The sequence below is a fragment of the Colwellia sp. MB02u-10 genome, from assembly GCF_014077185.1.
Taxonomy (GTDB): domain Bacteria; phylum Pseudomonadota; class Gammaproteobacteria; order Enterobacterales; family Alteromonadaceae; genus Cognaticolwellia.
In genome coordinates this window covers 1-115,343 of record NZ_JACGVK010000120.1, presented here as the reverse complement: position 1 = coordinate 115,343, position 115,343 = coordinate 1, and the positions used below count along the sequence as shown (strand labels likewise).

85 protein-coding genes and 1 pseudogene (1 of these 86 running past the window's edge) are annotated in these 115,343 nt (G+C 38.4%); 18 read left to right on the top strand and 68 right to left on the bottom strand.

The features are described from left to right. The 31 genes from H4J59_RS11525 to yceD form a co-directional block, all read right to left on the bottom strand. A protein-coding gene (locus H4J59_RS11525) for an NAD-glutamate dehydrogenase (RefSeq protein WP_182239521.1) crosses the window boundary here: on the bottom strand, window positions 1-1,627 show its beginning. Its footprint begins 3,215 nt before the window's first position; 1,627 of the gene's 4,842 nt are visible here — the first part of the coding sequence; the start codon lies at window positions 1,625-1,627; its stop codon lies beyond the left edge, outside the window. Between the two features lie 258 nt (window positions 1,628-1,885). Then, complete coding sequence (locus tag H4J59_RS11520; RefSeq protein WP_182239519.1) at window positions 1,886-4,204, bottom strand: RND family transporter; 2,319 nt, start codon at window positions 4,202-4,204, stop codon at window positions 1,886-1,888. 5 nt (window positions 4,205-4,209) lie between these two features. After that, a complete protein-coding gene (locus tag H4J59_RS11515) occupies window positions 4,210-5,214 on the bottom strand; it encodes a YCF48-related protein (RefSeq protein ID WP_259369495.1) in 1,005 nt (334 codons plus the stop codon). Window positions 5,215-5,430: 216 nt separating this feature from the next. Then, a complete protein-coding gene (locus H4J59_RS11510; RefSeq protein WP_182239517.1) occupies window positions 5,431-6,819 on the bottom strand; it encodes a DUF1329 domain-containing protein in 1,389 nt (462 codons plus the stop codon). A gap of 21 nt (window positions 6,820-6,840) precedes the next feature. Next, window positions 6,841-8,886, bottom strand: coding sequence for a DUF1302 domain-containing protein (locus H4J59_RS11505; protein ID WP_182239515.1), 2,046 nt, complete (start codon window positions 8,884-8,886; stop codon window positions 6,841-6,843). Window positions 8,887-9,192: 306 nt separating this feature from the next. Further along, window positions 9,193-9,408 carry a DUF2835 domain-containing protein gene (locus H4J59_RS11500; protein ID WP_182239513.1) on the bottom strand — a complete coding sequence of 72 codons (216 nt, stop codon included), beginning with the start codon at window positions 9,406-9,408 and terminating at the stop codon, window positions 9,193-9,195. A gap of 9 nt (window positions 9,409-9,417) precedes the next feature. Next, window positions 9,418-11,979, bottom strand: a complete 2,562-nt coding sequence (pepN, locus tag H4J59_RS11495) for an aminopeptidase N (RefSeq protein ID WP_404852019.1) — start codon at window positions 11,977-11,979, stop codon at window positions 9,418-9,420. Between the two features lie 107 nt (window positions 11,980-12,086). Continuing rightward, a complete protein-coding gene (gene nhaC, locus H4J59_RS11490) occupies window positions 12,087-13,544 on the bottom strand; it encodes a Na+/H+ antiporter NhaC (protein WP_182185977.1) in 1,458 nt (485 codons plus the stop codon). A gap of 237 nt (window positions 13,545-13,781) precedes the next feature. After that, on the bottom strand, window positions 13,782-15,818 hold the full coding sequence (gene prc, locus H4J59_RS11485) for a carboxy terminal-processing peptidase (protein ID WP_182239509.1): 2,037 nt from the start codon (window positions 15,816-15,818) through the stop codon (window positions 13,782-13,784). Between the two features lie 16 nt (window positions 15,819-15,834). Further along, the gene (gene proQ / locus H4J59_RS11480) at window positions 15,835-16,593 is read right to left on the bottom strand and encodes an RNA chaperone ProQ (protein ID WP_182239507.1); all 759 of its coding nucleotides are present in this window, start codon (window positions 16,591-16,593) and stop codon (window positions 15,835-15,837) included. 20 nt (window positions 16,594-16,613) lie between these two features. Further along, a complete protein-coding gene (locus H4J59_RS11475) occupies window positions 16,614-16,901 on the bottom strand; it encodes a hypothetical protein (RefSeq protein WP_182239505.1) in 288 nt (95 codons plus the stop codon). Then, entirely contained in the window at window positions 16,901-17,377 is a 477-nt protein-coding gene (locus H4J59_RS11470) for a GAF domain-containing protein (RefSeq protein ID WP_182239504.1), read from the bottom strand. The genes H4J59_RS11475 and H4J59_RS11470 overlap by 1 nt, the downstream gene beginning before the upstream one ends. 588 nt (window positions 17,378-17,965) lie before the next feature. Next, the gene (gene prpF, locus H4J59_RS11465; RefSeq protein ID WP_182239502.1) at window positions 17,966-19,159 is read right to left on the bottom strand and encodes a 2-methylaconitate cis-trans isomerase PrpF; all 1,194 of its coding nucleotides are present in this window, start codon (window positions 19,157-19,159) and stop codon (window positions 17,966-17,968) included. Between the two features lie 428 nt (window positions 19,160-19,587). Continuing rightward, on the bottom strand, window positions 19,588-22,230 hold the full coding sequence (gene acnD, locus H4J59_RS11460) for a Fe/S-dependent 2-methylisocitrate dehydratase AcnD (RefSeq protein ID WP_182239499.1): 2,643 nt from the start codon (window positions 22,228-22,230) through the stop codon (window positions 19,588-19,590). Window positions 22,231-22,381: 151 nt separating this feature from the next. Next, entirely contained in the window at window positions 22,382-23,506 is a 1,125-nt protein-coding gene (gene prpC / locus H4J59_RS11455; protein WP_182239497.1) for a 2-methylcitrate synthase, read from the bottom strand. Between the two features lie 125 nt (window positions 23,507-23,631). Beyond that, complete coding sequence (prpB, locus tag H4J59_RS11450) at window positions 23,632-24,522, bottom strand: methylisocitrate lyase (RefSeq protein ID WP_182239495.1); 891 nt, start codon at window positions 24,520-24,522, stop codon at window positions 23,632-23,634. A 57-nt stretch (window positions 24,523-24,579) separates the two neighbouring features. Continuing rightward, entirely contained in the window at window positions 24,580-25,260 is a 681-nt protein-coding gene (locus H4J59_RS11445) for a GntR family transcriptional regulator (protein WP_182137787.1), read from the bottom strand. A 276-nt stretch (window positions 25,261-25,536) separates the two neighbouring features. Beyond that, on the bottom strand, window positions 25,537-26,766 hold the full coding sequence (locus tag H4J59_RS11440; protein ID WP_182239493.1) for a nucleoside recognition domain-containing protein: 1,230 nt from the start codon (window positions 26,764-26,766) through the stop codon (window positions 25,537-25,539). Between the two features lie 105 nt (window positions 26,767-26,871). Next, on the bottom strand, window positions 26,872-27,654 hold the full coding sequence (locus tag H4J59_RS11435; RefSeq protein ID WP_182239491.1) for a TatD family hydrolase: 783 nt from the start codon (window positions 27,652-27,654) through the stop codon (window positions 26,872-26,874). A gap of 143 nt (window positions 27,655-27,797) precedes the next feature. Then, a complete protein-coding gene (locus H4J59_RS11430; protein ID WP_259365560.1) occupies window positions 27,798-28,124 on the bottom strand; it encodes a PilZ domain-containing protein in 327 nt (108 codons plus the stop codon). Between the two features lie 40 nt (window positions 28,125-28,164). Beyond that, the gene (locus tag H4J59_RS11425; RefSeq protein ID WP_182239490.1) at window positions 28,165-29,187 is read right to left on the bottom strand and encodes a hypothetical protein; all 1,023 of its coding nucleotides are present in this window, start codon (window positions 29,185-29,187) and stop codon (window positions 28,165-28,167) included. A 3-nt stretch (window positions 29,188-29,190) separates the two neighbouring features. Further along, entirely contained in the window at window positions 29,191-29,826 is a 636-nt protein-coding gene (gene tmk, locus H4J59_RS11420) for a dTMP kinase (protein ID WP_182239488.1), read from the bottom strand. 38 nt (window positions 29,827-29,864) lie between these two features. Further along, complete coding sequence (gene mltG, locus H4J59_RS11415) at window positions 29,865-30,902, bottom strand: endolytic transglycosylase MltG (RefSeq protein WP_259369494.1); 1,038 nt, start codon at window positions 30,900-30,902, stop codon at window positions 29,865-29,867. Window positions 30,903-30,911: 9 nt separating this feature from the next. Then, the gene (gene pabC / locus H4J59_RS11410; RefSeq protein ID WP_182239486.1) at window positions 30,912-31,724 is read right to left on the bottom strand and encodes an aminodeoxychorismate lyase; all 813 of its coding nucleotides are present in this window, start codon (window positions 31,722-31,724) and stop codon (window positions 30,912-30,914) included. 110 nt (window positions 31,725-31,834) lie between these two features. Next, entirely contained in the window at window positions 31,835-33,067 is a 1,233-nt protein-coding gene (gene fabF, locus H4J59_RS11405; protein WP_182239484.1) for a beta-ketoacyl-ACP synthase II, read from the bottom strand. 165 nt (window positions 33,068-33,232) lie between these two features. Continuing rightward, on the bottom strand, window positions 33,233-33,466 hold the full coding sequence (acpP, locus tag H4J59_RS11400) for an acyl carrier protein (protein ID WP_077286054.1): 234 nt from the start codon (window positions 33,464-33,466) through the stop codon (window positions 33,233-33,235). A 164-nt stretch (window positions 33,467-33,630) separates the two neighbouring features. Beyond that, window positions 33,631-34,365: a 3-oxoacyl-ACP reductase FabG gene (gene fabG, locus H4J59_RS11395; protein WP_182232671.1), complete on the bottom strand. Its 735-nt coding sequence runs from the start codon at window positions 34,363-34,365 to the stop codon at window positions 33,631-33,633. A gap of 6 nt (window positions 34,366-34,371) precedes the next feature. Next, window positions 34,372-35,307, bottom strand: coding sequence for an ACP S-malonyltransferase (gene fabD, locus H4J59_RS11390; RefSeq protein ID WP_182239482.1), 936 nt, complete (start codon window positions 35,305-35,307; stop codon window positions 34,372-34,374). Between the two features lie 121 nt (window positions 35,308-35,428). Further along, window positions 35,429-36,454 (bottom strand): phosphate acyltransferase PlsX, encoded by a 1,026-nt coding sequence (plsX, locus tag H4J59_RS11385; RefSeq protein ID WP_220469799.1) that lies wholly within the window; start codon window positions 36,452-36,454, stop codon window positions 35,429-35,431. A 15-nt stretch (window positions 36,455-36,469) separates the two neighbouring features. Then, window positions 36,470-36,640 (bottom strand): 50S ribosomal protein L32, encoded by a 171-nt coding sequence (gene rpmF / locus H4J59_RS11380; protein WP_077286058.1) that lies wholly within the window; start codon window positions 36,638-36,640, stop codon window positions 36,470-36,472. A gap of 39 nt (window positions 36,641-36,679) precedes the next feature. Continuing rightward, the gene (gene yceD / locus H4J59_RS11375; RefSeq protein ID WP_182239480.1) at window positions 36,680-37,192 is read right to left on the bottom strand and encodes a 23S rRNA accumulation protein YceD; all 513 of its coding nucleotides are present in this window, start codon (window positions 37,190-37,192) and stop codon (window positions 36,680-36,682) included. A 119-nt stretch (window positions 37,193-37,311) separates the two neighbouring features. Here yceD and H4J59_RS11370 point away from each other — a divergent pair, with 119 nt between their 5' ends. The 3 genes from H4J59_RS11370 (at window position 37,312) to H4J59_RS11360 (ending at window position 39,723) form a co-directional block, all read left to right on the top strand. Next, window positions 37,312-37,908, top strand: coding sequence for a nucleoside triphosphate pyrophosphatase (locus H4J59_RS11370; protein ID WP_182239478.1), 597 nt, complete (start codon window positions 37,312-37,314; stop codon window positions 37,906-37,908). A gap of 484 nt (window positions 37,909-38,392) precedes the next feature. Further along, entirely contained in the window at window positions 38,393-38,713 is a 321-nt protein-coding gene (locus H4J59_RS11365; protein WP_182239477.1) for a hypothetical protein, read from the top strand. Window positions 38,714-39,147: 434 nt separating this feature from the next. Continuing rightward, window positions 39,148-39,723, top strand: coding sequence for a CBS domain-containing protein (locus H4J59_RS11360; RefSeq protein WP_182239475.1), 576 nt, complete (start codon window positions 39,148-39,150; stop codon window positions 39,721-39,723). 665 nt (window positions 39,724-40,388) lie between these two features. Here H4J59_RS11360 and rluC read toward each other — a convergent pair. Then, window positions 40,389-41,351, bottom strand: a complete 963-nt coding sequence (gene rluC, locus H4J59_RS11355; protein WP_404852020.1) for a 23S rRNA pseudouridine(955/2504/2580) synthase RluC — start codon at window positions 41,349-41,351, stop codon at window positions 40,389-40,391. 677 nt (window positions 41,352-42,028) lie between these two features. Between rluC and rne the strand changes: the two genes are divergently transcribed. Then, entirely contained in the window at window positions 42,029-45,232 is a 3,204-nt protein-coding gene (gene rne / locus H4J59_RS11350; RefSeq protein ID WP_182239471.1) for a ribonuclease E, read from the top strand. A gap of 355 nt (window positions 45,233-45,587) precedes the next feature. On the opposite strand, the gene H4J59_RS11345 is transcribed toward rne, so the two are convergent. Further along, window positions 45,588-46,073, bottom strand: coding sequence for a low molecular weight protein-tyrosine-phosphatase (locus tag H4J59_RS11345; protein ID WP_259369493.1), 486 nt, complete (start codon window positions 46,071-46,073; stop codon window positions 45,588-45,590). A 673-nt stretch (window positions 46,074-46,746) separates the two neighbouring features. Between H4J59_RS11345 and htpX the strand changes: the two genes are divergently transcribed. Beyond that, window positions 46,747-47,646 carry a protease HtpX gene (htpX, locus tag H4J59_RS11340; RefSeq protein WP_220469798.1) on the top strand — a complete coding sequence of 300 codons (900 nt, stop codon included), beginning with the start codon at window positions 46,747-46,749 and terminating at the stop codon, window positions 47,644-47,646. A gap of 280 nt (window positions 47,647-47,926) precedes the next feature. Here htpX and H4J59_RS19840 read toward each other — a convergent pair. The 10 genes and pseudogenes from H4J59_RS19840 to H4J59_RS11290 all read right to left on the bottom strand — a co-directional run. Further along, a pseudogene (locus H4J59_RS19840) lies at window positions 47,927-48,064 on the bottom strand (pyruvate kinase); the annotation flags it as partial. 305 nt (window positions 48,065-48,369) lie between these two features. Further along, the gene (gene glpD, locus H4J59_RS11330; protein WP_182239467.1) at window positions 48,370-49,905 is read right to left on the bottom strand and encodes a glycerol-3-phosphate dehydrogenase; all 1,536 of its coding nucleotides are present in this window, start codon (window positions 49,903-49,905) and stop codon (window positions 48,370-48,372) included. Between the two features lie 707 nt (window positions 49,906-50,612). Continuing rightward, window positions 50,613-51,371, bottom strand: coding sequence for a DeoR/GlpR family transcriptional regulator (locus H4J59_RS11325; RefSeq protein WP_182239465.1), 759 nt, complete (start codon window positions 51,369-51,371; stop codon window positions 50,613-50,615). Window positions 51,372-52,188: 817 nt separating this feature from the next. Continuing rightward, a complete protein-coding gene (gene ilvD, locus H4J59_RS11320) occupies window positions 52,189-53,868 on the bottom strand; it encodes a dihydroxy-acid dehydratase (protein ID WP_182239463.1) in 1,680 nt (559 codons plus the stop codon). A 764-nt stretch (window positions 53,869-54,632) separates the two neighbouring features. Then, entirely contained in the window at window positions 54,633-54,920 is a 288-nt protein-coding gene (locus H4J59_RS11315; protein ID WP_182239461.1) for an antibiotic biosynthesis monooxygenase, read from the bottom strand. A gap of 196 nt (window positions 54,921-55,116) precedes the next feature. After that, a complete protein-coding gene (locus tag H4J59_RS11310) occupies window positions 55,117-56,007 on the bottom strand; it encodes a dienelactone hydrolase family protein (RefSeq protein WP_182239459.1) in 891 nt (296 codons plus the stop codon). A gap of 366 nt (window positions 56,008-56,373) precedes the next feature. Further along, window positions 56,374-56,706, bottom strand: coding sequence for a YnfA family protein (locus H4J59_RS11305; protein WP_182239457.1), 333 nt, complete (start codon window positions 56,704-56,706; stop codon window positions 56,374-56,376). Window positions 56,707-56,814: 108 nt separating this feature from the next. Then, window positions 56,815-57,396 carry an antibiotic biosynthesis monooxygenase gene (locus H4J59_RS11300; protein ID WP_182239455.1) on the bottom strand — a complete coding sequence of 194 codons (582 nt, stop codon included), beginning with the start codon at window positions 57,394-57,396 and terminating at the stop codon, window positions 56,815-56,817. A gap of 414 nt (window positions 57,397-57,810) precedes the next feature. Continuing rightward, on the bottom strand, window positions 57,811-58,341 hold the full coding sequence (locus tag H4J59_RS11295) for a TetR/AcrR family transcriptional regulator (RefSeq protein WP_182239453.1): 531 nt from the start codon (window positions 58,339-58,341) through the stop codon (window positions 57,811-57,813). A gap of 198 nt (window positions 58,342-58,539) precedes the next feature. Further along, on the bottom strand, window positions 58,540-59,655 hold the full coding sequence (locus H4J59_RS11290) for an FAD-dependent oxidoreductase (protein WP_182239451.1): 1,116 nt from the start codon (window positions 59,653-59,655) through the stop codon (window positions 58,540-58,542). Between the two features lie 259 nt (window positions 59,656-59,914). Between H4J59_RS11290 and H4J59_RS11285 the strand changes: the two genes are divergently transcribed. From H4J59_RS11285 to H4J59_RS11275, 3 genes are all read left to right on the top strand, one after another. Further along, complete coding sequence (locus H4J59_RS11285; protein WP_182239450.1) at window positions 59,915-60,532, top strand: glutathione S-transferase; 618 nt, start codon at window positions 59,915-59,917, stop codon at window positions 60,530-60,532. Between the two features lie 81 nt (window positions 60,533-60,613). Next, window positions 60,614-61,306 carry a cupin domain-containing protein gene (locus H4J59_RS11280; RefSeq protein WP_182239448.1) on the top strand — a complete coding sequence of 231 codons (693 nt, stop codon included), beginning with the start codon at window positions 60,614-60,616 and terminating at the stop codon, window positions 61,304-61,306. Window positions 61,307-61,755: 449 nt separating this feature from the next. Continuing rightward, window positions 61,756-62,331 (top strand): DNA-J related domain-containing protein, encoded by a 576-nt coding sequence (locus H4J59_RS11275; protein WP_182239446.1) that lies wholly within the window; start codon window positions 61,756-61,758, stop codon window positions 62,329-62,331. Between the two features lie 238 nt (window positions 62,332-62,569). On the opposite strand, the gene H4J59_RS11270 is transcribed toward H4J59_RS11275, so the two are convergent. Beyond that, entirely contained in the window at window positions 62,570-63,262 is a 693-nt protein-coding gene (locus tag H4J59_RS11270) for an SOS response-associated peptidase family protein (RefSeq protein ID WP_182239444.1), read from the bottom strand. A 1,048-nt stretch (window positions 63,263-64,310) separates the two neighbouring features. On the opposite strand from H4J59_RS11270, the gene H4J59_RS11265 reads away from it, so the two are divergent. Continuing rightward, the gene (locus H4J59_RS11265) at window positions 64,311-66,932 is read left to right on the top strand and encodes an EAL domain-containing protein (protein WP_182239442.1); all 2,622 of its coding nucleotides are present in this window, start codon (window positions 64,311-64,313) and stop codon (window positions 66,930-66,932) included. Window positions 66,933-67,165: 233 nt separating this feature from the next. Here H4J59_RS11265 and H4J59_RS11260 read toward each other — a convergent pair whose 3' ends face one another. Next, complete coding sequence (locus tag H4J59_RS11260) at window positions 67,166-68,065, bottom strand: ABC transporter ATP-binding protein (RefSeq protein ID WP_182239440.1); 900 nt, start codon at window positions 68,063-68,065, stop codon at window positions 67,166-67,168. Next, window positions 68,062-68,877, bottom strand: coding sequence for a hypothetical protein (locus tag H4J59_RS11255; RefSeq protein ID WP_182239438.1), 816 nt, complete (start codon window positions 68,875-68,877; stop codon window positions 68,062-68,064). Before H4J59_RS11255 ends, H4J59_RS11260 begins: the two co-directional genes overlap by 4 nt. A 233-nt stretch (window positions 68,878-69,110) precedes the next feature. On the opposite strand from H4J59_RS11255, the gene xdp1 reads away from it, so the two are divergent. Further along, a complete protein-coding gene (gene xdp1 / locus H4J59_RS11250) occupies window positions 69,111-69,911 on the top strand; it encodes an exosortase-dependent surface protein XDP1 (protein WP_182239437.1) in 801 nt (266 codons plus the stop codon). A gap of 127 nt (window positions 69,912-70,038) precedes the next feature. After that, window positions 70,039-72,837 carry a tetratricopeptide repeat protein gene (locus H4J59_RS11245; protein ID WP_182239435.1) on the top strand — a complete coding sequence of 933 codons (2,799 nt, stop codon included), beginning with the start codon at window positions 70,039-70,041 and terminating at the stop codon, window positions 72,835-72,837. Between the two features lie 299 nt (window positions 72,838-73,136). On the opposite strand, the gene H4J59_RS11240 is transcribed toward H4J59_RS11245, so the two are convergent. The 6 genes from H4J59_RS11240 to H4J59_RS11215 all read right to left on the bottom strand — a co-directional run bounded on the left by H4J59_RS11240 (window position 73,137) and on the right by H4J59_RS11215 (window position 82,217). After that, window positions 73,137-75,545 (bottom strand): DUF748 domain-containing protein, encoded by a 2,409-nt coding sequence (locus H4J59_RS11240; protein WP_182239433.1) that lies wholly within the window; start codon window positions 75,543-75,545, stop codon window positions 73,137-73,139. A gap of 154 nt (window positions 75,546-75,699) precedes the next feature. Further along, window positions 75,700-76,356, bottom strand: a complete 657-nt coding sequence (locus tag H4J59_RS11235) for a DUF2959 domain-containing protein (RefSeq protein WP_182239621.1) — start codon at window positions 76,354-76,356, stop codon at window positions 75,700-75,702. 11 nt (window positions 76,357-76,367) lie between these two features. After that, entirely contained in the window at window positions 76,368-76,598 is a 231-nt protein-coding gene (locus H4J59_RS11230) for a hypothetical protein (RefSeq protein ID WP_182137753.1), read from the bottom strand. A gap of 411 nt (window positions 76,599-77,009) precedes the next feature. Beyond that, window positions 77,010-78,326 (bottom strand): outer membrane protein transport protein, encoded by a 1,317-nt coding sequence (locus H4J59_RS11225; RefSeq protein WP_182239431.1) that lies wholly within the window; start codon window positions 78,324-78,326, stop codon window positions 77,010-77,012. 410 nt (window positions 78,327-78,736) lie between these two features. Next, window positions 78,737-80,536, bottom strand: a complete 1,800-nt coding sequence (locus H4J59_RS11220) for an alpha-amylase family glycosyl hydrolase (RefSeq protein ID WP_182239429.1) — start codon at window positions 80,534-80,536, stop codon at window positions 78,737-78,739. Window positions 80,537-80,555: 19 nt separating this feature from the next. After that, on the bottom strand, window positions 80,556-82,217 hold the full coding sequence (locus tag H4J59_RS11215; protein WP_182239427.1) for an alpha-glucosidase: 1,662 nt from the start codon (window positions 82,215-82,217) through the stop codon (window positions 80,556-80,558). A 493-nt stretch (window positions 82,218-82,710) separates the two neighbouring features. On the opposite strand from H4J59_RS11215, the gene H4J59_RS11210 reads away from it, so the two are divergent. Together H4J59_RS11210 and H4J59_RS11205 are read left to right on the top strand one after the other, a co-directional pair. Continuing rightward, the gene (locus H4J59_RS11210) at window positions 82,711-85,224 is read left to right on the top strand and encodes a TIM-barrel domain-containing protein (RefSeq protein ID WP_182239425.1); all 2,514 of its coding nucleotides are present in this window, start codon (window positions 82,711-82,713) and stop codon (window positions 85,222-85,224) included. A gap of 150 nt (window positions 85,225-85,374) precedes the next feature. Further along, window positions 85,375-86,907 (top strand): MFS transporter, encoded by a 1,533-nt coding sequence (locus tag H4J59_RS11205; protein ID WP_182239423.1) that lies wholly within the window; start codon window positions 85,375-85,377, stop codon window positions 86,905-86,907. Window positions 86,908-86,972: 65 nt separating this feature from the next. Here H4J59_RS11205 and H4J59_RS11200 read toward each other — a convergent pair whose 3' ends face one another. The 10 genes from H4J59_RS11200 to H4J59_RS11155 all read right to left on the bottom strand — a co-directional run bounded on the left by H4J59_RS11200 (window position 86,973) and on the right by H4J59_RS11155 (window position 99,993). After that, on the bottom strand, window positions 86,973-87,995 hold the full coding sequence (locus tag H4J59_RS11200; protein WP_182137747.1) for a LacI family DNA-binding transcriptional regulator: 1,023 nt from the start codon (window positions 87,993-87,995) through the stop codon (window positions 86,973-86,975). 326 nt (window positions 87,996-88,321) lie between these two features. Further along, window positions 88,322-89,950 (bottom strand): glucose-6-phosphate isomerase, encoded by a 1,629-nt coding sequence (pgi, locus tag H4J59_RS11195; RefSeq protein WP_182239421.1) that lies wholly within the window; start codon window positions 89,948-89,950, stop codon window positions 88,322-88,324. Window positions 89,951-90,055: 105 nt separating this feature from the next. Next, a complete protein-coding gene (locus H4J59_RS11190) occupies window positions 90,056-91,033 on the bottom strand; it encodes a class 1 fructose-bisphosphatase (protein ID WP_182239419.1) in 978 nt (325 codons plus the stop codon). Beyond that, window positions 91,030-92,118: a class II fructose-bisphosphate aldolase gene (fbaA, locus tag H4J59_RS11185; protein WP_182239417.1), complete on the bottom strand. Its 1,089-nt coding sequence runs from the start codon at window positions 92,116-92,118 to the stop codon at window positions 91,030-91,032. Before fbaA ends, H4J59_RS11190 begins: the two co-directional genes overlap by 4 nt. A 1-nt stretch (window position 92,119) precedes the next feature. Then, window positions 92,120-92,743, bottom strand: a complete 624-nt coding sequence (eda, locus tag H4J59_RS11180) for a bifunctional 4-hydroxy-2-oxoglutarate aldolase/2-dehydro-3-deoxy-phosphogluconate aldolase (protein WP_182239415.1) — start codon at window positions 92,741-92,743, stop codon at window positions 92,120-92,122. A 20-nt stretch (window positions 92,744-92,763) separates the two neighbouring features. Next, window positions 92,764-93,714, bottom strand: a complete 951-nt coding sequence (locus H4J59_RS11175; protein ID WP_182239413.1) for a sugar kinase — start codon at window positions 93,712-93,714, stop codon at window positions 92,764-92,766. 64 nt (window positions 93,715-93,778) lie between these two features. Further along, a complete protein-coding gene (locus H4J59_RS11170; protein ID WP_182239412.1) occupies window positions 93,779-95,077 on the bottom strand; it encodes an MFS transporter in 1,299 nt (432 codons plus the stop codon). Beyond that, entirely contained in the window at window positions 95,077-95,454 is a 378-nt protein-coding gene (locus H4J59_RS11165) for a cupin domain-containing protein (RefSeq protein WP_182239410.1), read from the bottom strand. Before H4J59_RS11165 ends, H4J59_RS11170 begins: the two co-directional genes overlap by 1 nt. A 9-nt stretch (window positions 95,455-95,463) precedes the next feature. Then, window positions 95,464-97,641: a heparinase II/III family protein gene (locus H4J59_RS11160; RefSeq protein WP_182239619.1), complete on the bottom strand. Its 2,178-nt coding sequence runs from the start codon at window positions 97,639-97,641 to the stop codon at window positions 95,464-95,466. 87 nt (window positions 97,642-97,728) lie between these two features. Continuing rightward, complete coding sequence (locus H4J59_RS11155; RefSeq protein ID WP_182239408.1) at window positions 97,729-99,993, bottom strand: polysaccharide lyase 6 family protein; 2,265 nt, start codon at window positions 99,991-99,993, stop codon at window positions 97,729-97,731. A gap of 463 nt (window positions 99,994-100,456) precedes the next feature. On the opposite strand from H4J59_RS11155, the gene H4J59_RS11150 reads away from it, so the two are divergent. Then, window positions 100,457-101,197 carry a FadR/GntR family transcriptional regulator gene (locus H4J59_RS11150; RefSeq protein WP_182239406.1) on the top strand — a complete coding sequence of 247 codons (741 nt, stop codon included), beginning with the start codon at window positions 100,457-100,459 and terminating at the stop codon, window positions 101,195-101,197. A gap of 200 nt (window positions 101,198-101,397) precedes the next feature. Here the strand turns inward: H4J59_RS11150 and H4J59_RS11145 are convergent, their stop codons facing one another. From H4J59_RS11145 to H4J59_RS11125, 5 genes are all read right to left on the bottom strand, one after another. Further along, window positions 101,398-102,282, bottom strand: coding sequence for an NAD(P)-dependent oxidoreductase (locus H4J59_RS11145; RefSeq protein ID WP_182239404.1), 885 nt, complete (start codon window positions 102,280-102,282; stop codon window positions 101,398-101,400). Window positions 102,283-103,227: 945 nt separating this feature from the next. Then, complete coding sequence (uxuA, locus tag H4J59_RS11140) at window positions 103,228-104,424, bottom strand: mannonate dehydratase (RefSeq protein ID WP_182239402.1); 1,197 nt, start codon at window positions 104,422-104,424, stop codon at window positions 103,228-103,230. A gap of 141 nt (window positions 104,425-104,565) precedes the next feature. Further along, a complete protein-coding gene (locus H4J59_RS11135; protein WP_182239400.1) occupies window positions 104,566-105,642 on the bottom strand; it encodes a class I mannose-6-phosphate isomerase in 1,077 nt (358 codons plus the stop codon). A gap of 146 nt (window positions 105,643-105,788) precedes the next feature. Then, complete coding sequence (locus tag H4J59_RS11130) at window positions 105,789-107,030, bottom strand: Nramp family divalent metal transporter (RefSeq protein ID WP_182239398.1); 1,242 nt, start codon at window positions 107,028-107,030, stop codon at window positions 105,789-105,791. Continuing rightward, complete coding sequence (locus H4J59_RS11125; RefSeq protein WP_182239396.1) at window positions 107,023-107,475, bottom strand: hypothetical protein; 453 nt, start codon at window positions 107,473-107,475, stop codon at window positions 107,023-107,025. The genes H4J59_RS11130 and H4J59_RS11125 overlap by 8 nt, the downstream gene beginning before the upstream one ends. Window positions 107,476-107,907: 432 nt before the next feature. Between H4J59_RS11125 and H4J59_RS11120 the strand changes: the two genes are divergently transcribed. The 4 genes from H4J59_RS11120 to H4J59_RS11105 all read left to right on the top strand — a co-directional run bounded on the left by H4J59_RS11120 (window position 107,908) and on the right by H4J59_RS11105 (window position 113,746). Further along, the gene (locus tag H4J59_RS11120) at window positions 107,908-110,922 is read left to right on the top strand and encodes a TonB-dependent receptor (RefSeq protein ID WP_182239394.1); all 3,015 of its coding nucleotides are present in this window, start codon (window positions 107,908-107,910) and stop codon (window positions 110,920-110,922) included. 343 nt (window positions 110,923-111,265) lie between these two features. Beyond that, entirely contained in the window at window positions 111,266-112,744 is a 1,479-nt protein-coding gene (locus H4J59_RS11115; RefSeq protein WP_182239392.1) for a mannitol dehydrogenase family protein, read from the top strand. A 439-nt stretch (window positions 112,745-113,183) separates the two neighbouring features. Then, on the top strand, window positions 113,184-113,468 hold the full coding sequence (locus H4J59_RS11110) for a damage-inducible protein J (protein ID WP_182239390.1): 285 nt from the start codon (window positions 113,184-113,186) through the stop codon (window positions 113,466-113,468). Beyond that, the gene (locus tag H4J59_RS11105; protein WP_182239388.1) at window positions 113,465-113,746 is read left to right on the top strand and encodes a type II toxin-antitoxin system RelE/ParE family toxin; all 282 of its coding nucleotides are present in this window, start codon (window positions 113,465-113,467) and stop codon (window positions 113,744-113,746) included. The genes H4J59_RS11110 and H4J59_RS11105 overlap by 4 nt, the downstream gene beginning before the upstream one ends. Before the next feature lie 365 nt (window positions 113,747-114,111). On the opposite strand, the gene H4J59_RS11100 is transcribed toward H4J59_RS11105, so the two are convergent. Beyond that, window positions 114,112-115,092 carry a transposase gene (locus tag H4J59_RS11100; protein WP_182239386.1) on the bottom strand — a complete coding sequence of 327 codons (981 nt, stop codon included), beginning with the start codon at window positions 115,090-115,092 and terminating at the stop codon, window positions 114,112-114,114. Window positions 115,093-115,343 lie beyond the last annotated feature (251 nt).

Below are 115,343 nucleotides of genomic sequence, written 5' to 3'. Positions count from 1 at the left end.
CAAACTTTTCAATATCGACAATAGCTGTGCCTGGTAAAACTTCATCTTTATAGGCTTGTGGGAAGCTAATATATTTTCTACTTAAGGCTTTGCCTTTAGCTTCGCCTTTATGCGAGTTTAATGAATCAGCTAAGTTATCATCCCAACTGCGTGCAGCATGGTTTAAATTCTTTTCAATTTCTTTCACATTAATGTCTGCTTTTGTCGAGTTAACTCTAACGATATAGTGCGTACGAGCTTGTGCTGACTCTGAGAAGTAAGTGGTGAATTCTACTTCTTCATTACTACCTAATGCTTCTTGTAGCAATTTTTGAGTATTAACACGTAACGCCGTGTTGTAACGCTCACGTGGTACATAAACCATACAAGAGTAAAAGCGGTTGAAGGCATCACGGCGCATAAACAAGCCTGAATAATCACGCTCTTGCATTTGGAATATACCGATGACATTTTTCAATAATTCAGCGGGTGAACTTTGTAAAATTTCATCTCTTGGGTAAGTTTCAAGTATGTTGATTAATGCTTTATAAGCATGGGTGCCTTTAGCAAAACCGGAATCGTTACAAGTAGCCAAAACTTTAGATTTAATTAACGGTAAATCTAAAGCGCTATTGGTATAATAAGCCGAACCAAATAAACCAACAAAGCGCTCTTCACCAATAACATTGCCTTTATTGTCAAAACGTTTCACACCAATATAATCAAGATGAGCAGGACGATGTACGCGCGACTTAGCATTGGTTTTTGTTAAAACAAGTAAGTTATTGCCTAACGCTATTTCTCGGGCTGATTCGCTCAGGTCAGACATCAGGCGCTCTTTACTGCCGCCATACTGGTTCATTAAGCCTAAACTCGTATTAATATCAGCCGTTAGCGCTATGTCGCCTTCGAGTGTCTTCACTTGGTAAGCGCGATAGCCTAATAAGGTAAAGTTGTCCGCTAACATCCATTCTAAAAGGCTCACGCTATCGCTGTGCTCTTCTTTAGAACAAGGTAAAACAGCCTGTTTAACTTCGTCAATAACACTACGCAGACGTGCTTGCATAGGTTGCCAATCGTTCACTGTCACAGCAATATCACTGACCACTGAGTGTAATTCTTTGGCTATATTTTCTAATACTTTAGCGTCAATTTGACGATCAATTTCGATAAAAAATACTGTTTCAACTGACGTTGACTTAAATGATTGGTCGACAGAGGAAGAAAGTTTAGTGATATTTTTGCTTTTACCGCGAATAATTTTTATTGGCGAATTTAGCATTAAATGTGGTGTTAGGTTTAATCGACTTAAGGCAATACGCACAGAATCAACTAAGAATGGCATATCACGGACAATTATTTCGATAATGGTATGGCTAGATTTCCAACCGTTTTTTGACACCTGTGGATTAAAGACTTTAATCACTGGCTTATCATCTTGAGAATCGTTCAGTGTATTCCACAAACTTAGCGTGGCGCCGTACATGTCACTGTCATTTCTCTGATCTAAATCTAACATTGAAATGTTTTTATAAAGCAACTCAGAAAATTGATTTACAAGGGGAGCTGTTGCCGATGGAACTTTTTTTTGTATTAACTGTGCTACGTTCGAAAGTATCACTGAAGGTAAACCGTCTACTAACGTCATGCCTTTTCCCTTTTTGGATAAAACGCTTAAAATAATTATAATCTGTAATCTGTCTTAGGCTATAGATTGTAACAGCGATCTTATTAATAAATATAGGGAAATGCGAGGACTATTTTAGATGCATTACTTTAAAAACTGTACATTTACCTGCCGATGATACTGACATTTTCTATTTATTCATTAGTTATAAATAGAAAATGACCTTTCGGTCATTTTCTTGTTTATTTATGCATAATTATTTTTTCAATTAATTAGCATTTATTTTCGTTGTGGCCATAAAAATGCCGCTATAGCTGGTAATACCAGTACGGCAGCAATCATATTAACTAAAAACATAAAGGTTAATAGTATTCCCATATCAACTTGAAATTTTAAATCAGAGAAAAACCAAGTTGAAACACCTATGGCTAAAGTCACTCCAGTGATTAGTACCGCACTACCTCGCTCTTTAAGCGCATCAAAATAAGCACTTTGAACCGTAGCACCGCTGCGAAGCTTAGCACTCATTGTAGAGAGGATATAAATACCATAATCCACGCCGATACCTACGCCTAAAGCGATGACTGGTAACGTTGATACCGTTAAGCCAATATCAAGTGCCGTCATTAGCCATTGTGCAAGCGTTGACACCACGTAAAGTGGCACAACGACAGCGATTGTTGCTCTTAAACTTCTAAAGCTTAACAAACATAAAATAATCACCGCACCATAAACATAAAGCATCATAGGGATCTGGGCAGCTTCTACCGCTTCATTAGTCGCCGCCATGACTCCAACAGGACCGGAGGCAAGTTTAAACGATAAGTTATCATTACCTAGTTCGCTAGCAGCAAGTTTTGCCGCATCAACCACACGATTAATTGTTTCGGCTTTATGATCTATTAAAAACAAAATGACCGGCATGGCGCTACAATCGCTATTAAGTAAGCCACTAGAAGATGGCACTCGTGCAATTGATTGCACCAAGGTTTGTGTATTACGAGATAACACACGCCATTTCGGATTACCTTCGTTATAGCCTGCGTTCACAATTTTTGCGATGGACGCTAAACTTACCGCTGACTCTACACCTGGAATATTTTCCATGCGCCACTGAAATCTATCAATAGTGTTCATGTGATCATAGTAAGTACAAGCGTCTGCCGTCGTTTCAACAATCACTGACATATAATCGACACTAATGGCATATTTATCGGTAATTAAAAAAGTATCTTGGTTATAACGTGACTTTTCATGCAGTGAGGGTGCACCGGCATGTAACTCCCCTATCTTCATATCTTGGGCCTTTTGGTAACCCACAATGTAGAGCACAGCCGTACAAGCTAGTATAATCAACGCGACCTTACGTGTCGCAAATAACGACATAAAGTGCCATATACCATCAGTCGCAGAACCCTCTTTACCTTGATGATTTTCTTTGCTTTTTGGCACATGCATGTAAGAAACTAACAGCGGCAACAAGACCAAATTAGTTAAAATAATCATCGCGACACCCAGTGAGGCGGTAATGGCAAGCTCGCGAATAATGCCAATATCAATAGATAACAGTGTCATAAAGCCAACAGTATCTGACAACAGTGCGATACCACCTGGCACTAACAATATCCGGAAACTCAGTTGTGCCGCTTCTTTACTGGTTTTTCCACTGTTGACCATTTTGGAGACCGAGTTAATCATTTGCACGCCATGACTCACACCAATAGCAAAAACTAAAAAGGGTACCAATATCGACATAGGATCTAAACCAAAGCCAAGTGTTGATAACATACCTAGTTGCCATACAACAGCAATCAATGAACATGAAATAGGTAAAATAGTTAAAGCAATTGAGCGACAAAACCAAAATACCATTAAGGTTGTGATAGCGATGGCAATAGCAAAAAAGGTTACAACCCCTTTTGCTCCTTGTGCAACATCACCCACCATTTTGGTAAAGCCAATAATATGAATTGAGATATTGTCTTTTTCAAACTTACCCCGAATTTCATCTTCCAATTGTCCAGCAAGTACAATGCTATCTAACTTCTCACCGGTATTTGGATCAATTTCCATTAATGAGGCTTTCACCATAGAGCAACTGTAATCATCAGCAACAATACTACCAACAATACCGGCTTTTTCTATGTTACCTTTTACAATAGCTAAACCCGCGGCATCTGATTGAAAGCTGGCCGGTATTACTGGCCCACCGGCAAAACCATCTTCAACGATTTCAACAAATCGTGTACTAGGTGAAAATAAAGATTTCACCTGAATTCTGTCAACACCCGGTATAAAAAATAGCTGGTCATGTACGCCCTTTAAGGCGGTAAAAAACTCAGGATTAAAAATATCCCCACTGCTATCACACACTGAAATTAATACGTTATTTGCACCACCAAAATTCTCCCTATGCTCGAGATAGGTTTTCATATAAGTGTGGTTAAGGGGGATATGCTTGGTAAAGGCCGCATCAAGTTTAATTTGTGTTGCTTGAAACAACAAAAATATACTGGTCAGAGCAAAAAATACCAGTACGGCTAATCGACGACGAAAAAGTGTTGCTTCGACAACATTAATAATAGAGTTAAATTTCATGACAGTTACTTAGTTAGGTTAATGGTTTTGATGCCAACATCAGAGACGGCGATAATTTTATTTTCATACCAAACCCCCGCTATAAGTGCTTTACCATCTTTTTGAAGATGTTTGGTAAATGTAGCACCATCATCACGACTTTCTAATAATATGCCGTTATTACCCAAGATAAAAATCCGTTGATCGTCACTAAGCACAATAGCACTTAACAAGCCGGTAACATCGCTATCAATTGCCTGCCATGGCGTACCGTTACGTAAACTACGAAAGATATGACCTCGTAAACCCACAACCAGTAAGTTGCCTTCCTGTGTGCGGTTTATATCGTAAAATGAGCCTGGATATATCTCATCAAGTTTTTCCCAACTCACACCAAAATCATTACTTTTTGCAATTAGGCCCATTTCACCCGCTAAATATAACGTACGACCATCGGCAACAACGCGATTAAAATGCGGCAGTATACTGCTTTGCACATCTAAATACGCTTCTTCATCTTGCAGTTTTAATTCGGCTAAATACGTTTGGTCCTCTGGGTAAAGCAATTCATTATGATGCTCTATAGCCCAATGCTCGCCACCGTCATTTGTACGATAAAACAAACCATAGGAGCCAATAGCAATACCGTTATCTTTATCTAAAAACAACACATCCAACAAGGGTTTTTCTACTTGTGGTAGATGCTGTTGTACTTGCCAAGAAAGGCCTCCATCTTTTGACGATAATATAGTCGCGTCATGACCGACCGCCCAGCCATTGTCTTCATCGGTAAAATAAACCGCGGTTAATGTTACTTGTACAGGCACTTGTGCTTGCTGCCATTGCACACCATCTGTTGAAAGTAAAATGTGACCACGCTCACCAACAACAACTAAATTTGATTGATTAATTACCGTAATATCAAGCAAGAGTGATTTACTCGCCAGTGGAGCAATTACCGAGTCTAGTGTTTGCGCATGAATAATAGGGATAGTAAGAAAACTGAGTAAAATAACGAGAAGACGCATCATTAACTATATTAGCTCCATTCATTTGGACTGTAGAGGCCATAAGCCTCAAATTAGGTATATTAAGGAGAAAATGGGCTTTAACAATGCCCATCGATACCAAGATATCCACCGTCTTTAGCTTAGCTAATAAACGGTGGAATAAAAATTAAATAACTGTTTGCAAACTTTAAAACAAAAACGGCTAGCACTCGCCAGCCGTTTTATCAAGGTTGTTACTTATCTGCGACCTTCACGACGTAATGCTGAAGACGTGAAGTCTACATCATTTAAATCGGCTGAAAAGTCATACATACTGGCTTCGTTATCTAAACCCATCGCAATATAACGACGAGATTGTAGATCATGAAACACTTCTAAGGTTGACCATTGTGTTGGTACTTCATAGTAATTAATACCATGGGCAACACCTACTCGATATAATTCATCACGGTTATCATAAATATCAGTAACCGCTATTTGCCAGCTATCTTCGTCGATATAAAACACGCGTTTTTTATAAGTATGACGGGTATCTGATTTTAAGTTTGCCTCAACTACCCAAACGCGATGTTTTTCGTAGCGTACCAATTCAGGATTAATATGACCCGGTTGTAAAATTTGATCATATTTTAAATCATCACTGTGCAAACGATAATCATTATATGGAATTAACAACTCTTGCTTGCCTTTTAATGTCCAGTTATAACGATTCGGTGCGCCGTTAAACATATCAAAGTCATCGGTTGTTCTTAAACCATCTGACGCTGTACCTGGTGCGTCATAAGCAACATTAGGTGCACGACGAACACGACGCTGGCCGGTATTATAGGTCCAAGCTTGGCGAGGTGTTTTTATTTGATCCATGGTTTCATGAACCAATAAAGCAGTACCAGCTAAACGTGCTGGCTCAGTCACTTTTTGTTTAAACTTAAATAAAATATTGGTTTTTTGAAGCTCTTCAGCTTTAACACCCTTAACGCCATAGGGTATAAGTAACTGATCATCAAATCCCATGTAGGTATAATCGCCTGACGCCGTTGGCGCTGCTTGACCACCTTCACGAGTAAGATTTTCACCACGATAGCGTAAAATATGATTCCAAATGGCTTCTAAACCATCACTTGGTACTGGAAATGGGATACCAATTGCCGCTTGAATAATACCATTTCCCCCTTCAACTAATTCAGTTCTAGTGGCATTTTCCAAATTCGCCTGATAAACATGCTCAGGATACGATGCTGAACGACGAGATTGATAAACACTCATCTTGTAAGTATCAGGATAAGTTTCAAATAACTTAATTTGGCCTGGCGTTAATAAATTTTTATATTGCGCAAGGTTCTTAGCTGTAATGGTATACATTGCCTTGTCATCAGCAAATGGGTCTAGATGATGATCACCAACTTTATAACCCGCAGGTGCTGATTTAATACCACCTGTCCATGCTGGAATAGAACCATCTGCGTTAGCTGCACGAACAGCACCAAAAGGCGTTAATTCTTTTTGTAACTTAGCTGCCTCTTGCTCGCTAATTTTTGCAGCTGCGCTGGTTGATGTTAATGCTACGGTTACCGCTATTGATACTAGCGTTACCTTTTTAAAGGTATTTTTAAAAATATTTCTCATGAAAGTAATCCTCCTACAGCCTTAAATTGAATACTTGATGTTAAAAGATACGTAATCACGATCTTCCAATTGGTTCGTAGTGCCTACACCATCAAAAAAGCTGTTGTAACTAAAATCAGCAGACCAACGGCTTTGGTAATCGAAACCTAAACCTAATGAGACTGACTTTCTATCTTCAACAAACAAGAATAAGGGATCCGGTGTGATACCGTTCACATCATGTGAAAAAACCACTTTTGGTGAAACGTTAATGCCGGCAAATACGTTGGTATAATCCAACTTACCTACAAAGCGATAACCCCATGCAAAAGCACTTGGGAATGGGTTGGTTTCAACGCCGTCTTGTAGCGCTAGTTCTAAACCTTCTTTACCTGCAACACCACCATTTCGGCCAGTGCCGGGGCCATTTAGACGTAAAACATCTTGGTCTGGCATATCACGAATATCAATACCACCGACTTCAAGCAAGGTTACAAATTGACTAGCGCCAAGTGTTGGTCCCCATAGATGGGTTAAAGTCATTTGTGCTTGTATTGTATCAGATAAAATATAGCCATTAGCACGTGTGCCACCGGCGAAAACAGGAATTTGCGAAATACCATCAAGCTCATCACGCCCTAAATCATTCGCTAATTGTTGTGGCATAGCCGCAAATAACAATTCAACGTCATCTATTTGCAACGGTTCATCTTGACGGAAGGTAACTTCACCGGCAACCGATGTTGTGCCAATAGCGGTATTAAAGCTTAAAGCATAAAGTTGTATATCTTCAATATAATCCAGTTCAACACGAGAAAAAGCCTGTAAATCTGTGTAGTTATCTTGTGTGATTTCAGCCGACACTAACATACCAACATCATGAGCCAAAGCTGCGCTGGTAAAGTCAGCGGTAATACCTGAAAATACTGGACGTCTGCTATGATAATTCATGTGATACAAGCTAACTTCTGTATCATTTAACTCAGGTAAATACCAAGAAAGGCGTAAACCGTATTGACCGCCATCTTCAGGGTCGTTTTCAGCGCCGTCTTCACGTAAGGTTAATTTTGTTGGGAAACCACCCACATAAGCACCAGCGGCATCAGCAATGGCAACATTGCCATTTAATATTTGCGCTCTTAAGCCATTTAAATTGTTAATTAACGAGTCAAGATCCATATCTGGATTACTAGCAAAGTTTAATTGCACATTATTATAGTGGCCACCATCACCAGCAAAATCATTAGTTGAAAAATAACTCCCTGGTGCAGGTAAAACAGTTTTTTCCCAACTATATTGATAAAACATTTCAATGTTAAAAGTTTCTGTAACCCCTAACGATGCCCATACGGCGCCAAAAGGAATAAAGGCTTCTTTTAACTCTGCGCCAGGTGCTTTTAGGCGGGCAATATCTACGGGGTTAAGTTCGCTAATACCGTGAGAGATTAAGGTACTCTCGCCCCAACTAATCACCTGTTGACCAACACGTACAGAAAACGGCATTGCACCCAGTTCAAAATCACCATAAACAAAAGCATCCAACATGCGAACATCGCGACATACTTGGTCTTTCGCTTCATTATCACGACATGGATCATTAACCTTACCAGAACTTGGATTTGTCCAAGCTCTTTCGCCGTCTACCATTTCAAAATCATAAAAATACATAGCGCGACCAAAAAAACCTAAGTTTTCATAACGCACACCAAGCTCATGTGTCCCTTTAATTAATTTTGAAAAACTTTCGCCAGAATTAAAGTTTAAATTACCGTTATCGCTATTGGTCGAATAACTTCCAGCACCATCCCATACGGTAGCGGCACTCGGGTTAGCATTTAGTATTGGATGATATTGGCTAAAATCAAAGCCGTTATTAACATTATTAGATTTACCAACATTGTCATTCCAATTGCGGTCTTCTACTCGCCAGCTTGTACCTGCTGAAAATGTAGAGTCAAAGCTAATGTCGACGTTTCCTAACTCAAAGTTTTTTGCTTGAACATTAACATTAGCTAATGTAATCAAAGCGGCAGCTATACTCAAAGCCAGTGGCTTTTTGTAAAAACCGTTGCGAAGGTTCTGTTTCATTTCCTATCTCCCCAGATGTGATTTTTCATTTTATTTTTATATGCTACGTACATGGTATAAAACAATAATTACATCATTTTGACCCAGTGGCAAGTGCTAAAGTCTTTGTTAAAGCCCTTTATATTCAAGACTTGAATCAAGTCATCTGATGAGAACAAAAAGGCGTTTAAAACACTTGTTTTAAACGCCTAATCTTAATAAGCTGCAATCCTTAAATAGTGAACAGAAATAACCGCCGACATAGAATCTACTATTAGCGACACTTACTTCAAATGGTCTGACCACTGTTTAAAGCAAAAACTCTAATCATGAAATTTTATCTAATGATAAAAACTTATTGTTCAGTGTTTCTAAGCAAAAGCGCCCTTTAATACCATTTCTAGTTAAATAAAGCCGTAAATGCATAGCCGGAAATTCAATCTTTACTCTCTGCTCTGTCATGACAATAATTGATTTAATTCGCCCTTGATAATAAGGTAAGTATTCTTGGCTCGTTATATTCAAGCTAAAATAGTACTTCATGCTTTATTCCTAATGCGCCAACGCAGCATCAAGTTTTTCCTTTAAATCTTTTGAAAGATTTACTTGCTTAGCAAATTGTTCGAGCTTGGTTTTTATCATGGTTTGTCTGTACTGATCAAACGACTTAAATTGAATAAGCGGCGTAATTAATCGCGACGCCACTTGTGGATTAATATCGTTAAGCAGAATTAATTGTTCAATTAAAAACTGATAACCCCGGCCACTCGCGCAATGAAAGTAACGAGGATTGTTAGCCGTAAAAGCACCAATAAGAGCACGAACTCTATTTGGATTCTTTAAGCTAAATAATGGATGTGCAACAAGTGCCGCTAAATTTTCATAAATAGCCTCCTCATTAACACCTGCTTGTATCGCAAACCATTTATCCATGACTAATGCCGTGTCAGACCATTTATGCTCAAAATCTAACATCATATTAGCAAAACTTTCATGACGATTTTTAGCCGCACAGTTAAGCACAGCTAAAGTGTCGGTCATATTGTTTGACTGCTGAAACTGCTTGGTTAATAGAGTTTCTTGGCTGCTAAGCGTGCTTAAGTAAGATAGGCAAATATTTTTTAATGCCCGTTTACCGATGGCAATACCGTCACTTGCATAATCAACCTGTATACTTTGCTGATACTGCTGTAAAAAAAACGGTGCTAGTTCTTTTGCTAAAACATGCTTAACACTATCAATGGCGTCAAGCAGAGCGATAGGGTCAACTTCTTCAATATTGTCAACTAATTCACTAAAGCTCGGTAATGTTAATTGCTCAGCTTTTAAAGCTGGTGAAATATCGGCGATTAATATGGTTTTAAAGGCTTGGTATAAATGTTTAGGTAAACTCAAAGTCGGTTGCAGCATTAGCTGAGTGATATAGGTTGTTAAGAGTTTTTGCCCTGCATCCCAGCGACAAAAATCGTCGTTAGCACGGGTCATAATACATTGTAATTCTTGATCCGATTGTGAAAATTGGGTTTTAACCGGTGCAGAAAACCCCGTTAATATGGCCAACACAGGTTTCTGGTTAAAAGCTTTAAAAGTCCATGTTTGCTTTTGCTGGGTTAATTCTAGTAACTGCGACTGATTTGGCTGACCATCATTAGCAATTAATTCAATACCAACAGGAATATGCAAGGCAGGATTTTCACCATTAGCTTGTGCTATGGTTAACTGATATTCAGACAAGCCTTCATCAAAGTTTTCGCTAATCTGTAATACAGGCGTTCCTGCTTGGGTATACCAGCGCTTAAATTGGCTAAGATCAACACCCGATGCATCTGCCATGGCAGTAATAAAGTCATCACATGTCACCGCCATGCCATCAAAGCGTTGAAAGTATAGATCTAAACCTTTTCTAAATTTATCCACGCCAAGCAAGGTATGAATCATACGAATAACTTCAGCACCTTTTTCGTAAACCGTTAAGGTGTAAAAGTTATTCATTTCGATAACTTTTTCTGGTCGAATCGGATGGGCCATTGGGCCAGCATCTTCGGCAAATTGCAGCGAACGTAACACCCGCACATTTTGAATACGGTTAACTGAAGCTGAATGCATCTCAGCACTAAATTGCTGATCTCTAAATACTGTCAGCCCTTCTTTTAAGCTCAATTGAAACCAATCTCGGCAAGTAACACGGTTGCCAGTCCAGTTATGAAAATATTCATGGGCAATAACCGCCTCAACATTGAAGTAATCAACATCGGTCGCGCTAGCTTCATCGGCTAAAACGAATTTACTGTTAAATACATTCAGACCTTTATTTTCCATCGCGCCCATATTGAAAAAATCAACAGCTACTATCATGTAAATATCAAGATCATATTCAAGGCCAAAGGTTTCTTCATCCCAGTTCATCGCATGTTTTAACGACGCCATAGCATGATGCGCTTTATGAATATTGCCTTTATCAACAAATATTTCCAAGGCAACGTCACGACCAGAACTGGTGTTATAAACATCTTTTAAAACATCAAAATCACCGGCAACTAAGGCGAATAGATAACAGGGTTTAGGAAAGGGGTCGTGCCATTGCACAAAATGCTGGCCACTGGTTAAGTCACCTGCAGCAATCTTATTACCATTGGACAACAAATAAGGAAACTGCGCTTTGTTGGCAATAACTTTGGTGGTAAACGTTGCCATGATATCGGGACGGTCGAGGTAATAGCTAATGCGCCTAAAACCTTCCGCTTCACACTGAGTGCAGTAAGCCTCGCCTGACTTAAACAAGCCTTCAAGTGCGGTATTTTCAATAGGGTTAATTTCAGTAACGATTTCTAGCGTAAATTCGCTGCGATCGATAGCAATGGTTAAACTGGTATCACTGACGTGATAATCATCACTTGAGAGCGGCTCATCATCAATCAAAACTGATAATAAAGTTAAGTGTTCACCATCGAGTATCAAGGGTTGATTATCTGCCACCTTTCGAGTCATCTGCATGCGATTGGTAACGTGAGTTTTATATTCATCAAGTTTAAAAGTTAACTCAACGGTAGAAATAGAAAAGTTGGCTTCGCTATAGTCAGCTAAATAGCGTGGGGTAAAATCACTCATGCGCATCCTTAATAGAGTACATTGTATCTTGGTTAGAAGTTAACGCCTGTAATAGACATTAAAAAGCCTGTATTAAACAGGCTTTGTGAATATTTATTAATTTTGCAAATTTTTTAGTTCTTTGTCACTAGTCTTTTTATCTTAAAGCCCATATAACCATATGTCACGGCTAAAATAGGGTTAATTAAGTTAAAGAAACAATAAAAGATATAATCATAAGATGTTAATGCCATAGCGCCAAACATAAATGCACCACAGGTATTCCAAGGTATTAATGGTGAAGTAATAGTGCCAGAATCTTCTAATGTTCGGCTTAATACGACTGGGTCTAAACCTCTTTTTTCATATTCTTCTTTATACATTCTTCCCGGCATCACAATCGCCATATATTGGTCGGCTGTGATCAAGTTAGTGCCTATACAAGTCGCTACGGTGCTGGCAATTAAGCTACCCGTTGATTTTGCCTTCGCTAAGATTGATTCAACAAATTTTTTCAACATACCTAAATGCTCTAAAATTGCACCAAAGCTTAATGCGGTAACCACTAGCCAGATAGTATTTAACATACCCGACATACCACCACGGCTTAATAGTTGATCAATTTCCGCATTACCTGTGTCGACAACTACGCCGTCAAAAAATGCCGTCCATACTACCATAATAGTGGCTTTAGTTGAATCTACACCTTCTTGAGCCATGCTAGAAATTAAGTCTTGTTGAAAAATCACCGCCCAAATAGCGCCTAATACCGCACCGATAGCAACCGCTGGAAATGCTGGCATTTTTTTATAAGCCATTATTAATAGTAGCAGTAAGGGGATTAAGTTCAAGGCGGATATATTATAAGTATTCTCCAAGGTACTGGTTAATGACACAATACTATCTGTGTTACCGACCCCTGAAGTAGAATGATTAAAGCCAATAATAAGAAATAAAATTAGCGCAATGGTAATTGAAGGAATAGTTGTCCATAGCATGTAGCGAATATGAGCAAATAATTCACTACCGGCTACCGCAGGGGCTAAATTAGTCGTTTCGGATAATGGCGATAATTTATCACCAAAATAAGCGCCTGATATGACGGCACCAGCAGTAACCGATGGCGATAATTCAAAGCCGCCAGCAATACCAATAAATGCAACACCTACTGTCGCAGCAGTGGTCCAAGAGCTACCTATGCTCATCGCTACAACACCGCACACTAAGCAGGTTGCGGCATAAAACCAACTGGGGTCTATAATTTTCAAGCCATAATATACCATCGTAGGCACAGTACCTGATAACAACCATGTACCAATTAATGACCCTACTGCTAATAAAATCAGCACCGCGCCTAAAGAAATTGATATGCCATGGATAATCGATTTTTCCATCTCATGCCATTTATGACCATTTTTTAGCCCAATCACCGCAGCTACGCCCGTCGCTAAAAACAAGGCTATTTGGTTAGGTCCTGATGATGAACTATCACCAAAAAAAGTTACCGCGGCAATTAATAAACAAATAAGGACAACGATTGGAATAAGAGAGTCCAACATAGAAGGTTGTCGCGAAGATTGAGGGTCAGACATAGATAAATTTACACCTTATTATCTTAATTTTTATAGTGGTTAAATTATTTGTGCTAGTAAGATGCCGACTGTTCGTAGATAGTGCAAGCTATTTTTGACAATAAGCTGCTAACTAGCCCTTTGTTTACAAGGATTTAAAGAATAATTATGCAGTTATTTTAGGTAAAAATCAGTCGAGAAAACCTAGCACTAAAAAGCCACCCTAAGGTGGCTTTCATTATTGCGTCAGTAAAGCAGCTATTTTTTGGCGACTTTACCCAGTGACACTAAGTCAAAGGTAATTCTTGCTGTCTCGTCTAAAAACGGGTCTAGTGCTTCTAAATCTTCTGGTAAATCATCTAAATCAGCTACGTTTTCTTTACCCATAACGGTAAGTCGTTCATTCGCACGCTTTAATTGCTTAGCTTTACGACTCTCTCTTTTTGCTTTGCGCTTAGCTAAGTTTAATGAGATGTTTTTATCATCTTTTTCAGCTTTATATTCTGCAATATCAGAGAGTAAATAATTAAACTCTTGATTTTTTTCAACACGTGAACTGTACAATGAAGTCAAATATGATACATCTTTGCTAATATCATTAAGCTTATTATATTGCGCTTTTGGGATTTGGTCCCAAGGCAAGGCGTTTTCTTCTTTACTTTCGCCCCAATCAGCTGGATCTATCGCCGATGGAAATTCAATATCGGGTAATACACCCCGGTGTTGGGTGCTACCACCATTAATGCGATAAAACTTGGCAATCGTAAATTGAATGCTGCCAAACGGTTTTTCGTACAAATCGTAGACACGACCTAGACCTCTATGTTGCTGAACAGTGCCTTTGCCAAAGGTATGTTCACCTACAATAATGCCTCGTCCATAATCCTGAATGGCTGCTGAGAATATCTCTGACGCTGAAGCGCTGTAGCGATCGACCATAACAGTCAATGGCCCATCATAAAAACTAATGCCGTCTTTATCACTGTTAACTTGTACGCGGTTAGCACCATCACGCACTTGTACTACCGGGCCTTTATCAATAAATAGGCCGGTAAGTAAAGTTGCCTCTGTTAACGAACCACCACCATTGCCACGAAGGTCAACAATGATACCCGCCACGTTCTCCTCTTTAAGTTTAGCTATTTCAAGCTTAACGTCGCGAGAAAGATGGTTGTAAAAACTTGGGATCGTGATCACACCCAATTTTTTAGTGTTTTCATCACCTTCTTTTTCAAAGTATACTTCTGATTTTGCCGCGCGATCTTCAAGCTTTATGGTATCTCTAACAATAGAAACCACTTTAATGCTACTGTCATCTTCTGATTCTGCGCCTAAAACTTGTAACCTAACCTTGGTGCCTTTAGGACCTTTGATCAATTCAACAACATCATCTAAACGCCAACCAATAACGTCAACAAACTCTTTATCATTTTGTGCAACACCAACAATACGATCTTTAGGGTTTAATTCGTTAGATTTATCAGCCGGGCCACCAGAAACCACACTTTGAATAACGGTATAGTCTTCTTCTGCACGTAAGACTGCACCAATACCTTCCAGTGATAAATTCATTTCCATTTGGAAACGTTCAGCATTACGGGGAGATAAATATGAAGTGTGTGGTTCAACTACGCGGGCAAAGCTGTTCATGACGACTTGAAACACATCCTCACTTTCACTTTGCTTTAAGCGTTTAATCGCGTAACGATAACGTTTACCTAATACTTCTTGAATTTTTTCCCACTCTTTACCGGCTAACGTTAAATTTAGTGCATCATATTTAACTTTTTTACGCCATAACTCGTCTAATTCATCAACAGAGTTAGGCCATTGAGCATCTTCACGATCAAAGTCGTAGGATTCATCAAGGTCAAAATCAAAAGCTTTCTCGCTTGCTAAAAGGCTTAGTGCATATTGATAGCGCTCTAATCGGCGTTGTAAATTAACGTTGTAGATTTCATAGGCAATATCAAGTTTACCACGGGCAATAACCGTATCAAATTCATCACGATACTGCTCAAAGCCTTTAACGTCAGCAGCCAGAAATACGTTACGAGCGTAATCTAGTTGCTTAATATAACGATCAAAAATTTGCTCTGAAAGTAAGTCATCAATCTTTATTTTTTTGTAGTGTGCACGCGTAAACTGTGCCGTAATTCGCTTTGTAGAGGCAGCATGCTGACTTTCTGGCGCCAATATCAATAAGCTTTCATTGTCTTCGTTAGTCTCAGAAAAACCTGAAATACTGACAAGTGACAATGATACCGCAAGAGCTATACAACAAAATTTATGCATTCACATACTCCAAAATTTATTCTGTAAAAATATTTTTAACTTGTGTTTTAACAATCATACCTGAGTTTAATTGTACGCTAACATCCTTGCCAGAAACTTCTGTGATAACAGCGTCCATTGAAGATTGTCCCAATTGCACTTTGATATTTTTGCCAACAACAACATTACTTGTTTCAACTGGTTTAAGTGTAACAGTTGGTTTTGCAACTACGCGCTTGGTTGATTTCACCGTATTAAATTTTTCTTTGCGGCTACCATCTGTAGAGTCTTTAGCAACAGGCTTAGTTCCCTTAGCAGCATTACCTTTATAAGGTTTTTTAGCCACTTTGTCTTTGGGCTTTTTGGTACCAAATTTTTCTTGGCTTTCTTTTAATGTTTTGCTGGCATAATCTGCTTGTTCTTGATCAATCTCTGCAGAGTCATTACCGTCAATATCAATTCGAAAACAGCCTAGTTTAATCGCTTTCAAATAACGCCAGCTACTTGTGTAATGTCTCAGTGCTTGACGTAGGCGAGTTTTACTTACCGTTTCATCACCAATCAGCTTTTCTGCTAAATCTTGAAAAATACCAATTTTTAATGGTTTTGCCGCACCTTCGATAGAAAAACATGCTGGAAATTTTTCCGCCAAATAGCCAATAATTTCTTTTGTGCTAATTCGCTTAACTTCAGCATCAACATTTGGCGTTGTTTCAACCACCGCATCTACTACTGGTGTTGTTTCAACTGCCACGTCTGCTACCACTTTTACTTCACTTTCTATTTTAGTTTCCATAAATACAACTTTTCAAAATTTTAATTCTGCTCTGCTAGATATTGTTCACGATTTTCCAACAAATGTCGGCACCAATCATAAATATCTTCACTTTCGATTTCAGCTAAGGCTTCTTGCCCTATCCACGTGTCCCACACCAAAGCAAGCAACTGCTCTAAAATCTCTGGTGCAATATCTTCTTCTGCTAAGTCATAAACGGTATGATAAATCTCGTTAATACGCTCAGCAACTATCTCTTCATCACCTTCCCAATCGCCAACAACGGCTTCTGAAACTAGGTAGTCATGAATAACAATAAATTCTTTCATTAGTTTACCACGCCATGGTTAATCATAACATTTTCAAACAAACTAATGATTTTTTCTAATCCTGCTTGATCATCACTATCAAAACGATTGAATGCGATGCTGTCAATATCAAGCACAGCTATCACCTTATTGTTCAACCTTAAAGGTAATACTATTTCAGCATTACTGCTAGCGTCGCAAGCAATATGACCGTCAAATGCATGCACATCAGCAACACATTGTACTTCATTATTACTTGCCGCTGTTCCACAAACCCCACGACCTAAAGGGATACGGATACAAGCCACTTTACCTTGAAATGGACCAAGGACAAGCTCGTCATTGATCAAACGGTAAAAACCAACCCAATTAACATCAGCTAATTGCTCAAATAACAAAGCACTGACGTTGGCCATATTAGCAATCACATCAGTTTCATCACTGATCAACGCTTCCACTTGCTTATGTAAGTCACGATAAAAGGTGTTTTTTGTCATTAATGAAGATGCCTGCAATAAAAACGCATAACATACCCTGATAGCGCATAAAACTAAAGCGCTATCAGCAGCAATTAGCAATTATCTAGCAATTTTATGATAAATATTGACTTTAGTGACGTATTTATCAATTTTTCCTCGTTAAATCGTCTACCACTCACTTTTTGATATCTTTATTTAAGCTTTTATTTTGCCAAGCTTGATGATTATTTATTTGCTGTTTAACAACCGTCTCTTTTTATAAATAGTGTCATCTTGCCCGGCAGCCATACGCTTTATTTTTGCCATAACCAATAGATAAATCATGCATGCTTACATAAACCTCAGTCAATAGCACAATATAGCAGCATATAGTCGAACAATAGTGAGCTATTGTAATCGCGCATAGCAAATAAATTTACTCTGTAGACTGTCTGAAAGTGAGCAATTAATTAGTCTATGTAGTATCACATAAATACCTTAAAAAATTTTTTTAAATATCAGATTTTATAAGAAAAACAATTTTTCCGTTTACAAAAAGCACTATCAGAAACATTGCTAATAGTGCTTGATTAAAGTCTTTATCGCTGATCAAAGCCAGTACTGATCTTAAAATGAATCAGCAGGAATACGCACCCAACCTTCCATTAATACCCGAGCACTGCGGCTCATAATAGCTTTATTTACCGTCCACATACCATCAAGTTTTGACGCTTGAGCACCCACTTTAAGTGTGCCCGATGGGTGACCAAAAACAACAGCGTCACGTTCGCCACCGCCAGCGGCTAAATTCACTAAAGTGCCTGGGATTGCTGCTGCAGTGCCAATCGCCACGGCTGCCGTGCCCATCATTGCATGATGTAACTTACCCATAGATAAAGCACGAACATGTAGGTCTATATCCGCTGTACAAACCACTTTACCACTTGATGTTACATAGTCTTTAGCGGCACTGACAAAAGCCACTTTTGGGGTATGTTGACGTGCAACGGCTTCAGATACATCATTAATCAAACCCATTTTAATTGCGCCAGCAGCACGAATAGTTTCAAAACGTGCTAATGCCGCTTCATCATTATTAATAGCCTCTTGTAATTCGGTACCTGTGTAGCCAATATCTTCAGCATTTAAAAAAATAGTGGGAATACCAGCACTGATCATAGTGACTTTAACTGTAGCGGCTTTAAAAGTACCTACCGCGGGAACTGCTAACTCATCAATCACATTACCTGTCGGAAACATAGCTTCACTAGGGTCAACGGGCGCTATAAATTCTACTGGTACTTCTGCAGCAGGAAAGGTTACGCCGTCGAGTTCAAAGTCACCGGTTTCTTGTACTTGCCCATGCGTAATAGGCACGCGAGCAATAATCGTTTTGCTAATGTTTTTTTGCCAAATACGTACCGTACAAATACCATTTTCCGGAATACGGCTAGCAGCAACTAAACCCGACATAATGGCAAATGAGCCCACGGCTGCGGTCAAATTCCCACAATTACCACTCCAATCAACAAACGCTTTATCTATCGCCACTTGACCAAACAAATAGTCAACGTCGTGATCTACCACATCACTTTTAGCCAAAATAACGGTTTTACTGGTACTTGATGTAGCCCCACCCATACCATCGGTTTGTTTACCGTAGGGATCTGGACTACCAATCACTCGAAGTAGCATATTGTCACGAGCTTGCCCCGCTATTTGGCAACGCTCTGGCAAGTCAGTAAGATTAAAAAATACACCTTTTGACGTACCACCTCGCATATAGGTTGCGGGGATTTTTACTTGAGAAACTGAAGACATTTAACACCTCTAAATTTTATCAATATAAGCCAATTTGTTCACCTTCCATGTGCGCAATTGAGTGTTCGTTGATTACATCGACGTTCCTTCACATCCATGTGATCACGTCAAAACGCTCGTTGATTGCATCGACGTTCCTTCACATCCATGTGATCACGTCATACCGTTCGTTGATTACATCGACGCTCCTTCACATCCATGTGATCACGTCATACCGTTCGTTGATTACATCGACGCTCCTTCACATCCATGTGATCACGTCATACCGTTCGTCCTGAACATAAAAAAGCAGCAATTAAATTGCTGCTCATATTTTTCATTAACGTTTACTATCTAAAACTATTATTTTTATTGACCGAAAGACAGCTGTACACCCGCTATATTGATAGCTCAGTACAGGTAACGCCACTATCATCAAAAATAAGCCTTTAGCCATTAGACTCTAAAAAATCGTTGGCAAACTTTTGTAAAACACCACCGGCTGCATAAACAGAGACTTCTTCAGCGGTATCTAAACGACATTTTACTGGAATCTCAACGACTTCGCCCTGACCTTTATCTGAGCCTCGAGTCATGACTACCGTCATCGCTCCACCTGACGTTGGCGTACCTACTACATCGTAAGTTTCTGAACCATCAATATGGTAAGTATGACGAGTTTCACCATTAATAAACTCTAACGGTAACACGCCCATACCCACTAAGTTAGTACGGTGAATACGCTCAAAACCTTCAGCAATAATCACTTCAACACCCGCTAAACGAACACCTTTGGCCGCCCAATCGCGTGATGAACCTTGACCATAATCAGCACCGGCAATAATAATAAGCGGCTGCTTGCGTTCCATATAAGTTTCAATGGCTTCCCACATCCGAGATTCAGTGCCTTCCGGCTCAATACGCGTAAGCGAGCCTTGCTTAACTTCACCTTTGTCATCACGACACATTTCGTTAAATAATTTCGGGTTAGCAAATGTTGCACGTTGCGCGGTTAAATGGTCACCACGATGAGTTGCATACGAGTTAAAATCTTCTTCTGGCAAGCCCATTTTATCTAAGTATGCACCCGCAGCACTGTCCAATTGAATAGCATTTGAAGGTGATAAATGATCGGTGGTAATGTTGTCACCCAATACCGCTAATGGCCGCATACCTTTCATGGTACGTTCACCCGCTAGTGCGCCTTGTCCCTCTGTATCCCAGTAAGGAGGACGACGAATATAAGTACTGGTTTCATCCCAAGCGTATAATGGACTTTCAGCGGGCTCAAAAGCGCCTAAATCAAACATTGGTGTGTAGATTTTTTTGAATTGCTCAGGTTTGACACATGAGGCAACAATATCATCAATTTCTTCATCACTTGGCCAGATGTCTTTCAGCGTAATGTCGTTGCCGTTTTGATCTTGACCTAAAATGTCTTTTTCAATATCAAAACGAATAGTACCGGCAATAGCGTAAGCAACCACTAAAGGGGGTGACGCTAAAAAGGCTTGTTTTGCATACGGATGAATGCGGCCATCAAAGTTACGATTACCTGATAATACGGCGGTTGCATATAAATCACGGTCAATCACTTCTTGTTGAATCTTTGGGTCTAACGCGCCACTCATGCCGTTACACGTGGTACAGGCGTAACCTACAATACCAAAACCTAGTTTTTCCATTTCAACCAATAAACCCGCTTCTTCTAAATAAAGCTTGGCTACTTTTGAACCTGGCGCAAATGAAGATTTAACCCAAGGTTTACGCACTAAACCTAGCTCATTTGCGCGTTTAGCAATCAGGCCTGCAGCGACAACATTACGCGGATTAGAGGTATTTGTACAAGAGGTAATAGCAGCAATAATGACCGCGCCATCAGGCATTTGGCCGTTAGCTTCTTGCACTTTACAAGCAGCAAGATCTTTAGCGATATTTTTTGAGGCTAAATCCGCTGTCGCTAAACGTCGATGTGGATTAGAAGGACCGGCTAAGTTACGACCTACGCTTGATAAATCAAATTCGATAACCCGTGGATATTGCGCCTCTACTAAATCATCGGCCCACAGGCCAGTGTGCTTAGCATAAGTTTCAACCAGTGCTATTTGCTCTGGTTCACGCCCAGTAATTTTCAAATAATCAATGGTTTGTTCATCGATGTAGAACATAGCGGCTGATGCACCATATTCTGGGGTCATGTTTGAGATAGTCGCTCGATCACCAATAGTTAAGCTTCTAGTGCCTTCACCAAAGAATTCTAAGTAAGCAGACACCACTTTTTCATTGCGTAAAAATTCAGTGATCGCTAATACTATATCCGTTGCTGTGATACCCGGTTGACGTTTACCGGTCAGCTTTACACCGATAATATCGGGTAAGCGCATCATAGATGGACGACCCAGCATAACGGTTTCAGCTTCTAAACCACCAACACCAATAGCAATAACACCTAAGGCATCAATGTGTGGTGTGTGAGAATCAGTACCAACACAAGTATCAGGAAAAGCGACACCGTCACGCGCTTGAATAACCGGCGACATTTTCTCTAAATTAATTTGGTGCATAATGCCGTTACCCGCGGGAATAACATCAACATTTTTAAAAGCAGTTTTGGTCCATTCGATAAAATGAAAGCGGTGTTCGTTACGACGGTCTTCGATTGCCCGGTTTTTCTCAAAGGCTTCACTATCAAAGCCAGCAGCTTCTACGGCGAGTGAATGGTCGACAATTAATTGTGTGGGTACAACAGGATTCACTTTAGCTGGGTCACCACCTTGATCCGCAATGGCATCTCGAAGGCCGGCCAAATCAACTAAAGCGGTTTGACCAAGAATGTCATGACAAACCACACGTGCTGGATACCAAGGAAAGTCTAAATCTTGCTTACTTTCAATAATTTGCTTTAGCGAATCAGTTAAGGTTGCAGGGTCACACCGGCGAACTAATTGTTCAGCGAGCACACGTGAAGTGTAAGGTAGTGTTTTATAAGCACCGGGGCTGATTGTTTCAATCGCTGCTCGTGTATCGAAAAAATCTATTGTTACACCATTGTGTTTATAACCTGGCAAAGGTTTGCGGTAATCGTAATTCATAACTTACTCCACATAGTAAAAAAGAGTACAACAGACTCTTTTTAAGTAATTTAATTAATGACACGGCATTATCACTAGCAGCTTACAGCAGCCCTATCAGCATAGATAAGGCTTTATTTATGCTGATGCTAGGTAATAAGTACCTGTTAGCTTACCTAGTAGCGATAGGTTGCACTTTACGAGGCTCTGCACCAATGTAGTCAGCAGACGGGCGAATAATACGGTTATTTTCACGTTGTTCCATGATATGAGCCGCCCAACCTGTTAGACGAGAACAAACAAAAATAGGGGTAAATAATTTCGTTGGAATGCCCATATAATTATAGGTTGAGGCATGAAAAAAGTCAGCATTACAAAATAATTTTTTGCTGTCCCACATAAACTCTTCACAGGCTACTGAAATGTCGTATAACGACGTATCGCCATTTTCAGCGGCCAGTTTTTTAGACCATGCTTTGATGATGACATTACGTGGATCAGATGTGGTGTAAATTGCATGTCCAAAGCCCATAATTTTTTCTTTACGCTCAAGCATACCCGCCATTTGTTCTTTAGCATCAGCAGGAGAGTTAAACTTTTCAATCATGTCCATTGCGGCTTCGTTAGCACCGCCGTGAAGTGGCCCACGAAGCGTACCAATAGCACCGGTTACACATGAGAACATATCTGATAGCGTTGAAGCACACACACGTGCCGTAAACGTAGAGGCATTAAATTCATGCTCAGCGTATAGAATTAAGGATACATCCATCACGCGCTCATGCTGTTTAGACGGACTTTTACCATTTAATAGGCGTAAAAAATGCCCACCTAGCGACGCTTCATCTGAAGTACAGTCAATTTCTATACCCTCATGTGAAAATTTATACCAATAACACATGATGGCAGGAAAAGCCGATAACAAGCGGTTTGCGGCTTTATTTTGTTCACTAAAATCATTTTCTGGTTCTAAATTACCTAAAAATGAACAACCCGTACGCATAACATCCATTGGATGCACTTCTTTTGGGATCAGCTTAAGTACAGCTTTTAAAGCTTGCGGTAAATCACGCATCGCCAATAAATCAGTTTTATAGCTAGCTAGCTCTTTTACATTAGGGAGCTCACCGTTGAAAAGTAAGTAAGCCACTTCTTCAAAAGTTGAATTTTCAGCTAAATCAGCAATATCGTAACCACAATAAGTTAAGCCCGAACCTGATTTTCCTACCGTACATAAAGCTGTGTCGCCAGCACTTTGTCCACGTAAGCCAGCACCTGATAATTTTTTATCTTTCATTATTCTTTCCCCTAGTACTTAACAGTGATTAATTTACTGTTAAGGGTTAAAATTTAGTTTCTTATTGATATATTTTAATGCTTATAGCCGTTCCACTTTAAGGTGTTGAAGTAGAACAGATATAACTACTTGTTTTTACCTTCAGAGAACAAAGCATCAAGCTTTTGCTCATAATCGTGGTAACCCAGGTAATCATATAAATCCATACGTGTTTGCATGTTATCGATTTCTGTTTTTTGGTCACCATCTGCAAGCAAGGTTTTGTAAACAGACTCTGCTGCTTTATTCATCGCTCTAAATGCAGATAATGGATAAAGCACCATGGCACAGCCCCACTCGCCTAACTGGGCTTTATTCCACAATTCTGTTTGGCCAAATTCAGTAATATTGGCTAATACCGGCACATCAAGCGCTTCAGTAAAAGCTCTGTAATGCGCTTCAGTTTGAATAGCTTCAGCAAAAATACCATCTGCACCAGCAGCAACATAGGCTGTAGCACGTTCAAGCGCGGCTTCTAAACCTTCCTGAGCAAACGCGTCAGTGCGAGCCATAATGAAAAAGTCGCTATCAATACGCGCATCAACGGCCGCTTTAATTCGATCCGCCATTTCTTCTGTAGAAACAATTTCTTTATTCGGACGATGGCCACAACGCTTTTGCGCCACTTGATCTTCAATGTGAACTGCTGCAGCGCCGGCTTTTTCCATATCACGAATAGTTTTAGCAATATTAAATGCACCGCCCCATCCGGTATCAATATCGACTAAAAGCGGTAAGCTACAAGCTGAAGTAATACGTGATACATCCGCAATAACGTCATTTAATGATGTCATGCCTAAATCGGGTAAACCATAAGAGGCATTCGCAACACCACCACCAGATAAATAAATAGCTTGGTGACCTAATTGTTCGGCCATCATGGCACAATAAGCGTTAACGGTACCTACAACCTGCAGGGGTTTATTATTTGCTAAAGCCTGGCGAAATTTAGCACCAGGAGATAATTGTTTAGACATTGCTTTATCCTTTTTTAGTCATATATATGTTGTATTAAATTAACTTTACAGCTGCCGCTATTGTTGCTGGGCAATTTTCTTTTCGATATTTTTGCGTGAAGCCGCAATATGACGCCTCATTAGCATTTCGGCTAATTCACCATCGCGGTCAGCTATCGCTTCAATAATGCGAGAATGTTCATCAAACGCTTTAGTTGCTCGTGGGCTATTCATACCAAATTGGCAACGATACATACGAACAAGGTGATAAAGTTGGCCACACAAGATATTAATGAGTTGTTGATTATGACTACCGAGTATCACTTTATAGTGAAAGTCTAAATCACCTTCTTCTTGATAGTAGGCAATACCGTCGCGCAATGCCTTGGCACTTGCATGCTGCTTAAGCATGACCTTCATTTCAATAATTTCATCTTCAGTCATATTTATCGCGGCTTGGCGACATGCCATGCCTTCGAGTGCTTCGCGAACGACGTAAATTTCTAACAGCCCAGCAATTGAACATTCAACCACACGAGAGCCAACATTGGCTTTGCGTTCAATTAAGTGACATTTTTCCAAACGATTTAGCGCTTCACGCAAAGTTGAACGACTAATTTGATAGTTTTTAGCTAGTTCTGGCTCACTAATTTTACTACCAGATTTGATGGTGCCATCAACAATGGCGTGTAGCATTTGCTCAAATACTTTATCTGCCGTAGTAACCGCGGCTTGAGTTGTAGGGTTGTTTAACGCCATTAATATTGTCGACAGATATAAAAACAAGGCGCTTATGATAACAACTTTTCAGTAATAGTCAATGTGAAGCCAAGGGTATTGTCGACAATACTCATTAGGCATTAGTCGTAGACACTATGAAATAGTGTGAAGTGATATTACAATTACTCACCAATAAAAACAAACAAACCAATGTTAAATAAGCGTATTTGTAAAATACATCCGCATTTACTCATCCGTTAATTCATCTTGTTATCATGTTTAACAATGCCCTCCATGTGTCGACAATAGACAGGGTTAGCCAAAAAACCAATAACAAACACCAATAGCAGCAGTAATGCCGGCAAGATCAGCAATAAGTCCACAAGCCAAGGCATGGCGACTATAACGAATACCAACAGAGCCAAAATAAACCGCTAAGACATAAAATGTAGTTTCAGTAGAGCCTTGCACAATAGAAGCTAAGCGACCAGCGAATGAATCAGCGCCATGAGTATTCATGGTTTCTATCATCATAGCACGAGCGCCAGAGCCACTTAAGGGCTTCATAAATGCCGTAGGTAGTGCATCAACAAAACGAGTATCACCATTAAAAAGCAACACTAACTGTCGTATGCCATCAACCAAAATATCTAAAGCGCCACTGGCTCTAAATACCCCAATCGCACACAACATGGCCAACAGATAAGGAATGATTTTTATACTGGTTTCAAAACCTTGTTTAGCCCCTTCAATAAAGCTGTCATATACATTAACTTTGCGTTTTAAGGCGACGAATAAGAAACTAATTAGCGTGGAAAATATGAGCAAATTGCCCATCAAGGATGATTGTTGCGCTAACAACTCTGCACTCAAGGTAGAGAAATAAACCACAATGCCACCGACAAGTGCGATGCCTGCGGCTAAATAAAGTAAAATAACTTGCTGATAAAGTTTTATTTTTTGCACAAATGCAACCGCAAACAATCCTGCGAGGGTTGAGGCAAATGTTGCCAATAAAATAGGGACGAAAACATCAGTCGGGTTTAGCGCTCCCTGTTGGGCACGATAAACAAAAACAGTAACAGGGAATAAGGTTACCGCGGAAGTATTCAACACCAAAAAGAGTATTTGCGCATCACTTGCCGTTTCTTTGTTTGGATTAAGCAATTGCAGGTCTTGCATGGCTTTTAAGCCTAAAGGCGTAGCCGCATTATCTAACCCTAAGAAATTTGCCGACAAGTTCATGGTCATTGAACCTATGGCCGGATGCCCTTTGGGTACCTCTGGCATAAGACGGACAAATAGTGGTGAAATAAACTGTGCTATTTTGTCGATAATACCGGCATGTTCAGCTATCTTCATCATGCCTAACCAAAAACTTAAAATGCCAATCAGGCCAATCGCAATCTCAACCGTTACCCTCGACATATCAAAAATGGCATTAACAATTTCTGCAAAAATTAAAACCTGATCAAAAACCAGCCATTGCTCCATGGCAGAAATAAAGGCAACAAAGAAAAATCCGCTCCAAATACGATTTAACAAACCTGCTCTCTTTTATTTTTAGTATAAATATCATGACACACAAGGCTAGCCATAGTGTTATGGTTAGTTTTAACTCATAGTATTAAATAATTCTCTTAAGTAGCACTATTTGACAGGAATAGTCTCAGGAAACAAACGATGAAAGTTCTCACTCGATTGTCGGGCAATTTCTGCAACCGAAGTACCACGAATACTGGCTAAATGTTTTGCGACTTCAACTACGTAAGCGGGCTGATTTTGTTTACCACGATGGGGCACTGGTGCTAAATAAGGCGCATCCGTTTCAATTAAAAAACGGTCTGAGGGTACTTTTTTCGCTACTTCTCTTAAGTCAGCCGCATTTTTAAAAGTGACAATGCCGGAAAAGGAGATATAAAAACCCATCGCTATTGCTTGTTCAGCCATCTCCCAACTTTCAGTAAAGCAATGTAGAATGCCGCCAACATTTTCCGCCTGCTCTGCTCTTAACATAGCTAAGGTATCTTCTTGAGCACCTCTAGTATGGATGATCAAGGGTTTTTTTAGCTGATTAGCAACGCGTATATGTTTTCGAAAAGAGTCTAACTGCACTGGTTTTGTTTCTGGCGCATAAAAATAATCAAGGCCCGTTTCACCAATAGCGACAACACGTGGATCAGTCGCTAAACTAGTTAATAGTGCTGGGTCAATTTCATCCGCTTGATTCAGCGGATGCGCACCACAGGTTAGCCAAACATTGTCATATTTAGCCGTTGCTTCTGCCATCGCTGGAAAGTCTTCTAAAGTAACGCTAACACACAATAAAGTATTAACCTTTTCGGCCAATGCCGCATTAACAACATTATCTAAATTATTGTCAAAATCTTCGAGTTTTAAACGGTCTAAATGACAATGGGAATCTATGAACACAGGTTTACTCCGCACAAAGGTGCTAAAGGTTAGTTTGGGTATTTATCATACCGATTGAATTAATGAGTTGCTGACATCACAAAAATATTCTCAATGGGCATAATATTCAATAGTGCTATTTTAGTTAGATAAAAATAAGCATGTTACATTGATAAGGTCGGCTCAGATGAACTCAATAAATGCCCTATCGCTTTGTCAATTTGGCTACGCATATTGTCAGGATCTTCAAAAAAACTAACACCTATACCTGCAGGTGTACCGTTTTGCGCGCCAATGGGGGTGATCCAAGAAACTTTGCCTTTAATTTTTGAAGGCTCTAAGGAGTCAGGTAATGTCACAAGCAAGTTCACATCAGTGGCTAATTCATAATGCTCTGTGGTGCGAACAAATAAACCACCATTTTTCATAAATGGCATATATGACTGATATAAATCACGATCTGACATAAAATCAAGTGTAATATTTTTCAAAATCATCCCTCTATTTTTGTTGGCTTTTTTATTAACGTTTTTATTGATTTTTTTGTTCAACGACAAGGCTGATATCGGCGAGTAATTTTTCACTTAAAAACTGCCGGTTAACTTGCACTAATGTCTTTAACTTAATATTGGCCGCTTGGACTAAATTATATACCTGCCATAACTGTTGTTTATTGATGACACTTGCTTGTTGATTTTCATGTCCTGCTGTTGGCCAGCCCCATTGATTACGCATCAAATTAACTAAGATTTTTTCCAACCAACGAAAGCCATCATGACGTTCAACCAATAAGGTTAATATCTCTGCACGGTGTTGGTGAGCGCATAAATAGTCTTTGACCTTATCACGAAACGCGGTAAACGCAACGGCGGTTGCTTCGTCTGTTAATTCGCTAAGATGGCTAAGGTTTACAAAAGCATCGTTACCCTGTTTTTTATATTCAGCCAAAAGTTTTTTGCCGACCGGTGGACGTATTTCAAATTTTTGACAACGACTGATAATAGTGGGTAACAGCACATCACTGCTATGCGTTGTTAACATAATGAAACTTTGAGAGGTTGGCTCTTCTAACGTTTTTAATAACGCATTAGCTGCTGATACTGTCATGGTGTCAGCATGATTGACTAAGGCTGTTTTGGCGATGCCGATATGAGCGGTTTTCTCAAAAAATTGGCTCAGTTTCCGTATGGCATCTACGCCAATAGTATTTTTATCATTAACGATAGTCAGATGATCCGGATAACTGCCATTGGCAAACAACTTGCAAGTTTTGCAATAACCGCAAGGCTGAAAAATAAACGGCTGCACATTGGTCGTTTCTTCACTTACTTCACTTACTTTGCTTACTTGGCTTAAGTTTTCTTCTGTTTCTTGTTGTATATTTTGTGGCAAGTCTTGTGTTAAGTCTTGGCAGAGCAGCACGTTAATCAGCCAATGCGCTATTTCTTCTTGACCCGCGCCATCAACACCAGAAAATAACAAGGCATGAGGAAGCTTATTTTCGTGAATTTGTCGAGACAATTGTTGCTGAAGCGCCAATAACCAAGTTTTCATCCGTTAGCCTTGTTTACTATTAATAAAAGCTTCGACTGAGTTGATTACAGCTTTGTGCACCAGGTCCATCTCTTGGCTCGCATCTATAATATCTGTGCTGTCTGACGCTTGTGCCAAAGCTAGATATTTGTTGCGTACGCGCTGAAAAAAATCAATTTTTTCTTGTTCAATCCGATCTAATTCGCCTCGCGCTTGTGCTCGAGCTAAGCCTAATTCTGGCGCAATATCTAAATAAACGGTTAAGTCCGGTGTAAAGCCCTTTAAGGTAACATCAGCTATAGCATTCATTATCGCATCGTCAAATTGTCGTCCGCCACCTTGATAAGCCCGTGATGATAAGTCATGACGGTCGCCAATCACCCAGGTACCTTCTGCTAAGGCGGGTAAAATTCTATTCACTAGCAATTGACTACGACTTGCATACATCAACAAAAGTTCAGTTTCTTGCGTTAGCTTTTCATCATGACTGACTGATTTTACAATATCTCGCAGAGCTTCGGCTAATGGCGTACCACCAGGCTCTCTAGTTTTTATAAAGGGGATATTATATTTATTTAACACCGCTTCAATAACGCTAATAGCTGATGACTTACCGGCACCTTCTATGCCTTCAACAACAATAAACTTACCTTTCTTCATACTGAAATCATCCAAAATACTTTATTAAAATGTGAACGTTAGTTTTTCTTACGCTGATACTTAGTTACCGCACGATTATGATCGGCTAGATTTTTGGAAAATATATGTTCGCCTGCGCCATTGCTGACAAAATACAAATAATCACTCAACTCTGGATTTAATGCGGCTTGTAGCGCTTGAGCCCCAGGTAACGCGATGGGTGTTGGCGGTAAGCCTTTTATTTTATAGGTATTATAAGCAGTTTTTTCCCGCAAGTGAGCGTAAGTAATATCACCTTGGTAACGTTCACCCAAACCGTAAATTACCGTTGGGTCGGTTTGTAAACGCATTTTTTTATTTAAACGGTTAACAAATACCGACGATATACGAGGGTGTTCAGTGTGTCGGCCACTTTCTTTTTCAATAATTGAAGCCATAATAAGTGCTTGATATGGCGTTTTGTAGGGTAAGTTTTCAGCTCTATTATGCCACTGCACTGTTAACGCGCTTTGCATTTTTTTATATGCACGTTTAATGATGCTCAAATCCGTTGTATTTTGGGTAAACGCATAGGTATCAGGAAACAGCCATCCTTCAGGATTATCTTGCGTTATGGATAGTTTTTTCGCGATAGCCACGAGTGATAAATTAGCAAGTTGATGAGTAATATGTTGGTGTTGTGCTAGCTGAGCCAAGACTTGCTTGAAGGTACTACCTTCGATAAGGGTAATAAAAAATTGATGTTCTTTACCTGACACCACTAAATCAAGTAGTTCTATCGTACTTATGTTTGCCTGTACTTGATAGGTTCCTGACTTTATTTTGCTATCTTGAGGATTAAATTTTACATAACTGCGTAACCAAAAACGCTCTTGCAACCAGCCTTTATCAACCAACTGCTTGGAAAAAGCATTAAATGAAGTACCAGGCTTAATCGTTAAAAACTCAGTTTGTTTAATAACGAGTGGCTGCTGAACTTTCATTTCTGACATTATCATAACGCCAACAACAGCCAAAATACTGAGTAGTACGCAAACCGCTAAAGTCATTAATGTTCTTCTAATCAACAACGACAGGCTTAAAAAAAATCTTTTCATTTTTATATCTTAGCTTTCAACGTTAAGGCATTGGCTTTGTATGCTTTTAACCTGTGAAATATCCAATTGTTGACCATTAAAAATCTTAACCGGCACTATACCTAAAATGGCGTTACTAATAAACATCGCATCGATATTATCTAATTGAGACAGTGGATAATTATCTTGTTGAATATTCGGGTTATTTAACAATATTTTCGCCCGCATTAAGCCAGCAACGCCGGCAGTGGTTAATATCGGTGTTTGCCATTGCCCCGCTTTTAACCAAAAGACATTAGCACTACAACATTCAATAACGCTGCCATTGATATCACTAGCAACTATATCATCTTCTGTGCGTCTATCGAGCTCGGCTCTTAACATAACTTGCTCTAAACGGTTTAAGTGTTTTAAACCAGCCAGCATAGGATTAATACCGAGCTTTTGCTCACTGATCCCTACACAAATCCCCTTTTTTTGCCATTGAGGATAAAACTTAGGGTAATCACTAACGGAAATAATTACCCTAGCTTGCTCTGCACCAAGGCGCGAATAGCCACGACCGCCGCTGCCACAGGTGATAATAACTTTGACGATGCCGATCTTAATTCCGACGCTAATTTTTCTTATACTTTCTGCTAGCGCAGGCAAGGCTACTTTCGGTAAACCTAGTTGCTGACTTTGCTGTGCCAAACGATTGAGGTGCTCTGGCAACATAGCCACTTTACCATCGGTAATCAAAGCGGTGGTAAAACAACCATCACCATAAGCTAGGCCACGATCATCAATTGATATCGAATTAGCTATTTTTCCGTCTACAAAACTTAATACCATAATTGCCATAAAAAAGCCTGAATACAGCAGTATTCAGGCTTAAGCTTTTAAATTCAAGCGCTATTGAAATTAAAAGTACATTTGGTGTAATAACGTAACTTTTTAATCTCTACAGTTAACTAAATTCTTTTGAAGATCAACGAGCCATTTGTACCACCAAAACCAAATGAGTTACACAACACGTAATCTAAATTAGCATCTCGTGCAGTATGCGCAACATAATCAAGATCACAGCCTTCATCAGGGTTATCTAAATTAATGGTTGGAGGCACCGCATTATTAACTAATGCTTGAATACTGAAAATTGCTTCAACAGCACCGGCAGCACCGAGTAAATGCCCTGTCATCGACTTCGTTGACCCTACCATGACATCAAAAGCTGAACTACCAAATACAGATTTAATCGCATTGGTTTCGGCAATATCACCTGTCGGTGTTGAAGTGCCATGAGCATTAATATAACCAATTTTAGCAATATCAACTTTCGCATCATTGATGGCATTTTTCATTGCTAAAGCCGCACCTGCACCATCAGCCGGCGGTGAGGTCATATGATAGGCATCACCACTCATACCAAAACCTGCTAGTTCAGCATAAATTTTTGCTCCACGGGCTTTCGCATGTTCATACTCTTCAAGTACAAGTACACCCGCACCATCACCCAGAACAAAGCCATCGCGGTCTTTATCCCATGGGCGTGAAGCTTGTTGTGGTGCATCATTTCGCGTTGACATAGCGCGTGCAGCACCAAAGCCCCCTAGACCTAATGTGGTTGATGCTTTTTCTGCACCACCAGCAACCATAGCATCAGCATCACCGTAGGCTATCATGCGGGCCGCATGGCCAATATTATGTACACCACTAGTACAAGCGGTAACAATCGAAATATTGGGGCCTTTCAAGCCAAACATGATGGATAAATGACCTGCAATCATGTTGATAATGGTAGAAGGTACAAAAAATGGTGACAATTTACGTGGACCATTATTTAACAATTTAGTATGATTTTCTTCAATAAGACCTAAGCCACCAATACCTGAGCCAATAGCTACTCCTATACGTGGGGCATTTTCTTCGTTAATTTCTATACCAGAATCTTTAACGGCTTGCACACCAGCAGCAACGCCATATTGAATAAATAAATCCATTTTTCTGGCATCTTTACGAGCCATATAGTCTTCTGCATCAAACCCTTTAACTAAACCGGCAAAACGTGTTGGATACTCAGTAGTATCAAAATGCGTAATGTCGGCAATACCACTTTTACCAAGTAGTAGATTTGTCCAGGTTGATTCAGGGCTGTTGCCTAGAGGGCTAAGCATGCCAAGACCGGTTACTACAACGCGTCTCATGAGATGTGCTGCCTCCGATAGAATTGAATAAAAGCGGGTAGTTTATTTCAGCTTACTTAGCGCTTAATTTGACTTAAGTTAAGTGTTTGCTGTAAATATTTTCAAACTATAAAAACAAATCAGGCGGTAATTAAACCGCCTGAAATTAATCACATTCGTTTATTATTACTGGTTAGCAGTAACGTAATCGATTGCGGCTTGAACTGTAGTAATTTTTTCAGCTTCTTCATCTGGAATTTCAGTATCGAATTCTTCTTCTAATGCCATTACTAATTCAACAGTGTCTAGAGAGTCTGCACCTAAGTCGTCAACAAAAGAAGCTTCAACTTTAACTTCGTCTTCACTTACACCAAGTTGCTCAATAGTGATTTTTTTTACGCGTTCTTCAATAGTGCTCATTTTTCTTCCTTTACTAGAAAATACAATTTTTCAGAATTGCATGTAGTTTATTCGTCAAAAGCCGACCATGCAAGCTTCTAATTTTACTTTTTTGCTGGTCTAACCTGTTGACAGTATATAATTTGTTCGAATTTAACATAAAATCGCCAAAAAGCAAACTTGTGTTAAACCATGTACATGCCACCATTTACGTGTAATGTTTCACCCGTAATATACGCCGCGCCATCAGATGCTAAGAAAGCAACAGCGTTAGCAATTTCTTCCGGCTTACCTAAACGGTTGGCCGGTACTTGGGCAAAAATCCCCTCTTTTTGCTCATCCGTTAATGTTTGGGTCATATCTGTATCTATAAAACCAGGTGAAACGGTATTAACGGTTATGCCACGAGAAGCAACTTCACGTGCTAAAGATTTCGTAAAACCAATTAATCCGGCTTTCGCAGTCGCATAGTTAACCTGACCCGCGTTGCCCATTGTACCTACAACCGAGCCAATATTGATAATGCGACCATGGCGCTTTTTCATCATAGCGCGTAATACCGCTTTGCTGATTTTAAAAACCGATGTTAGATTGGTATCTATAATATCATTCCATTCATCATCTTTCATACGCATTAGTAAATTGTCACGCGTAATACCGGCATTGTTGACTAAAACATCAACTGAACCATGTTTTTCTTTGATTAAATCAAACATAGCGCTGATTGAGGCATCGTCAGTGACATTTAACACCAAACCTTGGCCTTCACCTAAATACTCACTGATATTAGCCGCACCGTGTTCAGAGGTTGCCGTACCAATAACATTACCACCCAAAGCTTTAAGTTGTGTTGCAATAGCTTTACCTATACCACGACTTGCGCCCGTCACTAAAATGACTTTACCGTCTAATGAAAACATATAATTTTACTCTACTGATTCTAATGCTTTAGTTAACGACGCACTGTCATTAACAGATTGACAACTGATGGTTTTATCAATGCGTTTTAACAAGCCCTGTAATACTTTACCTGGTCCTGCTTCGATCGCAATTTCAATACCCTGTTGCGCTAAATACTGAATAGTTTCTGTCCAACGAACTGGGCTATATAATTGTTTAATAAGTGCTATTTTAATAGCTTCAACCGAGTTTTCAGCGGTAACGTCAACATTATTAACCACTGGGATAGTCGGTTCATTAAAGCTAACATTGTTAAATTCTTCTGCTAACTTTTCTGCCGCATCTTTCATTAATGCACAATGTGATGGTACGCTTACCGGTAAAGGTAGCACGCGCTTTGCACCGGCTGCTTTACATAATATACCCGCTCGTTCAACGGCCGCCTTATGACCTGCAATAACCACCTGGCCAGGTGAATTAAAATTCACCGCTGAAACAACTTCATCATTTGCCGCTTTTGCACAGGCATCAATAATAATTTTATCATCTAGACCAATAATGGCGGCCATAGCACCAACGCCTTCAGGCACAGATGCTTGCATGAACTCACCACGCTTCTCTACGAGCTTAACAGCATCCGCCAATGATAACACCCCTGCGCACACTAGCGCTGAGTATTCACCTAAACTGTGACCTGCTAATAGTTTAGGTGTTATTGATGAATTAGCATGCCATACACGCCAAATGGCAACACTAGCAGTTAATAACGCAGGTTGGGTAAAGTTTGTTTGGTTTAACTTTTCAACTGGCCCTTGTTGAACCAAGTGCCATAAATTGTAACCTAGTGCTGCAGATGCTTCCGCAAAAGTACTTTTTACTACTTCATTTTCAGCAAAATCCGCCAACATAGCTAGAGATTGTGAACCTTGACCGGGAAAGACAAACGCTAAATTATTTTGCATTATTAGACCTAATTAAATTTAATTTTTCACTGTATCAAGGTAAATCATTACCCGATCTACCTTGCTGTAATTGCTCAAGCTTATATTCACCTGTTACACGGCTATATATAGCCACAAAATATTATTTGTGGCATAAACTATGCTCAAGCTTATCTTTGATTTTTATCGGTACTTGCCGATCAACCTCGGTAATAGCTTCAGTAATCGCCGTATAAAATGCGGTTACATTGGCGTTACCATGGCTTTTCACCACAATACCGCGCAATCCTATCAAACTTGCACCATTGTACTGGTCGGGGTTCATGGGTTTAAACAGTTTTTTTAAGGTCTTAGACAGTAATTTGCCCATAATTCGCGCTAAAAAGTGTTTTTTGATAATTTCTTGTAGTTGTGTATAGACCATTTTGGCCACACCTTCACAAGTTTTCAACGCAACATTGCCCACAAAACCGTCACAAACAATAACATCAGCTTTATTAGTAAAAATATCATTACCTTCTATAAAACCAATATAATTAATCTCATCATTGGCCTGTAAATAGCTGGCGGTTTGTTTGATATGATCACTACCTTTATTTTCTTCTTCACCCATGTTTAATAATGCGACTTTCGGATTTTCAATACCGTCAACCTCTTTTGCCATGACTGAGCCCATAATGGCAAATTGATATAATACGTTTGAGTCACAAAAAACATTCGCCCCTAAATCCAACATAAAAACATGTTGCTCAGGCTTGTTGCTAGGTAATGCAGAAATGAGTGCTGGGCGCTCCACTCCAGGTAAAGTTTTTAAGACAAAGTGCGCCATTGAAAAAAGTGCCCCTGTATTACCCGCGCTCACACAAGCTTGTGCTTGGCCGTCGTGAACCAAATCTAAGATCTTACGCATGGATGATTGCTTTTTATTACGCAAGGCAAAAATAGGTTTATCGTTCATCTCAACAACTTGGGTTGTTGGGTATAAGGTTATTCTTGGATGAGGGTAAAATTGTTTTTTTGAAAGTATTTCAATAATGACGGCTTCGTCACCACACAATAATAAGTGAAGATTGGGGAAGTTTTCTATTGCGAGCATTGCTGCAGGAAGTGTTACGTGGGGGCCTTGATCGCCCCCCATAACATCTAACGCTATGGTTAGATTAATCAAGGTAATCGTTACAGATTACTTATTGATTACTTTAACACCTTTGTAAAAGCCATCAGCTGTTACATGGTGACGACGGTGAGTTTCACCAGATACTGGATCTGTTGATAAATGCGTTGCCGTTACTGCGTCATGTGAACGGCGCATGCCACGTCTTGAACGAGACTTTTTGCTCTTTTGAACTGCCATTGCCTACTCCTAAAAATTCGGTTATTAGCTAAAAATTAACTACTTAAGTTTTTTCAATACATCAAATGGACTCGGTTTTTCAAGCTCTTCAGGCAATTTACCCCAAACACTATCAGCCGGAGACTGACAATCTTTGATCGAATGCCTTGGAATTAATGGAATCGCGAGTAAATACTCATCTTCCACTAACTCAAGCAAGTTAACTTCACCATTTTCATCTAATTCAATTGCGTCATAATATGACGGCAACTCAGCTTCAGCTTCAACGTCTTTCACTGGGCTAAAAGTAAAACTTACTTCTAGTTCCAATTCGAACTCTTCAGTACATCGCTGACAAGTTAATGCAACTGTTGCCGATGAGGAACCTGATATTACTATCAAGCCAACTTCATCCACATCAAAAGTGGCATTTACTTGGACCTGCTCAGACCGTGTTTGACACACAGCTAGCAATCTATTCATCCCAGATACTTCAAAGTATCCGTCACACACTAACTTTCGCTGTGCGCTTCTGGATGGGTCTATCGTTATCGGGAGTTTAAGATTTTTCATAAGGCGCGCATAATAAGGTGCCAATCACCTAGTGTCAAAAGAAAAATAGCTAAATATGTTTAAAAACTCAAGATAGGCCATATATTAACAGCAATCTGTTTATATTTTGAGTGATATTAATGAAAAAACTTGTTTTAGGCTCCACCTCCCCTTTTCGTAAAGAAATTTTAGAAAAACTTAATATTCCCTTTGTCTGTGCTAAACCTAACATCGATGAAAGCGCGTTTGACAATGAGTCACCCGTCGAGTTAGTTGAACGTTTAGCCATTGAAAAAGCTAAAGCAGTTGCCGGCGAATTTCCTGACGCTTTAATTATAGGCTCAGATCAGGTAGCGATATGTGACGGTGAAATACTTGGCAAGCCACATAACTTTGAAAATGCCGTTAAGCAACTAGAAAAATTTAGTAATAAAACTGTCGTTTTTTATACCGGCTTATGTGTCTATGACAGCGGTTTAGATTACACAACCGCTTTAATAGAGCCTTTTTTAGTGCATTTTAATCAGCTTTCGCTGAGCGACATTGAAAATTACCTGCACGCAGAGCAACCCTATAACTGTGCCGGTAGTTTTAAAAGTGAAGGATTAGGTATTTGTTTGTTCAAAAAGCTGGAAGGTGATGATCCCAACACTTTAATCGGTTTACCGCTTATCAAACTGGTTGAATTATTAAAGCAACATGATGTTAATGTGTTAGCTGAACAAGCCAGTGTTTAAATAAACTCACTGCGCTGCTTAAATTAGCGTTTAATTTGACCTTTAATCGCATCAAATAGCACAGAAAAATATTATCTGTGCTTATAATAGCTTAAGATTTAGCAGCTTAAAATCCAGCATAAATGATTTAACTAGCCAAATAAAGTGATACATTGATTGCTCAACATGGCGTGTATCTCTTTTAGTTTCCATCCGCGACTTTTAGTTTCCATTCACAAATTGTTTTATACCCATTTAACTCATTAAGTGTTCTACATTTTAACCATTAAAAATAAGCAGATAATCAATCAACTGGCTATTACAGTGCGTTATTTATAACCGTATTCATCACACCCAAGCTTACATTCTGCTAGTTCACCGATTAACTTTTGGTAATTAATGAGCTATTTTTATATTTTTTAACTTGAATTATGGCTATCACCACACCATCACTTAAAGCATAACTATTATTTACCTTAAATTTACCTAGGCAATGTTTAAAAAAATGTTTAAAAAAATGTTTAAAGCGATGTTTAAATTTCTTTTCATTATAAGCATGTTATTACCTACTGTTTCAGCGAATGAAATAGACTTAACCGCTTTAGGTGATTTAAACTTTACAAAATCGAATATTGCTGAAATTGAACAGGCTGACAATCTAGATTTTGATGACCCTTCATTGTTATGCCAATCCATTGCTCAGTTTCAAAATTGTAACTATATTAATTTAAGTTATTTTAGCCCCTTCATTCTGCAGTATTATTTTCTTAACTTTCACTCTAGAGCTCCCCCAGCTTTTATTTTTCACCATACGCTTATCGCATAATATTAAGGTTTTATCTTCTTGATGAGTCGTGCTCTAGCTCCTATAAGTTAAGCACGGCAATATCTCGCTAATACCAAAACCTGACTTTGAGATAAATAAAATGCCTGAAAAGCTTATTTTTTTAGCTGTGTGTTTTTCCTGCATTGTGTCTGCCGTGGTTTTTCATGCAAAATTTAAAACCGTGAATTTTAGCTCAGCAGTCTATATTTAATCAAACGAGTTCGTTTCGATAAGCACCAAGTTATTAACGTTGAGAAATAAAAAGTATTCAATAACAACCTATAACATCAAGTTATTGATCATTAATTTAATATTTATACTGCCGGCCATTATTCTAATGTGAAGTTGAATAAATAGTTAAAAGCATTTGTGTAGATATCAATCGTTCCATCGATATTATTGACAAAAAATGCAGCAAAAATTCAGAGGTAAATATGAAAAAATTACATTTAGTTAACTTAGAAGATACCGATAATATTGTCTCACCTGAGCAGTTTGAAGAAATTAACTTACAATCACCTGCGGTAAAAATATTTACTGATTTTAAAGTTCATAAAGCTATCATGATTGACGGCGATACGATGGCCGTAACCGCATTAGAATTAATGTTAAAAACCCACGTTAGAATGAACATTGTGGTCTCAGAAGGAAATGATTTTATTGGCTTGATCAGCACTAATGAATTGTCAGAGCAACACATTGTGGCAAAGCTATCTAAAGGGGTTTGTCGAGAAGATGTGTTAGTGAAAGATTTAATGATTCAAAAGTCAGACTTCCACGCTTTTGATTATTGTGAATTATTAGCTGCATCTGTGAGTGATGTAGTGTCAACTTTAGAAGATTATCAACTTCGTCACTGCCTAGTACTAGATAGAAAAAGTCATCATATACGAGGGGTTATATCATCTAGTGATATAGCAAGAAAACTCCATATAAATATGGACCTGAATGTAAAACAATCATTTGGCTCGATCTATGATGTTGTGCATCAAAAAGCACACTCAATGTAAACGAGGTGTTGTATTGGCTTACAGGGATGTAAGCCAATACAACAGTGCTAGAAGCCTATTTTTGGGCAAGATCAGTGATTAGACTGACAACTGGATTGATATTAAAAAAAGATAAGCACTTATGCTTTAGGTGCTTCATCTCTAGAAGCAATTTGAGTTATTAAGTGTTCCATTTTTTCATCAAAAAAAATGGATATATACCAGGCATAAAATTTAATCAGTAGTCATACTGTTTATAAGCATTATAACGCTGTAGCTTTTCATTTTCATTTTCATTTTCAGCATTAAAAATTAGCAGGTAGTTAAAACTTCGTACAGATATTCAACGCGATATTTTTGCAATACGCGGGTGATTTTAAGTATGTTCGAGCCACTAAAATATTCTTAAAGTTACCAACAATATTTTAGCAATGGCATCTAACTTGTTTTGTATATTAGATCAATAAGGTTTTATTATGCTCACCATAAATAAAACTGATAAAACTAGAACCTATTATTCATTACACCCTATAAATAAAAAGCTCATTATTTTAGCAAAACTTAAAACCCTACAACAAAATCTGTTGAGAAGTTTTAAGTTTAAACAACTATATTTTTATTTATGCAATAACTGGCACATTCATACTGAGCTTTCACGCAGCAGCTCAGTATTTTATCGGTACGTTTTATTGAACATCCGCTTTAGTTAATTTCTTTAACAATTTTTCTAGCGATGGTTCTAACGGAGCTTCAATTTTTATTCGTTCATTACTTAATGGATGAATGAATTCGATACTCGCCGCATGGAGAAATAAGCGTTTCAAACCTAAGTTTTTCATTTCGTGATCGAAATCTTCATGGCCGTATTTTGCATCGCAAGCAATCGAGTGGCCTTTGGTTTGACAATGCACACGAATTTGATGAGTTCGCCCGGTTACTGGAAAGGCCCTAACAAGCGTGGCATTTTTATAATGTTGAATCACTTTAAAACGCGTTTCTGACTCTTTACCGTTGATATTATCTACCACCACCACACGTTCACCAGATTTTAAGTCATTTTTCTTTAACCCTTCCGCAACACGGGTTAATTTACTCGACCAACGACCTTTAACCAAAGCGTGATAATACTTTTGTACGGTTTTATTTCTAAGTTGTTCATGCAAGTGTCGCAATGCTGAACGTTTTTTTGCGACAACTAAACAACCGGAAGTATCTCGGTCAAGTCGATGCACTAGTTCTAACATTCGCGCATCTGGTCGCAAAGCTCGCAGTGCTTCAATTAAACCAAAACTTAATCCACTGCCACCATGCACTGCCATACCAGAAGGTTTATTGATAACAATTAAGCGCTCGTCTTCAAAGAGGATTTGTTTCTCTAAATTAGCAACAACATTTAATTGTGTAGACACTGTATTAGTATTTTCCGACACACGAATAGGGGCAACGCGAATAATGTCTTCATCAACTAACTTGTACTCAGGCTTGGTACGCTTTTTATTGACACGTATTTCACCTTTTCGTAACAGGCGATAAAACATACTTTTTGGCACACCTTTTAATGTTTTCATTAAAAAGTTGTCGATACGCTGACCAGCATCTTCACTGTCTACAGTGAAAAATCTAACTTGAGGTCTTGGGCTATCTGTTATATCTATTTTGCTAGGCGCTTTTGGGCTATCTGTCATATCTGTTTTACTAGGAACCATAATTGTTCGCAGTTTAACATATTTTTTTCTAAGTACAGGCAATTAAAACGAGGATTTAATTGCCTTATCCATAAATAAAGTGTGATAATAAGATGGTTATTGCTACGTATTAGCCGTAACAAGTAAAAAGGATGCTTTAAGCGAGACGTAAGAGGCAAGTATGCGGCCACGTTAGTATGAAACAATTTTATTAAACGTCATTGTTGAGATATTAAAAAGTAAGGCCTATTGCGAATTTGACGCGTGTAACTTGTCAAAAATAACGCATAAACATATTGTCCAGCGCAATTAAAGCAATTATGTAATTAAACAGAAAAAATAAGTCACATTTTCAACCGTTAAATTATTAGAAAACACGATAATAATATCGAACTAAAATTAACGAAGCACTTAATTTTCTGTTGCGCACAGCACACAAGCTGAGCACATAAAGAATCAATTTTACTGCGGTGTCAAACACCTCAGTTATATTAGACAATCAGAATTTTTAACAGCTTGCTACGTAATATGGCGTAGTAAGATTGACACCCGAGAGGTTGACAAGTTGCTGTTACCATAGCGATAGATTACTTTGTGTTCTAAGCAATGGTGTGTTGTGACTAAAATGAGTCACACAAACTATGAAACGTATGTTAATTAATGCTACACAATCAGAAGAATTGCGTGTAGCGCTTGTCGATGGTCAACAACTTTATGATTTAGATATCGAAAGTCCTGGTCACGAACAAAAAAAATCAAATATCTATAAAGCCAAAATCACCCGTATTGAACCGTCATTAGAAGCGGCATTTGTCGACTACGGTGCTGACCGTCACGGTTTCTTACCTATGAAAGAAATCGCGCGTGAATACTTCCCTAAAGGTTACAGCTTTCAAGGCCGTCCTAATATCAAAGAAGTATTGCGTGAAGGCCAAGAAGTTATCGTGCAAATTGATAAAGAAGAACGTGGCCAAAAAGGCGCTGCGTTAACTACTTTTATTAGTCTTGCCGGTAGCTATTTAGTACTGATGCCAAACAACCCTCGCGCTGGCGGTATTTCACGTCGCATTGAAGGTGATGAGCGCACAGATTTAAAAACCTCATTAAGTAAGCTTACTCTACCTAAAGGCATGGGCTTAATTGTTCGTACCGCAGGTGTTGGTAAAGAATATGATGAACTTGAATGGGATTTAAACGTTCTATTGCACCATTGGAATGCTATTTCAGAAGCCGGCGCAAGCCGTCCTGCACCGTTTTTAATCCATCAAGAAACTAACGTTATTTTACGTGCTATTCGCGATTATTTACGTCGTGATATTGGCGAAGTATTGATTGATCGCCCTAAAATATTTGAAAGTGTTAAAAAACACATTGAAGTTGTGCGTCCAGACTTTTTGAGTAAAGTTAAGCTTTACAGTAATGATGTACCTTTATTCACCCACTATCAAATTGAAACGCAAATAGAAACAGCTTTTCAACGCGAAGTGCGTTTGCCCTCTGGTGGTTCAATCGTTATTGACCCAACAGAAGCAATGACCTCAATTGATATTAACTCTGCCCGAGCAACTAAAGGCAGCGATATCGAAGAAACAGCATTCAATACTAACTTAGAAGCCGCTGAAGAAATTGCTCGCCAATTACGCTTACGTGACTTAGGTGGTTTAGTGGTTATCGATTTTATCGATATGACCCCAGTTCGTCATCAACGTGAAGTTGAAAATAGAATGCGCGATGCAGTGAAACAAGACAGAGCTCGCATTCAGTTAGGTCGCATATCTCGTTTTGGCTTGCTTGAAATGTCACGTCAGCGTTTACGTCCTTCTATTGGTGAAATTAGCCAAAGTGTATGTCCTCGTTGTAGTGGTACTGGTCATGTTCGTGGCGTTGAGTCATTGGCATTATCAATATTACGTTTAATGGAAGAAGAAGCCATTAAAGACAATACACAACAAGTACAAGCACAAGTTCCTGTACCTGTTGCAACCTATTTATTAAATGAAAAACGTCGCTCAGTATTTCATATTGAAAAACAACACAACGTCAATATTCTTATTATCCCTAATCCGAATATGGTTACGCCACAATATGAAGTTATCCGAGTAAGAAATGACGAAGGTATCGAAGAAGCCAGCTACGATGTAGTGATTAGACAAGCAGCACCTGAAGAAGCTGTAATGCCAAAATTTGATAAAGAAGTCAATAAGCGTGATGAACCGCTACTTCAAGGTATGTCTTCACCTAAACAAGCACCAAAAAAGCAAGAGCCTGCTGCTGAGCCTGTTGTAGTAAAACAAGCTGAAACAAAAAGCTTACTTGCTGGTGTTGTGTCTTGGGCTAAGTCTCTTTTTGCGGCAGAAGAAAAGGAAGAAGTTAAACCTGAACCGAAAAAACCTCAAGAGAGCAACACTAAAAGTAGTGAACGTCGTCCTCAAAGAGCTCGTCAAGGTCAACGCCGCAATAATCGTAACGATTCTCGTAACGAAAGCCGTAACGAAAGCCGTAACGAAGGCTATAATGACTCTCGTAACGAAGGTCGCAACGATTCTCGCAATGACAAACGTAAATCTCAAGATGCCAATAACAATAATACAAATAACCAAAGCAATGTAACACCTACATCGCCTGTGGCACCTGCAGCAGCAACAACAACAACAGCTAAGCCTCAAAAAGAACGCGTACAAAAACCTAAAGAAGACAAACTAACTGAGCGTCGTCAACGTCGTAATATTCGCCAAAAAGTGCGCGTTAATAGTGATGTTAAAAACAATACGCATGTTGAGAATATTGCAGCTGAAGATAGCCTAATTCAAAACACCGCACCTGAACACAATACTGTTGAAACTAATAAAGTTGAAACTAATAAGGTTGAAACTAATAAGGTTGATAACTCAACAGTAGTAGATGCGATTGATAATGTTGATAAAGCCACTGTCGAGGAAGCAACTAACAACGTAAAAGAAGAACAACGCCCTAGAAGCCGACGTTCTCCTCGCCATATGCGTGCCCACGGCCAACGTCGTAGACAAAATGTAGAGGTAAGCGATGTTAAGAGTGAAATTACTGAAGATCCAGTGACGGCTCGTTATCCAGAACAAAACTCTGTTAAATCTGCTAGTGACGCTAATGCTACCGCTGAAGTATCTGAAACACCACCTAGTGTTGAGCAAGTTCAAAAGGTACAAGCAGACGCATTAACACAAGTGATTAATGCCCCAGAAAATGAAGTTCAACAAAACTTACCTTTTGAAGAGCCTGAAACAGTGGTTATTAAAGCTGATGTAACTGTTAATACGCAAACAGCAAACGTAGCGGAGGAAGCAGCTACATCACCCGTTGATGAAGTAACGTCAACAGCTGAAGTACAAGTAGAAAATACTGATACTGCTGAAGAAGTTAACAGCGAAAAAACTGAGGCACCTGTAGTAGAGGCTAAGATAGAAGAACAAATTTCTATCGAACAACCTGCAACAATAACACCAGAGCCTTTAGTCGAGACAACTGAAGTAGAAACGCCAGCAATTGTAAATACTGTTGCAGCAACTGTTGAAAATACCGTTGCAGTCTCTACTGAAGATAAGCCAGCAACCCTTGATGAAAAACCTAAGAAAGTACGTGCTAAAGTAAAAAACATTAAACGTAAAGTTAAAGCGGCAGCAAGTAAAACATCAGGTAAAGCATCGGCGCCAATGACTAAGCCAGAAACTGTTGTTAGTGACGGTACTATTCCTCGTGACTTTGTAGCGAATGAACAGAGAACATTGCATATTAAGTCAGGAAAATCAGCACTTTTTTCAAATGTTACTAGCCGAAATTCATCGGGTCCAACTAAACCAACACTTAGTTAAGTTACCCACGAATCTTCAGAGTAAATATCTGAAGGGCTAAAAAAAAGCCAATTGCATTACGCAATTGGCTTTTTAATTTCTGTATTTCCATTTTTTGGTTTTTTGGTTTTCTCTATTTTAGCTAGCTATCTCTAGTTATTTGTCTTCAAATTATTTAATGCCAATGTCATTAAGTTTAAGAACTTGTTGTATAAAGTGAAAATAAATCAGGGTAAAAGAAAGAGCTGGCTATTGTGATTGAGAGTACCTCTGCTGTACTGTCTTTTAACCAGCACAAGTGGGCAATACTTTAATGACATTGGCATAACACAGCTATTAATACTTAAAGTTTATTCAAGCTCAGCTTAAAAGGCGTTTATGCACTTATCAGGCGTTTAATTAGGCCATCACTGGCATCTTCTACTAAATCTAAAACAAACTGGAAGCCTTTAGCACCACCGTAGTAAGGATCTGGTACCTCTTGATCCTCAACATTTTCGGCATAATCTAAAAATAGCTGTACTTTATACTGAAGACCTTCAGGCGCGACTTTCATTAAATCTTGAACGTTTTTTTTATCCATCGCTAATATCAAATCAAAATTTTCAAAGTCTTGTTCAGTAACTTTACGCGCCTTAATTTTATCAAATGAATATCCTCGTGCAATCCCCGCTTTTTGTGCTCGGTGATCCGGTTTTTCACGGGCATGTGAACCAACGATCCCAGCTGAATCTATTATTAATGAGAGCGCTTGTGATTTCTGACGAAAAACCGCTTCTGCACTTGGCGAACGACAAATATTGCCCATACAGACAAAGAGGATAGACTTTATTTCCTTTAAATTCAACATATTATAAGACATTATACTTTCCATTACCTATTCATTCTTGAGTATTTACACCCTAATAAAATCAACAACTTGTAGTTTTTTTTGGGGAATATATAAAGGGTATTCACCCTATATTTCAAACGCTATGTTGAAATAATAACCCAATTAAGAAAATAAAAACATAGTTTAATATAGCAATGTAAAGTCAACAAAACTGAACTTGAACTAACCATTGATTCGATGCGTACCCAACTATATTTTTTAAATAAATCACTGTAAAGAAAAAGAATACTAGCTCTATTCCAATTCAGCTGGCTAAATATAAATAGAGTTAGCGACACATTTCTTACCTCAATTGAATCACTTTATTTAAATACACTTTTTACATAGCCTCATAATGTGAGAAGGCTAATATAGTCATATCTTTCATTTATTAGCTTGTTCTTATATTCCATAATTTTTCTCATACTCTCGTTGTTGGTTTAGAAGTTCATTAAGGACACTAAGTCTAAAAACTGATTTTTCGCTAATGTCTGTGGCAATAGCCAGTTATGGTTTATTACAACCGGCATGGTCGATGACAATATTCAAGTTAACCTTCTTTTACACATTCATCACCTGATTTAACACGCAAATACTTAAGTAAATTTTCTCATCTCAGTATTGATACTATAATGTATCTGAACATTCAACTTTAGGAATTATAATGAAACGAATTTTTCTCTTTTTACTTACGAACATTGCCATTATGTTGGTATTAAGTGTCACATTAAGACTGCTGGGTGTTGATAGTATATTGGCAGAAAATGGCTCCGACTTAAATATCCAATCCTTAGTGATACTTTCAGGTGTTATTGGTTTTGGTGGTTCGTTTATCTCATTATTAATTTCTAAATGGATGGCGAAGCGAATGACGAGTGCAGTTGTTATTACAGCACCTACAACCAACATTGATAAATGGTTAATACAAACGGTAAAAAAGCAAGCCAATATTGTTGGTATAAAAATGCCTGAAGTCGCTATTTTCCCTTCAAATGAAATGAATGCTTTTGCTACAGGGGCAACTAAAAACAATGCATTAGTCGCTGTATCTCAAGGACTCCTTGATAATATGGCCCAGGGTGAAATTGAAGCAGTACTTGGCCATGAAATGAGCCATATTGCGAATGGTGACATGGTAACGTTAACGTTAATTCAAGGGGTGGTGAATACCTTTGTTGTGTTTTTATCTCGCCTTATTGGCCATGTAGTTGACCGAGTTATCTTAAAAAATGATCGCGGACATGGTATTGGTTACTTTGTTACGGTTCTTATCTCGCAAGTTCTATTATCAATACTCGCCAGCGTTATTGTGATGTATTTCTCTAGAAAACGTGAATTTTTAGCAGATACAGGTGGTGCTGATTTAGCGGGTCATCAAAATATGATCAGTGCTTTAAAGCGTTTAGCTCGAAAAGAACCTGAAGCACTACCTGAGCAATTGGCCGCTTTTGGTATCGGTGAAAAAAAAAAGCAAGGCTTTACCCATTTATGGACTTCTCACCCACCAATAGAAGATAGAATTGATGCGTTAAAAAAAAGAGCGCTGACTGGTGTAAAACCGTAATGTTTTGTTAATAACAGTAGCCATGTAAGGACACTTTATCTGCAAATCATAATAATGTGATGCACTGTTAATATATTGGTGAAAATAAGATGATATTAAGGGATAACAGTTAACAGGAACTTGCATCATATGATGCAGTGATTGTTCGAAGTAATATTTAATCTCAGCAATATTACTAATCACCTTCCAACTAACAATAAGCAGCATTTGTCTCATGGTAGGTAACCTGCTTGACCATAAACTTCAGCAAGGCCATTACTCCTTATTGGCCACTTAGCCCTTATTCAATAAGGAGTAATGGACTCACTATCATCGACGCCATCATTTGGGTAGCGGTGATCAGTACTTTCTGTAATTCAAGAGCTCGTTTTATTAAGTGTTTTTGTATCACAACTAATGTCGCGAAACCTATTTCAACACCTAAGTACCGCCTAAGTTACCGCGCGTAATCATCACCACATCAGAAGCCATAATAATACAATCAAGTCAGTCGTTATCAACAACAGCGGCACGTTCAATTATTGTAACAATATTCACTCACCTGCCGTTACTGGCTTGTTTGTATGCTTGACGAGCCTGATGTAAATCATCTGGACTGCAAAAAGATGAAACAGCTAAATAATCAACATTAATCTCTGCTGTGAATTTTTAATTTTATTAATGACCTTGGCTTACTGTAACAGCCAAGATCAGTGATATTATTTTAGATAGGAGGTAAAGTAGCTATACTTTTTCTGATAGCGAATTTTGCTTTGACGAGGCTTTCAAACTGTCAGTGGAAGCTACAAGAAAGCTTGCTAATGTATCTTTTTCTACTTGGGTTAAGTGCAAACCTAATTTGCTGCGTCGCCAGATAATATCTTCAAGGTCAACGGCCCACTCTTGTGCTATTAAATACTCCACCTCACGTTGATAGAGGCCTGCACCAAAGTTTTGGCCCATTTCATCCATTGAGCTAATACCAGCACAAATTTCATGACTCAAGGTGCCATATGAGCGAACATAACGATTAATTATTTTTCGTGGCAGCCAATTATATTGACGTTGTAGGCTATTTTGTAGGTTGTGTTGTGTGTCAAAATTACCACCTGGAAGTGCAACATCGGCTGTCCAACTTTTACCCGCTTTAGGAAAATGACTAATAATGCCATCAACTGCCGCTTCAGATAATTTACGATAGGTTGTGATCTTGCCACCAAATACTGATAATAATGGTGCTTTACCGTCAGGAGCATCTACTTCAAAAGTATAGTCACGTGTTACCTCGGCGGCTGAATCTGATTCATCATCAAGTAAAGGCCTTACGCCTGAATAGGTAGCAACAATATCTTCAGTGGTTATTTGATGCTTGAAATGAGCATTAACTATCGACACTAAGTAGTCACTCTCTTCTTTTGAGATAGAAGCTGTAGCTGGATCGCCAATATGCTCTATATCTGTCGTACCAACTAAAGAAAAGTCATCTTCATAAGGAATAACAAAAACGATGCGCTTATCTTCGTTCTGTAAAATATATGCCTGAGGTTCATTATGAATACGTGGCACAATGATATGGCTACCTTTGATCAAACGAATTTTTTTCGGAGAAGGACTTTTCAATGCGTCATCAAAAAAGCTGGTCACCCATGGACCTGCCGCATTAACTAAAGCTTTAGCTTTAACAGTTTGCTGTTGTCCCGTTAAATTATCATGAAGGGTTACTTCCCAAATATTATCTACTCGCTTAGCATTAGAGCAACGAGTACGTGTCATAATATTTGCGCCTTTATCTCTAGCGGCTATCGCGTTAAGCACCACCATACGGGCATCATCAACCCAAGCGTCAGAATATTCAAAGCCTTTAGTTATGCTGTCAATAACTGGGCTGTTTTTGCCAAACTTGATACCATGCGAGCCTTTCAAGGTCGCGCGTTTAGCTAAGTTGTCATACATAAACAAACCAATTCTGATCATCCATGAAGGGCGTAAATGACGGCGATGAGGTAAACGAAAACGTAGAGGCCATATAATATGAGGCGCATTTTTTAATAAGGTTTCACGCTCAGCAAGCGCTTCACGAACTAAACGAAACTCGTAATGCTCAAGGTAGCGTAAGCCACCATGAATAAGTTTACTGCTGTTTGATGAGGTTGATGAGGCAAGATCATTCATTTCACAAAGTAAAACATTTAGACCTCTACCACTTGCATCAGCAGCAATGCCTGTTCCGTTGATTCCACCACCAATAACGAGTAAGTCATAAACACTTTGATCTTTCATATTGTCCTCTTTAATTGCCACAAGGAAGAATCTGACGTAGATTCTAACTTTCTTATTGCTAAATTCACTGATAATACAATGTTGTTTTGTCAACAATACCTTTAAAAAGAAATCATATCAACATAAAGCGAACATTTTCGAACATTTATTGTTACTTATATTAATAACTACTTGATAATTATTATAAAAATTTGTTCTGAACCTACTGACATTAATAAATTTTTATTAATGTCAGTGAGATAAAAGAAGTGAAGCTAATGTAGGCTATCTATTTGTTCGATAGGCTTTATAAAACAAGAGATTAATAATAGAGGCAGGCTGTTGTCTAGATAGGGGCTTATTTAATGAAGTTGTTCTTGTTGGCCTTAATATATTTCACCACTATCTGTCTCTAAAATTATACTCATTAAAGACAAATACTACGTTGAACAATATAAAAGTGAGGGGGACAATATCAATTAAGTAGCGGTTATTGAATTTGCAAATGTTGACTTTTAAATGAATAATGTAATTTCTTACATAATGATATTACTCAATAAATTGCAGAAAAAACTTCCTTAGTAGTTAATCATTAAAATAGTTGTTGAATATTTCTCAGGTCAACTAACAAAGACCCCTGTTAAAAAATTTTCTTATTTTGACAACACTTAATGGAAAAGTTTATACCCTAATTAATGATCTCAGGTAGTATAAAATTAAATGCAAAACTATACTAAGTGCAAAGTCACTTGATGGTCGACAAGAATTTGTTTTATTTCATCCGGTGGTGTCGCATCAGTAAAGAAATGATCTACTTGGCTAATGTTACCTAAGCGTACCATAGCGTTGCGACCAAATTTTGATTGATCAGCCGCTAACAGTACTTGCCGTGAATTCTCGATAATAGCTTGAGCTACCCTGACTTCTCTATAATCAAAATCCAATAATGAACCATCTAAATCGATACCACTAATACCAATAATACCAAAATCCATCCGGAATTTTTTAATGAAGTCTTCTGTGGCCTCCCCCATAACACCACCGTCTCTGTGTCTAACTTCGCCACCGGCAATAACTACTGTAAAGTCTTCTTTAGCACCAAGTATTGAAGCAACATTTAAATTATTGGTTACAACCTGCAAACCTTTATGGTTTAGTAACGCTCGAGCAATAGTTTCGATTGTGGTACCAATATTAATAAAAAGCGATGCGCCATTAGGAATCATTTGCACCAACTCAGCAGCAATTTTTTCTTTTGAGTGAAGATCGGTAATCTTTCGTGTTTGATAATCAGTGTTCACCGTACTCGATTCAGTACCCGCACCACCATGATGACGTGAAATTTTCTGTGCTTTAGCAAGTTGATTAAGATCACGGCGCACCGTTTGTGGTGTTACTTTAAAATGTTCAACCAGCTCGTCAATGGTTACAAAACCATGCTCTTGAATCTTTTCAATAATTAACGCTTGGCGTTGTTGTTGGTTCATTTAATTTATACTTTTGGATTATTTGATTCGTTTGGATTAAAGCAGCGATATTAATTTCAATCAAAACTTCAGTTAACGTAAGAATTAGTCACTATTCTGACAGGAGAAATGACATTAGCAAATAAATTTAGCTGATAATATTATTTATCCTGTTGTAAATAATAGATAAAACATACTTGACGAACAAAAATGAACATTAACGAACATAAATTAACAGTTTTTAACATCGTTCAATAATGTCACTGAATTTTGCATGACTGACTAGATTCTATCAATTGATCAAGGCACTACCCGCTCTCGGGCTATATTATTTAACTGTGATGCCGAAGTGACAGTCTGCTCAAGAGGAGTTTTCGCAACATTTCCCCAATGATGACAAGTTGAACATGACCCTGATGATATTTGGCCCACAGTAGAAAGTACCTGTAACAAAGTTATTGCCGCCATTGATAATAGCACTGATACGATTAAACCGATTGGTATTACAAAGCAATGTATGAGGATGATATTTTAGCCACATTGATATCTAGTATAATCAATGCAGTTATCAGGCAAGTTATTCAATAGCAAATCAAACCTTCAGACACCGCCTACCCTATGGTTTATCTTGACTATTTAGTGGTTAAAACTAGACAGACTGAGGTGCTTTTGCATTCAGGCAAACGCAGCGCGAGCAGTACACAAGCTAGTGTGTCGACTAAACAGTCACCTACAGTGTCGGAATATTTTTCGCTGGAAACTTAATCTCTAACCTTTGACCGCTTTGATAGCATCACAAAAAAATGCAAAATCAAAGCGGGCTCTGAAACGGGCTCTATTAGTCTATTTCGTCGGTAACACACCCTAGCGACGCAGATTTTACCGTGGCAATATACTTTCGTAATACACCATTGGTAGCTCTATAAGCCGGCTTTATCCATGCGGCTTTACGCTTGGAAATTTCAGCCTCGTCTACTTTCAATTCCAATTTGTTCGTCACCGCATCAATGCGGATAATATCGCCATTTTGCACCAAAGCAATCAATCCACCTTCTGAAGCTTCAGGGGTAACGTGCCCAACAACAAAGCCGTGAGAACCTCCAGAGAACCTACCATCAGTGATTAGTGCTACGTCTTTGCCAAGACCCGCACCCATTACTGCTGACGTTGGTTTTAGCATTTCAGGCATTCCAGGCGCTCCCTTGGGCCCAGAATAACGGATAACGATAACCTCTCCTTTTTGTACTTCGTCTTCAATGCCTTTTATTGCGGCGAATTCATCTTCATAAACTCTTGCTGGACCTTCGAATACTTCGCCTTCTTTGCCTGTAATTTTGGCAACTGAGCCTTCAGAAGCCAAGTTTCCATAAAGAATTTGTAAGTGACCCGTTGCTTTTAATGGGTTACTTAAAGGTCTAATGATATCTTGAACTGCTGGCAGGCCAGGTAAATCAGCTAAGTTTTCTGCAATGGTTTGCCCTGTAACGGTCAAACAGTCGCCATGCAACAAACCTTCAGCCAATAAATACTTCATTACCGCAGGTATTCCACCTATGGCATGTAAGTCTTGCATTAAGTATTCACCTGAGGGCTTTAAGTTTGCCAGCAATGGCGTTTTGTCAGCCATAGCTTGGAAATCATCTAAACCTAAATCAACACCACAGGCTCGCGCCATAGCGATCATATGCAAAGTTGCGTTAGTAGAGCCGCCTAAAACCATGATCATTCTTAAAGCATTTTCAAACGCTTTTTTGGTCATAATATCTTGTGGTTTTATGTCTTTTTCCAGTAGATTTTTAATGGCATCACCCACTTTGGTCACTTCTACCTTTTTCTCATCACTCACCGCTAGATTAGACGAAGAATAAGGCAGGCTCATCCCTAAAGCCTCAATCGCTGAAGACATAGTATTTGCGGTGTACATTCCACCACAAGCGCCTGCTCCTGGGATCGCATTTTGAATCACACCTTTATAGTCTTCATCAGAGATAACGCCCTGTAATTTTTTTCCATAAGCTTCGAAAGCAGAGACAATATTTAAGTCTTCACCTTTCCATTTCCCCGCTTTAACAGAGCCGCCATAAACCAATATTCCTGGACGATTAACACGCGCCAAGGCCATCATTGCTCCTGGCATGTTTTTATCACAGCCAACGATCGCCACCATAGCATCATAATATTGAGCACCCGCAACCGTTTCAATAGAATCGGCAATGACATCACGAGAAACTAAGGAATATTTCATGCCTGCCGTTCCGTTTGAAATGCCATCACTCACCCCTATAGTGTGAAAGATTAATCCCACCAAATCAGCAGCAATGACACTTTTCTTTACTTCTTTAGCAAGTTCATTTAAGTGCATGTTGCAGGGGTTGCCTTCCCATCCTGTAGAAACGATACCCACTTGTGCTTTTTTCATGTCCTCTTCTGTCAAACCAATCGCATAAAGCATGGCTTGTGAAGCAGGTTGTGATTCGTCTAAAGTGACCGTTTTTGAATACTTATTTATTTCTGACATTGTTATTGGCTCCGAAACCATGATTGAATAATTTTTATTAGAACAGTTCGCAAAAAATAATTTTTGAAACCAACCCAACGCTGCTCTTTCTTCACATGCATTGCATTTTCTGCTCTATGACTATATTTTTTATATTTTATATTTTTCTATACCGAAACTACTTGAAGATGCAGGAATAAACAAATTAGAGTTGCCCCAAGATGCCATATATTAATAGCAACACCTTTAAATACAACATTAAATAATGAGCATCCCTATTTATAAACCTCACCTTTTCATCTTTGCGATCTATTTAGCACGTCAATAGGATTAAATAATCTCTATTTGGCATAAAGGTAAAGCTGTTGGTCAACAGAAATTAGGAAAACATATCTGCTATCACTATTATACAAATATAGTTAAATACTGGTTGTCCACTATGGGCTTAGATATAACCTAATATAAAATATATCTCTGTGAAGAGCTAAAGCATCACTAATTTACGCTCAAGCAAAAATTTTAGCAGCGAGCCAGTTATTGCTTAGACATTCAAATTTAGAAAGTACCATTGAATATTTAGGCGTTGAAATAGACCATGCTTTATCTATATCAGAAAGCACAGAAACTTAATGCCTATTTTAAGTGCCTAAAAACCTGAGGCGGTTTCGCCGCCTTTTTGAGGCAGAATTAACCATAACTATTGGCCATAAAGCGGTCGTTTTTTAGCGTTCAAAATCGTCCAAATAATGGCTCACTTGAGCGCTTTGCAGACATTAGCAGAAAAATTATGACTGCGATATTAATACGTTAATTTTTTCGTCTTGATTTAGCATTAAAATAATCGCCTTATTAACTTCACGACGTGTTTTTGACTTATGCCAACGATTCCAACAAGCCACATTATCCCAGTTGGTGATAATTGTTCTCATATTAGGATTATTACTATTGCGGTATGATGCGCCAGAAATATAACCTTTTGCCGTCATTATTGCAGTTAAACTTTTGCGAATTTCAGAATCGTATGTGCTTTCCATATCGTCAGCGAGTACACGCTCAATAAGTACTTTTATCATTTTTATTTCAGTTACCCAATAGTTAAATTTAAAAACATAATATTTTACCATCACTAGCCTATAGATATAACGCATTTAACCCATCATTGTAAGCAGAATAATAGCTGATGTTATCTTGATGTAGAGGTCGATTATGCTGTTAAATTATCTAAGCTATAATTATCCCTTACTTGTGTAACCTCGAACTAAGCATTTTTTAAACTAATTTTTCAGCAAAAAATGCTAATGTACGATCCCATGCAAGGTCTGCATTTTCTTTATCATACCGCCCAGTAGAGTCATTATGAAAACCATGTTGAGCATTTTTATACATGTGCATTTGATAAGGGGCTCCTACCTTTTTTAAGTCGTTCTCATATTCAGGCCAATATTTGTTAACTCTTTCATCAAGTTCACCAAGCTGAATAAGTAACGAAGCCTTAATGTTTTTCCTTAACTCACTTTTTGCAGGTGTGCCATAAAAAGGTACTCCAGCAATAATGAGATCAGACTCAACCGCGGCTAAATAATTAACTATGTAGCCGCCAAAACAAAATCCAACAGCACCGAGTTTACCGTTACTTCTGTGATGCTTCTTAATGAATTTTGCCGCCGCAACAAAATCTTGTTGTATTTTAGAACGCTCCATACTTTTTTGCATTGCTCTACCCTCATCGTCATTGCCAGGATACCCTCCTAGTGTAAACAGAGCATCTGGAGCAAAAGCAAGATAACCCGCTTTAGCCAGTCGACGAGCTACATCTTTTACGTATGGGTTCAGGCCCCTATTTTCATGAATAACTAAAACAACGGGTAAAGTGCCTGTTTTATTGGTTGGAGTGACTAAATAGCCAGCGCCTTTGCCGTAGCCCTTTGGGGAATCAAAGGTCTCATAGGTTGCTTTTATATCAGCGTCATTAAAAGAGACTTGTTCGGCTAAGACATAATTAGGCAGCAGTGTCGATGTTAATAAGGCCATTGAATAACCAACAGCAACCAAAGTACCTAATTTTGCCATAAAGGCTCTGCGATCCATTCCTCCATGAGCATATTCGTCGTACCAGTCAAATGCTTCTTGAGGGATATCACTATCTAATTTTTTTGACATGTTTATCTCACTTGTAAATTTTTCATTTTTAAAAAAATGAATACTTATAACAGACTTATAACAGACTTATAAAAGTAGAAGAGTTTTTAAGTCTTCACAAATTTAAAAAAATTTAACCATAGTGATTAATCGTCAGGTTGTTATCTCTATAGAAAATTAAATACTAAATAACGTTAATTACTTAATGGTGATATTTTAGCCTGTGTAAAGCCAACGCCGTAGTCACTTTTGGATTGCGTTTAGTCTCTAAAACGTTTTTTCTGGTGGTTGGATCTGGGCTAAACCTTTTTTAGACGCCCTAATGACGTGAAGCCTTTCTCGCTATATCACCACTGAAAAAGCCGCACAGTTTACATTTTTTAATTGTTATGTAGTGCGGGGGGCAAACATAATAATAGCCATACCCAAAAGTGCTACTGCCGACCCCACTAAATCCCATGCTGTTGGGCGAATTCCTTCTATAACCCACAACCATAAAATAGCCATAAAAATATAAACACCACCATAGGCCGCATAAACTCTACCAGCAGCCTCAGGATGCAGAGAAAGCAACCACGAAAATGTGGCCAAGCTTAGCGCAGCTGGAACCAACAACCAAATTGACTTATCTTCACGCAACCAAAGATACGGTAAATAACAACCCATAATTTCAGTTAAGGCTGTAATGATAAAAAGACCTAATATTTTAAATTCCAACAAAAAAATCTCTCTTAGTAGTAAAAAAATCCCGCTTTAGCTTTGGATTTGCCAAAGAAAAGTGGAAAAAAAGCTGTCATATGCACCTTGTTGTGGGGCTATAAATATGTCTCAACTGAATAGCCATCGCTGGATAAATCGTGTGTAATTGGGCATGATCCAATAAACCATGAGAAAAACTATGGCTCCTGTTACTGCAAGCGTAGTTATAAAATGATTATCGGGAAAGTGTAATAGTCGCAGCACGGGTGCAATGACTATCGGCACACCAAGCACTAAAGGATAAATGGCAGACCATGTCACTAGGCACTGTTTCCAGCGTACGGGTACTTTAGCTTTAGCGCTTTCTGGGGTAAACCAGAAATCTAGCCCACTACTGATAAAAAAGTCATCGCCAGTGACTAATAACGGTTGAACCTTTTCAATCAGACGAGAGCGAGTCGGCGACTCCATCCAGTCTTGTAAATGTGATCGAGTGTCAAATCGTATAATGATCGTGTAGGTTCCGGTTAGTCCAGAAATTGGACGGACGATATGCCAGTCCAGATTCCCTTTTGAGGCTTTGCAAATCGGCGCTATTTCATTAGACCAGCTTTCGTAATCAGCATGCTTGCATTCACGCACTCTATGCGTAATAACAACCGTTGCCCCTTCTATATCGCTGGAATTATCAGCAACTTTATCTGTTTTCATATCTGCGTCCTTATATTGCTCAACGCCTAAATAGCAGGCTAAGTTATCGTTGGCTAAAATTGTTTAACTAAACCAAACTTAGCCAACTATTAGCTGTGTGTTTGAGTAACTTAAGTGACTCACTGTCTGCGACTGTCAAATGTGTTTACACAAGCATAGACTGAATAATCTTTCTTTCGCCTGAACATCTTATTTTTGGGATTAATTTTATATAGGTCTAGCTTCGTCTAGGCTATTCACGGACTTATGTGAGTGGACCAATGTGATCGGACATAAAAAATGAGATGTAGGTGTTTTTCTAATATGGCGTAATGCGATAACCATTCCAAAAAAATGGCACAACAATGACACATAGCTTAGGTAAATATTGCCTAACAACTTCGCCTAAACAGCATAGTTTGTAAGAATACGCGGTTAAATATAATCTTGAATATTATCAAAAGCCGTTTTATCATCTAATACTTTAGATAAAATCATCATGCCCTCCAAAGAGGCTAATAACTGAATAGCTTTAGCTTTGGCACTTGCTGCTGTCATGTCTTTTTCTTCAATATATCTTTGTTGTAACCAGTTTATATTCAATTCAAAAAAACGTTTAATTTCACTTTTCACTTGCTCTGGCAAGGCGTCTAACTGTGCGCCTAATAAACCACATAAGCACATTTGGTTATCTTTTTCCAATGCCGCTTTGAACATATTAATATAGAGCTTAATCGCGCTACTCTCTTGTTGCTTTGCTTTCTCATCATTTAGTGATGCTAAAAATACATCGGTATACTGATGGGCTAATTCTGCAGCTAAATCAGCTTTGGTGCGAAAATAGTAATGCACACTTGAGCTTTTAATGCCTATTTCATCGGCAAGCTCTCTAAAGCTAAAATTACCGTAGCCGCCAGACCTAACTTTGTTTTCAGCTAATGTGAGTATTTGAGATTTTTTATTCATAAATAAATGCTATCTGAGAGGTTAAGTAAATAATAAAGTTATTGAGTAGCTTTAATGCCCATATTAGCGATATAAGCAGACAAGGTTACTGCTAATGTTAGTTACTCAATAATCTCGGCTATTATCAATGACTAAGTCATTTTATTCAAATACTTAATCATTTCGCTAAATGGATACCACTAAGGTGCTTGTTCGTTTTTAGTAACTTTTAAACAAGAGTTCTTTTTTCAATAAACTAATCGCTGTATCAGCGGCGTTAATCGCGCCTTCAAGGTAACCAGCGTCTTGCTCAGAAAACTCACTCGCTGCCAAATATAAATTTAATGACGATAACTCCTGAGAAAATCGCTTTATATGAAAGTCAGGATGCGCCGGTGGCTCTGTTCTGTCTTTATCTGTGGCCACATGGACATCGTTGCCCCAACTTTTTAAATAACACTGTTCATAGTGCTGGGCTGCTTCGCCAAACAATAACTTAAGCTGATTAATGCACTGGGCTTTTAAATCTTCAATAGAGACACTTTTTATGGCTTGGGATGAAAGTCCGATAAAACCAAATAATGCAAAACCTTGCTGATCTGCGGCTGAAGCATCATGAATTTCCATCATAGGTCCAACGCGACTAAATGCTTGTCCTGCCAAGCCACTGTCTCGCCAAAAAGGTTTATTATAAGTCGCTATAAACTTTGCTTGGTTTGCCATCCAAGTGGGTACAGCCAATAACGCTTTTGTTAACGCTTCACTCGCCCAATGAGCAGGCGTTAAGTATTCATGAATAAGTCTGGGTGGTAAGGCTAATATTAAATTGTCGGTTTCGTGAATAACGACCGAAGCATCTTTTGTATTTTTCACTGTTACTTGCCAAGTATCATTGACCTTTAGTAAACTATCCACTTGAGAACTAAGCTGGTAATTACTTTTTGATAACTTAGCTTGTAAAGCCAAAATGAGTTTATATAAACCCCCTTCTAAACGATGCAATAAAGGCCCTTGACCATTTTTAATGATTTTAGGGGCTATATTCGTATGTTCATGATAAACAACCGCACCAGTAATATATTGATGAAATAAATTTTGCTGCAAATTAGCCGCTAATGCTTTCATACGATAATGATGTGGAAATATCCATGTTGGGCCAAGATCATGAAATAACGACTCATCATTATTTACCTTAGGCTGTTCGCTATGAATACGCCCACCAAAAACATCTTTCGCTTCAAAAAGCACATAGGGAATATTTAACTGTTCTAACTGAAACGCTGTATACAAACCAGCTAATCCACCACCAACAATAATTACGCACTTTTTATTCATTAGCACCTCATTCATTAACACCTACGACCTACCTACTGATAGATAAATATTAACTGGCGTTTAATTTAAAAGCAAGTCATTTTACAACGCGTTAGCAGCTACATTTAGCTACAAGTTAACATTTGACAATTGATATAAAAACAACCAAGCTACCTATCAATAGATAGATAGCTTGGTTGTTAGATAAAAAAACTAAGTAAGTTGATGGTAAATAGAATAATACTTATTTAAATAAACTCATTAATTAATTGGAAATAAAATGAAAATATATGATGTTGAAGGTTTTCCTAATCCACTTCGTGTTCGAATGGCTTTGGCTGAAAAAAATGCGCTAGACCTGGTTACTTTTGTTCCTGTTGACGTAATGAACGCTGAGCATAGAAGTGATGCTTTCCTAGTAAAAAATCCAGCTGCGGGTGTTCCAGTACTCGAATTAGATGATGGTACTTATATTTCTGAATGTTCAGCTATTATTGAATATATCGATCACACCTTTGCCGGCATTTCATTAACAGGAACGTCTGCTAAAGAGCGTGCTGTTATTAGCATGATGCAACGCAGAGCTGAATTTATGGTACTTGACGCTGCCGCTACTTATTTTCATCATGCAACTGATGGTTTAGGACCCGATCTTGAAATAGACCAAAATAAAGCCTGGGGCAATAAACAAGCTAAAAATGTACTGGCCGGTTTTAAATATTTTAATACGGTATTAAGTAACGCGCCTTTTGTCGCCGGTGACGAATTTACGATGGCTGATATTACCTTATTCGCAGGTCTTGCTTTTGCTGATTTTGGTAAACTAACCGTACCAAGTCAATACACACATTTACTTGCATGGCGTGCAAAGATTCAAGACCGACCAAGCCTTAAATAAAACTATATCGCGAGTGGTTTAACCGCTTTAATGGCATTAACGACTCGCTCTCCTTTACTATTTTTTAACTAGGATTTATTTATGGGAATTTTTGATGATTTTACGCAAAAAGCCGTTGTTCATAGTGCCTCATTAGACTGGTTAGCCTCACCTATGCCGGGCGTTGAAAGAAGACCTCTAGATAGAGTGGGTGGCGAGGTTGCTAGAGCAACCAGCATAGTGCGATACGCAAAAGGCAGTAAATTTTCTCCTCATGTTCATACGGGCGGCGAAGAGTTTGTGGTACTTGACGGTGTATTTCAAGATGAAAGTGGAGATTTCCCTATCGGCTCTTATGTTCGAAATCCTCCACAATCTAGTCATACGCCGCGCTCTGATAACGGCTGTATTATTTTTGTAAAATTGTGGCAGTTTCAACCTGAAGATAGAACGCATGTTCGCCTACAGATCAATAAAATGTCAGCGATTCCTTCGCAAACATTTGGCGTATCTATTACCCCGTTATACAAAGACAAACATGAAGAAGTGTCGGTTTATTATTTTGAACCGAATACAAAAATGAGTTTATCGGTTCCTGAAGGTGCAGAGGTATTAGTATTAGCCGGGGAATTACAAGCACAAAATGATTTACTGCAAAAGCATAGCTGGATGCGTTTACCGTTAGGCGACACACTAGCAGTAACAGCAAAAAGTAATGGCGCAAAAATTTGGCTTAAAACAGGAAATTTATCTGATGTAAGCAACCAGATAAAACGGATTCAAGCGGCGAGTTGATTTTTTAACTAAAGAATAACTAAAGAATAAACAGGGAGTAAATAAAGGCACATGCGATTCCTTTCTTTGAGTTTTACTCAAATTTTTTTATCGTTTAAATAAAGCATGTCATTAGAAAGTATATATCAAATAATTTCTAGCTAATAAATTTGTATCTATTGATTGATCTTTCATGTCTATATTCTGTAATGTTCAGCTTTCGTCTCTAAAAAGTCTATTAAGCGCTGTTTTATATCTTCATAAAATGGTCTTCTATTCGCTAATAAAGGATATTTTGGCTGAGCTGAAAAGCTTAATAGTTAGTACTATTTTGACCTGACATCCTCATTATTGCTATGGTTTGCTTAAGAGCGAGCAAGATGCTCTTGACTCTAACCAGTAAACGCTAGCTTGTACTGTGCCAGCTGACAGTAATGTGTGTGCAATAAATAAAAAGGGAACTGAAATCTATGACCAATCCTTTAATTATTTCGATACTGAGATATTTAAGAGAGCAGAAAAGTTCCTGCTCGCTGCTTGATTTGGTGAAGCTTTGTGAACAAGACTTTCTTTCGCTTATTCTAACGGATGTCGCTCCTCAGATAGCCATTTTCCAAAAGAATTTTTTTGTTATGAATGCGCTGTATCAAATTCAACATGATATTCAAACAGAGGGTTTTTCACTGACAATTTTTCCTTTAGAAATTTGTCTGATGCCACATTGCGCTGGCGTTAAAAATTCCCTGACCACGCGCGATAATGATCTGGCCCACTACTATTTAAACTGGTCTAATTTGAATAACATCACTGTTGAAGAGGTTGAATCACTTTTTGCTAGTTTTTGGCAAAGATATCAGGCGGTAGATAAGGTTGGCGATGCCCTGACGACGTTAGGACTAAATCAAGGTGTGGATTGGTCTAAGATACGTCAGGCTTACCAAAAAAAAGTTTTCATTAATCACCCTGATAAAGGCGGCTGCGCAGATGACTTTATCAAAACCCGAGCAGCCTATGAAATTTTAAGGTTTTGTTATTATAAAACTTAACGCTAAGTTCATATTTCACATCATGACTAAGACCAACTATGATAGATCAGCCCTACTTTGCTACCAAAGCCAATAATCCTAGTCTGTTCATGTTTGAACATCTACTTTTTGTGCTAAGTTTGCAATAGCTTATCAACGTCAACAATAGGTAATGTTCGTTCCTTACCTACATCTGCTGAAATCTCAGCTTTTGTATCAAAAAGAGTATTAAATTGAGCGTTACGGCCACCCTATAGAATCAATCATGGTTAATAAACTGTGACTCGGAAATCGTTTTATAAGTCATAGGTTTATCAATCTGGTGAGCAATAAGATTTTGTGGAATATGGGGTTGTAGCAAGTGTTCAAATTGCTCAACCTCATTAAATTGAGTATTTAGCCACCTATCTACTAATAGTGATTCTTGCGGTAGGATTAGCGGCATTGCTTTGCTGTGAATTTTCATCAGCTTTGGGTGTGGTGGCAAGGTGATAACCGAGCAGCTAAGTTTTATTTCACCTGTTGTTTGATGCTTCCATTCACGGCACAACCCCCCAAGTATTAAGCCACCTGACTCTGCTGCCATATCGTAATAATGTATAGGTTTTTTATTCACAAATTCAGTTTCACCAAAACCTTTAACCGCAATAACACACCGTGAACTACGGTAGGCTTGATAACCTGCACTTTTTGGGGTATTTAACTTATCATATCGTGTATTAAATGAAGTAAATTTAGACGGTTTAAAACCATTTACCGTTTGGTCTAACAATAACCACCAAGTAGCGTTTTCAACACGCCGTTGTTCACCTACATTCCTGATAATGGAAATGGTATCCGCCGCTTTTACACAACGGCTATCAATAGGCTTATCAATTACCTTGTTAATTTTTAAGCTGGTATAAAGTTTTTTAACACCCTTATCAAATGTCATATTGAACCGACCGCACATGTTTTTTATTCCTCATAAATTACAGGTTACCTTAGCAACGAACTTTAGCTATATCTCGCCAGTTAGCAGTGAACTGCAAACTTAAGAAGTAACGCTTTATGTACTATTTTTCCGTTTGCCGTTTCAGCAGCTAATTTTAAAAAGCTTTGGCATTTGAAAGCAGAGAATGTTGGGTACCTAAAAAAACACTAAGTAACTTTTTTTTCGCTATATTAAGTTGACGTATATAGATTAATCAGAATCAGTTTAATCATCAAAGAGCGTTATAATATAACAAGCATCCAATCTGTTGTCACAAGATTAGCTGTGTCTGTTAAGATCACAAAGACACCCTTCCTCTAAATGCAATAACTACCTCAGAGCAGTCTATGCAGATACAATAGCTGAGATTTCAATAATTCACTTTTATAACTTGTCTGTGTGCATGAAAGACATTAGCTATTGGCTACTCTTTTGGTTAGATATTGGTCAACTAAGCGCTATTAGCTAATATTAAGGCGTTATTTAAATTATTCACTTTTTGTTGCTGAGGCAATGCTAACTATACCCAATTTTATGTTCACTATTTCCAAAATGGCTGATTATTTGTTTACGTTTGATTTTATTTTATTTATAAAATAGACCACCCAAAGCTTTATCTTTGACAATTTTAATTTATGGCTTAGTTGTTGAATTTTATTAAAAAATAACTTCATTAATACTAAAATAGTGACTTAATAGTCATATTTCTGTTACATTGCTGGTAATAAAAATATTAAATTTTTTAGCGACTATTGAACTGTCGAGCTTTTTACTGATTGTTTTTACCGATTATAGCGTTAGTTGTACTTTTTAGTTATTTGTACAATGTGGCACCTTTGACGTGCAATTGTTCTGTATAACAAGGTAATATAATCTAGTAAAAATATCTAACAAGCATAAGCTAAGCATTAGACTACAAGCTGTTGAGCGAAATAATGTCTGCCGTAACAAAAATGTGGTGAGTCTTGAAACTTAACTGCAAGGCCAACATGTTGAATTATCATTCACTTAGATGAGTATGTATTTCTTGATATTTTCCGAATTCAGCAAGAGAATTTCCACCGCTTTAATTGCCATCATTTTACTTGCTATTGTCGTCAGTTTTGCTGGCCTTGTTCATAACATTGACCAAAAAAATATCAACGAATTAAATAGTGACTTTACGATTAATAGTAGCTATTACATTGATAAAACTAACAATACTGACCTTAATAATATCTTAAGTAATACTGATTTTATCGCTAGTAAATTAAATAATATTCCTTATGCATTAGCACAGCAAAGTTATTGGATAAAACTATTTCTGCATTATCCTATTGATAAAACATCAATAACTACTAGCGCGCAAAAAAGCTTTATTCAAGGTAGTGGCAACAAGCAACTAATATTGATGGCCGAACATAGTATGCTTGATACTTTTATCGTTTATCAACTAAATGCCTTAACAGCGCCAGAAAAAATTTACCAGAAACGTGCCAAATCAAAAGAGTTAAGCCAAAATATTTACCCTTATGCAAGACTACAGCTGAATCAATTCGGCCATAGTGAATACCTAATAAAAGTGAAAAACTCTGGTCCTCCTAATATACCTCTGCTGTTATTTACCCCACAAGACTTCGAGCAAAGAGTACTGCTATCTCAATTAATATATGGCGCATTTATCGGCATATTACTCATCATGGCAATATATAACTTAGTATTATTTTTTGCTGACAAAGATAAAGTTTATTTATTGTATATTGGTTACTTATTATCTGCTTTTGCATTACTGTCTTCATTAACAGGTTATGGATATTTTCTTTTCTCCGACCAAGTAATGCAGTTACTCAATAAATATATTATCTTTACACATTTTTTACTGATTATTTTTTTACTGTTATTTACGCTTTATTTTTTACGTTATGACCGTTTAAAACATTGGGCTTACAAATATTCACTTATATTTACTATTGTTATCAGTTCATTAGGGCTATATTCTCTTTCGCTCGACGAATTAACCCAAGCTAAACTTTTTTTCTCTCTGCAGCCACTATTTTATATTGTCGTACTCTTCCTAATCCTTAACCGCCTGAAACGAGATTTTTTATGGGCACGTTTTTACTTTTTGTCCTGGTTGCCCTTATTAGCTGGCGCTATTATTCAACCTCTAGTGCTGCTTAATCAACTTGAATATAGCTTTTTAACGGGCAATGCATTCCTATTTGCCATCATGATTGAAGTCACCTTTATGGCATTTGCCTTAGCTGAGCGTATTCGCCGCAATGAGCAAGAAAAACTAACTATGGTTGCTTACCACCAAAGTAACCATTTACCGAGACAAACAAATTTAGACCATAAAATCAGTCAGCTTATAGCAGAAGGTAAGCAAAACTTTACCGTAATAGTGATCAAACCCGAGCAATTTCACCGTATCGAACTCTATATCAATGAACAAATATGCATCCAATTCTTTCAAAAAGTCTATCTAAAATTATCTTCATTGTTCAGGTTTAATGATGCTGTACTTAATATCACTGAGCAATTTGAAAAACTCTGCTATCTCGAAAATAGCAGCTTGGCTATCGTCATTGACAATTCACTTAACGAGCAAGATATAGCACTATTTATTAACTCAATTCAGCAAGCCGTTCGTGATGTTTTTTATATTAAAGATCTTAAACTGCCATTATCCGCGTATGTTGGTTTAGCAAAATTTTCTGCTCATGATAGCTCAAGTACAAGTATGATCAATAACGCGTCAATTGCCGCAAATAAAGCTGAGTTAACGCAAAATAAATGGACTTACTTTACGCAAAAAGATAACCAAAGTAGTCCTTCATCAATACAGTTAGCCATTGACCTACAACAAGCAATAACAACGCAAGGGTTTGAGTTGTTTCATCAACCACAGATCGATTTAAAAACCAATAAAGTCTGTGGTAGTGAATGTTTAATTCGCTGGCACCATCCAACGCTTGGTCATGTTTCACCTGATATTTTTATTCCTGTCGCGGAAGACTTTGGTTTAATACCTTCATTAACCTTATGGGTAGTAGAAACAGCCTTGAGTCAACAAGCAGCGCTAACCCAAAATACAGGTCTAAACCACATGGTGTCTATCAACATCAGTGGTAAAGACCTTATTCAAGCAAATTTTATTGATGACATCACCAAGATAATTAATCGCAGTGATATTAAGGCAGAAAAAATCATTTTCGAATTAACAGAATCTGTTTCTTTTGCACAAAATAACATCGCAATAGAAACCATAGAAAGCCTTATTAAATTAGGTATTACTATTAGCCTTGACGACTTTGGTACTGGCTATGCTTCCATGTCGCAAATTAATCAGTTGCCGTTCCAAGAGTTAAAAATAGACCGAGAATTTGTTGAAAATGTTTGTAGCAATAATAAACGTAAAGTTATTGCGGAAGCTGCAGTGAAAATGGCAAAAGGCCTAGGCTTAGAAGTGGTTGCAGAAGGTATCAATAGCAGCTTAGATGAAGAAACTTTACGCTGTTTTGGTTGCGACATTGGTCAAGGTTATTACTATGCTAAACCTATGTCTTATGAGAGATATTTAAGCTGGCTTAATCATTTATCTAACGGCCAAATACCAGCGAGCTTAGAGGGAGAATATATACCCGCTCCTCTTAAAGATGCAAATTAATAAAAGATGAGCTAAAAGGCATGGATGATGAAGGTAGAGCAAAGTAGGATCGCACCGCCAAGAAGCGTTATTCTCGACGGCTGCATCCGGCGTTGGCTTAATCACCGACAGCGATATGGACATATTGTTGAAATCTATAACGCAGGCAATAGTCTTTATCTATTTGCTCTTAGCGAGGTAAGTGAGTAGCAAAACAGTGATATTCCCATCAAAAAAGTTCAGATATTTTTTAGTTAAAACAATTGGTTTTCAAGTGTTTTGCCATTAATAAGGTGAGTATAAGACCAATTATTACTTGCTAAGGCTGTTAATAAGTTCATTTCAATACTTAGCTTACCTTGCTCATTACTGATGGTAAGTAAGTATTCTTTATCTTGTGTCATAGTCACCTGGCTAACGCCCGGAATTTGTAATATTAAGGGTATAATTTCTGGATAAATCTGTTTCATTCTCAGCGTTAAAAATCCAGCACTGTCATTATTACCCAGCGTTTGATGCTGTTTTAAGTGACCATTATCGAGATAAAGTACCTGATCACATAATCGCTCAAGTTCACTAAGATCATGAGAGCTTAAAATAAAGTTAACGTCGCTGGCATGTTCACTAACAATAGCGCGTACCTCTTTAGCATTAGCAGGGTCAAGCCCAGCCGTTGCTTCATCTAACATGACAATTTCAGGGCTACCTAATAAGGCTTGCGCTATGGTTGCGCGTTTTCGCATACCGTGCGATAACTCACTGGGTAGGCTATTTAACGCATCTGACAAACCTACCATATCTAAAACCCTAGCCGTATCTTTTTGAGCAAACTTGTTGCTCATACCTTGTAAGCGAGCATAAAAGTTTAGTTGCATCGCAATCGTAAACCTAGGGTCTAATTGCGCGTCCTGGGGTAAGGCTGACAAACGCCCAAACAGCGCTGAATTTCCAGGGGCATGTCCCAATATACTAATTTTGCCTGATGAAGGCTGAATATAGCCACATAACAAGCTAAACAAAGTGGTTTTACCTGCACCATTAGGACCCACTAAAGCCACTGGCGCCCCTTTTTCTAAAGCAAACTCGACCTTGTTTAGGGCTGTTTTATCTCCATATCGTTTCGTAACTTGTTGAACATCGATAATTAAACTCATAGTGATGCCCTCTTCATCAGCCAATGGCTGGTCATCAGTAACAAAGCGGTCTGTATTAAAGGTAATAAATATTGACTAGTGGCCATGTTATTTTGCGATAAAATACTGCTTATTTGATCACCTGGAAATAGCCAGTTTAGATAAAAAACTTGGCCAAATTGATATTGAATAAAAGCAAGCACCAAAGGACCTAAGGCAAAAAATAATGTGGCGGCAACTATCGCAAGTCGCGCTGAATTAACCAAGGTATTAAGCAATGACATTAAAGCAATAAACGGCATAACAACAATTAATAATTCTAAAAATAATTTAGCACCTATCTGTAGGCTAGCCGATAAAAGTGTTACATCTCGCATACTGGCTAATAGGGTTGTCGCTATTGAGGTCAGCAATATTAATATCGCTATAATAAGCAGCTGACCTAAATAACGCCCTAATATTAACTCGGCTCGGGTTGTTCTTAGGGTGATAAACCTTAATGTGCCACGATGCTTATCTGAACAAAACTGATCGCTACAGACCAATAAAGCAAAGCTTGGGAAAAAATATACCGCCACCAACCAATAAATAGCGTACTCAGCGACCGGCCAATCTAAAAGCGCCGTTAGCCCCAGAGCACCAAACAGTTGCGACGCCATGCTTTCAAATGAAGGCGAAATAACCATTGCAGACGCTGAGCCAACAAAATAATACAAGATAATAAACCAGATTGTGGCAAAGGCTGATAACGCCAATAAACCGCGCTTAGTGGTAAACAAACGTAAAACTTCAAAAGTAACTAAGCACCAAATTCTCGACCAACTTATCTTCACATCACACCATAATAACTGTTATTTTTTAATAGATTAAAGTTAAAAGCAGTGAAATGCGAGTAATAAGTATAAATACCTTAAAATATTGTCAGCTTGTTTTACAGTTCAAAAAAAATATAAACATAACTAGCTGTAAATAAAGAATAAAGTATATCGGCCTGTTTTTTGCATAACGCGTTATATATGTCGAAAATATTAATATACATTTAATAAAGAATTATAAGGGTAGATTAATGAGGTATTCGTTCACAACGCTAATGATGGCAGGATTGTTATTACTCTCTGGGCCTGCATTAGCAAGCACCACAACCGCAGGTTTTGGTAACGTCATTAAAACAGGAAATAACTTTAATCAGTTTGATGTTAATGTCGATGGCGTAACTATTAATGTCTCTGGCTGGTCTGATACCGCTAACTTATCAACCGATCGTAATCAAGACAGTGCAATTAAACGCGCTGTCGATTTCGATAAATTTAGTGGTGGTTGGTCTATGCAAAATAAAGACGAACATAGTAATTACTGTGGTACATACAGCCATTCTGCAGATAATTTTGGTACTTGTGGTTATAAAGACTATGACTTCTTTCTGTTGTCTTTTTCTGAAGAGGTATCATTAGTAAGTGCAAGCTATAGCTGGATAGCAAAAAGTGCAAGCCAAACCCAAGTCAGTGTAGCAGCGTTAGATAGTGCATTGTTTACTAATTCTAACAGTTTAAATAACAAAACTTGGGCTGGGTTAGCAAGTGGACATACCCTAAAGTCAGATTATGCTCAAGTCAAAAATGCTAGTGGTTATTACTCAAATTTTCATGGTGATACTAAAGACCAGTATTCAACTGTGTGGTTAATTGGGGCATTAAATTCAGTCTTTGGTGGCAATACAGCATGGGAAGGTAATGATGGAATGAAGCTATCTGGTGTTTCTTTCAGCAAATCAGCTAGTGATCCAGCGCAAGTACCTGAGCCTAATACGATAGTAATGTTTTTAATCGCGTTAATCTGCTTAGCACGTTTTGGTAAACGCCGCACTTAAGCCTGAACAATAAAAATGATGGCTTTGGCCATCTTTTTTTCATTTCTGCTCGCGTATTATTTTTAATAAAAATTCTATTATAAAAATTTTCAATATCAACACTACTTTTAAAGAAACCCGAGGTACTATGCGCTATACCGTTTTAATATTGTCAATGATGGTCATTCCTTTTAGTTATGCCAGCTATGACTATGAAAAAGCCCACATCGCATTTAATGCCAGTGAAATAGAAGCAGCTTATATACATCTAAAAAATGCTTTAAAGAATACGCCTGATAACTTACCCAGCCAATTATTAATGGCAAAAATACTACTACAACAGCATCATTACACTGACAGCGCAAGCTTATATCAAGAAGCGTTAAGCAATGGTGCCGACATCAATTTAATATTAAATGAGTTAGCTAACGCATTGATGTTATCTAAACAATACCAACAAGTGGTTGCATTAAACAATTTAGGAAAATTAAATAATAATAACCACTTACAATGGTTATTATTAGCTGCTAATGCCTATAGTGCTTTAGACGAAATAGAAAAAACCAACTTATATTTACAACAAGCCTATGTGATAGCGCCTGATAATATTAAGGTGCTGCAAAGCCTCTCAACTCATTTTTTAGCGCAAAAAAAACACCTACAAGCAAGTGAAAAAATAACGCACCTGTTATCTTTATTTCCTGAAGATGCAAAAAATTGGTATTTGCAAGGGCAATTACACATAGCCAAATTTGAATATAAGCAGGCCTTAGTCGCATTGGAAAAAGCTTATCAGCTTGCCCCATTGGACCCCTTTATTCAGCGTACACTTGCTAATGTATATACCGGTGAAAATCGTATAAATGATGCCTTAACCATTATTAATTTAGTACTAAAAAATAGCCCTGAAGACCCCTTCGCACTATTACTAAAAAGCCGACTGCTATCAAATAACCACCAAGAAGCAGAGTCTCGCTTAATTTTAGACGACATCAGCAATCGCTTATCTTTACTGAGTGATGAAGACAAGCAAAGTAATCAGTCGTTGCTCTATGTCGCTAGTGTCAGTGCTTATGTCAAAGGGGATTTTGAGCTCGCACAAACACAACTGCAAGCTTATCTAAAGGATAATTCAGACGACCTATTTGCCATTAATTTACTGGTGTCTATTTATATAAGCCAAGGGCAGTGGTCTAAAGCACAAACGACACTTGAAAATAAGCCGGCGTTAATTAAAAATGATCTAAAATTATCACTGCAGTTAGTTGAAATATACCTGAAAAAAAATAAACTCTTTAAAGCTGAACAAATGTTAAATAATTTGCCTGTTCACTTTCAAAAAACAGCTGACTATCTTAGTGCAGAAGCACTATTGTTAACTCGTCTTAACCAATCAACTAGCGCTTTAGCGTTACTTGATAGTGCGCTAAACCTAGATGCACATCCAAAATTACTGATCACCAAAGCGCTAATTTTAAAAGAAAATAAAAATTTTGCTGCTGCAATACTTATTGCAGATAACTTACTGATAACTGATGTAAACAATAGTGATTACTTAAAATTGAAATCTACACTGCTTTTAGCACAAAACAAATGGCTTGAAGCATTAACGATTATCGAACAAATTTTAGTGATAAAACCCAATGATTACACCAGCCTTTTCAATAAAGCTTCTGCCCTTGCCTTAGTGAATCAACTCGCGCCAGCGTTAACTATTTGTCATGACTTATTAACACGCACCCCCAATGCAGGTCAGGTATTAATATTGCAAGCAAAAATCAATCGAGATTTGGGCGAAGTTGACCCCGCCATTGCAACACTTGTTGAGCTGTTACAAAAAGAACAAAGCAATATCTCTGCATTGGAGACTTTGCTGTATATTTATATTAGCCAGCAAAAGAACATAGAGGCGATGAGTTTATTGGATCAATTAACCAAGTTAATTTTTTTAAATCCTAAATATGTACGCTTAAAAGCGCAAGTTTACTTAGCCTTAAAAGATCAAGAAAACAGTAACAAGCAAATAGATATCTTATCTAGTTTGGCAAAATCTTCACCAGACTTTTATGCCTTAGCCGAACTTCAAGCTAAAGCAAATATGTTAGTCGCAAGTAAGGTGAGTCTTGAGCAAGCTATTTCTACCCTAGAGGGTAACTCAACTGATAAACTTAACATTGAATTTGCGCTGGTTAATATAAATTTAATTTTGCAAGATTATGCTGTAAGCAACAAGCTTTTGAATAACATTGAACAGCAATATCCAAAAAATAGTCTTACGGCACTACTTCGTGGCCATTATTATTATGCCCAACAACAATTTCTCCCCGCTCAAGCGTATTACTTTAAAACCTTAATACTTGATAAGAAAAATACCCAAGCATTAATTAAACTCTATCAACTCGCGCAGCTAAATATAAAAAATGATGAATTTATTAAGCTGGTAACTGCACTGCTGGAAGATTTTCCTGACTACCATTTAGCGCGCAATTTACTTGCTGATCATTATTTAAATAATGTCAATTTATTAGCCGCTAAGCCGCACTACGAAAAACTGGTTAGCGTTAAATCGCTAGAAAATCAGGCAGCGATATTAAATAATTTAGCCAGTATTTTACAATTTGAAGATTTGGAAGAAGCCAGGTTTTACGCAAAGCAAGCCGTTGAGATTAACTCGACGTCAGCCGCCTTTTCAGATACTTATGCTTGGATCATCGCACAACAAGGCGATTATGACTTAGCCTTAAATCTACTACGAAATGCTTATGCTATGGACTCAAACAACCCAAGCATTACTTATCATTTAGCCTTCACATTGACCAAGCTTGAACGTAACAAAGAAGCATTAACCGTACTTAAAAAAAGCTTAGATAACACATCAATATTTAGTGAAAGAGTACAAGCTGAAAAACTTTTTCAAAGTTTAACTAAAGCCACAAGTCAATCGTAAGCATTAATTAAAAGCAAAAAATTCGGCGTAATAGCCGAATTTTTAACACACAAGTACAAGAAATTTCGCTCTGTTGCAGCAACTGTTGTAGCAGTTATTGTCGTATCAATTTAAGCTGGTCTTACCTTATACTGGTGTTGTATGCAAAGAAACTAAGCATAGGCTAACTATGGCATCTCTTGCTATCTCTTGATGCTTGATGCTGTTATAAAATAACAGCCCTACTTTTTTAAAAACACTAAGGTTAGACTCATTTGATTAATTAAGTAAACTACTTATTAAGCAAGTAAGTAAATAACCTAAATAACAAATTTTATACGTGGTTTAGCCCCCTTTGAAGTGTCTATTTGTGGCGTACAAAACAAAAGCCGTGCTGAAGGAACTTTTAATTGCTCAACCATATACGCTTTAAATATCTCCACACGTTGTTGCGATAGTAGATTTAAGCGCGCTATATTTTCTGACTGATGCGCTTGTGAAGCATCAGTCAATGCAATATCGCTCGCGGTTGCTACAGCACAAAGCTTAACATTAACCTTGTCTCTATCGGCAAGCATCACAGACATTTGGCGACTAAATTCTAGTTGTTCCGTATTCAATTCAGTTGCACTGGCCGGATAATTTAAGTCGTTGATTCTTAGTTTAAGGGCAAATTCACCGGCTGCCATGGCAACTTTCATCACACTGGCATAAGGTACAAACGTGGTGATTAAATAATCTTTTGCCGCTGACATTGTCGCCTGTTTAACCAGTAAGGTTAACAAGCCTGACAAGCCAAATGAAGGTGAACTCGTATCGCCAGTGAGTGGTAGCGACAAGGCTACATTACCATCAGAATCTTTTAACATACCCAAAGCAACATTAAACGGCACACTAAATTGCTCTTTTATCACACCTCTTTCATGATCATCCGCTGAAGTGAACTCTATACCTCGAAGTAATAAATCAATATCGCCATTCAGTTGCTTACCCGTCAAGGCGGCTTTTAGCGTTATATCAAGTTGGCCACTTTCAATCTCGTATTGTAAAGCCTCTTTAATATAGCTAGAAATACCCGGTAAACTCACCTCTTTAACCACAGCATCTAGCGTGAACTTCTGCTGGGGAGCAAAGGGTAAGCCTCGCCCTTTTAGGTCAAAACTAGCATATTTATCGCTTTTTCCTTGTATATTAAGCACAACTTCCTGCTCAGGCTTGCCACTATCAACATCTGACAAAAGTAAATGAGTAATGTTTACGTTGCGCTCATAATACGGCGTAACACTTGTATCTTTAAAGTCTATCTGTGCGCCATCGAGCAAGCTAAACTGCCCTAGTCTAAATATAGGCTTAACAGGTTTATTAGTCTCATCAACTACCAGCTCTTGTGTAACAAGCTCATTATCAGCCGTTTTACTTTCTTTTTCAGTGCCCGATGTTTTTTTATCTTCCTTATTAGCAAGCGCAACCAGTGTCGCCAATTGCTTTTCTTTATCTAATAAAACATTAGCCACAAGTCCAGATAAAGTGATGTTATTAACGGCGATAAGCTCAGGCGTATACTCGATATCATTTACCGACAAGCGATTAAAGGCGGCTAATGCTGGCATATTTTGTTGGATGTTTTTTGAAAATTCACCGTTAGCCACCTGCACATTTTCAATCGTTACTTTAGCCATGTTTTGCTGGTATTGAAGGGCAATATTATTAGCTGATAAATTTGATATTTCAGCTAAGAGCGCATTATTCTCTTTCGATTTTGCAGCAAGCCCTTCAATAACATAATTCAACATGACATTAACATTGATGGGTTTATTCGGCTGTAATAATACCGCTAAATCTTTCACCTGAATTTTTTGACGCTTAATAGCTATAGCAATATTATTTTGTTCAACATGCAGGTAATCAACTGAGGCTATGAGGTCACTGGTATTGACTGATGTTTGCTCATTGCTGATGACAATATCCATTTTACTGGCATAACTTACTTTGCCATCAAATGCTGATATGGAACTAGGCAAAAAAGTTTTTGCTGAACTTAAGGCAATATTTTTCGCATTCAAATCTATACTAATTTGGCCTTGTTGTTTCAACAAACGACCATCTAAAGCAACTTCTATTAGTGCGCCATTTAAATGGCTGACTAAATTTAATTTAATCTCTTGTTCATTTTGTGCAAGTAAAATGTTCTGTAAAGAAAATGAATCTAATTGAATGTTATGTTTTTGTGAAAAATGCACTAATTCGATGTGTGCATCGGTCAAGGTAAATTCAGGGATAATAATTTGATAAGGAAAATCAGTGCTTGCTTGCTCTGTTTCTACTTCTGTTGCTAACGGCGGTGAATTTTCGCTACGTAATTCAATGCCAGCAACATTGAGTGACGACTCATTGACCGTGACAGGAATAAATAGGCCATTGACCATAAATTCGGCAACATAAATTTTATCAAACAATAACTGATGTAAATGTAATTCTGCGTCCAGACTTTGCAGTTTAAGTGCGCTGCTTTGCTGATTAGTTTTCACTTCTAAATGACTAATAGTTAAATGCGCTGTAAATGGGTTATAGCGAAGACTAGATGCAGAAGTTAGCAATAGAGGCTTGGGCAATCCATAAGTATTGAGAGCATAACGTATTATAATCGGTGAGAGTAACCAAATGAGACCATAAAGGAGAATAAAGGTAATAACTAAAATTTGACTAAGGCGTTTAAAATAACGACCCATGTTGGATTCCTATACGTTGAAGAAATAACACAGAGCTATACACAAAGTAGTTTGCTTATGCTCCTGTTTTACATGATTAATTATATATAATAAAAAGACAAAAAAACTATCGCAATGTGAGTACCATGGTCGGTAAAATAAAAAGCTTCACAAGCTATTCTGCTTTTAACAAGTTGATGAATTGCTGTGATTGCGCTATCGCTTTACTCATTTCTGACACTAAAGATTCGACATCGCGTTTAATGGTTTTATACTCGCCTTGTAAGGCGCCAATAGCCTGCGCATTTAAATTATGCTTGAGATATAAACTATTATCTTTTAAGGCTGATAACACAGGTGCCATTCCGTCTTTAGCTCGGTACATCGACTTAATTAAACTTTGGTAATTACGCTCGGTTTTTCTCAGTTTTTGCTGGCTTTTTTGCTTCAAGCTATTACTTGAATATTGTTGAATTTCTTCATTCCATTCAGCAAACAGCGCATCGGCAACGCTTTCAATAGCATCAATACGAGAAGCCACTTCTTCAGCCGAAGCTTTACTGGCTTGATATTGGTCATTGACCAACTCATATTGCGTGGTCAAATCACCACCGTCATAATTGATCAATTGAGACAGCTGCTCTAATGCAGATTGGAACTGTTGCTGAGCATCCTCTTGAGCGCCTTGAGCGTTTTCAACCCGATCTAGCATAATATCGCGCTTATGCACACCCACTTTTTCCATGGCAGAATAATAAGCCGATTGACAGCCAACCAGTAACACTAGGGCAATAACAACCAAGTATAAGCTTGATACTGCTCGACTTTGCATTTTTAATGTTTTCAAAATCTGTTACCGCTGGAGAATTTTGCCGCGTCAATAATTGCCCACAAGTGCGTAATAAGTGCGAAGGCAATCGGGAAGATTAACCATGAAAGTGCCCAGAAAATACTGGCGAAAACAAAAAACAAAATAGCGGGCAGTAAACGCCCTTGCACCAATTGGCCTAAACCTGGAATAAAAAAACTGCATATCGCTGCTAAAACATTACCGCCAGAACCTTGTTGTGCCATAAAAACCTCTTAAATATAGAATACTTGTCACTGAAATATCGTGTTATTGTCAAAAGTATAGCATTACATTAATGTGTAAGCTGCTGTTATTAAGTCGACATAATGTAAATAAATAAGACCTAACGTTTAGCCAAAACAGCGAATATTTGAGGACAACGTCCAATTGTTATTAATATTTTATTTTAAATCAAAGTAATACCACAAAAACATAAAGCTATTTTAATAATACCAGCGTCAAAGGTTAGAACCACCATCAATAAAGCAGTCTTACCTTAAGCATAAAAAAACCAATCGTGTACACGATTGGTTTTAAATGAATAACTCTTTAGCTGATAAAAAGCTAAAAAAGCTCTTTAAACTACCGGTAAATAAGGTGAATGTTTAATTAACTGCGCAAAACACCTTATCACTTTAAAAGCTTTTGTTGTACTGCACGGCCAACAGCAAGGCATTACCTTCTGAGCTAAAGCTCCAGTCTTTGTTACCAACAAATGCACTGAGTGATTCGGGTAATTGACCTAATAAAGCATCTTCTTCAGTGACCACGACATTATCGCCGTTAATATATGAAAGACCAAAATCGATGCTCTCAGTGCTACTTAACTGATATGTAGCGCCAGCGCTGTACCATAACCGGTCACTATCAGGTATTGAAATTGAACGATAGTCTTCAGCCGCAGATTGGTCAAACGCAACACCCATTCTTAACGCGAGTACTGGATTAACATCATAGGTGGCGCCTAAAGCAAAGCGATAGCTATCTTCAAAATTCTCTTGCTTTTCAAACGCTAGTTCATTGCCGGCATACGCTTCAAGTTTTTCAAAACTCGACCATTGCGTATACATAATGCTGTAATGTGTAGCCCATTGCGGTGTAACTTGATGAAAACCTGAAAACTCTGTCACTGCTGGCATATCTACCGATAAGCTAGCAGCGGTTTCAGGCACTGCAAGTCCAGAAAATTCGCCTTCAAATGCAAGCTCTACTTTACTACGATAAGAAAGTGCAAATCGGTGATCAGCATTGATTTCATAAACAACACCGGCATTCCAACCATAACCAAAATCATCACCTGCCATGTTAACAACTTCAGTACTGGTTGGTACTGGTGCAACAAGGGTACCAACGCCAGGAATGGTAACCCCGTCTTTTAACACGCTACCTGCATGCCTAATTAATTCAGCCTCACCGTAGACTAAGTTCATCCCTAAACCTAGACTAAGCTGTGCATTGACACGGTATGAGCCACTGATATTAGCGTTGACCGTTTTCAGGTCGGTTTTACCACCAATCGAGCCAGCAGCATAATCGTTGTCGTACTCACTTTTAAGGCCAAAATTTGAATTAATGCCAATACCATAAGCAAAAGTATCATTGACCGGGTTAATAAAATACATGGCTGGAATAATAGCGATTGGTACCACACCATCTTGGTCAAGTTGACTAACATCGTAGTCTGCGCCAAGCATATCGGGTGCATCCATACCTTCAATATTGACACCGGGATCGATATACGTGGCCGCTAATGAAAAAGAAGCTTTGTCGAATAAGGCCATAGCTGCTGGGTTGCGCGCTAAAACAGCTGCGTCGTCAGCGATAACTGAATCACCAGCAAATGCACGACCTAAGCCAGAAGCACTGGTTTCGTGTAACTGAAAAGAAGCTGAATAGCTGTTAAACGTTGCCAATGTGATGGCAGCGGCAAGTATTGATTTTTTTAATGTCATGTTAGTTCTCAGAAATTATGGGGAATAAAATATTTATTGTGTTGTAAAGAGTGGATTAAATACTGAAGAAGAAAAAATAATAATACCCGAAAAAACGTATTCGTCTTGTTAAGAAGTGTAACGCGATTATCAAAAAGAATTTTAATAAGCTGTGTTCAAGATGATAGTGAAAATACTGAAAACATAAATAACAGCACTATAATCGCCGAATTGAACCGCTAATTGGATTGTGAGATGAGAACCACGAATATCGTGATCCCTATTGTAGCGTTAATCATTTAGATACCTGCCTTGTTAATGCATACCTGTTTAAAGGCATAAACAACCGTCGGTTTAGTTATCGGCTGTCTAAGGTATCGTAAGTAAGGTCAGTAAAAGGTTAAGATAAAAGTTGCTAACCTGATAGTCGGTTATGGCAACTGATAAATAGCAAAGCTTAACGGGGCTATTTTATCATCGCCTTGGCTCTCGGCGGATAAATAAAGCAGCTTCGCATCCTTATCGTTATAAATACCGCTATCAAGTACCTTAAGTGCTTTAACCTGATCGGCGGTATTAAAAACAATCAGTAAATTTTGCTCTTTTTCTTGTTCATTTAACGAAAAGGTATGTGAGCGCGTAATAGCAAAAATACCGGGTTTACTTTGCGCGTATACCGTACTTTGTTTGCCAAAACGTAACGCCGGGTATTGCTGGTATAACTCACCATACTGAGCAAAGCTCTGGTAAAACAAGTGGCTGGTATCAAAATTATCATCTGCAGTCGTATGATTGCTTGCCAGTAAATCATCATCATTATAACTCACCACTTGAGATGGCATCATGTCTTGGCGTGAAGCTTGATCACCACCATCGCCAACAAAACCTTGCTCATCACCATAATAAATAACCGGCACACCACGACTAAAATACAACAGGGCGTGGGCTAACAAATTTCGTTGAATTTGCTCTGCTTCGCTATAGTTATAGTCACTTTCTTTTAAGGTATAAGCAAAGCGCCCCATGTCGTGATTACCAGTAAAGTTAACCAGTTGGTTTGCATTAGTATTTTCAATATCCTGATGCGACGTTTGGTATAAATAATCTTGAGCAAATAATTTAGCGAGCACATCAGTGCCTTTTTGCTCAACCAAGGTTTGTTGAAGTGCACCTTGTAGCGCAAAATCTAAAACTGATTGCAGCTTTCCCTCTACGGTAAAAGGGCTTAGCAGCTCAGGCTCAAAGCTATAGACTTCGCCATACATAAAAAAGTTATCAATACCTTGTGTTTTGGCATGTGCGATCAACGCAGGTGAAAACGTTTGCCAAAATGCCATATTAACGTGTTTTACCGTATCAATACGAAAGCCGTCAGGTTTAAACTCATCAATAATGGCGGTGTAAATATCAATCATGCCTTTAACCACTTTATCACTATTGGTATCAATATCATCAAGACCGGCAAAGTCACCACGAATGGCGCTTTCACCTACCCAATTAGAATCACCTTGATTATGGTAAACATCAACACTATTAAGCCATGCCGGTGTTTTCAGGTTTTCACTACCTGTTGGAATAAAGGGTGTGTAGGTATCACCTTGTGCAAGTTGTGCTAGTGACTTAAACGGGCAGTTTTTATCTTCAAGCAGCCAAGTTAAGCCATCACTGCTGTGACATTCTTTATACTTAATAACATCAGCTGTGTGGTTGGTAATAATATCGAAAAATACTTTAATATTGCGCTCGTGGGCTTTATCAATAAAGTTTTTTAATGCTGCATTCGTGCCTAAGTGTGGGTCTATCTCACTAAAGTCTACAATCCAATAACCGTGATAACCTGAACTGCCGTTTTGCACCGCTTGATTGCGTAATACCGGTGTTAGCCAAATAGCGCTTATGCCCATATTATCAAGGTAAGGTAATTTCTCTGTAAGCCCGGCTAAATCACCACCGTGATACATACCTTTATTTTTTTTATCAAAGCCACCACGTGATATAGCACGTTTAGTATCATTTGCTGCTGCGCCTAAATCATTACTTTTATCGCCATTATAAAATCTGTCAGGTAAGACAAAGTAAAAAATTTCATCCTGAAAGTCTCGTTGTTGATAAGGCGCTAATTTAACTGCTTTTGCCGTAAATTTTTCACTGACTTCGCCAGCATATACTTTTACATTAACCACTAAGGTTAGCGCGCATAAACTGCAAAGGGATAACAATTTTATCATCATTTATATTCTCTATATCACGTTATAACGAAGCATAAAAACAGCCAAAAGCAGGTAATATTATTTTGCTATCAAGCGTTTTACCGTCAACAGTTTTGCCCTTAATAACCTGAGCGGTTGTTAAGTTATGATCGCTTAGCGCTAAGAGTTCATCGCTGAATAAATCAAGTGAGAACGCTTGAGTTTGATCACTAAAATTAAAACACACCAAGAGTTTTTCAACGCTATCTTGTCGGATAAAAGCCAGTATCGGCTCTGGCGAATCAACAAAAGCAATATCACCATAAAGCAATGCACTGTGTTGTTTACGCCACTGGGTAAAATGACGATAACTATTGAGCACTGAGTCTGCTGAACCGTCTTGTAAATTCACCGATTTTTCTTGATGTTCAACCGCCACAGGTAACCAAGGCTTAGCTTGGCTAAAACCGGCATTAATTTCATCATGTTGCCATGGATGCGGCGTACGACAACCATCGCGGCCTTTAAATTGCGGCCAAAAAGTAATACCGTAAGGGTCTTGAATATCTTCAAAAGCAATGTCAGCTTCAGTTAAACCAAGCTCTTCCCCTTGAAAACTACAGACACTCCCGCGTAAAGAGGAAATCATGGCGAATAGCATTTTAGCTAAATCAGCATTTTGCGCTGCATTTTGGCTTTTTCCCCAACGACTGATCACCCGTTGCACGTCATGATTTGAAATCGCCCAACAAGGCCAACCATCAGACACACGTTCTTCAAGCGTTTGTACAACTTGCTTAATGTAAGTCGCGGAAAATTCATCGGTCAGTAAATCAAAACTGTAGCCCATATGTAATCTATGATCACCTTGGGTATATTCTGCCATGGTTTTTAATGAGTCTTCTGAAGATATTTCACCTAAAGTGACGGTGCCAGGGTATTGATCTAATAAGGTTCGAATAGATTCAATAAAAACTAAGTTTTCATCTTGGGTGTTATTAAAATAATGATATTGATAAGCATAAGGATTTTTTTCATCAAAGCCGATACTTTGTCTTAATGCTTTTGGTTTAGCCGGATTGTCACGCAGTTGAGCATCATGAAAACAGAAGTTTATCGCATCTAGCCTAAAACCATCCACACCGCGCTTTAACCAAAATTCAACATTATCAAGCACAGCTTTTCGCACTTTTGGCTGATGAAAATTAAGATCTGGCTGGCTAGTTAAAAAGTTATGCAAATAATATTGCTGACGACGAGGCTCCCATGTCCAACCGCTACCACCAAAAATAGATAACCAATTATTAGGCGCGGTACCGTCTTCTTTAGCATCAGCCCAAACATACCAGTCAGATTTATCATTGCTTTGGTCTTCACGGCTATCAATAAACCATTGATGCTGATCTGATGTATGGCTCAACACTTGATCTATCATGATTTTAATATTGCGTTCATGTGCTTTAGCAATTAATTCATCAAAATCGGCTAAAGTACCAAAAATAGCATCAACATCACGATAATCACTAATATCATAGCCAAAGTCTTTCATGGGTGATTTAAAAAATGGCGAGATCCAAATAGCATCAACGCCTAAACTAGCAATGTAATCTAACTTACTGATTATGCCAGGTAAATCACCGATACCATCTTGATTACTATCATAGAAGCTGCGCGGATAAATTTGATAAATTACTGCACCACGCCACCACATTTGTTCACTCATTATAAAACTCCAGGCTGTATTTTGAATTCATTTAAGACACTAAAAATAGGGTTATTACTTGCTCTTGAATTCTCTCTTTATTATTACAGCATAAGAATACGCAATTCATTTGGTGGGGAATAGCCTTTGCATACGTATGCATTGATTTTCCTTAATTTTGCATACGTATGTAGTCACTTGTGGGGGGAATATTTACCCTGACTTATACCCGACCTGCTCGACATAAAGTGATCAGCTAAAACTTACGAGCTAAACTTTACGAGCTGAAATATAGCCCGATATAAAACCATGTCTTTGCCTATTAACCTAGTGATGACTAATAACATAATATAACTAACACAAGCTTGCATACGTATTCAAAGTGCTGTGTTAGCTTGAGTCAGGTTATTATCTTGGTTATTAGATAAAAAATTCAATAAAGGGCTTTATCTTGCGTTCACTTTTACTGATAAAAAGTACTTGTCTATTTGTACTCTTATTCGCGGTCCAAACCATGGCCAGCGATAAAAATAGCTACCTAAACCATCAACTAAAAGATCAAAGCTTAGTGATCACCACAACACTAGGACCCTTGACCTTAAGTGCCTATAGCGACTATGCGATTGAAGCACATTATCAATATAAAAATAAACGCAATAATGCCGCATTTTTACCTTCATATGCCATTAAAGAACAGGCCCTAAAGCAAAAATTTTTGGTCAGCGAAAATCCACAGCAACTGATACTCTCTGCTGGAAAAATTAACGCAGTCATTAATAAATCGCCTTTTAGCATTAGCTATTATCAAGGCGAAAAATTGTTAGTTTCAGAAGAAGCTGGATTTTTTCTAACTACGGCGGCAGAAGATAATCAAGCGTATAATGTGCAAGGCTTTCGTTTTAAGTTAAGTGAAAACGAAAAGCTATTAGGTGGAGGTGAACGTGTATTAGGTATGGACAGGCGTGGTCATCGTATGCCGTTATATAATCGCGCACATTACGGTTATGAAACCCAATCAAACCAAATGAATTTCAGTTTACCTGCCGTATTCTCGAGTAATAAATACATTTTGTTATTTGATAACTCAGCAAAAGGTTGGATGGATTTAGGCAAGTCAGAACAAAACATTATGCAATTTGAAGCGGTATCAGGTCGTATGTCTTATCTGGTTTTTGCTGGCAAGACTTACCCTGAACTTATCAATAATTATGTTGATGTTACCGGTAAGCAACCCATGCCGCCACGCTGGGCGCTAGGTAACTACGCCTCGCGTTTTGGTTATCGCACTGAACAAGAAGTACGAGATACGGTTAATAAATTTATCGACTTAGACTTTCCTCTTGATGCGTTAATACTCGATTTATACTGGTTTGGTAAAGACATTAAAGGCCACATGGGTAACTTAGCATGGGATAAAGCCGCCTTTCCCACCCCAACAAAAATGATCAGTGACATTAAAGCGCAAGGCGTGAACACCATACTAATTACCGAGCCGTTTGTACTGACCAGCTCGAAAAAATGGGCTGATGCCGAAAAAAGTCAGGCTTTAGCGAAAAACACTGACGATAATGCCAAGCGTTTTGACTTTTACTTTGGCAATACCGGCTTAGTCGATGTCTTTAGCGATAAAGGAAAAACCTGGTTCAATAGCATATATAAAACCTTATATCAGCAAGGCGTAACGGGTTGGTGGGGTGATTTAGGTGAGCCAGAGGTTCACCCTAGTGACATTTTACATACCTTAAGCGACGGTAACGTGGTCAATGGCGATGCTATTCATAATGTGTATGGTCATCAGTGGGCTAAAATGGTTTTTGAAAATCAGCTCAGCTTAGCGCCCAACGAGCGGCCATTTATTTTGATGCGTTCAGGTTTTGCCGGTTCACAACGCTATGGCATGATCCCATGGACTGGTGATGTCAGTCGCGCTTGGGGCGGATTAAAACCCCAAGTAGAGCTTAGCCTACAAATGGGTGTGTTAGGCATGGCTTATACCCATTCAGATTTAGGCGGCTTTGCTGGCGGTGAAACTTTTAATAAAGAGCTATATATTCGCTGGTTACAATACGGTGTATTTCAACCTATATACCGTCCACATGCACAAGATAATATAGCGCCAGAAGTCGTATTTCATGATAAAGAAACCCAAGATATTTTGCGAAAATTTATCAAGCTTAGATATAACTTACTACCTTACAATTACACCTTAGCCTATCAAAATAGCACCACGGGTATGCCCTTAATGCGCCCGCTATTTTTTGCTAATGAGCTTAATGAAACGACCGTATATAAGCGTGATGGCGCGCTTAAAGATAAGTCTGAAAATGAGCTTAAAGATAAGCTTGAAAATGAAAGAAGCCTAAGCTTAATGGACAATGCAACCAGTTATTTTTGGGGCGATGCTTTTTTAGTAACACCCATTGTAGATGCTGGCGTAAAATCAGTATCAATACCTTTACCCAAAGGCGTTTGGTTTGATTACTTCACCGATAAAAAGTATCAAGGCGAGCAGACCATTTCTTTAGCCACTAACCTAGAAACGCTGCCTGTATTGGTTCGCGCGGGTGCGTTTATTCCCATGATTGACGATATTCAATCAACCCAAGATTACGATAGCAGCCAGCTAAGGCTACATTATTACGCCGATGATTCAGTTAAGCGTAGTGCCGGAGAAATGTATGAAGATGATGGTAAAAGCTTCCAGTCATTATCAAAAAAACAGTATGAAATATTACATTTTAGCGCCAAGCAGAATAATCTCAACAAGCATGACTCAGGAGAAAAAAATATCGTATTTTCCTTTAATCGCAGCGGTGAAGGTTACCCTAACATGCCAGAAAACAGGCAAATTTCTTTAATCATTCATCATTGGCTTACTATGCCTAAAAACATCACGCTTGCAGGTGAAAAATTGAAAATAGGCCCTAATACAGCTGAGTCTGAGGTTTATTGGCATAAAACAGAAAAGACACTAACAGTGAAATTTAATTGGCAACACCAACCATTAACACTCAGCATAGATAATTAAGTAAAATACAACTAAATGGTAACGTTCATACAAAAAACACCGCTTTATTATACCGCTGAATACGTATGTAGGAGATAGCTGTTCAGCGTTATTATGAGTATATTTAGATTATTAAACTCGCTAAAATCATTAATTATAAGAGTCCGCTACATGACCACAACTGATGCCGATACTAATAAAAGTATCAATGAACATGAACATAAAAATAAAAACACCCCTACCGCTCATCAAAAACCCCGCCTTAATTTTTGGCAAATATGGAACGTAAGTTTTGGTTTTTTAGGCGTGCAGTTTGGCTTTGCTTTACAAAATGCCAATGCCAGCCGAATACTTTCAGACTTAGGGGCTGATCTACACTCTTTATCGTTATTTTGGTTAGTCGCGCCCATTATGGGCTTGTTAATTCAACCCATAGTAGGCGCCGCATCAGACAAAACCTGGAATCGCCTAGGTCGACGTAACCCTTACATTTTAGCAGGCGGATTTGCGGCGGCTATTGGCATGCTATTAATGCCAAATTCAGCGACCTTAGCCAGCTTTATTACGCCCTTATTTTTTGGCGCTATGATGCTAGCCTTAATGGATGCGTCGTTCAATTTAGCCTTTCAGCCGTTCCGCGCTTTGGTATCTGACATGGTGCCCGCTGAGCAGCGTAATATTGGCTATTCAATCCAATCTTTTTTAATTAATATTGGTGCCGTTTTTGGCTCCATATTGCCCTTCGTGCTGACCAATGTTGTTGGCCTAGAAAACACTGCTAGCAGCGCAGGGTCAGTTGCCCCTTCCGTTATTTGGGCCTTTTATATTGGCGCCTCAGTCATGCTAGGCTCAGTATTGTGGACAGTGTTTAGAACCAAAGAATATGCCCCGGGCACTCGTGGCTTAGCCCCATTAGAACAAAGCGATACTGAGCAGACTCTTAGCGATAAATTGGTTGAATTTTTTGGCCTAATGAAAACCATGCCAAGTACCATGAAGCAATTAGCCTTGGTACAATTTTTCTCTTGGTTTGCATTATTTATTATGTGGGTTTATACCATGCCAGCTATCGCTCAGCATATTTGGGGTATTGAGGCCAAATGGTTTGACCCAGATTATTTAGCGTCTATCGGTACCATACCTACACATATTGCTAACGCAAAAGGCAGCGCTGGAGATTGGGTGGGCATCATTTTCGCTGCTTACTCTTTTTTTGCCGCGATAGCCTCATTATTTATGGCTAAAGTAGCCAGTAAAATTGGTCGTAAGCTAACATACTCGGTCTCGTTACTTGCCGGTGGTATAGGTTACTTAAGTATTATGCTGATGCAAAATCCTGAGTTAATCATGGTCAACTTAGGGATCACTCAAATTGAAGTGCCACAAGGCGCAGTAGACTTGTTCTTACCTATGGTAGGTATTGGTATTGCTTGGGCGGCAATACTAGCCATGCCATACGCCATTTTAGCCGGCTCATTACCCGTGAAACAAACAGGCGTTTATATGGGAATATTTAACTTCACCATTGCTGCGCCTCAAATTGTTTCAGGTATTTTTGCTGGCTGGATATTAACCGCCGTTTTTGATAACCAAGCGGTTTACATTATAATGATGGCGGGTGTCTCAATGATATTAGCGGCTCTGTCGGTCTATTTTGTCAAAGATGGTACAGAGGATAAAGTAGCAAGCCGAAATGCTGACTAACCATTTAAGCGCAGCGTTATGGATATTAACTACTAAGCTTTATGCTAGTAGTTAATACCCAGTAGTTAATAGCCAGAGGATTTTCTAATCACTAATTCTGGCGTTATTAAGGTCGTTGAAGTCTCTTTACCATTAATTGAGTCAAGTAAGGTGTTTACTAATAGCTCACCGGCTATTTGAGTATCTTGCTTAACCGTTGTTAAAGGTGGAAAGGTAAAGCTAGCAATGGCAATATCATCAAAGCCAACAACAGCCACTTGCTCAGGTATGTTGATATCACGTTCTTTAAGTGCTCTCATCGCGCCAATGGCAATTAAATCGCTAGCCGCACAAATTGCATCAAATTCTTGCCCACTTGCTATCAATTCACAAGCCGCTTTGTAACCTGCCTCTTCCGTGTAAAAGGCATTAAACTGCATGTTAGTGTTCACTACTAAGCTATTATCCTCTAGTGCTTGGCAATGGCCTTTATAGCGATCGAAAAATTCAGGCGCATGACTAGAGGCACTGCCTAAAAAAGCAAAGTGTTTTCTGCCTTGCTTGATCACGTGCTCAGTAATTTCTTTGCCACCAAGAAAATTATCACAACCTATAGAGACCACAGGTAAATTTTTAACTTCTGCACCCCAGCGCACAAAGTGTGTTCCTTGTTCGCTCAATTTAATTAACTTTTCTTCATAATCAACGTAATCGCCATAGCCCAATAATATCAGGCCGTCTGCTTTATTACTGTCTTCAAAATCTGCGTGCCAGTCATTACTCGATTGTTGAAAAGAGACTAATAAATCATAACCTTTATGTGCGCAAGCTCTCGTTATGCTACCTAACATAGAAAGGAAAAAGGGATTAATCGCTGAATTGTCATTGGTGGGGTCTTCAAATAATAACAAGGCAATAGTGTCACAATGCTGTGAGCGTAAGTTGCTGGCATTTTTATCTACTTTGTAATTTAATGCTTTAGCAATAGCCTGAATTTTTTGTCGAGTTTCTGCATTAACTAAAGGACTATTGCGTAGTGCTCTAGAAACTGTTGACTGAGAAACACCGGCTTGATAGGCGATATCAAAAGAAGTAGCTTTTTCTTTCACTTGGATAATCTCTAAAAAATATGTTTAAAAAACAATGTCTTTAAAGGGATATTTAAAGGTGTATTTAAAAACGAAGATAATGAGAATATACCTGAGCAAGTAACAGATGTATATAGTGTATGTAGCGCGCAAACGTCATAACCAGATCATTATAAATTCTGCCTATGATTGATAATAATATCCCTGTAAAAATGTTAATACCATGGCAAGCATGATGGCTTTTCTCAATAGTATTAATACTAAGAAAACAACAAAGCTCATCAGCAAATTATTGATTTAATTGCGCCTATAACAGATTTTGTTACAGGCTCATTAACTTATACAGACTAGCGAGCTCTATAAAGCTTAATAAGTGAATTCGTTGAACCATCCATATCTAACGTTTCAGTAGGGTCGGTTATTTTTGTTAAGACTTTATTACCCAGCGACTTACCTAATTCAACACCCCACTGGTCAAAAGAGTTTACTTTCCAAATAACACCTTGGACAAACACTTTATGCTCATACATGGCAATTAAACTGCCAAGTACCTTAGGTGTTAACTTTTCAAATAAAAGTGTATTACTGGGTTTATTGCCCTCCATGACCTTATGCGTAGACAGTTTTTGAATCTCTGATACATCACAATTGGCTTTTTTCATTGCCGCTTTCACTTCTTCGAGACTTTGCCCCGCCATTAATGCCTGACTTTGACCAAAACAGTTAGACGCGAGCATGTCGTGATGATTACCCATGTCATGAAAGGGAAATAACGGCATCAAAAAATCAACAGGGATAGGGGTTTTACTTTGATGAATAAGTTGATGAAACGAGTGCTGACCGTTGGTCCCTTCGCTGCCCCAAATTATCGGGCCAGTATCATAAGACATAGACTTATTATCAAGTGAAATAGATTTACCGTTACTTTCCATATCTAGCTGTTGAATATAAGCCGGTAAGCCCCGTAAATAATGATAATAAGGTAATAATACTTGTGATTGCGCACCATAAAAATTTCGGTACCAAATACCTAATAAAGCCAGAATAACCGGGATGTTTTTTTCTAGCGGCGCCTTAGTGAAATGTTCATCCATTTCAAACGCGCCTTGTAAAAATTCACGGTAGTGTTTAAAGCCTATCGCTAATGCCAAGGGTAAACCAATCGCAGACCAGACCGAATAGCGCCCGCCTACCCAATCCCACATCGGAAAAATATTGTCTTTCTCTATGCCTAATGCTTGTGCGGCCTGAACATTAGAAGAAACACAGGCAAAGTGATGCTTAACATTTTCTGCGGTGGCGGTGGCAATAAACCAATCACGTGCTGTCAGTGTATTACGCAGGGTTTCTTGGGTGGTTAATGTTTTAGATGACGTGATAAAGAGCGTCGTTTCAGGATTGACTTTAGACAGCACATCATGAATATGGCAGCCGTCAACGTTAGCAATAAAATGCACTTTTAACTGGCTTTGTTGATAAGGTTTTAGTGCCTCTGACATTATTTTAGGCCCAAGAAAAGATCCACCAATACCAATACTGATAACATCCGTAAACGCTTTACCGGTATAGCCTACTTTTTTACCTGAGGAAATATCATTAACAAAAACTTCTAACTTAGCCAGCGTTGTCTGTATTTGTGGCATGACATCGACACCATCAACATAAACAGCTTTGCCTGAAAAGTTACGCAGCGCCGTATGCAATACCGGACGATTTTCAGTGGTATTAATCGCTGCGCCATTAAACATCTGGGCACGCTTATCAACTACACCGGATGACTGTGCCAAATTCATTAATAAATGCATGGTTTCATCAGTCACACGGTTCTTAGAATAATCGAGCATTATTCCCGCGGCAGAAAGTGAAAAATTATTAAAGCGCTCAATATCTTGCGTAAATAAATCGCGCATTTGTACCGACACGTTTTTATTATAATGATTGACGAGTGACTTCCACTCAGGGGTGCTTGGTAACATACCCGTTATATCCTAATGTAAAAAGATGAGACTGACTACAGGGTCACCTGATAGCGCAAGCTGAAGATATCAGCGCTGTTTATAAGAACAACCCATCATAAATGATCAGTGAGTTGCTTTTAAATACCCTAAACATTGATCAACTTCTTGCGTTGAGCCCATAATCACGGCAACACGTTGATGAATATGCGATGGTGTGATTGTTAAGATACGCTCTTGCTCGGTAAAGGCTTTACCCTGAGCATTTTCAACCAGCATGGCTAAGGGATTTGCTTCATACAACAAACGTAATTTAGCGGGTTGCTGAGCATTTCTAGTGTCGCTGGGGTAGCAAAAAATACCGCCACGAGACAAAACACGATGTACATCACCCACCATAGCGCCATTCCAACGCATGTTATATTTTTTAGCACGAGGGCCTTCATTGCCTAACAGTAAATCATTAATGTAATCGGTAAAGCCCGATGACCACTGAGTAAAGTTTGACATATTGACCGCAAACTCTTCTGTCTGTGTCGGTATTTCCATTTGTGCTGTGGTCAGTAAATAACAGCCCTGTGTTCTATCTAAGGTATATAAACGCGACGGACCGCCAGTGGTCAGCGCCAACATTGTCGAGGGACCATATAACACATAGCCCGCACACACTTGCTCTGTTCCTTTTTGGGCAAATTGTAATTCGCTTTTTGCAGGTACATCATCTTTTGCGCGATAGATGGTAAATATTGTCCCTATTTGACCATTGATATCTATATTAGAAGAGCCATCAAGGGGGTCAAAGGCGACAATATAAGGCGCACCTTCGGTTGCCGCTACAACCGAGTCTTCTTCTTCAGAGGCAATCGTTCTTACTCGGCCACTGGCTAACAACATATCTTTAAGTAACTGATTACTGATGATGTCTAATTTTTTTTGCGTTTCACCCTGAATATTCTCATCTAAGGTAGAGCCCAGTACATTTGACAACGCACCTTGCCCTACTCTGAATGAAATTTCTTTACAGGCGGTTAAAATTGTATCAATCAATAGCATGAGATCAACATCAACTTTATCATTTTCTAAACAGTGAATTAAACGTTTCATACATCTTCCTTATATCTATTAAGGCAATTAAGTTCTTTAAATGAAAGCATTAAACGTTCAGCCATCGACAGCTCAACTTTACGTAACCAGACACGTGGGTCGTAATATTTTTTGTTTGGGCTGTCGTCACCCATTGGATTGCCTATTTGGCTTTGCAGATAAGCTTTATTGTCTTGATAATAGTCAGCAACCCCTTTCCAGCTCGCCCACTGTGTATCGGTATCAATATTCATTTTTATCACGCCATAACCAATAGCTTCAGTAATTTCTGCTGGCGCAGAGCCTGAGCCACCGTGAAAAACAAAGTTCAGCGCGTTATGTCCCAAACCATATTTTTCGGCGACAAAGGCTTGAGAGTTTTTCAATATCTTAGGCGTTAATTGCACATTACCTGGCTTATAAACGCCATGCACATTACCAAATGAAGCCGCTATGGTGAATAAATTACTCACGCGACTTAAGTGCTCAAAAGCATAAGCAACGTCTTCGGGTTGGGTATAAAGTAATGAGGCATCAAGGCCGGTATTATCAACACCGTCTTCTTCGCCGCCGGTACAACCCAGCTCAATTTCTAAGGTCATACCGATTGTCGTCATTCGTTTAAGATAACGAGCACAAACTTCAATATTCTCTACTAATGTTTGCTCCGACAAATCAATCATGTGCGAACTAAATAATGGCTCACCCGTTGCTTTAAAATGTGCTTCGCTGTGCGCTAATAAGCCGTCAATCCAAGGTAAGAGCTTTTTGGATGCATGGTCAGTATTAATGATCACAGGAATATCATAAAATTTAGCCACAGCTTTAATGTATCTTGCCGCGATAACACCGCCTTCAATAGCCGCATCCATTGGCGAAAGCTTATGCCCTTTACCAATAAAAAAAGCCGCACCCGAATATGATAATTGAATAATAATAGGTGAGTTTATTTTACTTGCCGCTTCTAGCGCCGCATTAATAGAGTTAGTACCAATGACATTAACCGCCGGGTAGGCAAACTTATTTTTTTTGGCATAATCAAAAAGCACACTAACATCTTCGCCGAAGACAAAACCGCTATTGACGAGATCTGATAAACTCTTCATATTAATTAAGGCCTTGGGCAGTTCGACAAGCATCGGTGATCTTCGACCATTGCCCCAACTCTACCCACTTAGGCTCAGCAATCCAAGTTCCGCCAACCGCAAAAACATTGCTTAATGCTAAGTATTCATCTTGATTACTCTGCTTAACTCCACCGGTTGGGCAAAAAGATATGCCTTTAAAAACTGACCCCATAGCCTTTAAAAACGGAGCACCTCCAGATAATGAAGCCGGAAATAATTTCAGCTCTTGGTAACCAAATTCCTTGGCTAAAAGTATATCTGCCGTATTAGATACTCCAGGAAGTACCGGAACAGTGCACTGAGCTAAGTCAGTGAGTAATTGACTTGATATTGCTGGCGTAATAATAAAATCGCTACCCGCGTCGAGTGCTTGCTTTAAAACATTAGCGTCAAGCACAGTACCCGCACCTACTTTTAAGTCGGGTAGTTCTTGCTTAATGGCTTTTAAAATATCAAGTGATGCTGGCGTTCTCAGTACCACTTCAACTAAACCAATACCTGCGGCGGCCATAGCCTTAGCAATGTTAAGGCCTTGTTCAACATTATCTGCTTGAATTATGGGTAGCAGAGTCTGCTTTCCCATCAGGGTGGAAAATGATTTCATGAATGATCCTTATTAAATTTTTAGACTAATGCGAGTTGAGTTTTAATAAACCGATTAAACTCATCTGCTGGTGCAATAGCACCTCTATGTTGTATAACAAACCCAGCGGCTTTTGATGCTAAGGAGATTGAGTCAGTTACTGAGTAACCCTCAATACGAGCACCCAGGTAAACGCCATTAAATGAATCACCCGCAGACGTCGTATCAACCACATTTTCTACCGGACTAATCGCAAATTCAGAGCTTTCGCCGTCAACGACAACTAAAATGCCTTGCTCGCCATTTTTTATGATTAATTCAGTTAAGCCAAATTGCTGACAGTATTGATTAACTTCTTCAACGGTGGTCATGCCAAATAATTGCTGAAAATCATCAACACCAGGCAGAGATAAATCTGATTTTTGTAAGGCTAATTCAAACTGCGCTTGCGCTTCTTTGGCACCACTCCACATACGAGGACGATAATTAGGGTCAAATACAATTTGTACTCCTGCCGCTTTTAATTTATCAATTAAAAGCCAGAATGCTGCTCTAGCACTTGGCTCAATAACGGCCAAAGAAATACCGGAGAAAAAAAACATATCCCCTTTTGCTAATTGACTAATCACTTCATCATCAATGTGTTGCATAACTTGACGAGCAGCCGAATTTTCTCGCCAATAAGTGAAACTACGTTCACCTTGATCATCAAGTTTAATAGAGTATAAACCTGGAATTTTTGTTGCTGATTTAAACACAAAGTCAGAGCCAATATTTTCATTCTCAAAGTATTGGATCATATCAAGGCTAAATGGGTCTTGACCCACAGCAGTGACTAAATGCACTTTCACGCTAGCAAAAGTGCGTTTTAGGTAAACAGCTGTGTTAAAAACATCCCCGGCAAACGATTGTTTCATCATAGTAGATGACTGATCTTGTGCCGCAGGCATCAATTCAATCATACATTCGCCGAATAAATAAATGTTCTTCATTTACATAGCCTTATTAATTTTAATTAAAATTTATCCGGTAACAAGTTACCGGATGACTTAGCTCTTAAGCTTTAGGTTTCAATGGTTCAATTTTGGGAATAAGAATCCAAACCGCAGCCATCGCAATAATCGCTAAAGACGCACCGATAACAAAAGCAGGAGTGTAGTTACCATCAGCCGTTAAAAAAGGGACTAACGCGGTTAAACCTAATGCGCCAAATTTCGCTGCCATGCCAGAAAACCCGGCAAGTGTACCGACAGATTTTTTGCCAAAAAGGTCACTCGGTAAGGTTTGAAGATTACTGATCACGGTTTGGAAACCAAATAAAATAACCGCCATAATCATTACCGCTGTAGTCGGTCCACCAGGGCTTGCCATCGCTAATAGTGCTGGCAACATAATCAAACAACCTAAAGTAATGGTTAATTTACGTGTTTTATCAATATTCCAGCCTGCCTTTATACGATTTTGTGCAAGAAGACCACCAAACCAAGCACCAAACATAGCACCTACATAGGGCACCCATCCGTAAATACCAATAGCTTTAACGTCCATGCCGTAAACTTCATTAAGATAAATAGGGATCCAAAAAACGAACAACCACCAGATAGGGTCAATAGCCGCAGAAGCAATAATTACCCCCCAACTTTCTTTACGTGAAAGTAATTCACCCGTACTTGGGTTATATTCTTCTTCCGTTGCAGATTCATCAATATCAATGTTTCGTTGGCCGGTTAAGATATATGCACGTTCTTCATCGGTGATCCAAGGATGTGATTTAGGTGGTGCCTTGACCAATATAATCCAAGGAATAAGCCACAGCAAACCAACCAAACCAATAACAACAAATACCATTTGCCAACTAAAATAAACCGTCAGATAAGCAACTAAAGGAATAGCAATGATACCGCCAATGGCAGCCCCAGAGTTGAAAATACCTTGTGCTAAGGCACGTTCTTTTGTTGGGAACCAGTCTGCATTACTTTTAGCCGCACCCGGCCAATTTCCAGCTTCTGCTACACCTAATATGGCGCGGAAAATACTAAAACTAAGTACACCCTGTGCAAATGCGTGAGCAGCCGTTGCAAGAGACCAAACACCAATAGATAACACAAAGCCTAGACGAGTGCCTATCCAGTCAAATATCTTGCCAAAAATTGCCTGACCAAAGGCATAAGATAAAATGAAAACCATGGAAATATTTGCATATATTTGTTTCCGCTCAAAAGCTGATTCATCAGGAAATAAATCTTCGACTATGTCTGGCCATAGCACGGCAAGCGCAGATCGATCAATATAGTTAATAACGGTAGCTAGTGCGATTAACGTAATAACCCACCAACGGAGATTTTTAAGCTTCATTAGCTATTTTCCTTATTGTGAATATGATCAAAAGCACCTTCTTCAACAAAATCTTCCCGTGCAGGGCTGAAAGTATCAATTAAAATTCCGCCGGTATGACAGGTAGCACCATGGTCTGCATGGGGTGGTATCATACAGCTATCCCCTGGCTTTAATATTTTGGTTACACCATCAATGTTAAAGTGAAACTCGCCTTCAACAACATAAGTTACTTGTGAGTGCCGATGAGCATGATTGTAGCCAATAGCCCCTTTTGCAAACCAAATTTTAACTGCCATTAACTCATGGTTATAACCCAACATTTGACGTTTTAAACCGCCGCCTATGTCTTCGATCTCTGCTTCATCTACCGATGTAAAAATTTTACTCTGACTCATAATTGAACCCTATTCTTTAATTTCGAACAATTTAAAACGGCCATCAAATTGATATGTCGAGCCGTCAAATGAAAATGTGTTTGATTGATTACTTTTAAAGCTTTCAGTTGAATTAAAGGCTAATAAATAACGTTTATTTCCTTCAAAACTAATGGCGACTACATCTATGTTATTAATTTTTTTATGTGATAGCTTTTCAATTGTGCTGACCGCCGAAACAGTAAACTCTTTTGATGGATTATATTCACCATGTGGCTCTAACACGCTAACAAAAGTGTGATTTTTAGACTTTGTTGCACGGTTGATAAAGGCATTTTCATTTCGTAGATTAAACAAAGGATCGTTCGCACCAATTTGGCTGAAAATTAATGACGAATCACCATCCATAATCGAAGAGCTAGTGTAAAATCGTCCATTATCATTTAACCAGGTAATTTGCGATAAACCCGCTTTAGGCTGTGCTTGTGCTTTCAACCATAAATGTTGGTAACCGTTTTCTTTACCTAATACCGGTAAACTCGTTAATTGTGTATCTAGCTCAAAATTAGTGCTAATTAAATGACCTTTATAGTGTGTAGGTAAATCGTACTGATGTTTTTTCTTTGACTGAACATCAAACACATCGACAACCAATGACTGCTCTTGACCTGGAAGATTGATCAGTGCCATCGTTCGCTTTAACGATACCCCTTTGTATGCACTGTCAATTTTCGCTGAACTGATAATGACATGGTCATTTTTTTCAAAAAACAATAGTTCAGGATGATGCGAATTACCCATTTTAACATTGGCATTAAAGTGCGTTTTCTCATCTACAACAACGGTGTTGTGCGCTATCGTTTGTTTTGCCCAAGTACTGTTTTCAGGCAAATAACGACCACCAAACTTTGCTTCAACATTTAAAAATCGAGCAGCGCCATAGTCAGAAACAATTTCCTCACCTTTATCGTAAAACTGCCACGTTAGTTTATCAAAATGACCATGCCCTAAGCCCTGCGCAGCAGGTTTGAATAGCACGGCTTGTTCACCACCGACATTTTGACGCATGATAACTAACGCACCTTGCTTGCCGTCATTACCATCACCAAAGGCCACTGAATCAAACTGATAAGGTTGCTCTAGTTTTTTATCAAGCGCTTGAGCCACTTTTAAACCATCGCCCGTTAATAGAATTTGATCCTGTTGTTTAGCAATATCAAGCAAGCTAGCACCAGCCGTTAAACCATAAGCAATGGCCACACCGTTGACTAATTCAATCGTGTCAATACCTTTACTTTTAATGGCATCATTAATAGGGAAAAACAATTTGTTATAGCTTAACTGAATTGTCGTATCGATAGCTTTTAAGACAATACCATCGCGATATTCAAATATTTCCCGCTCAGGTTGATTGGTTTGAATAGCTTTAGCAAAGGTAATAAATGGCAATAACGCAAAACGTTGATAATACGGGCCTTCGTTGTAATAACCTTGTGGTGAGAACAGCTCATCTAACTGTATTAAAAATCCGCCTTTACCTGATTTATCTAACCCATAAAGTGCTTGTTCTACCCAATCTAACTCACCCAGCACATAACCTGTCATGCCGACCGCAACGGTTGTCCATGTGCCGTGGTTATGTACTTTATTGAAGGTTTCAGGAGAGTCGACTGATAAAAACTTGACTATAGGGCGAAATAAGCCTTTTTCAATGGTTGCTTTTTCTTCGGTACTTAATGAAGATAAAACCAAATCATAAGCTTGACTGGTATACACCAGCCACATAGCTTCATTCAAGCTTTGCCAAAATAGTTTACCTGGGTTTTGTTTACCCATTTTTCTTTTTGGATGTAAAGGCAAGGTAGGATAAAGTTCAGCGTAAGCAAGCAACATGTCACGTACATAGTCAGCGTAGACTCCATCTTGGGTTAATTGATAAATAATGCCCGCATCGTACATTAATTTATAGTTTTTCTTATGGCGCTCATGAGTATAACCACCACCACCATCTTTTGGCATGGGTACTGTGATAGCCTCTGAAATTTGTTTGTCGACCGATGCTTTATTGGCAATAAAGGTACGTTTAAATTTCCCCTCTTTTTTTATAGCACTGCGCATATTTTCTACATCGCTAGTGGTTATCACCAGATTAGGACTGGTTTTTGCCATCGCTATTTGATTACCCCCTACGAAAGAGGTAATAACCATAGTGATAATGGCTAACCATCTTTTAGATAATGGCAAGTCGGAGAAAAAACATAAGGTTTTATTAAAAAAATTCATAAAGAGCTCTTATTAAAATTGCTTGTTATTTAATAGCACAGCGGTATGTGGACCTTTAGCATGTAACTCTTTCACACTAGGCGCTGCAGTTTTGTTAAAGGTGTTATTTTTAACCACCGTTATAGGCTCACCCACGGTATGTTCAATAGTAATTAATCCGCTATTCACAAAGCTATTACTGTCGATGGTAGACACTTGAACACCATGTAAAATGATTGCCGACTTAGATTTATTGCGTTTACCATTACCTACATTGTTAATCGTATTGTCTTTTAACAATAGATGAGGGCCAAAGGTACTTTCGTCTGAACCTCCACGATATAAGTTAACTAACATACCCTTAACGTTGCTAAAGGTGTTATTAACGACATTGAGGTACTCAACGTTATAAATACCTAAATCATCAATTTCTTTGTTTAATCTAAAAATATCACCGGTAATATTTTCAAAAACATTATTTTCAATATCAATAGACTGTGCAAATGCTCGACTGCCTGAATCTAAAAAGTGGAAAGAGTGGTTAACATTTAAGTCTTTAATCACACTGTTTTTCATCGCAAAACGGTAATTTTTAAACATGCCCCACTTAGCCGTTCTCACAAAAGTATTACCTGAATAGTCAGCACTATTTTTGCCACTAACCACCACACCATCAATACTTAAACTGCCACCATTATTTATTTCAAATAAGGTTGAACGACCAAACTCTAATGTAACTTTATGACGATTCTTAGCTTTAATCGACACTGTTTTATCCAGCTTAACAATTTTATCTATGGTGTAATTGCCATCTTCTAATATTAAGATATCGCCTGGCTCTGCTTGCCCAATCGCTTGATATAAATATTCACCACCGGCTTTAACTGGGGTTGTTTTTCCTGACTCAAATGCAACGTCTGGCTCTGCTTTGGCATACCATGTGGTACCTGTTTGATTTTTTTCTGTTGGCTGAAGGTTTTTTGATACACCGATACCCTTAGTGTCAGAAATTGGATATAACAAACCATTGGCAGCTCGCTGTAACACTAGATTTTTTTCTGTAATACCTGAAGCAATTTTATTATCGGTCAGCTTATTCGAAATATTATTTGAAAAGGTAATACCGCTAATATCGTCAAATACTGAAAACGGTGCTTTATTAGTGTCATTAAAAAATAAATTATTTTTAATGACACTATCTTTAGGGACGGCTGAACGTTCAGCGTCACTACCTGCCGCTAAATGCACATGGTCAATATTAATCAGAGTATTATTTTCAATTTGCGCATTAACAACCTGATGATAACGATTAATACTAGAATTTGGCACGCCATTCATAATAGTTAAACCGCTACCAAAACGGTATCCTGTTAAGCCTTCTAAATAATTATTACGTACTGTTTGATCACGGTTTATGACTCTAATACCGCCGGTATGATCAACACCATTACCAAAAAACACATTGTTTTCAATAAGATTACCATTACCATGGCGAAGCGTTAACGTACCGCGCGACTCAAAAAAGGTATTATTAACAATTTTATTTTTACCTGACTTAACAGAGACAATTTCAACTTCACCGTTACAACGGTCGAAGTAGTTATTTTCTACGGTAGTAAAAGAATTAGTTAATGAATGATGACTTGTGCCTATGCGTAATGTTTCACCACCATTTGAACCAAATATAGGGCGTGGACCAAAATAATTATGATCAATTCTATGATAGTTTTCTTGGCTATCTTCAGTTGTAAGTCTTACCGCTAGGGTAACGCCTTTATTGCGTTTACCGACTAAATGATTATGATCAAAGCGGTTATATTGACCGTAAATACCTACCCAATAATCTGATTCAAAACGGTCTGGATTACTAAAATTATCAATAACAACTTCTGTTACACGCGAATGAAAGGCTAATGTATTTTTATTTTCTCTAAACGAAATCACTTCACTGCTTGGTGTGTAGCCACTTTTGAAAACAAGTCCAGAAACAACTAAATATTTTCCAGCTAAACGTAAATTTGACTGGCCCGTAAGGAAAACCTTTCCTTTAGTTTCTGCGCTTAGTGTGATCGGTTGTTGTTTTCTTCCTTCGCCCTTAAAAAGAATTTCAAAGTTATTCCATCTACCATTAGATAACACTATGTTGTCACCCGGTTGGACTTTTTCTATGGCCTTTTTATACGCTATTTGATCGTCAACCAACCATTCTTTAGCCACTAATTGGTTTGCGGTTAACATTAAGCAAAATGTTATGCTGAGACTACATAGTAAGTAGGGTGATAATTTAGTTTTCTGCATAAAATAACCTATGAAATATAAAGTTTGAAATTTGAAATTTGACAGTTTTAATCATAAAAATTAAATAACGCCAACATATTTTGTCTTCATTAAACTGAGCCGAGCTAACATAAATGCTTTACTTAGATTTTACTTTTAACCTTTGAGTGCTATTGAGTGTCATTTCTGAAGCAATAAACAGACACCACATGGCCTTTAAATCCTCATCAATTTAATTTAACTGAAACCCATAGCGATTGTCAACCAAATTACATTACCAAAATAAGTCAAATTGGTAATGTTGTGAGTTAATTTACCATCAAAAAATGGTAAGCCTAAATTACTTTTACGTCTAGACCAAAATATTAGTTACCTCGTAAGCTAGCGTTTAATAGTTTTGCCATGAGCGAGATAAAACGATATGATTAGTTATAGATGTCATTATTATAGATATCATTATTTTACATTTAGCTAAGGAAATAATATGGGCAGCAACCGCAGACTTTTTTGGGGTATTGTAGATAAAATAGAAGCTTTAATTGATTCTGGAATTTATCCCCCCGGTAGTCGCTTACCACCAGAAAGAGAATTAGCAGAAACATTTAAGGTGAGTAGACCTACGATTCGAGAGGCGATAATAGCTTTAGAAGTTCGTGAAAAAATTGAAGTAAAAACAGGCTCAGGCGTTTATGTTTTAAAACCGGTTAACCAATTAATTGGTTTACAAAATCAAGTCAACGCTTTTGAGGTGACTCAAGCACGAGCATTAATTGAAGGTGAAGTGGCCGCTATGGCTGCAACAATGATCACCGAAGATGAATTAACTCGCTTGCATCAAACCTTAGTTGATATGGAAAATAGCCAGTATATAGCAGCAGCGGATAAAGAATTTCATCAAATCATTGCTAACGCCACTCGCAATAGCGCGATGATTTTATCAGCACAAAATCTTTGGAAGTTACGCTCTTCAACACCTGAAATTATTAAAGATTATGACAGTGTTTGTAGTAAAGATAATTCAAAAACCCTTGCTGAACATAAAGCTATTTATCAGGCGTTAAAGTTAGGAGATGCTACCCAAGCAAGACTTGCTATGCATAGTCATTTTAATCGCTTAATAAACGCATTATTTGATGCAGTAGAGTTAAGGGCTTTAGAAGAAATCAAACAAAAAAATAGTGAAAAACGCGGACTGTATTCAATTCCCAACGCTACTGAAATTTAATTAATTGTAATCTACATCATGCTAAATATAAAAGGCCTCTTCAAAAAGAGGCCTTAATTCAAACTATCTAGTCAATACTTATCACTTATTAAACCTTGCTATACCGCGGTTGTAGTTCGGCTGTATTACTAATAGCATAACCATACTAAAGACATACTAAAGAGACTAATTAGTCCCTTTAGTATGAAGTTACAGGCGAATTACTTCGCTAGTGTAGTATTAAAGTAGTCGAAAATTACTGGCACATCATGTTGACCAAGACCCGCATCAACAGCCGCTTGTAAGTTAGCAGACGTACCTTGAGCAATTAAAGACTCGCCACCTAAATCAGCAACCATTTGGTTGAAGTAACCAAGATCTTTGTTTGCGTTAGCCACAGAGAAACCTAATTTTTCTTCGCCGTCTACCGCATAGAACTTAGTGAACTGCATGAATGGAGAGTTAGATGGACCTGCAGACATAATGTCAAACAATTGTTGACCATCAACACCCGCCGCTTTTGCAACAGCAAATGCTTGTGACATAGCAGCGACCGTAGTCATACCAATGAAGTTATTAATTAACTTAGTTGTGTGACCTGCACCAAGTGCGCCAAGGTAAAATACGTTCTCGCCTTGCTCGTCAAGCACTGGCTTAACTTTGTTGAAAGTATCAATATCACCAGCAGCCATGATGTTTAATAAACCATCTTTAGCGTGTGCAGGAGTACGGCCTAATGGAGCATCAATCATGCCTGCGCCTTTAGCAGCAAGAGCAAGACCGATCTTACGAGTAGAGTCTGGAATAGAAGTACCGAAGTCAATTAATGTTTTGCCTTCACTCATCCCTGCTAAGATGCCATCTTCGGCATAAACGACTAATTCAACAACTGTTGAAGTGGTAAGAGCAAGCATTACAATGTCACTTTTTTCAGCTAATTCTTTACCTGAACTCACTTCAGTAGCATTACCGCGAGCAACAACTTTTGCAACAGCCTCTTTATTAAGATCCATTACGTTAACTTGAAAGCCGCGTGTTTGCAGGTTTTCAACCATGTTGCCGCCCATAAGGCCAAGGCCGATGAAACCTATGATAGGTTTTGTCATATCTAACTCCTAAAATTATTGGTGATTGTTTATCTGAGTGCGAACATAACTCACCTTGCTAGGCGGGCATGCTATTTTATTTGAGTAAATTAGGCTAAATATCTAAGCCTTAGATTAAGGTCTAGTGTATAAACCAAACACCCAATCTAGTATTCAAGCCATTAATAATTTTGGTATCAATACGTCATATTTATCTCGTATCTATACTGTCTTATTACAGACTTATTGTTTAGAAACACTCGAAACAATAATGAATAATCAAATACTAACCAAACCCCCACCAAGTGTCAACCAATAAATGGGTATTGGTAATAAGACAATACCGAACTCTTGGTAATAACATATTTAGGGCCTTGATAATAATTACTTGTATTAGTGTTGATAATATTCATAAAAGGGGTTTCCATAGCTTTACCCATCAACTAGCTACATAACACTGACTACCCTAACCCTTTGTTTTAGATCAACTAAAAAAATAAAATCCTATTGATTACAAATGGGACTGCTGTTAAATTGATTTATTAAAAATGAATTTATTCAACCAATAAAATCATTATTGGTAATAAAGAATGAGTTTTTTAGCGGCAGTGATGACAAGTTAAATATTGACCAATAATGGTCATGTAAGTTTAATATAAGCCTAATAAGCTAGCCTTAATGTAGTGACTATTACCGGTTATATCTGAATGCTGAACACTAAATAAGGAATAGACATTATCTTAGTATTGCGCCTGACCTAATTACCTAGCTTAGCGCTGAAACTGCATTTTGAAGTGAGTGGGTATATCTGAGTTCACTTCAAAGTGCAGAGTTACAGAGTTACAGAAAAAATTAAAGTCACTTTATGTAAGCAGCATAATTTGAGCCTAGTTATTTTTATGCTAAATTATTTATCACAGTACAAATTAGCGCAGTACAAAATATTCCAAGCAATAATCGATCAATTTAATTAATGCTACTGAGTGCTTTAATAACGCCTCTAATTTCGGCTAAACCTTTCAAGCGACCAATACAAGAATATCCAGGATTACCCTTTTTATTGATGTCGTCTAAAATTTGATGGCCGTGATCCGGCCTAATAAATATTTCATCATTATTTTGGCTTTCAACACGCTTTTTTTCTTCTTTTAATAAGGCCGAAATTATCCCTACCATATCAACATCACTGGACAGGTGCTCAGCCTCATAAAATGAGCGTTGTTCATTTTTATCTCTACTAACACCTCGCAAGTGAGCAAAATGAATACGCGAACCATATTGTTTAGCCATTTCAGGTAAATTATTATCGGGACGACTACCGTAGGTTCCTGCACATAAGGTAATGCCGTTTGCTGGACTTGGTAATGCAGAGAACAGCAGTTCTAAATCTTCTGAGGTACAAATAATGCGCGGTAAACCTAACATATCCCTTGGCGGATCATCGGGATGAATCGCTAACTTAATGCCCAATTGTTCGGCCTTAGGTAATACTTGTGATAAAAAAGAGAATAAATTTTTTCTTAAAATATCTTTACTGATGTCTTTATAATTTGCCAACATACTACGAAAGTTATCTATGGTATAAGCCTCTGTCATTTTGCCCGGCAAACCCGCGATAATATTATTGGTTAATAAGTTTTTTTCATCTTCAGACATAGCTAAAAATACGACTCTTGCTTGCTTTATTTCTGCTGCAGAATAATCATCTTCAGCCTTTTCACGTTGTAAAATAAACAAGTCAAAAGCGGCAAATTTTTGTTGGTCAAATCTTAGGGCATAACCGCCATTAGGTAATTGAAATTTTAAATCAGTACGAGTCCAATCAATTACCGGCATAAAATTATAACAAATAGTTTTAATACCAAATTTTGCTAGGTTTTCCATTGATACAATCCAAGCATCAACATAAGCTTGGTTATTTTCGCGGCCTAACTTGATATCTTCATGTACAGGAATACTTTCAACAACAGACCAAATTAAAGAAGATTGCAGGTTATTATCTTTTTCAATCAAATTTTTATGAGCCTGAATACCTGCTAAAGGCCAAACTTCACCGGTAGGTATTGTGTGTAAAGCGCTAACAATATCTGTAGCGCCCGTTTGCCTAATATCAGCAATGGTTACTGGGTCATTAGGACCAAACCATCTCCAAGCTTCACGCATTATAAAGTCTCCATTTATTACGTTTTACGTTATTAATATTTATTCAACATATTTCAGTTGCCGTTATCATTTGAAAGTTTCTTGGCTAGCCTATTAGCTGACTCAACAGCCAGTTCTTTGATTTCATCAATGCAGAGTCCATCAACTATTGCCCGGATAACACTCCAGAATAGACATGCCCGAATCTGTTTGGTACTCAAATTCGCTAACGCCTGCCGGGCAAAAAAAGCGATCCCACTGCTTGAGCTGGGTAACTTCGTCTCCAATAAGCAATGTTCCCGAACCACAAGTCACAATGCCATAGAAAAAGGCCTCTTCTTTACGCTTAACGCTGCTATTAACTGATGTTCTTTTTACGGTGAAACAAGATGTATCGTCTGCACCGATCAGTTCTTCAAGACTATTGCCATGCTCATCACTAGAGAGGGTTTTAGGTTTGCAGCGAAATTCTGCATCTATTTTTTCGGGAGGAACGGGGTCTAAATTAAATACGTCTAATGCAGTTTCTATATCCCTACCCATGAATCTTGCTTGTTCAGGTATCACGTAGCCACAACGCTCAAATTCAAATCTTACGGCTAAATCTGAAGGCTCCATAATCTCTAACATAAGAATACCTTCGCCTAAAGCGTGAGGACGCCCGCCGGGCAGTAGAAATACATCACCGGTTTTAACTGGAATACGATCAAAACAGCTTTCTATTGATGCAATATCTTGGGTTTCTATCCATTTTTTAAGCTGCTCTCGACTAGGAGAGCGTTGAAACCCTGCGTAAATATATGGTTCACTAACCTCAGCACGCGTTTCAAGGATCACATAAGCTTCGGTTTTGCCGCGGGGTAAACCAAGGCGCTTTTCAGCAAACTCTCGAGTTGGATGGGCCTGAAAATGTAATCGGGTGGAACTATCCAAATACTTGACCAATGGAATGTCATCCATCGAACGCATGGTGTCGTCATTTTTCCCCAAAAAATACCCTTGATTTGTTTGCAGTAAATCACGAAAGGGAACTGACTGCCCTGCCTCATCGGTTACCATAGCCAAACCTTCCGAGATATGCTCTCGCCCGATATTACGAGCTTGCACTGTAGAGCCAATCCAATCTTCTGGAAAGCTTGAGTCTTGAGGGCTTTCTTTGCCTTCAATCGTATCTAGCAACTTGCCACCTTGATAGGTTCGCCAAACACGGTTAGCCGTAAACTTAATTATTTTATTCATCGTTATGATTCCATCAAAAATTTGTCTCAGCACTTACTGATAAAAGTAAATACATCTGCCAGCGAGTTATCCCCTACTGATGGGGGTGCTGGCTAATAAGGTATCGCCATTTTTGGCACAACAAAGCGCCTGCCTAAAGCGCCGATCTAGAGCGCCTGTAATGTTGAAATAATGCCGTTGTAGCTCATGTAACTCATGACCAAAGCAAAGACGAATATCATCGACAATATAACATTGGTGATCTTTGAAAATTTATGCACTCCCATTAGGCTTTTTATATTACCTATATAGAAAATGCAGGCCACAGTCGCAGGCAGCAACAAAGCGCCAAAAGCCTGAGAGCCAACCATTATTGCAATAGGTTTGGCGTTAAAAATCGGTACAATTAAACCTAAAGAAGAGATCAGCAAAGCCATTATTCGATAGCTTGGTCTCTTTAAATTGGGCTTTCGCTGATGAAAGTCATCTAGCAGCCATGGCAGTAAGGCTACATTAGGAAATTGTGAAGACACGCCTGCAGCTATCAGTCCTATGGTAAAAATAGCGACGGCAGCTGAGCCCGCTAAAGGTTCTAGTAGGTAAATCATTTGCGTCACATTAACTAAAGTGATCCCTTGAACAAACAAAGACCCTGCAGCAGCCGCCATAATTGAGGTACTGACGATAAACATGAGAAAGGCTGAGAACAGCGCATCTCTATTTTGGGCCTTTAAGTCGGCCAAGGTCCAACCGGCTTCTTTTACGAGTATGGTTCTTAGGATAAATAGCCCAGAAAAAACCGTGGTACCTACCATGGACGCGATCACCAAAAATGCATTTTTATCTGCGCCAGTATCGGGAACATTGGGAACCATACCTTGCAAAATTTCCATAGCAGGAGGCATCAAAATAATAAAATTAATTAAAAAACAAACCGACATAATGGCGACAAAAATGGCCAACACCTTTTCAAATACTTCTGTTCTGCCAATCAAAAAAATCAGATAGACAAAGGTGATAAAAAATAGAGCGAAATAAAGCGGCGATATACCGCCATCAATAAAGTTTTTCGACCATTCATAACAAACATCGGCTAAAATTCCCATCACACCAATAACACTGCCGCATATCTGAGTAGTAAGCGCTACGATAAAAAATATCGCTACCGCTGGATGGATATGCTTTCTAAAAGATTGTAGAGCAGTAAGGCCTGTTACCAAGGTAAATTTGCCAAACAGGTGAATCAAAAAATAGGTAATGGCACAAGAAATAAAGATGGTCCATAGCAACGACATGCCATAGTCTGCTCCAGCTTTTGCCATAGCGGTAACGCTGCCAGTACCGACGGTAAAGCCAAATAAAAATATTCCCGGCAGTAGCGACTTAAAAAGCTTCTTAATGTTATTCATTGTCGTTGTTCCCAGCAGTGAGGATGACCCAAAAGGACATATCTGTTAGTGCAATAGCGGGCGTAAAACCTGCCATAACCCAAGGTGCTATTATTGTGTAGTGAGTGGCTAAACCTTGCTTTAAGTCAGTGATACGATCTTTTTTAACACCAAGCTCACCGTCTAAAAGTAATCCGAATGGCACATCGCGGTCATAATATTTAGTGTTTAGCTCAGCAAACTTAACTATTGCCTCAGCATATATCTGTTGAGCATTGTTAAGACTAGCGCCGCTTACAGTCGAAGCATTTACAGCCGATGCTGCTAGCGCACAAGTAACGCCAAACAATGTGGCCTTTACCCTTTTCATCACGTATTGGTTAAATATCATCATTTTCATGCTTATTATATGATTAGGTAGTACAAGACTATTGATATATATCCAGTTGGTCAACCAATTTGTCATATCAGTTAATCCTAAAGCCATTATCCCTAGATAATTTAGACTATTAAAGCCAATAAAGGATGAAAAATTATATTATATTGAAATAAATATCGCTTCAATACAAACATTGATATTATTCAATGAAAATACACATAATAAAAATTAATCATTTAAATCAATATCATAAATCATTAACGCATTAAAAATAACATGGTGGTAAAGTCAATCGCCCCTATTGGTAAGTGTAAAAATGGATTTTATTATTTATTTTGTATAACCAAGGGGTTGACCTTTTCTGTTTTTATTGTAATTATCTGTTCAGATTCTTTATGGGTATTAAGTATTTTACTTTTAGGGAGTTTCAATTCTTTGGGGTCAACTTTTATTAATTACAGATGTGGTTTTTGGAATATTTACAAAATATATTGCAAAAAAACTACACAGGGGAAATCTATGAGACAAAAATTATCTAAAATAACCTTAGCGGTTCTTTCAGCTACCTCGCTGAATTTTGCAGCGGCGGTAAATGCACAAGAAGTAGAGACAGAAGCAGAAGCAAAAAAAGCAGTTGAAGTCATTCAGGTCACTGGCATGCGAAGCTCTCTAACCACAGCACTTGCAGAAAAACGTGATACGGCTAATTTAGTCGAAATAATAATGGCTACAGATATAGGTAAGCTACCTGATCAGAATCTTGCAGAGGTGCTGGAGAACGTTACCGGCATTCAAATTACCAGAACAGCGGGTATTGGTACCGGTGTACAAATCCGTGGTAGTAACGCTAACCGTGTTGAAATTAACGGTGCCTCCACTGTAGGTTCAGGCTCTGGACGCAGTGGTATGAATTTTGAAGATCTTTCGGCTGCCATTATTGCAGGCGTTGAAATCACTAAATCTCCAGAAGCTAAAACTACCGAAGGCTCTATTGGTGGTACTATAAATTTACGTACTATTCGTCCGCTTGAATTGACAGAAACATTGGGATCTCTTCGTGTACAAGGTGAAGACAGTAGCCTGACCACTGATGGTGTTCAACCAAGAATGTCAGGTGCATACGGCGATAACTGGGAACTAGATTCAGGTAAGTTTGGTTTCATTATTAGTGGTAGCTACGCTAAACAAGAAGCGACTTCATTCCGCCCTCGTGTCGACCGTGACGGCAGCCTTGTTGAAAACCGTAACGCGGACGTTTATAGAAGCGGAAGCCTAGAAGATCAGGCAACTAAAAGACCTGTTGCTCAAGATTTCGACTTTCTTGGTATTCAATTTCTAAATCAGGAATTAGAAAATTTTGAATACGAAACTACCAACATTGCCACTACCTTTGAATTTGCTCCAAACGACAACATGAAGTTTTTCTTCGATGCTGTTATTACCGACCAAGAACGTCGTCAAGAAAGTACGCGAGTGCAAGGCTCTGGTGTGAGTAGTGTACTTAACTACACCCTGCCTACTGAGTTTGAAACAATAAATTTTGGTTCACTTGGTGGTGTTAATCTAGGTAGTATTCAGGCGGCAAGCAGAGGTACCATTCAACCAAACATCGCTGTTGATGATGACGATCCAAATTTACGTTTTAATAGTGATACCGGTGCACGTATAACAGACACGCAAGTCTTTAGACTTGGTGGTGAGTGGCAAGGTGATCACTTATTTGTCAGTGCCGAGTTATCTAGTGCAAGCTCTGATACTGTTACACCGTCATTAAACACGCAATTAAACTTTATTAACCCTAATCCACTAACACCACTTGATGGTTCTAGTAATGATAACAGCGTACCTTTTATTTATGATTTAACGGGCGACTCGTTGGCATTCGGTATCGATTTCGCATCGCCATTCGCACCAACAGTGGCAAATTTACTTGATCCTAACAATGTTGTATTGGATCAGGTCGATATTAGTAGAAGCACCACAGACAACTCTGAAGACGCATTCCGTATCGACTCTACGTACTTTATAGATGATAATATGGTGACTTCTGTTGATTTTGGTTATCGCTATAACATGACCAAACATGACTCAGTTAACATATCTGATCGTATTGGCGGTTTCAGCAAAATGGTCGATAGCCCAAATGGCGCTATGTTTTCAGAGCTGCTTGTTGCCGGCCCTAGTCACTTTGGTGATGCTGACGGCAGAGAACTAGCACTGCGTAATTTCTTAATTGTGAACCCAGATCTTGCCTTCAATAATCCAGACCTTGTTATATCTACATTAGAAGCAGCCATCATTGCACACGGTGGTAAGCAAGACTTATCAGACCTTACACCGTCAGATACCGCTATCTTTGGTATCGAAGAAAAAACGCATGCACTTTATGCCCAAGCAAACTTTGAGTATGAAATGTTCCGCGGTAACTTCGGTGTACGCCATGTATCAACAGATATTGAATCAAGAGGTAATACAGTCATCAATGGTGTTGCATCACCAACAACAAACAAGGGTGATTATAGCTACACACTACCTCGTTTGAATTTGGTTGCAGACGTAAGCGATGATGTTGTTCTGCGCTTAGGCTGGGGTAAAGATATTCTACGTCCTAGTTTTGACAAATTAAATACTTCAGTTTCATTTGGTACTAACGAAAATCAGTCAGTAGAAATTGGTAACGCAGCCCTAGAGCCTGAAGAAGTTACCTCGTTTGATCTTTCAGCGGAATGGTATTTTGCCGAAGCGGCGGTAGTCAGTATCGGTTATTTCAAGAAAGATCGTAGCAACTTGTTTGTTACTCAATTAGAAAGTGCTTCAACTGATGCCATTGGCTGGCGTGAACCAGGTCCTACATGTGCTGGTGGTGGTATCTATAACCCAGCCGTGCAACCTAATGCGATAGGAGATCCAAATACCACTGGCTTATGTGTTGATGTTGAAACGCTATCTAATGATTCAGCAACAACCACTCAAACCGGTATAGAAATGGCTTTCCAATATGACCTTTCAAGCTTTGAGAAAGACTTAGGTTGGGCGTCAGGATTTGGTGTTGTGGCTAACTACACTATCCAAGAATATAAAGGCGGTTCAGCTTTTTATTCTTCGGCTAAACGCGGAACGGATATCCTTAATGCAATACAAGGTATTTATGACGACTCAAACTTTGTAACCTATGAGTCTGAACGAGGTCTACTTGACTTCTCAGAAAATGCTTACAATGTTGCCGTGTACTATGAGAAGTTTGGTCTTTCAGCAAGATTACGTTATACATGGCGTGATACCTTCCGTACAGAGGATACTGCTGCAGGTGCTAGCTTAAACTCTACATTAGGTTTCCCTGTTACTACCCATGACAGAGGGCAACTTAATGCTAGCGTAAGTTATGACGTGACTGCGAAGTTAAATATTGGTCTTGAAGCCGTTAACTTAACTGAGTCAGACATTACACAATCTTGTGTTAATGAAGGCGCTATGTTGTGTGCTCAAGGTATAACTGACCGTCGTATTACCTTTGGTGCTAGCTACAGGTTCTAAGAAGTAAGAAATGGCGCTACATCTAAGCAGATAACTGTATTACGCTTGATGTACGCGCTACCTTTAGAACATAAACGCTTATAAGGCATTAGTCTTATAAGCGTTTACATTTAAAACATCTACTCAGTCATTAACCTGTCATTACGCTAGTTAATGACTTTTTTATTTTTATAGTTTCTATACCTAAAGTTATGCTTTAGTCAGTTTGGTCTTGAGAAGTAGTCAAATTAATCTAATGTCAAATATTACGATTTTTCAATAAGGTGAATAAAAACTTTTATGATTAATCCATTTTTATCGCGTTGATCTCCCTCACCACAAAACCATCAAATAAGAGCACAATATGAACTTACTTCTGAAGCAACTAAATTTATCCAAAATAGCGAATAATCAAAAAGTTTCAACACCCAAATACGATAGAGAAAACACCGACATTGGTATTGTTCATCTTGGCCCTGGGGCTTTTCATCGTGCTCATCAGGCTGTTTATACCGAAAATGCCATGAATTTGTCCGGTGGCCATTGGGGGATTTGTGGTGTTTCGCTGCGCAGTGCAACCGCACGAGATATTTTAGCCGAGCAAGATAATTTGTATACCTTAGCCATTTTAGATAAAAAAGTTAGCTATCAAGTTATCGGGGCAATAAAGCAAGTGTTAGTTGCCAGCGAGCAAAGCGATGACGTTCTCGCTCGTATGTCTGCAGCAAGCACAAAACTGGTTACCTTAACCATTACCGAAAAAGGCTATTGTTTAGCCTCAGACGGCTCTTTAGATTTAAATCATCCCGATATTAAACATGACTTAGAAAAACCGACAACGCCTATTAGTGCTATTGGTTTTATTGTAGAAGCACTTAAACAAAGAAAACTAAACCATATTAAAGCCTTTAATGTGCTGAGTTGCGATAACGTCTCTAGCAATGGTGACAAACTGCGCCGTGCTGTTGTAGATTATGCCGGACAATTTGATAGCAAGCTTCAAACATGGATAAATAACCATGTTGCCTTTCCAAATGCCATGGTTGATAGCATTACCCCTAAAACAGAAAGCTATACCATTGAGGCCGTATCAAAAGCCATGGGTTTACAAGACAACTGGCCGATACAAAGAGAAGAGTTTAGCCAATGGGTTATCGATAATAAGTGGCAAGGTGAGCGTCCTGATTGGGAAAAGGTTGGCGTTATATTTACCGATGACGTCGCTGGTTTTGAACAAGCAAAATTAAGGTTACTCAACTGCTTACATTCAACATTAGCCTACGCCGGCTCACTGGCCGGCTTTGAAACCATATTTGATGTTGCAAGCGACGAAGAATTTTATCAATTTATTACCAAACTCGCTGCAGAGGAAATTATTGGCTCATTTACACCACCAAAAGAGTTAGATGTAAAAATTTATAGTAATGATATTATTCAGCGTTTTTTAAACCCTAATATTCGTCATTTATTAGCGCAAATAGCCTTTGATGGTTCACAAAAAGTGCAAATGAGAATTTTACCTATTATTGCAGATAACTTAGCCCTAGGACGCCCTACTCAGTTGCTTTCTTTATCATTAGCTTGCTGGTTTGAGTTTATTTGCACGGCATTAAAAGCAGGAAAAGAAATTGTTGACCCTATGGCGAGCAACTTCGCTACTATGCCTAAATTGCTTAGCGATAATGTGCTAGAAGTCGTTGAAGCCTTTTTAAATATCGACTCAATTTTTGGTCCAGCACTCAAAAATAACCACTCATTAAAAGCCCAATTAGCCCGCAGTTTAACCGCGATACGTCTTGGCGACATTAAGCAAATTAGTCAAATGGTAAAGGCCTTATCTTAAAGCCAAGTGTTGCTTTGAAATGGTTAAGTAACAAAGGCCCGTTTTTAAAGAGTTACCTCTTCAGAGCATGGCGACACGGTTAACGCTGAAGATGTTATTTTAAAAATAACATCTTTGATGATACCGCAGCGCTAATGGGTGATAAATAAATGCTCCATGGCGTTTTGTACCCAAAGCAGCATAAAAGAATAACAATTTTTGTCACCATGTAAAGTCGATACGAGCAAAAATCTATGCTTTATTTTTTTGCAAATAGTGCATTAAATAACCGTTTAAATTGCTTAAGCCCTGTATCTGTCAAAACAACAGCTTTGGCTTTGCCATCAAAGTCCGTTAAAGCGGGGGAAGATCATGATCCGTTTAAGCGTGTTGTTAGTTGCTTTGGATTAATTGCAGTGCTAACATTTGTGAGTACAATGCTAATTTAAGGTAACTTATAATGGACACTCGTATTCAATTTAGAATTGATGAAGAAACGAAACGTTTGGCGCAACTAATGGCTGAAAGCCAAGGCCGTACTCTTAGCGACGCATGCCGAGAACTTGCAGAAGGTTTAGCAGAAGAACAGAGAAAAACTATGAGCCATGATGCATGGTTATCGGAACAAATAAATGCAGCATTTGACAAGTTTGATAACGGAAAAGCTAATTTTATTGTACATGATGAAGCAAAATCATTAATGGAAGCAAAAAAACATAAAATCCGTAATAGAAACAAATCATGATCTTTTGGGAAGAAGAATCACTAAATGATCGTGAAAAAATATTTGAATTTCTTTTTGATTTTAATCCAAGTGCAGCAGAAAAAACTGATCAAACTATTGAAGCTAAAGTTGAAAACTTACTAGAACACCCACTAATGGGTGTTAAAAGAGATATTTTTCGTGGAAGAGTGCTAATCATTCCAGAAATATCAATGATTGTTTCTTATTGGGTCGATGGTGATACGATTAGAATAATGCGAGTTTTACACCAAAAGCAGAATTTCCCACCAGAAAATTAACTATGAAAATTAACTATGCCACCCATGATAATTCCTTGACGTGGGGAGTCATACTAACAATTAACTATGCCACCCATGATAATTCTACGGAATTAACTATGAATTAACTATGCCACCCATGATAATTCCTTGACGTGAATAAATTAACTATGCAAATTAACTATGCCACCCATGATAATTCTACGCAATAATAATGCTCTGAAACACGGCTATCCATTGGTCAACAAGAATGCATGTACTTCATATGCTAAGCCTTTGTATATCGATTTTTATATATTTTGATTAAATGAGTGGATTTCAGGCAAGTGGTACTTGCTACCCCAAAGTAGCCGTATTTTTCTTGCTGTCTTAGCATGTAGTTAAGTTTAAGCGCTATTCAAACAAGCTTGAGCATTGGCTTTACCGTGTGCTCGCTTTAAACCCACGTGTTCAGTAAATTCACACAAATGCTCCGCGGTGCCCACCGCGCCAGTGAATATACCTTCAAAGTTTGTGGTGAGTTTTAGCCAACTTTTATCGCTGATGTGCAGTCTTGACAGTATATTGGCAGTTTTAGTATCGATAGCGCCTCGTTTGTCTTCTTTTATTACGCGACCTGTTTCATCTACTAGGGTTAAATAATCCTTCAAGCTAAAGCTGATACCTGAGGTTTTCACTTGATGTTCATTACCAGTAAAAGGTAATAACGTTGTCGGTTGCTCTCCCATGATGGCTGCTTTGATACGAAGTTGAATACTGGTAAAACTCGATTGTTCCGGTGTTGGCGCAATGCTCGCACGGACTGGATTTAAATCTACATAAGCCATACAAGCGAGTAATGCACCTTCATCGAGCAGGGCTTGAGATTTGAAGCGTCCTTCCCAAAAGTGGCCAGTACATTTGTCTTCTTTATTGGCTTGTCGAGCAATAGGCTCGTTTAATGCCCGCATAAACCAACTGACATCGATTAAGCGCTGTTTATAGACCTGCGCTGTTTCTTCAACCATTTCCATTTCGAATGTAGTTAATGATTGCTCTCGCTGATATTTACGGGTCAACATGGTGCCTTTAAACAACTTATGCCAACGAGACAGTACATCTAGCGTAGTCCAGTTATTAACTTGTTCACTATCAACATGAAGTACTAAATGTAAGTGATTATTCATGACAGCGTGAGCACAAATATCAATAGCAAATACCTGAGATAATTGAAAAATACGTTTTTCAATCCAACTACGTCTATGCTCATAGCTGACACCGGTTTCTTTATCAACACCACATAAAAAGGCTTTGCGGACGGTTCGACTGCAAATATGATAGTACGGCGTATCAGATAAACTAATTTGTTGTGAACGAGGCTTGGGCATAACAATCACCACACTTGAAAAGGGTAAATTAAGTGTAGTTTATTGTTGAAAAAACAAACAAGTTATTATGGGTGGCTTAATAAAAAGTAATGGGTGGCTTAATAAAAAGTAGCTTAATAAAAAGTAACGACGAAATGAGTAAGGTAGGCGCTGCTAACAAATAAGTTAGTAATCCACGAATATCAGCATGATAACCGACGAAATTACTTGCTTCATTCTATGCGTTAACTCACTTAATACTAAAAGTGAAT

What these genes read in the sequence shown, in the direction of transcription:
- H4J59_RS11520 (WP_182239519.1), bottom strand. Translation starts at nt 4,204, where the DNA reads ATGAAATTTAACTCTATTATTAATGTTGTCGAAGCAACACTTTTTCGT.
- H4J59_RS11515 (WP_259369495.1), bottom strand. Translation starts at nt 5,214, where the DNA reads ATGATGCGTCTTCTCGTTATTTTACTCAGTTTTCTTACTATCCCTATT.
- H4J59_RS11510 (WP_182239517.1), bottom strand. Translation starts at nt 6,819, where the DNA reads ATGAGAAATATTTTTAAAAATACCTTTAAAAAGGTAACGCTAGTATCA.
- H4J59_RS11505 (WP_182239515.1), bottom strand. Translation starts at nt 8,886, where the DNA reads ATGAAACAGAACCTTCGCAACGGTTTTTACAAAAAGCCACTGGCTTTG.
- H4J59_RS11500 (WP_182239513.1), bottom strand. Translation starts at nt 9,408, where the DNA reads ATGAAGTACTATTTTAGCTTGAATATAACGAGCCAAGAATACTTACCT.
- pepN (WP_404852019.1), bottom strand. Translation starts at nt 11,979, where the DNA reads ATGCGCATGAGTGATTTTACCCCACGCTATTTAGCTGACTATAGCGAA.
- nhaC (WP_182185977.1), bottom strand. Translation starts at nt 13,544, where the DNA reads ATGTCTGACCCTCAATCTTCGCGACAACCTTCTATGTTGGACTCTCTT.
- prc (WP_182239509.1), bottom strand. Translation starts at nt 15,818, where the DNA reads ATGCATAAATTTTGTTGTATAGCTCTTGCGGTATCATTGTCACTTGTC.
- proQ (WP_182239507.1), bottom strand. Translation starts at nt 16,593, where the DNA reads ATGGAAACTAAAATAGAAAGTGAAGTAAAAGTGGTAGCAGACGTGGCA.
- H4J59_RS11475 (WP_182239505.1), bottom strand. Translation starts at nt 16,901, where the DNA reads ATGAAAGAATTTATTGTTATTCATGACTACCTAGTTTCAGAAGCCGTT.
- H4J59_RS11470 (WP_182239504.1), bottom strand. Translation starts at nt 17,377, where the DNA reads ATGACAAAAAACACCTTTTATCGTGACTTACATAAGCAAGTGGAAGCG.
- prpF (WP_182239502.1), bottom strand. Translation starts at nt 19,159, where the DNA reads ATGTCTTCAGTTTCTCAAGTAAAAATCCCCGCAACCTATATGCGAGGT.
- acnD (WP_182239499.1), bottom strand. Translation starts at nt 22,230, where the DNA reads ATGAATTACGATTACCGCAAACCTTTGCCAGGTTATAAACACAATGGT.
- prpC (WP_182239497.1), bottom strand. Translation starts at nt 23,506, where the DNA reads ATGAAAGATAAAAAATTATCAGGTGCTGGCTTACGTGGACAAAGTGCT.
- prpB (WP_182239495.1), bottom strand. Translation starts at nt 24,522, where the DNA reads ATGTCTAAACAATTATCTCCTGGTGCTAAATTTCGCCAGGCTTTAGCA.
- H4J59_RS11445 (WP_182137787.1), bottom strand. Translation starts at nt 25,260, where the DNA reads ATGGCGTTAAACAACCCTACAACTCAAGCCGCGGTTACTACGGCAGAT.
- H4J59_RS11425 (WP_182239490.1), bottom strand. Translation starts at nt 29,187, where the DNA reads ATGAAAACTTGGTTATTGGCGCTTCAGCAACAATTGTCTCGACAAATT.
- tmk (WP_182239488.1), bottom strand. Translation starts at nt 29,826, where the DNA reads ATGAAGAAAGGTAAGTTTATTGTTGTTGAAGGCATAGAAGGTGCCGGT.
- mltG (WP_259369494.1), bottom strand. Translation starts at nt 30,902, where the DNA reads ATGAAAAGATTTTTTTTAAGCCTGTCGTTGTTGATTAGAAGAACATTA.
- pabC (WP_182239486.1), bottom strand. Translation starts at nt 31,724, where the DNA reads ATGGCAATTATGGTATTAAGTTTTGTAGACGGAAAAATAGCTAATTCG.
- fabF (WP_182239484.1), bottom strand. Translation starts at nt 33,067, where the DNA reads ATGAGACGCGTTGTAGTAACCGGTCTTGGCATGCTTAGCCCTCTAGGC.
- acpP (WP_077286054.1), bottom strand. Translation starts at nt 33,466, where the DNA reads ATGAGCACTATTGAAGAACGCGTAAAAAAAATCACTATTGAGCAACTT.
- fabG (WP_182232671.1), bottom strand. Translation starts at nt 34,365, where the DNA reads ATGTTTTCATTAGACGGTAAAGTCATTTTAGTGACGGGCGCAAGTCGT.
- fabD (WP_182239482.1), bottom strand. Translation starts at nt 35,307, where the DNA reads ATGCAAAATAATTTAGCGTTTGTCTTTCCCGGTCAAGGTTCACAATCT.
- rpmF (WP_077286058.1), bottom strand. Translation starts at nt 36,640, where the DNA reads ATGGCAGTTCAAAAGAGCAAAAAGTCTCGTTCAAGACGTGGCATGCGC.
- yceD (WP_182239480.1), bottom strand. Translation starts at nt 37,192, where the DNA reads ATGAAAAATCTTAAACTCCCGATAACGATAGACCCATCCAGAAGCGCA.
- H4J59_RS11370 (WP_182239478.1), top strand. Translation starts at nt 37,312, where the DNA reads ATGAAAAAACTTGTTTTAGGCTCCACCTCCCCTTTTCGTAAAGAAATT.
- H4J59_RS11365 (WP_182239477.1), top strand. Translation starts at nt 38,393, where the DNA reads ATGTTTAAAAAAATGTTTAAAGCGATGTTTAAATTTCTTTTCATTATA.
- H4J59_RS11360 (WP_182239475.1), top strand. Translation starts at nt 39,148, where the DNA reads ATGAAAAAATTACATTTAGTTAACTTAGAAGATACCGATAATATTGTC.
- rne (WP_182239471.1), top strand. Translation starts at nt 42,029, where the DNA reads ATGAAACGTATGTTAATTAATGCTACACAATCAGAAGAATTGCGTGTA.
- H4J59_RS11345 (WP_259369493.1), bottom strand. Translation starts at nt 46,073, where the DNA reads ATGTCTTATAATATGTTGAATTTAAAGGAAATAAAGTCTATCCTCTTT.
- htpX (WP_220469798.1), top strand. Translation starts at nt 46,747, where the DNA reads ATGAAACGAATTTTTCTCTTTTTACTTACGAACATTGCCATTATGTTG.
- glpD (WP_182239467.1), bottom strand. Translation starts at nt 49,905, where the DNA reads ATGAAAGATCAAAGTGTTTATGACTTACTCGTTATTGGTGGTGGAATC.
- H4J59_RS11325 (WP_182239465.1), bottom strand. Translation starts at nt 51,371, where the DNA reads ATGAACCAACAACAACGCCAAGCGTTAATTATTGAAAAGATTCAAGAG.
- ilvD (WP_182239463.1), bottom strand. Translation starts at nt 53,868, where the DNA reads ATGTCAGAAATAAATAAGTATTCAAAAACGGTCACTTTAGACGAATCA.
- H4J59_RS11315 (WP_182239461.1), bottom strand. Translation starts at nt 54,920, where the DNA reads ATGATAAAAGTACTTATTGAGCGTGTACTCGCTGACGATATGGAAAGC.
- H4J59_RS11310 (WP_182239459.1), bottom strand. Translation starts at nt 56,007, where the DNA reads ATGTCAAAAAAATTAGATAGTGATATCCCTCAAGAAGCATTTGACTGG.
- H4J59_RS11300 (WP_182239455.1), bottom strand. Translation starts at nt 57,396, where the DNA reads ATGAAAACAGATAAAGTTGCTGATAATTCCAGCGATATAGAAGGGGCA.
- H4J59_RS11295 (WP_182239453.1), bottom strand. Translation starts at nt 58,341, where the DNA reads ATGAATAAAAAATCTCAAATACTCACATTAGCTGAAAACAAAGTTAGG.
- H4J59_RS11290 (WP_182239451.1), bottom strand. Translation starts at nt 59,655, where the DNA reads ATGAATAAAAAGTGCGTAATTATTGTTGGTGGTGGATTAGCTGGTTTG.
- H4J59_RS11285 (WP_182239450.1), top strand. Translation starts at nt 59,915, where the DNA reads ATGAAAATATATGATGTTGAAGGTTTTCCTAATCCACTTCGTGTTCGA.
- H4J59_RS11280 (WP_182239448.1), top strand. Translation starts at nt 60,614, where the DNA reads ATGGGAATTTTTGATGATTTTACGCAAAAAGCCGTTGTTCATAGTGCC.
- H4J59_RS11275 (WP_182239446.1), top strand. Translation starts at nt 61,756, where the DNA reads ATGACCAATCCTTTAATTATTTCGATACTGAGATATTTAAGAGAGCAG.
- H4J59_RS11270 (WP_182239444.1), bottom strand. Translation starts at nt 63,262, where the DNA reads ATGTGCGGTCGGTTCAATATGACATTTGATAAGGGTGTTAAAAAACTT.
- H4J59_RS11260 (WP_182239440.1), bottom strand. Translation starts at nt 68,065, where the DNA reads ATGAGTTTAATTATCGATGTTCAACAAGTTACGAAACGATATGGAGAT.
- xdp1 (WP_182239437.1), top strand. Translation starts at nt 69,111, where the DNA reads ATGAGGTATTCGTTCACAACGCTAATGATGGCAGGATTGTTATTACTC.
- H4J59_RS11245 (WP_182239435.1), top strand. Translation starts at nt 70,039, where the DNA reads ATGCGCTATACCGTTTTAATATTGTCAATGATGGTCATTCCTTTTAGT.
- H4J59_RS11240 (WP_182239433.1), bottom strand. Translation starts at nt 75,545, where the DNA reads ATGGGTCGTTATTTTAAACGCCTTAGTCAAATTTTAGTTATTACCTTT.
- H4J59_RS11235 (WP_182239621.1), bottom strand. Translation starts at nt 76,356, where the DNA reads ATGCAAAGTCGAGCAGTATCAAGCTTATACTTGGTTGTTATTGCCCTA.
- H4J59_RS11230 (WP_182137753.1), bottom strand. Translation starts at nt 76,598, where the DNA reads ATGGCACAACAAGGTTCTGGCGGTAATGTTTTAGCAGCGATATGCAGT.
- H4J59_RS11225 (WP_182239431.1), bottom strand. Translation starts at nt 78,326, where the DNA reads ATGACATTAAAAAAATCAATACTTGCCGCTGCCATCACATTGGCAACG.
- H4J59_RS11220 (WP_182239429.1), bottom strand. Translation starts at nt 80,536, where the DNA reads ATGATGATAAAATTGTTATCCCTTTGCAGTTTATGCGCGCTAACCTTA.
- H4J59_RS11215 (WP_182239427.1), bottom strand. Translation starts at nt 82,217, where the DNA reads ATGAGTGAACAAATGTGGTGGCGTGGTGCAGTAATTTATCAAATTTAT.
- H4J59_RS11210 (WP_182239425.1), top strand. Translation starts at nt 82,711, where the DNA reads ATGGCCAGCGATAAAAATAGCTACCTAAACCATCAACTAAAAGATCAA.
- H4J59_RS11205 (WP_182239423.1), top strand. Translation starts at nt 85,375, where the DNA reads ATGACCACAACTGATGCCGATACTAATAAAAGTATCAATGAACATGAA.
- pgi (WP_182239421.1), bottom strand. Translation starts at nt 89,950, where the DNA reads ATGTTACCAAGCACCCCTGAGTGGAAGTCACTCGTCAATCATTATAAT.
- H4J59_RS11190 (WP_182239419.1), bottom strand. Translation starts at nt 91,033, where the DNA reads ATGAAACGTTTAATTCACTGTTTAGAAAATGATAAAGTTGATGTTGAT.
- fbaA (WP_182239417.1), bottom strand. Translation starts at nt 92,118, where the DNA reads ATGAAGAGTTTATCAGATCTCGTCAATAGCGGTTTTGTCTTCGGCGAA.
- eda (WP_182239415.1), bottom strand. Translation starts at nt 92,743, where the DNA reads ATGAAATCATTTTCCACCCTGATGGGAAAGCAGACTCTGCTACCCATA.
- H4J59_RS11175 (WP_182239413.1), bottom strand. Translation starts at nt 93,714, where the DNA reads ATGAAGAACATTTATTTATTCGGCGAATGTATGATTGAATTGATGCCT.
- H4J59_RS11170 (WP_182239412.1), bottom strand. Translation starts at nt 95,077, where the DNA reads ATGAAGCTTAAAAATCTCCGTTGGTGGGTTATTACGTTAATCGCACTA.
- H4J59_RS11165 (WP_182239410.1), bottom strand. Translation starts at nt 95,454, where the DNA reads ATGAGTCAGAGTAAAATTTTTACATCGGTAGATGAAGCAGAGATCGAA.
- H4J59_RS11160 (WP_182239619.1), bottom strand. Translation starts at nt 97,641, where the DNA reads ATGGTTATTACCTCTTTCGTAGGGGGTAATCAAATAGCGATGGCAAAA.
- H4J59_RS11155 (WP_182239408.1), bottom strand. Translation starts at nt 99,993, where the DNA reads ATGCAGAAAACTAAATTATCACCCTACTTACTATGTAGTCTCAGCATA.
- H4J59_RS11150 (WP_182239406.1), top strand. Translation starts at nt 100,457, where the DNA reads ATGGGCAGCAACCGCAGACTTTTTTGGGGTATTGTAGATAAAATAGAA.
- H4J59_RS11145 (WP_182239404.1), bottom strand. Translation starts at nt 102,282, where the DNA reads ATGACAAAACCTATCATAGGTTTCATCGGCCTTGGCCTTATGGGCGGC.
- uxuA (WP_182239402.1), bottom strand. Translation starts at nt 104,424, where the DNA reads ATGCGTGAAGCTTGGAGATGGTTTGGTCCTAATGACCCAGTAACCATT.
- H4J59_RS11135 (WP_182239400.1), bottom strand. Translation starts at nt 105,642, where the DNA reads ATGAATAAAATAATTAAGTTTACGGCTAACCGTGTTTGGCGAACCTAT.
- H4J59_RS11130 (WP_182239398.1), bottom strand. Translation starts at nt 107,030, where the DNA reads ATGAATAACATTAAGAAGCTTTTTAAGTCGCTACTGCCGGGAATATTT.
- H4J59_RS11125 (WP_182239396.1), bottom strand. Translation starts at nt 107,475, where the DNA reads ATGACAAATTGGTTGACCAACTGGATATATATCAATAGTCTTGTACTA.
- H4J59_RS11120 (WP_182239394.1), top strand. Translation starts at nt 107,908, where the DNA reads ATGAGACAAAAATTATCTAAAATAACCTTAGCGGTTCTTTCAGCTACC.
- H4J59_RS11115 (WP_182239392.1), top strand. Translation starts at nt 111,266, where the DNA reads ATGAACTTACTTCTGAAGCAACTAAATTTATCCAAAATAGCGAATAAT.
- H4J59_RS11110 (WP_182239390.1), top strand. Translation starts at nt 113,184, where the DNA reads ATGGACACTCGTATTCAATTTAGAATTGATGAAGAAACGAAACGTTTG.
- H4J59_RS11105 (WP_182239388.1), top strand. Translation starts at nt 113,465, where the DNA reads ATGATCTTTTGGGAAGAAGAATCACTAAATGATCGTGAAAAAATATTT.
- H4J59_RS11100 (WP_182239386.1), bottom strand. Translation starts at nt 115,092, where the DNA reads ATGCCCAAGCCTCGTTCACAACAAATTAGTTTATCTGATACGCCGTAC.